Origin of the sequence: Streptomyces sp. NPDC001480 (assembly GCF_042894725.1) — a bacterium.
Lineage (GTDB): Bacteria > Actinomycetota > Actinomycetes > Streptomycetales > Streptomycetaceae > Streptomyces.
The window spans coordinates 1-110,991 of the sequence record NZ_JBIAVX010000002.1; the positions used below are offsets into that span (position 1 = coordinate 1).

Sequence of the window (110,991 nt, forward strand, 5' to 3'; positions counted from 1 at the left end):
GGTGTAGGCCAGGCGGGAGTGGTCGTCCAGGGCGGTGTGCAGGTAGGCGTAGCCGGTGCCGGTGCGGTTGCGTCGGCCTTCGGCACGGCCCTGGGGGCGGTGTCCGCCGCCGTCAGGGATGCGGCCGAGTTTCTTGACGTCGATGTGGATCAGTTCGCCGGGGCGGGCGCGTTCGTAGCGGCGGACGGGTTCGCCGGTGGCCCGGTCGCAGGCTGCCAGAGTGGGCAGGCCGTGCCTGACGAGGATGCGGTGGGCGGTGGAGGCGGCGATCTGGGTGCGGGCGGCCAGCCGCAGTGGCCCGATGCGGTGCTCACGCCGCATCCGCACCACCTCCGCCTCGATCCCGGCGGGTGTCTGGCGCGGGCTGTGGTGCGGGCGGCTGGAGCGGTCGTGCATGCCCTCGGCGCCCAGCTGCCGGTAGCGGCCGGCCCAGCGTGCGGCGGTGGTGTGACTGACCTGGAGGCGGTCCGCGGCCCGCCGCAGGGGCCAGTTGTCGTCGACGACACACCGGGCCAGACGCAGCCTGCCGGTCGGCGTCAGCGGGGCATTACGGTGGGACACGAGGGCCTCCTGGGCATCGGTGCAGACTTCGCAATCCACACCGAACCCAGAAGGCCCTCACCCGTTCAAGCACCCAGCCCGCGTGTCACCAACGTCCCGGGACAGCACATCTAGGGCCTGCCCCGCCCTCAGATCCGGTAGCGGCGCAGTGCCGGTACCGCCGCGGCCAGGGTGAGCATCACGGCGACCACCAGCAGGCCGCCGCCCGCCACGGCGGCGCGGGGGCCGAAGACGGAGCCCATCGTGCCGTGCAGGACGTCGGCCAGACGCGGGCCGCCCGCGACGACCACCGTGAACACGCCCTGCATACGGCCGCGCATCTCGTCGGTCGCCGCGGACAGCAGGATCGCCCCGCGGAAGACCATGGAGACCATGTCGGCGACGCCGGCCGCCGCCAGGAACGCCGCGGCCACCCACAGATTGCGGCTCAGCCCGAACCCGGCGACGGCCACGCCCCAGCCGACGACCGCGCCGATGACCATCCAGCCGTGCCGGCGCGCCCGGGAGAACGTGCCGGAGAACAGGCCGCCGGCCACCGCGCCGATGGGGACCGCCGCGAACAGCAGACCCAGCGCGAGCCCCTCACCGTACGAGGCGTACGTCTGGGCGGCGAGTTGCGGGAACAGGGCACGCGGCATGCCGAGGACCATCGCGACGATGTCGGCGAGGAAGGACAGCAGCAGCACCTTGTGCCCCGCGATGTAACGGAACCCGGCCGCGATCTCCCGCCAGCCGGCACGGCGCGCGACCGAGGCGGACAGCGGCGGCAGGGAGGGCAGCCGGTAGACCGCCCACACGGTGACGCACAGCGCCAGCGCGTCGATGAGGTACAGCTCGGGCAGCCCGATGACGGGGATGAGGACGCCCGCGAGCAGTGGTCCCACCACCTGGCCGGTCTGCATGACGGTCGAGCCGAGGGCGTTCGCGGCGGGCAGTTCCCCGGCGGGGACCAGGCGCGCGATGGAGGCGCTGCGGGCTGGTGCGTTCAGGCCCCAGAACGCCTGTTGCAGGGCCAGCAGGACCATCAGCACCGCCACCGACTCCAGTCCGGTGACGGCCTGGAGCCAGAACAGCAACGAGGTGACGGCTATGCCGGTGTTGGTGACCAGGAGCAGCTTGCGGCGGTCCACGGTGTCGGCGACCGCGCCGCCCCACAGCGCGAAGACGATCAGGGGCAGGAGCCCGGCGAGGCTCGCGGCGCCGACCCACGCCGAGGACCGGGTGATGTCGTAGATCTGCTTGGGCACGGCGACGGCGGTGAGCTGGCTGCCGACGGCCGTGACGATGGTCGACGACCACAGCCGACGGTAGGCCGGGATGCGCAGCGGACGGGTGTCCATCGCCCAGCGGCACCAGCCGCGCCGGGGCGGGGGTGGCGCGGCGGCGGTGGTGTCGGTCCGGGGCTCGGTGCTGCTGCTCTCGCTCGTGTCCACGGGTTCCCTGGTCGCTCGTCAGATTTTCGAGATCTTTGCTTGTTACACCTTTCGATGCGGCTTCACTATCCCAGGACTGACCGCGGACGCCGAACGGATTGTTCCGGACTCCGGGCTGCGGGCTCGGGTGCCTCAGGTTCTGGTGTCTCAGGCACCGGCGACGAGCAGGGCGCCGAGCGCGATCATGGTCGCGGCGACCAGGCCGTCCAGCACCCGCCAGGCGGCGGGCCTGGCGAGGAACCGGCCGAGCAGCCGGGCCCCGAAGCCCAGTGCGGCGAACCAGCACAGGCTGGCGCAGGCCGCACCCAGCCCGAACGTCCAGCGCAGCGGGCCCCGGTCGGCGGCGAGGGAGCCGAGCAGGAAGACGGTGTCGAGGTAGACGTGCGGGTTGAGCCAGGTCATCGCCAGACAGGTGAGCACCGCCCGCCTGCGGGAGCCCGCCGCCTCGCCCTCCGTCCGCAGACCGGCGCCCGGCCGGAAGACCCGGCGGGCGGCGAGGGCGCCGTAAGAGACCAGGAAGGCCCCGCCGATCAGGCCCACCGCCGTCACTGCCCCCGGCCATGCCACCACGACCGCGCCGACCCCGCCGACGCCGAGCGCGATGAGCAGCGCGTCGGACAGGGCGCAGATACCGACGACCGCGAGGACCGCGTCCCGGCGGACCCCCTGGCGCAGGACGAAGGCGTTCTGGGCGCCGATGGCGACGATGAGCGAGAGACCGGTGCCGAATCCGGCTGCCGCGGCGGTCAGGGCGTTGGACATGGACCCGACGCTAGGCGGGCGATCAGAGGACGTACAGCTAAAGGTTCTCACGTAGCATTAGCTCGGCTGATGAAAGCGAGCGCTGCGACCGGTGATCTCCGACCTCCCCCTCGACCAGGTACGCACCCTGCTCGCCGTGGTGGACGAGGGCACGTTCGACGCGGCGGCCGCCGCGCTGCACGTGACGCCGTCTGCGGTCAGCCAGCGGGTCAAGGCGCTGGAGCAGCGCACGGGCCGGGTGCTGCTGCTGCGCACCAAGCCGGTGCGGCCCACCGAGTCCGGCGCGGTGCTCGTGCGGTTCGCCCGGCAACTGGCCCGGCTGGAGCGGGACGCGCGTGGTGAGCTGGGACTGAGCGGCGCCGGGGAGCCGACGCGGGTTCCGGTGGCGGTCAACGCGGATTCGCTGGCCACCTGGTTCCTCGGGGCCCTCGCCCGCCTGCCGCCAGAGCCGCGGATCTGTCTGGAGCTGCGCCGCGAGGACGAGGACCACACGGCGGCGCTGCTGCGCGAGGGCCTGGTGATGGCCGCGGTCACCTCCTCGCCCGACCCGGTACCGGGCTGTTCGGTGCGCCCGCTGGGCCGGATGCGCTATCTGGCGGTGGCCGAGCCGGAGTTCGCCGAGCGGTATCTGCGCGGGCCGCTGCCGGAGGTGCTCGCCGAGGCGCCGGTGGTGGTCTTCGACCGGCGCGACGACTTCCAGGACGGCTACGTGCGGAGCCTGCGCGGCGGTCACGGTGTCGCGAGCGCGCTGCGCCACTACGTGCCGACCTCGGAGGGTTTCGCCGAGGCCGTCGCCGCGGGGCTCGGCTGGGGCATGGTGCCCGAGCCGCAGGCGCATCCGCTGCTGCGGGCCGGGCGGCTGGTGGAGCTGGCACCCGGGCGGCCGGTGGACGTGCCCCTGTACTGGCAGCAGTGGAAACTCGACTCCCCCGCGCTGGCCGCGGTGGCGGGGGCGGTGGAAGAGGTCGCGGAGGGGACGCTGGGGACTTCGCGGTGATGGTCCGGGTGCCGACGGGAGCGGCGGCCGCGGTGCCCTCAGGCGCTTCCGGACTCAGCCGCCCCGCGGACGGCCTCCATGACCGGTCCCGCGACGCCCGCCCGCGCAAGCCGGAACAGCCCGCGCCGACCGGGGCGGCGATGAAGGACACGGACGGGACCCTGCGGGCTTCGCGGTGATGGTCCGGGTGCCGACGGGAGCGGCGGCCGCGGTGCCCTCAAGCGCTTCCGGACTCAGCCGCCCCGCGGACGGCCTCCATGACCGGTCCCGCGACGCTCGCCTGGGCCAGGTACTTGGTCGCGGTGTGCGTCCACAGGCCGTCCGAGTCGATCCGGTCGGTCACCGGGAGGCAGCCGCGGGCGTTGGGGAGCACGTCGTCCTCGAGGCGGGGGCGTGGGACGACGATGTCGTCGCGGTCCCAGAAGTTCAGCCAGCGTGCCACGCAGCCGGGCACCGCCGGGGGCTGGGGCAGCAGTCGGGGGCGCACGACGGCACGCATCCCGATCGGCGAGCCCAGGGTGACGAACAGCGGCACGGGTCCCCGGTGGTGGTGCAGGGCCTCCATGGCGACGACGCTGCCCAGGGAGTGGGCCACGACGACGGCGGGACGGGCCGCGTCCAGCCGGTCCAGGACGCGCTCGCGGATCCGCCGGTCGAGGGGCAGCCCGGCGGCGTCGTGCTCGGCCCTGGCGAGGTAGCGGGTGACCTGGGCGAGGTGCCCCGCCATGAGCCGGCCGCCGGCCCACTGGCCCGCCCGGCGAAGGCCGGGCAGGGCCAGCAGCGTCGTACAGACGTTCACGACCCGTCGGAGCAGCTCGCCCGCGCTGCCGGTACGGCCCGGCGGGCGCAGTTCGGCGCGCGCGTGTTCCAGGATGCGGCGCTCGCGCGGGTCCGGCCCGAGTTCGAGCCGTACCTCGATCAACTCGTCGAGCAGGTTGCGCAGTTCCTCCGCGTCGGCCGGGTCCGTGCCCGCGACGCCCTGGGGCTGGCGGGCGGCGAAGAGGTCACCGTAGTAGGCGAAGGCCGCTTCGGCCAGGTCGTTCGGCGACGGCGGTGAAGGCTCCCCGCGGTGGCCCGTCTTCCGCGCGCCCACGGCCAGCGCGGCGAGCCATGCCGCGCACTCGGCCAGGGGATCGCGTGCGCCGCCGATCCCGTGCACGAACACCAAGGCCGGTCTCACGCCCTGCCCCTCCCCCTCGGACCTCCGCCCGCTCTCAGTCCCAACTGGTCGGCATTCACACGGAGTTGGCACGACCGTCCGGCCTGAGGAGGGTCGAGAGTAGCAAGAGCGGCCGCAGACGTGGACCCGTGCGGACGACGGCGTCCGGAACCATGTGGCTCTGTTGTTTCACCCGGCATCCACCGGTCACCCGAAGAGAGCGTGATTTTCAGCAAGGTACGGACGACACGGACGACTTCGATCGCAGGTGAACTTCGATGGACAACTGGCGCGACCACGCCGCGTGCCGTCATGAGGACCCCGACCTCTTCTTCCCGGTCGGCACCACCGGACCCGCCCTGCTCCAGGAGCGGCAGGCCAAGGCGGTCTGCGGGCGCTGCCCCGTACGGGACCAGTGTCTGGACTGGGCGATGGACACGGGGCAGACCCTCGGGGTCTGGGGCGGTACGACGGAAAGCGAACGCCGCGCGCTCAAGCGGCGCGCGAGTTCCCGCCGACGCTCGGGCTGACGCTCGGGCAGACTGGAGCCGCTCCCCGCGGGCGCGGCGAGAGTGCGGGTCCGGCCCCCTCCCGCGACCGGCTCGTCAGCGGCCGGTGCGGCGCAGGGGGCCCCACTCCCTTTCCTGGCGGGCCACCGCGGCCTCGGCCTGCTCGATCACTTCGGGGGCGATCCAGCACAGGGGCTCGACATGGGTCACGAGCGGCTCGTTGTCGGGCCCGCGGCCGGTCTCCCGGCCCGTGAGGACCCACGGCCGGACCCCGGGGCCCTTGTCCCGTGGCAGGTGCGCGTAGTCGTACAGACGCCGCGCCACCCACAGCTCCACGGAGCGGTCCTGCCACCATTCCTCGATGTCGAGCGGGTTGGCGGACAGCCCCGGCATCTCCACACCGGTGAGTTCGTCGATGCTGGTGGTGGCGGCGAGGTCGACCTCGGGGCCGCGGGACCAGCGCACGTAGAGCGCCCGGTGCCGCTCGACCAGGCCGGTCAGCTCGGTGATCCGGTGCACGACCGGCAGGTCGTCCCCTGTGCTCATGGCGTGGCCTCCCTCGTCGGCTGAGTCGATCACGTCACGCTCCGGGGTACCCGTGCTGCGCGGATGAAAGCGGAGGTAGCGGGTCCGCTGTGCTGCCCCGCCTCACTGATCGTCCGGCGGCGGTGCGCCGGGCAGCCGCAGGGTGAAGACGGCGCCCGCCCCCGGCTCGCTCGCCGCCTCCGCGGTACCACCGTGCGCGGCGACCAGGTGGCGGACGATGGCCAGGCCCAGCCCGCTGCCGCCGGTGCGCCGGCTGCGGGACTTCTCGGCCCGCCAGAACCGGTCGAAGACGTGCGGCAGGTCGTCCGGCGCGATGCCGGTGCCGGTGTCGGTCACGGTGAAGACGACCCGATCACCGGCGCGGCGGGCGGCCAGGGTGACGGTACCGTCCGTGGGCGTGTGCCGCAGGGCGTTGGAGACGAGGTTGCCGAGCGCCTGCCGCATCCGTACCGGGTCGGCGTCCAGCCACGGCTTTCCGCCGGCCTCGGCCCAGGGCTCGGTGCGCAGGGTGACTCCGGCGGCGCCGGCGGCCACCCGGTGCGCGGCGGCGACCTGGTCGAGCAGGTCGTCGGCGCGGACCGGCTCGCGGTGCAGGCGCAGGGTGCCGGCGTCGGCGGCGGCCAGGTCCTGGAGGTCGTCGATGATCCGCTGGAGCACCACGGCCTCCTCGTGCAGCGAGGAGAGCAGCGCCGGATCGGGGTCCACGAGGCCGTCCCGGATGACCTCCAGCCAGCCGCGGATGTTGGTCAGCGGGCTGCGCAGTTCGTGCGCGATGTCGCTGACCATGGCCTTGCGCTGGGCCTCCAGTCGCTCACGGCGTTCGGCCAGGTCGTTGAAGGCCTCCGCCAGGATGCCGGTCTCGTCGCGGGTGGTCACCGGGACCCGCACATGCAGCTCGGGCGGCTGCTGGGCGGCCGCGGTCAGCGCGCGCAGGGGCCGTACCAGCCGGACGGCGACCACGGCGGTCACTGCGACGGTGACGGCGAGGACCAGCCCGGCCGCGCCGACGATCTTGGCCTTGTTGGCCGGGGACATGTCGAACCGGGGCGTCGGCAGGTCGCCGATGCCGAGGAACAGTTCGGCGGCGGGTGCCACATAGGGGTCCAGTTGCGCGCGCAGTGCGCTGTCGGCGCAGGGCTGCGCCTGTCGTGCGGACTTCGACCTGCCCAGCTTGTCGAACCCCGCCACGACGTACCGGTTCGGCTTGGCGGGGTCTGGTGAGACGAATTCCGGTCTGCCGAAGTCGTGGCCGTTTTGCTGCAGGCAGGCTCTGGTGCCTTCGGCGAGCGCGTCGACGGCCTTCTTCTCGGTGGCGGTGGGAGTGACCAGCATGTAGTAGCCGCATTCCTCCGGCAGGTAGGCCGAGCGCGGGCTCCCGTCGGAGTCGCTGAGGACGGGGCGTCCGCTGGGAGCCCGCCGGACCGTGACCTCGACGCCCTGCGAGGCGTAGCACTGCCGCATCTTGTCCGCGAGGGCGTCCATCCGCTCGCGTTCGCGCGCCGTGAGCCGGTACGGGCCGACGGCACGCGGATCGACGCCGTTGAGCTGCGCGCCGGGCTCGGTGTAGGTGTCGGTGTGCAGGGGGTCGACCGTGGCGGCGGCGCCGAGGGGCAGGGCGGTGCCGTGCGGGGCGGAGTCGGCGATCAGGACGCGGTCGGCGGTGGTCAGGGCGATGCGCCGGCCCGTCGTCATGGCCAGGGCGCGGACGGTGCCCTCGACCCCCTGCCAGCTCGGGTGAGTGGCGGCGTATCCGCTGAGCTGGGCCAGGATCTTCATGTCGGCGGCGAGGTCCTGCCCCTGCTCCTCGCGCAGGGCGCTGGTGGTGGTGGTCACGGCGAGCCAGGCCGTGGCCGCCACGGAGCACACGGCGATCAGGGCGGAGACGGACAGCAGCCGGACCAGCAGCCGTTTGCGTACGGGGATGCGCCGCTTCCGGGGCTGCCGTCGCCTCATGTGCGGCCGCCGCTGAGTTTGTAGCCGACGCCGAACACGGTGAGCAGCCGTACCGGGTGGCGCGGGTCGCTCTCGATCTTCTTGCGCAGGTTCATGATGTGCACGTCGACGGCCCGCTCGGTGGAGGCCCGGTCCAGGCCGCGGGTGAACTGAAGCAACTGCCGCCGGGTGAAGACCCGTTCCGGCTCACCGGCCATGGCCAGCAGGATCTGGAACTCGGCCGGAGTGCAGTCCACCGGCAGCCCGTCGCAGCGCACCTCGTGCCGCCTGGGGTCGACGGCGATCCCTCCGGCGCGTACGACGGGGTCCTCCGGGACGTCGACGGCGCGCCCGCTGCGCCGCAGGACCGTACGGATACGGGCCATCAGCTCACGCGGGCTGTACGGCTTGGTCATGTAGTCGTCGGCGCCAAGCTCCAGGCCGAGCAGGAGGTCGTCCTCGTCCGAACGGGCCGTCAGCATCAGCACGGGGATGTCCTGGTCGCCCGAGCGCAGCACCCGGCACACCCCGAAGCCGTCGACCACCGGCAGCATCAGGTCGAGGACCACCAGGTCGGGTCCGAGTCTGCGGGCGGCGTCCAGCGCGGCGGCCCCGTCGTGGACCACGGTCGCGGTGTGGCCCTCCGCGAGCAGGGAGCGGCGTATCAGTTCGGCCTGCATCTCGTCGTCCTCGGCGACCAGCACGTGTGCGCACATTCGGCGGATCCCAGGCCGGTCAGAGGGCGAGCCAGTCGGCGTACCCCATGGCGACGACGGGATGCCGGTCCGGGTCCAGGGTGTGCAGCAGGTCCTTCATGTGCGCCTTGGCGACGCTGACGCAGCCGTGCGTGGGGCCGCCGTGGTCGACGTGGATCCAGATGCCGCCGCCGCGGTACGCGCCGAGGGGGCGGGTCCAGTCGAGGGGCGAGGTGCCGGGCTCGCGGTTGTAGTCGATGGCGACGACGTAGTCGAAGGAGCCCTGGAGCGGCTCGCCCTCGAAGCCGGTGCCAGGTGAACTGAACCCGCCGGACCGGGTGTACGGCAGCCGGCTGCCGGGGTCGGGGAGCAGGCCGCCGGCGTCGGTGAGGGTGTAGACGCCGAGGGGCGAGCGCAGGTCCCCGGCCGTGTGGTGGTCGCTCCAGCCCCGCAGGGCGTTGTGCGCGGGCCAGTTGGGGCCCGCCTCCCAGCCGAGGTCGGTGCGTTCGTACAGCACCACGGTGGATCGCGGTGAGTTCTTGCCGCGCCCGGTCACGACGACCGCCTGCCGTGACCGGCCGGGTATCGCCGCCGTCAGTTTCGGCCCGAGGCCGGGTATGCGCTGCGGGGCGGCCTGCGCGGTGACCTCCGGGGCGGGCGTGGCCGTCCGCGGCGGTGAGCCGGCGGTCGTCCGGCGGGGGTTCGCCGCGGCACCGCCGCCGCAGCCGCTGAGCACGAAGGGGGTCGCGAGCAGCGCGACGGCGGTCCTGCGATTGATCATGAGTCGAACCTTGACCGACAGTTGTGAGGAACTGGTCAGCTTCTAGGATCGTCCGGGCTTCCCGGGTTGGTAGAGCCAGGTGTTGAACAACGTGTGGAGGTCCTTGCCGGACTCCCGCTCGGCCAGCTTGACGAACCGGTCCGTGGTGCCGTGCCCGTCGCGGTGCTCCGCCGCCCAGGCGCGCAGGATGCGGAAGAACGTGAAGTCGCCCACGGCCCGCCGCAGTTCGTGCAGGGCCATGGCGCCGCGGTCGTAGACGGGGGTGTCGAAGATGTGGGCACCACTGCCGGGATTGCCGGGCGGGAACGCCCACAGGCTGTTGCTCGCCGGGCGGGCGTACAGCCCGTCGAAGGTCTTCTGGGCACTGTCGCCGCCGTGCTGCTCGCTGTAGAGCCACTCGGCGTAGGTGGCGAAGCCCTCGTTGAGCCAGATGTCCTTCCAGGTGGTGAGCGAGACGGAGTCGCCGAACCACTGGTGGGCGTTCTCGTGGACGAGGGTGCTCAAGTCGGGTGCCCGGTCGTAGACGGGCCGGGACTGGGTCTCCAGGGCGTACCCGACACTGTGCGCGTGGTCGACGATCGAGCCGGCGGCGCGGAAGGGGTAGGGGCCGAAGACCTTGCTCTCCCAATCCAGGACGGACGGCAGCTTCTTCAGGACCGGCGCGGCGGCGCTCGACTCGCGCGAGTCGACGGCGTTGTACACCTGGATGCCGTCGCGGGTGGTGTACCGCTCGACCTTGAACTTGCCGACGGTGGCGGTGGCCAGGTAGGCGGCCATCGGCTCGGACTGGCGCCAGCGGAAGGTGGTCTCGCCGTGGGCGGTGGACTGCCCGAGGAGGACGCCGTTGGAGACGGCGGTGCGGCCCTGGGGGACGGTGACGGTGATGTCGTACGAGGACTTGTCCCGTGGGTGGTTGTTCGCCGGGAACCAGGTCATCGCGCCCTGTGGCTCGCCCGCGACGAACGCGCCGTCGTCGGTGCGGATCCAGCCGTCCGCTGAGCCGTCCGGGTCGGTGACCGACTTCGGGGTGCCCTGGTAGGTGACGGTGACCTTGAAGTCCTGGCCGTCGCGCAGGGCGTGGCGCGGGGTGACGAGGAGTTCCTGGCCGTTCCTGCTGAATCCGGCGGCGTTGCCGTCGACCGTGAGGCCGGTGACGTCCAGGCCCTTGAAGTCGAGGTCGAAGCGGGCCAACCGCTGGGTGGCACGGGCGGTGAGGACCGCCTTGCCCCGCAGCTTTCGGGTGCCGGTGTCGTAATGGAGCGTCAGGCCGTAGTGCCGGACGTGGTAGCCGCCGTTGCCCGCGAGCGGGAAGTACGGGTCGCCCACGCCGGACGAACCGTTGGTCCCGGCCGCGGCGGGCCCGGCTGCCGCGACCAGCGCCGCGAGGGCCACGGGGACGGTGGCGAGCACCGCCCGGCGGCTCAGGACAGCGGTGCGTCTTGCGGCGGTCTGCTGTCGGGGTGACCTCACATGCGCTCCTTGTGGGGTTGCTGTGATCAACTGATGACACATTAGGCGCGCCACCGGTCCTGTTTCACCCTCCTTCAGGTCAAGTCACGCCGCGTCGCCGACGGGGCGCCGGTTGTCGCCGCAGTACGCTCGCGGCACCGACCGCGACCCGAGAGGGGCCCCACCGTGAGCGTGCGCGTGCGCCGGATCTACGAAACGCCCGAGCCCGACGACGGCCTGCGGGTCCTGGTCGACCGGCTGTGGCCGCGTGGTGTGTCCAAGGAGGCGGCGCAGGTGGACGAGTGGCCCAAGGGCCTCACCCCGTCGGACGAGCTGCGCCGCTGGTACCACGGCGGCGAGGGCTCCTACGAGGAGTTCCGCAGGCGGTACGAGGCGGAGCTCGACGCCCCCGAGGCCGCCGAACTCCTCGACGGCCTCAGGGAGTCGGCCCGCAAGGGGCCGGTCACCCTCGTCACCGCGTCCAAGAACCTGGAAGAGGGACACGTCGCGGTGCTGGCGCGCCTGCTGGGCGACTGACGTGCCGTCACCCTCCTGGCCGACGGTGTATCAGGCCGTCTGCCGTGCCGCCGCCCGCCCCGCGGCCCGGCCCGAGAACAGGCAGCCGCCGAGGAAGGTGCCCTCCAGCGCGTTGTAGCCGTGGACGCCGCCGCCGCCGAATCCGGCCACCTCGCCCGCCGCGTACAGCCCGTCGACCGGCTGCCCGTCGGCGCCCAGGGCGCGGGAGTCCAGGTCGGTCTGGATGCCGCCGAGGGTCTTGCGGGTCAGGACGTGCAGCTTGACGCCGATCAGCGGTCCGGCCGCCGGGTCGAGGATGCGGTGCGGGGTCGCGACCCGGCCGAGGCGGTCGCCGATGTAGCGGCGGGCGTTGCGGATGCCCTGGACCTGGGAGTCCTTGCTGTAGGGGTTGGCGATCTGGAGGTCGCGGGCCTCGATCTGACGCCGTACCTCGGCCGCGTCCAGCAGCGGCTTGTCCGTCAGCCCGTTCATCTTCTCCACGAGCTTCTCGAGGGTGTCGGCGGTCACGAAGTCGGCGCCGTGGCGCACGAAGTCCTGTACCGGGCGGGGGGCGCCCTTGCCGAGGAGGCGGTCGCGCAGGACGGCCCCCCGGTCCTTGGCGGTGATGTCGGGGTTCTGCTCGGAACCGGAGAGCGCGAACTCCTTCTCGATGATCTTGCGGGTGAGGATGAACCAGGAGTGGTCGTGGCCCGCGATGTCCTCGGTGGTGCGCAGGTGTTCGAGCGTGCTGAGCGTGTCGTAGCCGGGCAGGCAGGGGTCCGGCAGGCGCCGGCCGAGGGCGTCCAGCCACATGGAGGACGGGCCGGGCAGGATCCGGATGCCGTGGCCGGGCCAGATCGGGTTCCAGTTCTGGACGCCCTCGGTGTAGTGCCACATGCGGTCCCGGTTGACCAGCCGTACGCCCGCCTCGGCGCTGATGTCGAGCATGCGCCCGTCGACGTAGGCGGGGACGCCGGTGACCATCTCGGCGGGGGGTGTGCCGAGCCGTGCGGGCCAGTAGCGGCGGACGATGTCGTGGTTGCCGCCGATGCCGCCGCTGGTGACGATCACGGCCTGGGCGGTCAGCTCGAAGTCGCCGACGCGGTCGCGGTTGGAGGCCACTCCGCGCGGCGAGTCGTCGTCGGCCAGGATCGTGCCGCGTACTCCGCGTGCCGTGCCGTCCTCGATGACCAGCTCGTCCACCCGGTGCCGGTGGTGGAAGGTGAGCAGCCCGTCCCGGGCGGCCTGCTCGGCGTAGCGGACGAACGGTTCGACGACGCCGGTGCCGGTGCCCCAGGCGATGTGGAAGCGGGGTACGGAGTTGCCGTGACCGCCGGCGCGCAGGTCGCCGCGCTCCGCCCAGCCGACCGTGGGCAGCAGGCTGATGCCGTGCCCCTCCAGCCAGGACCGCTTCTCCCCCGCCGCCCACTCGACGTAGGCGCGCGCCCAGCGCACAGCCCAGGAGTCCTCGTCGTCCTGCCGGTCGAACTTCGCGCTGCCCTGCCAGTCGTTCCAGGCGAGGTCGAAGGAGTCCTTGACGCCGAGGCGGCGCTGTTCCGGGGAGTCGACGAGGAAGAGCCCGCCGAAGGACCAGAACGCCTGCCCGCCGAGGTTGGCGGCGTTCTCCTGGTCGAGCAGGGCGACCCGCCGGCCCCGGCTGGTGAGTTCGTGCGCCGCGACCAGGCCCGCGAGGCCCGCTCCGACGACGATGACGTCCGCGTCCATGACGACCGTTTTCCTTCCCTATACGACTGGTTCGGGGGCGCTGCCATCGGTGAGCAGCGCGGTCAGAAGCTGTTTGAGCCAGGCTCGGGCGGCCTCCACGTCCCGGTCCAGCAGCAGTTGCGTGGTGACCCCGTCGTACGCCGCGACCACGGCGTGCGCCGCTCCGTCCACGTCGCCGAGCACGGCGGGCAGTTCGGTGTGGCCCTTCGCCCGCGAGAGCCGGTCGGCCATGGCGCCCCTGAGGCGGGCCCGGTGATCGAGGAGCACTCGGGCGACCTCCGGGTCACGGGCGGCGTGCACCAGGAAGTCGGTCTTCACGAGCAGCCAGTCCACGTCCAGCAGCAGCACGTCGGTGACCCGGTCCACGGAGGTGTGCACGTCGAGGTCGGGGCCGTCGCCGGCGAGCGCGTCGGCCACCTGCTCCGCGATGAGGTCGGCCCGTTCCCGGTACAGGGCGAAGAACAGCTCGTCGAGGGTGGCGAAGTTCGAGTAGAAGGCCCCCCGGCTGAAACCGGCGGCCTCACAGACCTCCTCGATGGAGACCCGGCCGAAGCCCTTGGCCGCGAAGACGCCGAACGCGGCGTCGAGCAGCCTGGCCCGCGTTCGGACCCGGCGCCGGGTGACGCGCTTGGCCGCCGTCTCCTCCACCGCCATACCGACCTCCGTTCGATACATGAATGTATCCGATACATCTGTGTATCGAAAAGGCCCCACGGGACCGCTCCGGGTGGGCCGACATCGATCATGGGAACGTATATTCGATTCAGGAGTACGCTGGGCCCATGGCCACGCACCACCTCCAGGGCTCCCTGTTCGACCAGACCGACGAGCTGCGGCTCGGCCCCCTGGCCGGCCTGCGCCGCACCGAGTTGGGCTCCGGCGCCTGGATCGACGTGCTGCCCGGCTGGCTGAGCGGCGCCGACGCGCTGTTCGAACAGCTGGCGGCCGAGGTGCCGTGGCGCGCCGAGCGCCGCAAGATGTACGACAACGTGGTGGCCGTGCCCCGCCTGCTCGCCTTCTACGGCGCCGACGACCCGCTGCCGCACCCTGTGCTCGCCGAGGCCCGCGAGACGCTCTCCCACCACTACGCCGACGAGCTGGGCGAACCCTTCACCACCGCCGGACTGTGCTTCTACCGCGACGGCCGGGACAGCGTGGCCTGGCACGGCGACCGGATCGGGCGGGGCGCCCGTGAGGACACCATGGTCGCCATCCTGTCCGTGGGCGCGCCCCGGGACCTGCTGCTGCGCCCGGCGCACGGCGGCGGCGCGAGCGTCCGGCGACCGCTCGGCCACGGCGACCTGATCGTCATGGGCGGTTCCTGCCAGCGGACCTGGGAGCACTGCATCCCCAAGACCACCCGGGCCACGGGACCGCGCATCAGCGTCCAGTTCCGCCCGCACGGCGTCCACTGAGCCGCGTGCGGACCGCCCCGCGGGGCACCGCGCCCACGTGATCTGCTTTGCTGTCCCCGACGGTCAGGCACCTCACCACCGGGAACGCGCATGCGGACAGACGTACGCCAGGTCGCCGACGGCACCTATCTGGTGCACGGCAGCGACACCAACTGGGTGATCCTCCAGGACGGCGACGCGCTCACGCTGGTGGACACCGGCTACCCCGGCGACCGGCAGCGGCTGCTCGCCTCCCTCGACGCCGTGGGCGGCGGCCCCGAGGCCGTCGTGGCCGTGCTGATCACCCACGCCCACAACGACCACATCGGCTCCGCCGAGTACCTGCGCACCGCCCACGGCACGCCCGTCCTCCTGCACCCGGCCGAAGTCCCGCACGCCCGTCGGGACTTCCTCCAGCAGGTGTCCGTCGGCGAGGTGCTGCGCAACGCGTGGCGGCCGGGCGTGCTGCCGTGGACGGCGCGGGTGCTGCGCTCCGGCGGCACCCAGCAGCACCCCGTGACCGCTCCGCAGGCGTTCCCGGCCGAGGGCCCGCTCGACCTGCCGGGCCGGCCCGTCCCCGTGCACACCCCCGGCCACACCGACGGGCACTGCGTGTACCACCTGCCCGGGGCGGGCGTCCTCGTCTCCGGCGACGCCCTGGCGAGCGGGCACACCACCTCCCGCGTGCGGGGCCCGCAACTGCTGCCCGACATGTTCCACCACGAGCGGACCCGCGCGGTCTCCTCGCTGGAGACCATCGAAGCCCTCGACGGCGACATCCTGCTGCCGGGGCACGGACCGGTTCACCGGGGACCGGTACGGGATGCCGCCCGACTGGCGCGGGAACGCGCCCGAGCCTCTTAGGGTTCCTGCCATGGCCTTGCAGATCAGCGCCACCAACCCGGAGCACCCCGCGCTCCTGCTCGAACTCCCGTGGGGCACGCCCCTGGAGGAGTGGCCCGAGAAGTACCTCGTACCGCTGCCCCGGGGCATCTCGCGGCACGTCGTGCGGTACGCGCGGGCCGGCGACGAGGTGATCGCCGTCAAGGAGCTCGCGGAGCGGCCCGCGCTGCGCGAGTACGAGCTGCTGCGCGACCTGGACCGGCTGGGCATCCCCGCCGTGGACCCCCTCGCGGTGATCACCGGGCGCACCAACCGGGCCGGCGACCCGCTGGAGCCTGTGCTGGTCACCCGGCACCTGGGCGGCTCGATGCCGTACCGCTCGATGTTCGAGACGACCATGCGCCCGGCGACCATGCACCGCCTGATGGACGCCCTGGCGGTGCTGCTGGTGCGGCTGCACCTGGCTGGGTTCGCCTGGGGTGACTGCTCGCTGTCCAACACGCTGTTCCGGCGGGACGCGGGCGCCTACGCGGCCTACCTGGTGGACGCCGAGACCGGCGACCTGCACCCGCGGCTCAGCCTCGGCCAGCGGGATTACGACCTGGACCTCGCCCGTGTGAACATCAGCGGCGAGCTGCTGGACCTGGAGGCGTCGGGCGCGCTGCACCCGTCCGTGGACCCCGTCGAGTTCGGGCACGAGATCTGCACCCGCTACCGGAACCTGTGGGAGGAGCTGACCCGCACCTCCGTGTATCCGGCGGGCAAGTACCACTACATAGAGCGGCGCATACGCCGGCTCAACGACCTCGGTTTCGACGTGGCCGAGATGCAGATCGAGCACTCCTCCACCGGCGACACGGTCACCTTCGTGCCGAAGGTCGTCGACGCCGGCCACCACCAGCGCCAGCTGCTGCGCCTGACCGGCCTGGACACCGAGGAGAACCAGGCACGGCGGCTGCTCAACGACCTGGAGAGCTGGATGGCCACCCAGGACGACTACGACCCGGGCGACCCCCTCGCCGCCCGCCCCGAGGTGCTGGCCCACCGCTGGGTGCGGGACGTGTTCCGGCCCACCGTGCGCGCCGTGCCCCGCGACCTGCGCGGCTCCATGGACCCGGCGGAGATCTACCACGAGCTGCTGGAACACCGCTGGTACATGTCCGAGCAGGCCCAGCACGACATCGGCCTGGACACGGCCGTCGAGGACTACATCGAGAACGTCCTGCCCAAGGCCCGCACGACGCTGGAACCGACCGTCCCGGAGTAGGCCCCGGGGCCGTCAGTCGTGCGGGACGACGGCCACCGGGCACTCCGCGTGGTGCAGCACCCCGTGCGCCACCGAGCCGATCCGGGCACCGACCGCCGTGAGGTGCGCGCGGCGCCCCACGACCATCAGCTGGGCCCGGCCGGCCACCGACAGCAGCACCTGCCCCGCGCTGCCCATCTCCACCTGCTCGGCCACCGGCACCCCGGGGAACCGTTCCCGCCACGGCTTCAGCGCATCGGCCAGCGCCTTCCGCTCGTACGGCTCCAGGCCCCCGGCGTCGTCCAGCAGCTTCAGCGAGCCGGGGCTGTAGGCGAACACGGGCGGCAGGGTCCAGGCGCGTACGGCCCGCAGGGTGGCACCGCGGGCCGCCGCCGCCTCGAAGGCGAACCGCAGGGCGGCGGCGCTGTCCTCGGGACCGCCCTGCTGCCCCACGACGACATCCCGTCCGGCCGCCTCACCCGACGGCCGGTCCCCGGCGCGCACCAGCACCACGGGCCGCGTGGCCTCCGCGATCACCTGCTGCCCGACGGAACCCAGCAGGAACCCGACGACGGCGCCGTGCCCGCGCGAGCCCAGCACCAGCAGCTCCGCCTCGGCCGCGGCGGCGACCAATGACTCCACCGTGCCGCCCTCGACGGCGTCGGTCGTCATGGTCAGCTCCGGATGCCGCTCGGCGACGGTCCGCGCGGCCTCCGCCAGCGCCGCGGTCACCCAGCCGGCCTGGGTGTCCCGGTCGGCGCCGCCCACGGCCTCGTGCCGCCAGGCATGCACCACCCGCAGCGGCAGCCCGCGGCGTACGGCCTCCCGACCGGCCCAGGCCACTGCGGCGAGGCTCTCCTGGGTGCCGTCGAACCCTGCCGTGATCGGGCGTGTCATGTACGGGCCTCCTGATAATCGCACTTCGTGAGGATCAGTCTTCACTACCCTGCCCCCATGACCTTGCAGTGGGAACAAGTGATCGTGGACGCGACGGACCCCGTGGCGCTGGGGCGTTGGTGGGCCGAGGCGCTGGGCTGGGTGGTGGTGAACGACGCCGCCGACGAGTACGAGATCCGGCCCGCCCCCGACCGCGTGCCCGGGCTGCTGTTCGTACCGGTGCCCGAGAAGAAGAGCCTCAAGAACCGGCTGCACCTCGACTTCCGGCCCGACGACCAGGGCGCCGAGGTCGCCCGCCTGCTGGCGCTGGGGGCCCGGCACACGGACATCGGGCAGGGCGAGCAGTCGTGGGTGACGCTGACGGACCCGGAGGGCAACGAGTTCTGCGTGCTCGGCTCCCGGCCTGTGTGAGGAGCCTCCCGGTGGACGCCGGGCGTCGTGCCCTGTACTCGCAGCGCACGGTCCGCGCCGTCCCTGAGCGCGGCGCGGGGATCGAACATACGATGGGCTGGAACTGCCGTGACAACGGGGTGGGAGACGCATGACACAGGCCGCCGAGGCAGCGCGGACCGTCATCCTGACCGTGGACGACGACCCGGGGGTCTCCCGCGCCGTCGCCCGTGACCTCAGGCGGCGCTACGGAGAGTCCTACCGGATCGTGCGCGCGGAGTCCGGGGAGTCCGCGCTGGACGCGCTGCGCGAGCTGAAGCTGCGCGGCGACCTGGTCGCGGTGATCCTGGCCGACTACCGCATGCCGCAGATGAACGGCATCGAGTTCCTGGAACGGGCCCTGGACGTGTATCCGGGCGCCCGCCGTGTGCTGCTGACGGCGTACGCGGACACCAACGCGGCGATCGACGCGATCAACGTCGTGGACCTCGACCACTACCTGCTCAAGCCGTGGGACCCGCCGGAGGAGAAGCTCTATCCGGTGCTGGACGATCTGCTTCAGGCGTGGCGGCACAGCGACTACCGGGCGGTGGCCAGCACCAAGGTCGTCGGTCACCGGTGGTCGGCGAGGTCCTCGGACGTGCGTGAGTTCCTGGCCCGCAACCAGGTGCCGTACCGCTGGTACTCGGTCGAGGAGCCGGAGGGACAGCGGCTGCTGGCCGTGGCCGGGCAGGACGGGCAGCGGCTGCCGCTGGTGATCACCCCGGACGGTACGGCCCTGGTCGAGCCGGAGGCGCCCGAGCTGGCCGCGCGGGTGGGGCTGGCGACGACGCCGACGGCCGACTTCTACGACCTCGTGGTCATCGGCGGTGGCCCGGCCGGGCTGGGCGCGGCCGTGTACGGGGCCTCCGAGGGCCTGCGGACCGTGCTCGTGGAGCGGTCGGCGACCGGCGGGCAGGCCGGGCAGAGCTCGCGGATCGAGAACTACCTCGGCTTCCCGGACGGTGTCTCCGGCGCCCAGCTCACCGACAGGGCACGGCGGCAGGCGGCCAAGTTCGGCGCCGAGATCCTCAGCGCGCGCGAGGTGACGGCACTCGAGATCAGCGGGGCGGCCCGGGTCGTGCGGTTCGCGGACGGCTCGGCGATCGCGGCGCACAGCGTCATCCTGGCGACGGGCGTGCAGTACCGGCAGCTGGAGGCCGCCGGCTGCACCGACCTGACCGGCTGCGGGGTGTTCTACGGCTCCGCGCTCACCGAGGCCGCCGCCTGCCAGGGGCACGACGTGTACATCGTCGGCGGCGCCAACTCGGCGGGCCAGGCGGCGATGTACCTGTCCAGGTTCGCCAAGTCGGTGACGCTGCTGGTGCGCGGCCCCGACCTGGCGGCGTCGATGTCGTACTACCTGATCCAGCAGATCAACGAGGCCCCCAACATCTCGGTGCGCAGCCACACGGTGGTCGACGCCGCGCACGGCTCCGACCGCCTGGAGCGGCTGACGCTGCGTCATGTGGCGACCGGTGACCGCGAACAGGTCGACGCCCAGTGGATGTTCGTGTTCATCGGGGCCGCCCCGCTCACCGACTGGCTGGGCGAGACGGTGCTGCGCGACGAGCGGGGTTTCATCCTGGCCGGACCGGACCTGGGCGTCGACGGACGGCCGCCGGCGAGCTGGGAGCTGGACCGGCCGCCGTACCACCTGGAGACCAGCGTGCCCGGCGTGTTCGTGGCGGGCGACGCCCGCGCCGAGTCCGCCAAGCGGGTCGCGTCCGCCGTCGGAGAGGGAGCCATGGCCGTGATGCTCGTCCACCGGTACCTGGAGCAGTCGTGAGCGGGCAGCCGATGCCGTGCAGCCCGCAGGAGGTCGCCTCGCTCTTCCTGTTCGAGAAGCTCACCCCCGAGCAGCTCGGACGGCTGTGCGCCGCGGGCCGGGTCGAGCTGTACCAGCCCGGCCCGGTCTACACCGAGGGTGATCCGGCGACCTGCTTCTACGTGATGATCGAGGGCACCGTGGTGCTCTCCCGCCGGGTCGGCGGCGACGACGTGGAGGTCGTGCGGACCTCGCAGCGCGGGGTGTACTCCGGCGCCATGCAGGCCTACATCGGGGACCGGGTCCGGCAGGTGTACAACAACTCGATGCGGGTGACGGAGCCGACGCGGTTCTTCGTGCTGCCCGCCGCCACCTTCGCCGAGATCATGAGCGAGTGGTTCCCGATGGCCGTCCACCTGCTGGAAGGGCTGTTCTTCGGTACGAAGAGCACGCAGGCCGCGATCGGGCAGCGCGAACGCCTGCTGGCGCTGGGCTCGTTGTCGGCCGGTCTCACGCACGAGCTCAACAACCCCGCGGCGGCGGCCGTCCGCGCCACGGCGACGCTGCGGGAGCGGGTGGCGAAGATGCGGCACAAGCTCGCCGTGATCGCCGAGGGGCCCTTCTCCCGCGAGCAGTTGGCGGATCTGATCGAGATCCAGGAGCGCACGGCCGAGCGGGTCGCCAAGGCTCCGGTGCTCAGCCCGCTGGAGACCTCGGACCGGGAGGACGCCCTCGCCGACTGGCTGGAGGACAACGGCATCGACCACGGCTGGCAGCTCGCGCCGACGTTCGTGCAGGCCGGGCTCGACATCGACTGGCTGGAGCAGGTCGCGGCGGCCGTGGGCGAGGAGATCCTGCCCGGGGCCGTCGGCTGGCTCAACTACACCATCGAGACCGAGCTGTTGATGAACGAGATCGACGACTCCACCAACCGCATCTCGCACCTCGTCGACGCCGCCAAGCAGTACTCGCAACTGGACCGCGCGCCCTACCGGGTCGTGGACGTCCACGAACTCCTCGACAGCACGCTGCTGATGCTGTCGGGCAAGATCGGCCCGCGCATCGGGGTCGTCAAGGAGTACGACCGCACGGTCCCGGAGATCCCCGCCTACCCGGCGGAGCTCAACCAGGTGTGGACCAACCTCATCGACAACGCGGTCTCGGCCATCAACGACGCGGGCGGGGACGGCACGCTGACCGTGCGGACCGCGCTGGACCACGAGCGGGTCCTGGTGGAGTTCCGGGACACCGGTCCCGGGATCCCGCCGGAGATCCGCGGCCGCATCTTCGATCCCTTCTTCACCACCAAGCCGGTCGGCCAGGGCACCGGGCTGGGTCTGGACATCTCCTGGCGGATCGTCGTCAACAAGCACCACGGCACCCTCCAGGTGGAGTCGGTGCCCGGCGACACCCGCTTCCAGGTCCTGCTCCCCCTGACCGCCGAGACGCCCGAGGAGGCAGCATGAGCGGCGAGTCCGCGATCGACCCGAGTGTGCCGCCGAGCGGCACCGGCTGCGTGGAGTGCGACGAGGCGGGCGGCTGGTGGTTCCATCTGCGGCGCTGCGCGACCTGCGGGCACATCGGCTGCTGCGACGACTCCCCCGCCAAGCACGCCACCGCCCACTACCGGGACACCGGCCACCCGGTGATCCGCAGCTTCGAGCCGGGCGAGGCCTGGTTCTGGAACTACGACACCAACGAGGTGTACGACTCCGGACCCGAACTGGCCCCACCGGCCAGCCACCCGGCGGACCAGCCCGCGCCGGGACCCGCGGGACGGGTCCCGGCCGACTGGGCGCAAACGCTGCGCTGAGTTCCTACGGGCCGGCGCAGTCCAGGGCGTCCAGGTCGACTGCGTCGGCCATCGCCTGCATGCCCTTGTCGTTGGGGTGCAGGTGGTCGCCACCGTCGAAGAAGGGCAGGATGCGCTCAGGGTCATAGGGGCTGCGCAGGACGTGGTCGAAGTCGGTGACCGCGTCGAACTCCCCACCGGTACGGACGAATTCGTTGACCTGCTGCCGTACGGTCTCCGCCGCCGGGTCCCATTCGGGCCAGCCCTCGAACGGGCCGACGGTCGCCCCGACCACGCACTTCCCGGCCGCGTGCGCCCGGTCGGCGATGTCCCGGTATCCGGCGATCAGGTCCTGGGCGGTGACGCCGGCCTTGATGTCGTTGACGCCCTCGAAGAGGAAGACGGTCCGCGCCCCGGGCTGGGACAGGACGTCCCGGTCCAGCCGGTGCCGGGCACTCTGTCCGGCGCCGTCGGCCAGGACCATGTTGCCGGAGATGCCCTCGTTGGCCACCCCCTGGAGCGGGCCGCCGGCCTTGTTCAGGCGCCGGGCGAGGTAGTCGGGCCAGCGGCGGTCGAGGTCGGTGGTGGACTGCCAGCCGTCGGTGATGGAGTCACCGAGGGCGACGACGGCGCCGGTTGCCGCGCGCGGCGGCCGTACGGAGACTGCGTCGAGGTAGAACCAGGAGCCGGTCGCAGAGGTCCAGTGGGCGGCACTCTCCTCGCCGGTGTGGTCGCCCTCGGTGATGTACGACGTCCGCATGGCCATGCCGTGACCGGTGGCGGGGCCCGCCGCGTCCGCGCTGTGCAGGCTCACCACCAGGTCGGTCGCGGCGGGCAGGCGGCCGGGCAGCGGATCGCTCCAGACGGTGGCCCCCGCCGGTACGGTGACCGTGCGGGCACCGTCGAAGGTGAGCCGCCGGTTGCTGCCCCGCCGCAGCGCGGCACCCTGGTCCTGGATTCCCGCGTAGACGCTGTCGAGGGTCAGCGGCCGGTCGCCGAAGGCGTTGGACAGACGGATCCGCGGGCCGCTCCCGGCGGCGCTGGTGTGCACGACCAGCCGGTAGGAGCGGTCGGCGACGCCGTCGCCCAGCCGGTCGGCGCTCGCCGCCCAGGTGACGACGACGCCCTGCGGGATGCCCGACGCGCGGGCGGGGGCCGTCTGGCAGGCGAGGACGGTCAGCAGGACGGCCGCGAGACGGCAGAGCCGCCCGCCTCGGCCGGTCATCGGGTGAAGTCCTTCAGCGTGACGGACTCGCCGGGGCGCAGGGTGACCGTCCGGGACGTGCCCCCGTACGCCACCTGGGTCCTGCGGCCCCCGACGCTCCGGATCCGGGCCTCGGTCGGCTTGCCGTGCCTCCAGCGCAGGTCGACGACGAAGCCGCCCCGCGCCCCCGCTCCGGTGACCGAACCGGAGGCGGCCCAGGCGTCGGGCAGGGCGGGCAGGAGCTCCAGGTGGCCGGGGCGGGAGTACAGCAGCATCTCCAGGATCGCGGTCGGGGTGCCGAAGTTGGCGTCGATCTGGAAGATACCCCGCCCCCGCTCGGCCTCGTAGATGTCGAAGAGGTTGGGTGCGGTGCCGTTGCCGCCGTCGCTGGACGGGCGGAGGTTGCGGACGACGAGCTGGTAGGCCTTGTCGGCGTTCTTCAGCCGGGCCCAGCACAGGGCACGCCAGGCGTTGGCCCAGCCGAAGCTGTCCATGCCGCGTGCGGTGAGCAGGGCTGTGGCGCCCTTGACGATGTCGTCGGGGGTGGAGCCGTCGGGGCGGATCCGGTCGCCGGGGAAGAGGTTGAACAGCGGCGAGAGGTGGCGGTGGGTGGTCTCGCCGAGGTTGTCCGGGGACATCCACTCCTCCAGCCAGCCGGTCTTGGGGCTCACCACCGGAAGGTAGAGGCGTTCGCGCAGTCCGCCGATGGTGGCGGCGTATCCAGCATCCCTCTTCAGCTCGGCGGCCGCAGTACGGAAGTTCCCGAACAGGATCCAGACCTGTTCCTGGGAGTAGGTGTTGCCCTTGGCGTCCTGCGGCCCGTGCTCCGGCGACCAGTCATGGTCCGCGATCAGCACCTCCTTCCCGTTGTCCAGGGTGGTCGTGAGCAGCCGCGCCTCCCAGAACTGGCAGGCGCCCTCGAGGAGGGGGTAGATCTTCTCCAGGTGGGTGCGGGAGCGCGTGAACTCGTAGTGCTCCCAGAGGCTGTTGCACAGCCAGGCGTTGCCCGTGGGGTGCCACCACCAACCCAGTCCGCCGTAGGGGTTCGTGGAGAAGGCGACGGTCCAGCCGGCGGCCTTCCCGGTGGAGTTGCGGTAGCGGTTGCGGGAGTCCTGGAACAGCCGGTGGGTGAGGTCGGTCCAGGACGGGAGCTGGTCGACGCAGTAGTCGGTGAAGGCGTCGAAGCACTGCGACAGGCCCAGCCGGTCGGCCATCCAGTAGTTCATCTGGATGTTGATGTCGGTGTGGTAATCGCCCATCCAGTCCGGGTCGTTGCCGTCCAGCCAGACCCCTTGGAGGCCCATCGGCAGGCTGTCACGCGACCCGGCGACCATCAGATAGCGACCGAACTGCGCGTAGGTGGCCTCGAGTTCGGGGTCCGGGCTGCCGGTGTCGAAGCGGGCCTTGATGCGCTCCCAGGTGTCCAGTTCGCGCTGCCGCGCCGTCGAGGTGCCGAGCGACAGGTCGAACTGCCCGAACAGTGCGCGGTGGTCGGCGGCGTGGGTGCGCAGCAGCGAGTCCGCCGAATTCCGGGCGGCCGCCTCGGCCTTGGTGCGGGCCAGCGCCAGTGGATCGAGAGACGGGTCACGGTAGTGCGTGGCGGCGTCCGGGGCGTAGTCGGTGCCGCCGCTCAGGACGACGGTCAGTTCCCGGCAGTCGGTGAAGGTGATGTGCGAGCCGCTCACGCGGACGCTGCCGCCGTTGCCGTGGGCGCGGACGGCGGCCCCGTACTTCAGCCCGTTGGCGAAGGACCCGGCGAACGAGTCGGCCTTGCCGCCGGTCTCCCCGTGGGTGCCTTCGAGGGTGATGGTCCCGGTGTGGCGCCCGCCGCCGTCCTGGCCGAAGTGCAGGACGATCACGTCGTCGGGACGGCTGGCGAACAGCTGCCGCCGGTAGGTCACCCCGGAGCGGACGTACGACGTCGTCACCACGCCGTTGTCGAGGTCGAGGGCACGGCGGTAGCCGGAGACGGCGCCCAGGTCGTGGTCGGGGATCTCGACGGTGAGCCGGGCGAGCAGGGTGAGGGAGCCGAAGTCGGCGCGGCCGTAGGGGAACTGGCCGTCGGAGTCGAGGGTGTCGTTGATCCCGCCGGTCCACAGGGTGGCGTCGGTGATCAGGAGGAGCTCACGGCCGGAGTCGTTGCTCGCGAGGGCGCCGAGCCGGCCGTTGCCGACGGGCAGGCCCTGCTCGATCATCGAGCCGGCGTCGGCGGGCGCCTGCCACCAGAGCTGGTGGCGGGACGCGGCGAGCGGCTCGGAGGTCCGCCGCGGGGCGGCGCTCGCGGTGAAGGAGGGAAGCCCGGCGAGGGCTCCGGCGGCGGCGAAGCCGAGGAAGCCGCGCCTGCTGGGGTGGTTGTCCATAGCGTGACCCTTCGGTGAAGCGCGCCCCCGGCAGGGGCGCGGGGAACCGCGCGACCGGCCACGGCGGGCCTGCGGTTTCCCTACGGCTTGACCTGACGGAGTGTTCAGCGAGGAGACTTGGGGACGTCGATGCGATCGATGTCCGGCGCGTACCAGGAGCCGCTGTCGAAGGTGATCGTGTTCGCACCGGCCTTCAGGGTCACCGGCACGCTCACCGTCGAAACCGTCCCCCAGTCACCGGTCGACGCGAACTTGTGGCTCGTACCGGCCCCGGAGCCCGCGGACACCGTGGCCGACCGCGCGTCACCGCTGATGTAGGCGACCTTGACCAGGTACGTGCCCGCCTTGGCGACGACGACGTCGTTGAAGGTCAGTTTGCCGCCGAGGTAGAGGTTGCCGACCTTCTTCCGGCCGGAGCAGGCGTCGCAGCCGCCGACGGAGGCGTTGCCGCTCAGGGTGTTGCCGCTCGCCTCGGCCTCGTAGCCGGTCGAGGTCAGCGCACTTCCCTTCGGGGTCACGGTGAACAGACGCGAGCCGTGCGCGGGCAGTGCCTCGGTGATCTTGCTCTGGAAGCCGCCGAGGTCCTCGTGGTTCCAGAGGTCCCGAACGGAGGCCTTCCCGGTGAAGCCGAGCGCCGTCCAGTCGGCCGTCACCGACGCGGGCCGATCCGCCAGGTTGAACAGGGCGACCGTGTACGTGCCGTCGGGGTTCTTCGCGGCCCACACCTGCTGCGGGTCGGACGGGGTGATCGGGCGGGCCGGCGGGGCGTCGCCCTGGTCGATCGCGATCACCTCCTTGTTGGTGAGCAGGGAGAGTCCGTAGGAGTCGAGCTTGGTGATGTCGTCGCCGGTGAACAGGGGCGACCTGGCGATGGCCCACAGGGTGGCGTAGCTCTGCCGCTCGGCCTTGGTGAGGCCGTCCATGTCGCCGTTGCCGACGTCGAGGGAGTCGAGGTCGTTCCAGCCGCCGGGCCCCGCCTCGCCGGTCCAGGCAGGGGCGTCGTCCCAGCGGTCGTCGACGGAGTTCTCCCAGCTGACGAGGGTGTTGCAGTAGCACTCGACATCGGTGTCGATGCGCCAGCCGTTGGAGTACTTCTTCCAGTCGGCGGCGTGTCCGAAGTCCAGGGACCAGGACAGTTCCAGGTGGACGGAGCGGCCGGTGGCGGCGATCGCCTTGTTCCAGGCTGCCACGTCGGCAACGTTGTCGTACTGGTCGCCGCTCTTGCCCGAGCCGGGTCCGACGCCGTCGAGCTTGAGGAAGTCGTAGCCCCAGTCGGCGATCATCCGGGCCTGGGAGTCTATGTACTTCTGCGCGCACGGCCTGGAGAAGTCGATCTTGTAGGCGCTGTCCCAGCCGTTGGTGGTGCGCAGGTCGGAGTAGACGATGTCGGCGGTGGTGCAGCCGTCCGCGTTCCAGATCGGGGTCTTCCCGTCGCCGTATGCGCCCTTCTCCAGGCCGGCCGGGAGATAGATGCCGGCCTTCAGGCCCTTGGCATGGATGCGGTCGGCGACGGCCTTCATACCGCTGGGGAAGCGGACCGGGTCGGCCTTCTGGCGGCCGTACTGGTCGAACTGGGACTTCCAGTTCCGGTCCATCCACCAGCCGGCGTCGATGTTGACGTACTCGTAGCCGTACTTCTTCAGCTTGGCGGCCAGGGCGTCGGTCTGCTTGTCGACGTTCGCCTCCGTCAGATAGCTGTAGTCGCCGTCCGGGTTGAGCCCCGGGTACTTGGACGACTGCATGCTCCAACTCGACCAGCCCATGTAGGGCTTGGCGGCGGGGGCCGGCGCGGCGGTCGCGGCGTGCGCCGTGGGGGCGAGGGTGACGGCGCCGACGGCGAGGGCCAGGACCACCGTGGCTCTCAGGGCGCGTCCGGGCATGGCGGAGTACGAGGATGACCGCATGGGTCGTACCTCCAGGGGGTGTCGGATCAGCGGCTCGGTCGTGGGTCGGGGGCGATGAACGACTGGATCGCGGTGGCGGCGGCCCCGCGGGCCCACTCCTCGAAGGGGAGCGGGCGGATCTGTACGTCGCACTGCGCGGCCGAGCCGAAGGCGGCCGCGGTGAACGCGTCACGGATGTGTTCGGCGAAGAGGTCGTAGGCGGCCAGCCCCTCACCGGAGATGATCACTCGTTCGGGGCCGAGCAGGTTGGCCACGGTCGCGATGCCACGGCCGATGGCCTCCCCTGCCGTGGCGTACACCTCGCGCACACCGGCGACGTCCTGGTGTGCGAGCGCCACCGCGTCGGCGCCGCAGGTGACCTGACGGCCGGTGACCTCCCGGACGCGGGCCACGATCGCCGTCTCCGAGGCGATCGCCTCCACGCATCCGCGGTTGCCGCAGTGGCAGGGCGGTCCGGCCGGGTCGACGGCCACATGGCCGATCTCGCCGGCCACGCCGTGCGCACCGGCGACCACCTGCCCGTGCACCACGAGACCGCAGCCGATGCCCGCGCCCACGGTCACCACCGCGAAGTCCGAGAGCCCCACGCCGGCCCCGAACCACTGCTCGGCCACGGTCAGGGCCCGGACATCGTTGTCGACGATGACCGGTAACCCGCAGGCGAGGGATGTGAGTTCGGCCAGCGGCACGTCCCGCCACTCCAGGAAGGGCGAGTAGCGCACGACGCCCTCGGCACGGTCGACGTCCCCGGAGACGGCGACACCGAGGCCCAGGACGGGCAGTCCGAGGCCGTCGGCCCCCGCCCGCAGCTCGTGCGTCAGGTCAGCCACCGAGGACAGCACCGCCCTGGTCTCCCGGTCCGCCAGCGGGACGCGCCGGGCGAGGCGGATCCGGCAGCACAGATCGGTCAGCACGCCGATGGCCTCGTCGCCGGTCACCTTGACGCCGATGAACAGCGCCCGTTCCCCGTCGACGCGCACCAGGTTCGCGGGGCGCCCGGGGGCGGGCCGGGCCTCCTGGTCGGCGTCCTCCACCAGGTACCGGGCCTCGAGCAGGGGCCGGACGGCCTTGGTGACGGCCGCCGCCGACAGCCCGGCCCGCCGGGCCGCCTCCAGCCGGGTGAGGGGGCCGTGGGACAGCAACGTGGTGAAGACCTGCGAGACGGCCGGGGTGTGCGCCGGGAACGTCTCGGTGCGGGCGGTCATGGACATGGCCGGGAACCTAGGGCCATTATTTTCCGCTGTCAATAAAAGAAACAGGAGTCAGCAAGAGAAACTGGAGTCGGTGGAAAGGCAGTTGGGGCGGACACGCGAGTGCCCCGCGCCGGGGCGCGGGGCACTCGGTCCTGCCGTGGTCCGTCCGCGTCAGTGGCGGGCGGCCGGCGTGTTGGCGGCGGTGACGTTGACCGCGGCCCACGCCTTGTCCACCGTCTTGTACTCGGTGCTGCTGGCGCCGTACAGGTCCTTGGCCGCCTTCAGCGTCGCGACACGCGCGTCGTGGAAGTCGGTGGTGGAGACCATGTAACGGGTCAGCGCACGGTAGAAGATGGCGGTGGCCTTGGTACGGCCGATGCCCTTGACCGTGGACCCGTTGTAGGTCGGCGAGTCGTAGTTCACGCTGCCGATCTTCTTCTTGCCGCTGCCCTCCGCGAGGAGGTAGTAGGCGTGCGAGGAGACACCGGAACCGGCGTGCACCTCGGTGTAGTACGTGTCCGACGACCAGTAGTCGATCGTGCCCTCGAGCCGGTCGAGCGACGGGTGGTCCAGGCGGCGCAGGAACTTCTGCGCGAGGCCCAGCTTCTCACCGACCAGGTAGTCCGGGGTGTCCTTCGCGTTGTTGGCGAAGAACTCCACGTTGGAGCCGAAGATGTCCGCGAGCGACTCGTTCAGCGAGCCGGGCTCGCCGTACTGGTTGCCGTCCGCGTCGACGTAGGTCGGCTCGAGCTTCGCCGTCGCCTCCACCACGCCGTGGGTCAGCTCGTGACCGGTGACGTCGAGGACGACGAGCGGCTTCTTGAACATGTCGCCGTCGCCGTCGCCGTACAGCATGCAGTTGCAGGTCGGGTCCCAGAAGGCGTTGGCGACCTTCTTGCCCCAGTGGACCATCGCCTGGGCAGCCTTGCTGTTGTTGGCGATGCCCTTGCGGTTGAAGGTCTTCTTGTAGAAGTCCAGCGTCTTCGTGACGCCGTACTGGGCGTCGGCGGCGGCGCTGGCACGACTGGTGGTCTTGCCGTTGCCCCACACGTCGGTGGTGTTCGTGAACTTCGTGCCGGCGCTGAACTTCTCCGTGTAGGAGCCCTTGGCGTCCCGGGTCTCGGTGCCGTACCGGCTCGGGTCCTTGAGCTGGTAGTGGCCGCGCGAGGTCGCCGTGGTGGTCAGGCCGACACTGCCCACGAAGAGGGTCTTGCCGGTGCCGTGCGCCGTCGCCGGGTAGTGCGTGGCGCCGGAGACGCCCGAGCCGAGCAGGCCGGCAGTGTTGGCGGAGGAGCCGATACCGGTGGACGGGTCGATCGTCTCGCCCCGCTCGCGCAGGGTGTCGAGCAGCTTCGGCGACAGGAACTCGTCACTGTCGGGCGTGCTGCTGCGTACCTTGCCGGTGACGGCGTCGACGACGACGGTCTGCGAGGTGCCGTTGTCGGTCACCGTCACCTGGTATGCGAGGGCCGAGGCGCCGCCCCGGGCGTCCACCACGAGTTCGGCGGTGCCCGCCTCGCCCTTGGCGGCAGCGGCGGCCTTCTGCTCAGCCTGCCGGGCCGTCAGCTTGGCCTTCTGGGTGGCCGGCTTCACCGTGTGGTCGGCCGCCCGGGTGACACCGGTGTAGGCCAGCTGCCGGGACAGGTGGACGACGAGATCGCCGCCGAGCACCTGCATGCCGTTGTGGGTACGGACGAACCGGACGTGGCGGGCGCCCTCCGGGTCGACCATGACGTCCTGGGCGTGGAGTTCGTCGCCCTGCGACACGCCGGTCGCGGAAGCGTGGGCGAACGCGGCGGTCTGCGCCGCCTTCACGACCGAGGCGGTCTTCGTCGCCGACGACGACACGCCGTGCGCCGCCCCCGTGGCGGGGCCGGCGAAGGCCGTCCCGGCCAGACCCGTAGCAGCCGTCGCCACCGCGATGGCGACCGCCACGCTGCGTATGTGCGGTCTACGCACTATGTGGGGTTCCTTTGTTCGAAGACGGCCGGGGTCACCAACCGCCTTGAGACATGGCGGGGTTGAGCCCACGCCACGAGGGCTGGTCGGGCCCCCCGACGAACCCTTACGGATGAGTCATGTCCGCGTAAAGCCGGAATGATCGCTTTCGCGGTCTTCTATGACAATCCTTTACGAATGCGCGCCGCAGGGTGATCAGCGCATGACCAACTGTGTGTCACCTGTAGAGATGTGACGAGATGCGAGTAGGTTCCGTCGCCTGAATGTGACAGATCTCGCACCACAAAAGGTGCAGAGGGGACGGTAGTGAATGGTCACTGCAACGGTTGGCAAAGGTCTGGTCCTCGGAGCGGTCATGCTCTCGCTCCTCGCGGTCCCCGCACAGGCCGCACCCCAGCAGGCCCGGCCACGGACGGCCGGTCTGCCGGCGCCCGACACCGCCGGGCTGCGCGAGGTGCTGCGTTCGACGGTCGCCGCGGGCGCACCAGGCGCCATGGCCCGGATCGACGACGACGGCACCGTGTACAAGGCGGTGCGGGGCGTCGCCGACCGCGGCACCCTGCGGGCCATCGACACCGCGGACCACTTCCGAGTCGGCAGCGTCACCAAGTCCTTCTCGGCCGTCGTCCTGCTGCAACTGGCCGACGAGCACAAGCTGAGCCTCGACGCGCCGGTCAACCGCTACCTGCCCGGCCTGCTGCCGGACGACCGGATCACGGTGCGGCACGTGCTCAGTCACCGCAGCGGCCTGTACGACTACTCCAACGACATGTTCGCCAAGAGCGTGGCCGGCTTCGAGGCGGTGCGCGACAAGGTCTTCACCTACCGCCAACTGGTGGACCTCTCACTGAAGAAGGCCCGCACCAACGCCCCCGGCGCCGCCTACTCGTACTCCAACACCAACTTCGTCGTCGCCGGGATGCTCATCGAGAAGCTGACGGGGCACCCCGTGCGGACCGAGTACGAGAACCGCATCTTCAAGCCGCTGAACCTGAAGGACACCTTCTACGTCCACCCGGACACCGCGATCCCGGGCCGCTACACCAAGGGCTACCTCACGCCCGACACGGCGGGGGCCGCGCTGGTCGACGCCACGCGGCAGACGGTGTCCTGGGCGCAGAGCGCGGGCGCCGTCATCTCCAGCACGCACGATCTGAACACCTTCTACTCCGCCCTGCTCGGCGGGAAGCTGACCTCGGCCGCGCGGCTGGCGGAGATGGAGCGGTTCACCCCGGTCGACGGCTCCACGGCGTACGGACTCGGCCTGCGGCGCCGCACCCTGTCCTGCGGGGTGTCGGTCTACGGTCACACGGGCGCTGTTCAGGGCTACTACACCTACGCCTTCACCTCCAAGGACGGCCGGCGCAGCCTGACCGCGGTCGCCAACACGTCCAACAACGCGGAGGTGCTCAGCGCGATGGCGGGCACCCTGGAGTCGGCGTTCTGCGGCAAGCAGGCGAAGGCCCGGCGGGATGCCCCGGCCGCGGAGTGGAACGCCGAGTGGCACGCCGACTGGCAGGAAGAGTCGTTGTGATACGCCCACGCTCCGTGATCTTGGCGGAATGACTTCGTCCGGGCCACCATGCGCGCATGAAGGGTGATCTCTTTTCCAGTCAGCACATGGTGCAGCCGGCCGTCGAGCCGGGAATGTCCGTCGAGAACGCCAAGTGCCTCAGGTACACGGTGAACGGCGAGATGCTCGCCCGCCAGGGCGCGATGATCGCCTACCGCGGCAACCTCCAGTTCGAGCGCAAGGGGCAGGGCGTCGGCGGCATGCTCAAGCGTGCGTTCACCGGCGAGGGCCTGCCCCTCATGGCGGTGCGCGGTCAGGGCGAGGCGTGGTTCGCGCACGAGGCGCAGAACTGTTTCATCGTCGATGTCGAGCCCGGCGACCAGTTCACCGTCAACGGCCGCAACGTGCTGTGTTTCGACGCCTCGTTGTCGTACGAGATCAAGACGGTCAAGGGCTCGGGCATCGCCGGGGGCGGCCTGTTCAACAGCGTCTTCACCGGGCAGGGCCGGCTCGGCCTGATGTGCGAGGGCAACCCGCTGGTCATACCGGTCTCCGCACAGCAGCCGGTGTTCGTCGACACGGACGCGGTGGTGGGCTGGACCGCCCATCTCCAGACCTCGCTGCACCGCTCGCAGTCCATCGGCTCCATGCTGCGCGGCGGTTCCGGCGAGGCCGTGCAGCTGATGCTCCAGGGCGAGGGGTACGTCGTGGTGCGCCCGAGCGAGGTGACGCCGCAGAAGGCGGAGCAGCACTGACGGCGCTCCAGGGAATGATCTGCTCCGCAAAGGCAACCCCGCCGGCCGTACCGGCGTCTTGATCGGCAACAGACCGAGACAGCCCTGGCCCCTGAGGGCCAGGGCGAAATTCCGACGCACTATACACGACATGTATACGCGGCTTGTATACATCATGTGTATACACAACATGTATACGCTGGGTGTATAGAAAGGCAGTGATGTACGGCAAGGCATTCGCCCCGGAGTACCAGGGCTCACTCACCACCCTGTCCGTGAACTCCTCGCTGGTCGACGTGCTGGCCGAGGGCACCGAGCGGCTGCGCGCCGCCGAGCGCGCCGGACGGTGCGACGAGGCCGCCCGCTGCGGGCTCGCGGTCGCCGAGGCACACCGCCGGCTCGGTCAGGTGCGGGATGCCGACCGGGCGTGGAAGGCGAGTTACCGCGCGGCCCGGGAGGCCGGCGACACTGCGGCGATGGCGTGGGCGCTGTGGAGCGGCGGCACGCTCGCCCGGCAGCGCGGCGCGTTCCCGCTGGCCTGGCGGCTGCTGGGGCTCGCGGCCGAACTCGGCGAGCGCGGCGGTGACATCGTGGTGCGCGGCTACTCGCTGGCCGGGCTCGCGGAGACCGGCCGCATCCAGGGCGACTACGAGGCCGTCGGCCGGCTCCACGAGCAGCTGCTCGCCGAGGCCCGCAAGCGCGGCGAGGCCCGGCACACGGTGTGGGCGCTGGAGGGCATCGCGCAGATGCACCGCAACACCGGTTCCTACGACACGGCGTACGCCATGTTCGAGGAGGCGGCGGAGATAGCGGACCGCGCCAACGACCGGCGCGGACACGCCTGGGCGCTGCGCGGGCTCGCCGACATCGTCTCGGTGCGCGACGGCGACACCGAGCGGGCGCTCGCGCTGCTCTCGGAGGCGGAGACCGCCTGCCGCGCGATGAACCTCTCCAGCGCCCTCGCCTACAACCACAAGATGCGCGGCAACGTGCTCCAGCGCGCCGGCCGGTACGCCGAGGCGCGCGCGATGTACGAGACCGCACTCGGGGAGTTCCGGGCGATGAGCGAGCCGCGCGGCGAGGCGCTGGCCCGTCTGGGCCTGGCCAAGTCCCTCGCGGGGCTCGGCCGCGACCGGGCCGAGACGGCGGCCGAACTGGCGGACCTGGCCCGCACGGTGCGGCGCGCCGGCCTGCGGCACGTGGGGCGGATGGTGGCCCGCGCGCAGGAGGAGCTCGGCGCCGAGGCGGAGGGCGTACGGTGAGCGCGCTTCCCTCGCCGGTTCAGGCACCGCCCTCCGCGCCCGAGATCCTCGGCCGCTGCCGGGAGTTGGTACGGCCCGCGCTGACCGAGGCCGTGGCGCGGCTGCATCCGTGGGTGGGTGAGATGGCGGCGTACTCCTTCGGCTGGTGCGAGGTCGGCGGCGCGCCGGCCGTCGCACCCGGCGGCAAGGGCGTACGGCAGGCGCTGGCCGTGCTCGGGGCGGAGGCGGCGGGCGCGCCCGGGCGCGCCGGGATCGCCGGGGCGGTCGCGGTGGAACTGGTGCACGCCTTCTCCCTGCTGCACGACGACATCATGGACGGCGACACGACCCGGCGGCGTCGCCCCACCGTCTGGAAGGCGTACGGCACGGGCCCCGCGGTGCTCGCCGGCGACGCCCTGTTCGCGCTGGCCGTCGAGACCCTGGCCGTCGAGCCGGGCGGCGCGGGCGCGGTGCGGCTGCTGTCGGCCGCGCTCGCCGACCTGGTACGCGGGCAGGCCGACGACCTGCTCTTCACCGACCGGCCGTGGACCGGGCCGGAGCGGGTCTCGCCCGCGGAGTACCGGACGATGGCCGAGCGCAAGACGGGTGCGCTGCTGGGCTGTGCCGCGGCTCTGGGTGCCACGCTCGGCGGCGCGCCCGAGGCCACGGTCGCCGCGCTGGACGAGGCCGGGCGGGCTCTGGGGGTCGCCTTCCAGCTGGTGGACGACGTGCTGGGCATCTGGGGCGACCCGGCGGTCACCGGCAAGCCGGTGCACGGTGATCTGCGGGAGCGGAAGAAGACGTTCCCGGTGCTGGCCGCGCTCTCCCGCCCCGGCCCCGCGGCCCGGCGCCTCGCCACGCTCCTCGACTCCGGCGGGGAGCCGGACACGGCTGCCGCGCTGATCGAGGAGCTCGGCGGTCGGGCCGCGGCACTGGCCGAGGCCCGGCGGCACACCGTCACGGCCCGCACGGCACTCGCCGGCGTTCCGTCGGCGACCGGGGCCGCCGCGGATCTGGGCCGCCTGCTGGACTTCCTGGTACGCCGCGATCTGTGAGACGGGGGCACGTCGTGCGCGCCCCTCTCTTTACCGTCGGTTACCCACAGGTCGAAGCCCGGACATCCTCCGTTTCCCCAAGTCTCGGGCGCTGCCCGCCGCCTGAATAAAAGGCAGAAAGCGCTTCGGAGTTGCGGATTCGTTGAACGCATCGTGTCGCGCCCCGCGTACTCCTGGGAAAGACGAGGCAGGGGTTTCAGCGAGGGATGACCATGGTCAAGGCGCACGTCTCCGCACAAGAACTGGTCGCGGGAAGGTACCGGCTCCTCGATGTCGTCGGCCGCGAGACGAACCGCATCTGCTGGTACGCCGAGGACTTGGAGGCGGAGCGGCCCCGACTGGTCACGCAGATCGCGCTCCCGACGGGTTCCCCGGAGGAGGCGCCGCGCCGGACCTGCGCGCGCATCCTGCGCACCTCGGAGGTCATGAGCGTGCTCCGCCCGGGCCGGGTGCCGATGGTCATCGACGCGGTGGAGGAGTCCGGCACGCTGTGGACGGTCACCGATGTGATCGGCGGCCGGCCGCTGGGTGAAGTCCTCTCCCAGGAGGGCGCGTTCAACTATGTGCGGGCCGCGCGGATCGGGCTGGAGCTGCTCGACGTGCTGGAGGCCGCGCACGACGAGGGCTTCACCCACGGCGAGCTCAGCCCGGACCAGGTGTTCGTGCGCGACCGGGGTCCGGTCGTCGTCACGGGCTTCGGACTGGCGGGCGCGACCCTCGCCCCACGCGTGACCGCACCGGCGTACGCCTCCCCCGAGCAGGCCCGCGACGAGCGCATCGGCCCGGCCGCCGACCTGTGGGCGCTGGGCGCGATCCTCTACACCATGGTGGAGGGCCGGCCGCCGTTCCGGGACCGGGGCAGGTTCGAGGCCACCCTGAAGGGCGTGGACCGGCTTCCCCTGCGCACCCCGCTGCGTGCCGGTCCGCTGAGCCAGGTCGTACAGGGCCTGCTGCGCAAGGACTCACGGGAGCGGCTGACCCGCCCGGTGGCCCGCGAGGCACTCACCCGGGTGCTGAACGAGGATCTGGACGCGGACCGGCAGACCGCTCCCGTGCCCCGGTTGCGGGCCGCCTACGCCGCGGCCCTGCGCCCCGGCGGGGCGTGGAGCCGACGGACCATGGTCGCCGGGACCGCGCTGGCGGTGGTCACGGTCGCGGTCGCCGTGCTCGCCGCGACGCACGGCCTGCCGGGCACCGGCACCGACACGGACAGCGCGGCCTCCGGCGGCTCGCGCCGGCCGTCCGCCAGCGCCCCCGCCTCCACCCCCGCGCCCTCCCCCTCTCCCTCTCCCTCTCCCTCGGGGAGTGACCGCACCGACAACAAGCAGACCCACTCCCCTTCCCCCTCCGCTGCCCGGACCTCCGGTTCCCCGACGGCCCCCTCGCCGTCGCGCAGTACCACCGCCCTGCCCGACGGCTACCACCGCTACACCGCCCCCGAGGGCTTCTCCGTCGCGCTGCCCGACGGCTGGAAGCGGCTGGAGACCGCACGCGACTCCGACGCCTACCGCGTCACCTTCGGCACGGCCGACGGCTCCACCACCCTGGCGGTCACCTACAGCGAAGGCGCACGCGTGAAGCCGGACCCGGTCGTCATCTGGCGGGACGACGTGGAGCCGGACCTGGAGAAGCTGGCGGGCTACCGGCGGATCGGCGAGATCCGGGCGACCACCTACCAGGGCCACAAGGCGGCCGACATGGAGTGGGTCTCCGGCACCGGCGACGACGCCGTGCACACCTTCGGCCGGGGTTTCCTCGTCGGCGACCAGCAGGGCTTCTCCCTGCGCTTCACCACCCCGGCCGCCGACTGGGAGAGTGCCGCCGACCGGGAGGCGCAGAGCACCTTCCTGCGGACCTTCCGGCCGCCGGCGGCCTGAGAGCCGCGCCGCGTCCCGGTCGCCCGGACAGGTCGTTTTCAGCCCGGCAAGCAGGGGACCCGTTGCTTATGGTGCAAATCGGATACACGATGATGACCGAGCAGGCCGGCCCGCGTGACCTCGTCGACCATCTGGTCCGCGCCGAGGAGGCCGGGTTCGACTTCTCGGTGACCTCGGACCACTACTTCCCGTGGCTGCGCTCGCAGGGCCACTCCTCCTACGCGTGGAGCGTGCTCGGCGCCGCTGCCCAGGCCACGTCGCGCATCCCGTTGATGACCTACGTGACGTGCCCGACCTTCCGCTACCACCCGGCGATCGTGGCGCAGAAGGCTGCGACGATGCAGCTCCTGTCCGAGGGCCGCTTCCGGCTCGGGCTCGGTGCCGGGGAGAACCTCAACGAGCACGTCGTGGGCGGCGGCTGGCCGCCGGTGGACGTGCGGCACGAGATGCTCGAGGAGGCCGTGGAGATCATCCGCGAGCTCTTCGGCGGCGGTCACGTCACCCACCACGGCCGGCACTTCGACGTGGAGTCGGCCCGGCTGTGGGACCTGCCGGAACACCCGCCGCAGATCGGCATCGCCGTCTCCGGCGAGCAGTCCTGCAAGCTCGCGGGCCACCACGCCGACCTGGTCATCGCCACCGAGCCGAAGCCGGACCTGCTCGAGGCCTTCGACCGGCACGGCGGCACCGGCAAGCCGCGGGTGGGCCAGCTGCCGGTCTGCTACGACCCCGACCGTGATGCCGCGATCAAGCGCGCCCACGACCAGTTCCGCTGGTTCGGCAGCGGCTGGAAGGTCAACGCCGAACTGCCGCACCCGGACTCCTTCGAGGCGGCCACCCAGTTCGTGACGCCCGACGACGTCGCCGCGTCGATCCCGTGCGGCGACGACCCGGACGACTTCGTGGAGGCCGTGCGGCCGTACGCCGAGGCCGGATTCACCGAGATCGCGCTGGTGCAGATCGGCGGCGACTCCCAGCCGGCGTACCTGGACTGGTCCGCGAAGACGCTGCTGCCGGCGCTGCGCGACGCACTCGGCTGACCGCCGGCGAAGGCGGTGTCGCGGCAATCACCGGGCAATCACCCGAACGACTGAGCATCTTGTGCGCCGGAGGGGTACTAGAGGGTCCTACGTCGATCGTCCCGGAGGCCCTCGCGTGACCCCCTTCGTGCACAAGACCCTCGTCGTACAGCTCCAGGCGGGCGGTGCGGAACGCTGTCCCGTGCTCGCCCACCTCACGTACGACGCCGACGACCCGTTCGCCGTCACCGCGGTGTTCGCCCACGACGGGCGGGTGCTCGCCCGGTGGCGGCTGGACCGGGAGATGCTCGCCGACGGGCTGGACAAGGCCGTCGGCATGGGAGACGTGCGGTTCCGGCCGGTGGCCACCGGGCCGTGGCACGAGCTGCGGATGGATTTCTTCGGTGACGCGCGGACCGACGGCGGCCGCCACCGGGCCGTGGTGTACGCCTGGGCGCCCGCCGTCGCCGCGTTCCTGCGGGAGACCTGGGAGGCCGTGCCGCCGGGCCGGGAGGAGGTCCGGGTCGACGACTTCCTGGCCGAGATCCTCGCCACGGGGTGGGCGTGAGCGCGCCGGCGGTTGAGTAGCCGTACTCATGCCCCCTGCCGGACGGACCGGCCACGATGAGGGCTCCCACGACGAGGAGCCTGCCATGACCGCAGTGCAGACCGTGCCCCGCCGCGCCCCGCGCCTGATGCCCCCGGGACTGTGCGCCGCCGTGGTGGTCGTGGGCATGGCCCTCTCCGCCTGGGGGGCGCGCGACCGCGCGACCTGGTTCCTGGAGACGGTGTGGGTGCTGGTCGGGCTGCCGCTGGTGATGCTGACCTGGCGGCGTTTCCCGCTGACCGGCCTGCTGTGCGGGCTGCTGGCCGCGCACGCGCTGGTGCTGGCGGTGGGCGGGCACTACACCTACGCGCAGGTGCCCCCGGGCGACTGGGTGCGCGACACCTTCGGCCTGGACCGCAATCCGTACGACCGGTTCGGCCACCTCATGCAGGGCTTCGTCCCGGCGGTGCTGGTACGGGAGCTGCTCAGCCGCACCTCACCGCTGCGCGGCAGCCGGTGGCTGGCGCCGCTGACCGTGTGCGTCTGCCTCGCCTTCAGCGCGGTGTTCGAGCTGCTGGAGTGGCTGGCGGCCGAGATCGGCGGGCACGGCGCCGACGCCTTCCTCGCCACCCAGGGCGACGTGTGGGACACCCAGTGGGACATGTTCTGCGCCCTGATCGGCGCCACCCTGTCGGTGCTGCTGCTCAGCCGGGCGCACGACCGGCAGCTGGCGGCCCTCGCGGCTCAGCGGGAGGTGTGACGGCGCCGCGCCCACATCGGCACCCCGTACCAGCACACCAGGTACCAGACGACGACCGGCACGACCATGTACGGCACGTAGTCGTCGTGCGTGGCCACCCGGAGGATCAGCAGCAGCGAGGCGGTCATGGTGGCCAGCAGCAGGACCAGCCCGATGAAGGTCAGCCGGGACGCCAGCCGCACCGCCTGCGGCTTCACCCTGCGCCCGGCGACCAGCCGGTGCAGGGACACCGGTCCGATCAGGGCGCCGGTGGCACACGAGCCGAGGCACACGGTCACGATGTAGATGACCTGGTCGGTATGGCTCAGATGGGCGTACTTGGGCGTGAAGACGACGGTGAGCAGGAAGCCGAAGAGGATCTGCACACCGGTCTGGGCGACGCGGACCTCCTGGATCAGCTCGACCCACATCCGGTCGGCCCGCTCCTCCTCGGTCTCGTTACGCCCCCGCCGCCGGCTGTCGCCCTCCTGGGTGGCCGCCACGTTTCCTCCTGTCTTTCGGGACTGCGGGTCCCACTGCCCCGCGAGTTCCCCGAAACGGCGGAATCGTTCCTGTTCAGGGCGCAGTTCACCAGCGGCCCTCGACCTGGTCCCTGATCCGGCGTTCGTACAGGTCCCGGATCGCGGTGAGGGTCTGAGGGGGCGGCGCGGGGAGCTTGGCGGCGGCCGCGTTGGCGCGGGCCTGTTCCGGGGTGCGGGCGCCGGGGATGACCGTGGTGACGCCGGGCTGCTCGACGATCCAGCGCAGGGCCAGCTGGGCCGGGCTGTAGTCCTCGGGGGCCAGGGCGGCGAACTCGGCGGCCGCCTCGACTCCGGTGCCGTAGTCGACGCCGGAGAAGGTCTCGCCCTGGTCGAAGGCCTCGCCGTGCCGGTTGAAGGTGCGGTGGTCGTTGGCCGCGAAGACCGTGTCCTTGGTGTACTTGCCGGACAGCAGCCCGGAGGCGAGCGGCACCCGCGCGATGATGCCGACGCCCGCCTCCCGCGCGGCCGGGAGCACCTCGCGCAGGGGCTTCATGCGGAAGGGGTTGAGGATGATCTGGACGCTCGCGACGTTCGGGCGGGCGATCGCGGTCAGCGCCTCGGCACAGGTCTCCACGCTCACGCCGTACGCGGCGATCCGCTCCTCCGCCACCAGGGTGTCCAGCGCGTCGAACACCTCGTCGGAGGAGTACACCGGGGTGGGCGGACAGTGCAGCTGGACCAGGTCGATGCGGTCGACGCCGAGGTTGCGGCGGGAGCGGTCGTTCCAGGCGCGGAAGTTGTCCAGCACGTAGTTCTGGGGGATCTGCTCGACCCGGCGGCCCATCTTCGTGGCCACCAGCACGTGCAGGTCGGGTCTGCCGCTGAGGAAGGCGGCGATGGTCTGCTCGCTGCGCCCGTCGCCGTACACGTCGGCGGTGTCGAAGAAGGTCACCCCCGCCTCGGCCGCCGCCTCGAGTACGGCGAGGGCCTCCTTGTCGTCCACGTCACCCCAGTCGGCGCCCAGCTGCCATGTGCCGAGGCCCACGACCGATGCCCACTGCCCCGACCTGCCCATCACGCGTTCGTCCATGCCGCCAGTCTGTCATCCGGCGCCGTGCCACGCGGAACGGGCCGCTCCGGGTCCGCGCCCGCGCCTGACTCACCTGTCCGGAGTCAACTGTGCCTGCACCATGGCCCCGTACCGCTCCGTGAGGTCGTCGACGTCGGCGGTGCGCACCTGGGAGCCGCGGGCGATGCCGTACATCACGCCGAGCCCGAGGAGACAGGAGACGGCCAGCTCGGCGCGCAGGGGTGCGTCGGGCCCGGGGAGGCGCTCGGCGAGGCGTTCGGTGACCTGGGCGCGGAAGTTGGCGCGCAGGACGTCGCCGCGGTCACCGTGCAGGGGTGCGAAGGCGATGCGCAGCAGCGGGTCGGTGCCGCGTTCGCGCTGGCTGTCCAGGAGGTGCCGGACCATGTGCCGGCCGAGCCGTTCCAGGGGGGCGTCCAGCAGGGCCGAGGCGTCGGTCTCGAAGGACATGACGCGGGCGAAGAGGGCGTCCTTGTTGCCGAAGTACTTCACGATCAGCGGCGGGCTGACACCGGCGCGTTCGGCGACGGCCTTGAGCGTGATGTCGGCGTGCGCGTGCCGGGCGAGGAGGTAGCGGGCGGCGCGGAGGATGGCCGCCTTGGTCGACTCGGCGTCCCGGCGGACCGGGGCGGTCCCGGCCGGCCCGGACGGGCCGCTCGCGGCGGTCACGCTTCCTCCATCGCCTCGTCGCGGGTGCCCCGGGCCTCGCCCGCGTCGGACGGGGTGCGGCCGGCGGCGGGTTCGTCGCCGGGGATGGTCAGCGCCGCGGCGCAGGCCGCGAGGGCGACGCCGCCGGCCATGCCGAACGCCAGGAGGTAGCCGTGCAGTGTGGGCACCGGGATTCCGCCGACCGGGCTGCTGTGGTGCACGAGGACGGCGGCGACGGCCGCGCTGGAGACGGCCTGGCCGATGGTGCGCATCAGGACGTTGACGCCGTTGGCGGAGGCGGTCTGCCCGGCGGGGACGGCGCGCAGGATCAGGGTGGGCAGCGCGGAGTAGGCGAGGGTGGTGCCGGTGGCCACGACCGTGGCCCCCAGGATGATCATCCACAGGTCCCGGCTGTCGGCGATGCGCACGGCGTAGCCGCAGGCGATGACGGCGGCCCCCAGGGCAAGGGTGATCCGCGGTCCGCGCGCCGCCGAGATACGGGCCGACAGGGGCGAGAACAGCAGCATGGTGACACCGCCGGGCAGCAGGCACAGGCCGGTGGCGACGATCGACAGCTGGAGGCCGTATCCGGTGGCCTTCGGTGCCTGCACCAGCTGGGCCGTGACCAGTGAGTTGGCGTAGAAGGCGAAGCCGGTCAGCAGGGCGGCGACATGGGAGAGGCCGACGCGCGGCCGGGTCACCAGCCGCAGGTCGACCAGCGGCCGTTCGGCGCGCAGCTGCTGCCACCACCACAGTGCCAGCACGACGACGGTGGCGGCGAACAGGCCGATGATGCGCGGACTGTCCCAGCCCCGCTGCCCGCCCTGGGACACCGCCAGCAGCAGGGAGATCAGCCCGGCGGCCAGCCCCAGCGTGCCCAGGACGTCGAACCGGCCCGGCTCCCGCACCGGCGACTCCTTCACCGCCCACCACACGGCGGCGACGCCGAGCGCGCCGAGGGCGCTGGTCGTCCAGAACATGGTGTGCCAGTCGGCGTACTGCACCACCAGCGCGGCGAGCGGCAGCCCCAGGGCGGCGCCGATGCCGACGGTGGAGCTCATCAGGGCGACGGCGGAACCCCGCCGCTCGGGCGGCAGTTCGTCCCTCAGGATGCTGATCGACAGCGGTACGACGGAGGCGGCGGCGCCCTGGAGCGCGCGGGCGGCGATGAGGACGCCGATGTCGGAGGACAGGGCGCACATCACCGAGCCGACGGTCATCAGCGCGAGGGACGCCGTCAGCACCCGGCGCTTGCCGTACATGTCGCCGGCCCGGCCGAGCACCGGGGTGAGGACGGCGCCGGCGAGCAGAGTCGCCGTGACCATCCAGGAGACGGTGGACGCCGACGCGCCGGTCAGCCGGGGCAGGTCGGGCAGCAGGGGGACGACGACGGTCTGCATGACCGCCATGAGGATGCCGCCCGAGGCCAGCACCGGGATGGTGAGGCGGTCCCGGAGGGGGCGGGCTATCGGGCCTGGCTGGTCCATAGGTGCTCCTGCGGGGCGGCGCGGACTGCGAGGTGAATTTCAATTCACCTTAGCGAGTGAATCGGCATTCACCAACTCGTCGAGCCCGGGCGCCCCCTATCCCCGGGCGGCCGAGGAACGGGCGTGCAGCGCCCGGGCGGCCCTCGGTCCGAGCCACCGCTTGAACCGGCGCAGGATTTCCAGCTGCCCGGCCGCCTTGTCGAGGTTGTAGTACAGCTGCGGCGGCACGTAGGGCAGCAGCGGCGAGTGGCGCTGGCCGAGCAGGGCGAACATCTGGTGCGGGGGCAGGTCGATGTAGCGGGTGAGGTTCTCGTACCACTGGGCGCTGTAGCGGGCGGCGCTCTGCACGGACAGCAGTTCCGTCCGGCGTTGCCGCTCGTACACGGCGAGGGCCTCGGGACGTCTGCCGTACTCGCGCAGGACGTCCGCCAGGCACATCGCGTCCTGGAGGGCGAGGGTGGTGCCCGCGCCGACGGAGTGGTGGGTGGTGTGGGCGGCGTCGCCGAGCAGGACGAGGTTGCGGCGGTACCAGGTGCGGTTGGTGAGGGTGCGGAAGGCCAGCCACTGGGCGCTGCCGTCGGCGGCGGAACGGCCGATCAGGGGGTGGCCGTCGAGGATGCCGGCGAAGAGTCTCTCCAGCAGCGCCAGTACGCCGGCCTCGTTCGCCCGGTCCAGGCCGAGGCCGGTGAAGGTCTCGGGGGAGCACTCGACGACGCAGGTGCTGTGGGTGTCGCTGTAGCCGTGGCCGTAGCACCAGATCCAGCCGTGCTCGGTCTCGGCGAAGGCGAAGGTGAAGGCGTCGAAGACCTGGGTGGTGCCGAGCCAGAGGTAGCGGTTGCGGCCGGAGGTGACGCGCGTGCCGAAGTGGTCGCGGTAGCGGTCGCGCAGCGCGCTGTGCTCGCCGTCGGCCACCACGACCAGGTCGGTGCCCGGGGGTACGGCGGTGACCTCGCTCTCGTAGGCCAGCCGTACGCCCAGTGAGCGGGCGCGGTGGGCGAGGAGTTCGAGGAGCCGGTGGCGGCCGATGCCGAGGCCCTCGTCGCCGTGGTGCCGGGTCGTCAGGTCCCGGACGTGGGCGACGCCGTCGCGCCAGCGCACCGAGTGCTCCTCGATGGCGAGCGCCGACACGGGGTCGTGCGCGTGCAGTTCGTCGAGCAGTCCGCGCCGGTACCGCACGCCCCAGCCGTAGGTCGAGCCCTCGGGGTCGCGCTCGTGGACGGTGATGTCGTGGGACGGATTCTCCAGCTTGAGCAGGATCGCGATGTACAGGCCGGCGGGCCCGCCTCCGACGCATGCGACTTTCACGCACACACCCCCTGAAAGTTACTCAAAGCGGTCGATTGGCACCGCAGGGTAACAAAGATCGGATGGTACGGCCGGACTTCCGGATCGCGTCAGCTTGCGGCGGTGAGCCGCGCCACTCGGACGGAGGGCCGCCGCGAAAGATCACCGGAAACGGCGCCGCACGGAGGAGGAATTTTCACCTCCGGGCCGCGGCGGCCACTCTCGCGGCAAGATCATCTTCGTTCAATTCTGTACGGCATGTTGCCAATTGTCCGGATCGCAGCCAACCCGATCCGGGGGATTTCTCCCGCTCTCGGGCGGACCGATAGGCATGCGGGGTCATCACCCGAACGCACCAGGAGGTCCCGCATGCCCCAACTCACCCGACGCCGCGCGCTCACCGCCGCGGCCGCCCTCACCGCCGCGGCCGGAGTCGCCGCCGCCGTCGCTCCGGGCGCGTCCGCGGCCGAGCACCACCACGGCTCCCCCGAGGCCTTCGACGAGGTCTACCGGGGCCGTCGGATACAGGGCCGCCCGGCGAGCGTCGGCGGCCACCACCACGACCACGGCGGCGGATACGCGGTGTTCGTCGACGGAGTGGAACTGCACGTGATGCAGAACGCCGACGGCAGCTGGATCAGCGTCGTCAGCCACTACGCCCCGGTGTCCACGCCGCGCGCCGCGGCCCGTGCCGCGGTGGACGAGCTACAGGGCGCCGCGTTGCTGCCCTTCCCCGCCAACTGACCGCCCCCGCAAGGACATCCGGAGCACCGCGCACATGACCGTACGCAAGAACCAGGCCACCCTGACCGCCGACGAGAAGCGGCGGTTCGTCGCCGCCGTCCTGGAGCTCAAGCGCAGTGGGCGCTATGACGAGTTCGTCAGGACGCACAACGCCTTCATCATGTCCGACACCGACACCGGCGAGCGGACCGGTCACCGTTCACCGTCCTTCCTGCCCTGGCACCGCAGATTCCTGCTCGACTTCGAGGGGGCGCTCCAGCAGGTGGACGCGTCGGTCGCGCTGCCCTACTGGGACTGGAGCACGGACCGCACGGCCCGCGCCTCGCTGTGGGCGCCGGACTTCCTCGGCGGCACCGGGCGGAGCCTGGACGGCCGGGTGACGGACGGGCCGTTCGCCGCGTCGGCCGGCAACTGGCCGATCAACGTCCGCGTGGACGGGCGTACGTTCCTGCGCCGTTCGCTCGGCTCCGCGGTGCGCGAGCTGCCGACGCCGGCCGAGGTCGAGTCGGTGCTGGCGATGCGGACGTACGACATGGCGCCCTTCAACAGCGCCTCGGACGGCTTCCGCAACCACCTGGAGGGCTGGCGCGGGGTGAACCTGCACAACCGGGTCCACGTCTGGGTCGGCGGGCAGATGGCCACCGGGGTCTCCCCCAACGACCCGGTGTTCTGGCTGCACCACGCCTACATCGACAAGCTGTGGGCCGAGTGGCGGCGCCGGCACCCGGACGCCGGGTACGTGCCGGGCGGCGGGACGCCGGACGTGGTGGACCTGAACGAGACGATGAAGCCGTGGAACGACGTGCGTCCGGCGGACCTGCTGGACCACACGGCGTTCTACACCTTCGACAGCTGAGCGCGGCCCGCGGTCAGGCCTCGACGGCCGTACGGCAGTCCGGGTGGCCCCAGCCCTGCGCGTTCTTGGCGATGGGCTCGCCGGCCGCGTAGGAGCGGCCGCACACGCAGCGGCCCGGGAACTTCGCCTTGATCGTGCGGGAGGACGAGCCGCCGCCGGTGCCGCGGGGCGCCTTCCTGCGCGGCGCCTTGGCCGGGACGTCGGGCGAGGGCGGCGGCTCCGGGGAGCCGAGGGCGCTGCCCGCCGCGCTCTGCGCGGTCGCCGCCTGGCTGGCGGCACGGTCGGCGAAGTCGTTCAGCGGGTCGCCGTCGACCTGGTGGGCGGGCACGTAGCGGAACTCGACCGAGCGGCCGTCGAGCAGTTCGTCGATGCGGACCACCAGGTCCTGGTTGGCGACGGGCTTGCCGGCGGCCGTCTTCCAGCCCTTGCGCTTCCAGCCTGGCAGCCAGGTGGTGACCGCCTTCATCGCGTACTGGGAGTCCATCCGGATCTCCAGCGGCACATCCGGGTCGGTGGCCGCCAGCAGGCGCTCCAGGGCGGTGAGTTCGGCGACGTTGTTGGTGGCGGTGCCCAGCGGTCCGGCCTCCCAGCGGGCCGGGCTCTCGGCGTCGTCGGCGACCACCCACGCCCAGCCCGCCGGACCGGGATTTCCCTTAGAAGCCCCGTCGCACGCGGCCACCACTCGTTCACGCATGGCCCCGATCATGCCACGCCTCCACCGGCCTCCCGGACGCCCCTAGGGGACGTCCGTGGTCTTCGGCGGCTCGCCCCGGGTGGCCGTGATGTCGATCACCGAGAAGTTCGCGCCCTGCGGATCGCCGATCGCGGCGAAGCGGCCGAAGGGGCTGTCCATCGGGCCGAACCGCAGGACGCCGCCTAGCCCGGTGGCGCGGGCGACGGCCGCGTCGCAGTCACCGACCGTGAAGTAGACGTTGACGTACGAGGGCACCTCGGGCGGGAACTCCTCCCCCATCCTCATCCGGCCGAGGACGGTGTCGTCGCCCAGCTTGAACAGCCGGAAGTCGACGGCGTCGTCGTCGATCTGCTGCATGGTGTAGGGGAAGACCGCCGACAGGAAGGCGTCCGTCCGCTCCGGGTCCCGGGTGAAGAACTCGGCCCAGCAGTAGGCACCGGGTACCGCCGTCGCCTCGAAGCCCTCGTGGGTGCCGCCCTGCCAGAGCCCGAACACGGCGCCGGCGGGCTCGCGGGCCAGGCACATCGTGCCGAACTCGCCGACCCGCATCGGCTCCATCAGCACCTCCCCGCCGTGCTCCCGGATCCTCCCGGCGGTCGCGGCGGCGTCCGCGGAGGCGAGGTACAGGCACCACTGCGAGTGCCCCTCCTGCCCGGACAACGGCGGCACCACGGCCGCCACCGCCTTGCCGTCCGCATAGGCCTGCGTGTAGTTGCCGTACTGCGACGACGACTCGCCGAAGGTCCAGCCGAGGACGTCTCCGTAGAAGCCCTTGGCCCGCTCGACGTCACCGAACATCGCATCGGCCCAGCAGGGGGTTCCCTCAGGTCGTACGGCCATGGTCGTGGCCCTCTCCCGTGCGGCGGACTGTCCGGAACCTCACGCTAGTCACCCTCGGGGCGGCCCGCGCGCCGAACCCGCCCGGCCGCCGGAGACTGGGAGGGGAGGGAGGCCTTCGGCGGGACGGGGTACGGGATGACGGACGCGACGGGGACGGGTTCGGCGACGATGCGGGCGTGGTCGGTGGTCCGCCCGGGGCCGGCCGAGGGCGATCCCCTGCGGCTCGTGGAGCGGCCGGTGCCGGTGCCCGGGGACGACGAGCTGCTGGTCCGGGTGCTCGCCTGCGGGGTGTGCCGCACCGATCTCCACGTCACCGAGGGCGATCTGCCGGTGCGGCGGCCCGGCGTGACCCCGGGGCATGAAGTGGTCGGCGTGGTGGCGGGTACCGGGGCGGCGGCCCGGGACTTCACGGTGGGCGAGCGGGTGGGCGTGGCCTGGCTGCGGCGGACCGACGGTACCTGCGCCCACTGCCTGCGCGGAGCCGAGAACCTGTGCCCCGGCTCGCGGTACACCGGCTGGGACACCGACGGCGGCTACGCCGAGTACACGACCGTCCCGGCCGGTTTCGCCCACCGGCTGCCCGGCGGTCTGGACGACGCGGCCGCGGCGCCGCTGCTGTGCGCCGGGATCATCGGCCACCGCGCCCTGCGGCGCACCGGGCTGCCGCGGGGCGGCCGGCTCGGTCTGTACGGCTTCGGGGGCAGCGCCCACCTGTGCGCGCAGCTGGCGCTGGCGGAGGGCGCCACCGTGCACGTCCTGACCCGGGGCGAGGCCGCCCGGCGGCTGGCGCGCGAGCTCGGCGCCGCCTCGGCGCGCGACACCCTCGACCCGCCGCCCGAGCCCCTGGACGCCGCGATCCTGTTCGCGCCGGCCGGTGACCTGGTCCCGGTGGCGCTGCGCGCCCTCGACCGGGGCGGGGTCCTGGCGGTGGCCGGGATCCATCTGAGCGATGTGCCGCCGCTGCACTACGAGACCGAGTTGTTCTACGAGAAGGAACTGCGCAGCGTCACCTCCAACACCCGCGCGGACGCCCGCGAGTTCCTGCGGCTGGCCGCGCGGTACGGGGTCCGGGCGCGGACGCACACCTATCCCCTGTCGCGGGCTCCCCAGGCCCTGAGGGATCTCAAGGCCGGCCGTTTCGACGGGGCGGCGGTACTGGTGAACGACCTCACCTGAACCCGCCGCCACACCCGAACCCGCCGCCGCACTCGCGCACGCCCGGACACGGAAGCGCGGGACCGGCGCGCGATCACATCACGTGGGCCCATGCGCACCGAACGGCATGTTTGCACCACCAGGGCATGAAACCGCCCCTTTCACGCCGTACCCGGCACCTCACCACTGCTGTTTGGCTTGTCCCGCACGCCACCACCTCGCTCACCACCACCTCGCTCACCACCGACCGATCCGGCCACCCCTGTTCAGCTCCCGGGAGGGAAAGTGTCCACACCGGACAGCGCCACCGGCTCCGCCGTCGACGAACCCGCCCCCGATCCCGCGGCCGACGGGCAGTTCACCAGTCTGAGCACCCGGGCGGCACGCCAGCTCGCCACCACCACCAAGTCCGAACCTCAGATGCAGGCCATCACCTCGCGGTGGCTGCTGAAATCACTGCCCTGGGTGGACGTCAAGGGCGGCACCTACCGGGTCAACCGCCGTCTTCAGCTGAGCACCGGCCGCGGCCGGGTGCACTTCGAGCAGAACGGCGCCGACGACATCAGGGTCATCCCCGAGACACTGACCGAACTGCCGGTCCTGCGCGGCTACGAGGACCTCGACGTGCTGCGGGAGATCGCCGGCCGGTTCCAGCCCCGCGAGGTGCGGGCCGGCCAGGTCCTGTTCGAGGCCGGGCAGCCGGTCACCGAGGCCTACCTCGTCGCCCACGGCCGGTTCACCCGTTACACGAACGGAAAGTACGGCGACGAGGAGATCCTCGGGGTGGTCTCCGGCGGGGCCCAGATGGGGGACGAGGCCGTCGGCCAGTCCGACCCCCTGTGGCTGAGCTCGGTGCGGGCGGAGACCTCGGGCGTGGTGCTGGCGCTGCCGTGGGCCGTCGTCACCGAGTTCACCGACCGGGTGCCCTCCCTCGCCGCGCACCTCGAGGCGTACGTCGAGCGGAACCGCAGGCCGATGAACCGCAAGGGCGAGGCGGAGGTCCCGGTGCAGGCCGGCCACGTGGGCGAGCCGACGCTGCCCGGCGGGTTCGTCGACTACGAACTCAGTCCCCGCGAATACGAGTTGTCCCTCACCCAGACCGTGCTGCGGGTTCACACCCGCGTCGCCGACCTCTACAACAACCCGATGGACCAGACCCAGCAGCAACTCCGGCTCACCATCGAGGAGATCCGCGAACGCCAGGAGTGGGAACTGGTCAACAACCGGGAGTTCGGGCTGCTGCACAACACCGACTACGGCCAGCGCATCAGCACCTTCACCGGGCCGCCCACCCCGGACGACATGGACGAGCTGCTCTCCATGCGGCGCAAGACCAAGCTGTTCCTCGCCCACCCCAAGGCGATCGCGGCCTTCTTCCGGCAGTGCAACCGGCGCGGCCTGGTGCCCGGCACCGCGACCGTCGACGGACACGAGGTCCCCGCCTGGCGCGGGGTGCCGATCTACCCGTGCGGCAAGATCCCCATCACCGAGCAGCACACCACCAGCATCCTCGCGCTGCGTACCGGAGAGGCCGACCAGGGGGTCGTCGGCCTCTACCAGACCGGCATCCCCGAGGAGCACCAGCCCGGGCTCAACGTCCGCTTCATGGGCATCGACACGGCCGCGATCATCAACTACCTCGTCACCGCCTACTACTCGATGGCCATCCTGGTCCCCGACGCCGCGGGGATCCTCGAGAACGTCCAGATCGGCCGGACGGCCGAGTGACGGCCCGGAGCACCCCATGAGCGCACCTCCCACCTCCCTTCCGCTGCCCGGCCCGCCCGATCTCGCCCGGTCGGTGCGGGCCAGGCGCACCGGAGCGATCCCCGGACTGCTGTACCGGCCGGCCGCGCCCGCCGACCCGGAGCGGGCGGCGGAGATCGACCGCAGGCTGGAGGCCTGGGCCCGGAGTCTCGACCTGTTCCCCGAGTCCTGGACGGGGGACTTCGCCGGGTTCCAGTTCGGCCGGGCCGTGGTGCTCCAGCACCCGGGCGCGGCCGACCTGGAACGCCTCACCGTCGCCGGCAAGCTGCTGCTCGCCGAGAACATCGTCGACGACTGCTACTGCGAGGACCGGGGCGGGTCCCCGCGCGGGCTGGGCGGCCGACTGGTCATGGCCCAGTCGGCGATCGACCCGTACCACGGCACGCCCGAGCTGGAGGAGGAGTGGCGGCACGGCATGCGGGCCGACGGTCCGCTGCGCTCGTACCACTTCGCCCTCAAGGACTTCGCCGTCCTCGCCACGCCCAGCCAGACCACCCGCTTCACACACGACCTCGCCCGGCTGCACCTGGGCTACCTCGGTGAGGCCGCCTGGGCGGAGACCCGGTACGTGCCCCGGGTCTGGGAGTACCTGGTGATGCGGCAGTTCAACAACTTCCGCCCGTGTCTGTCGATCGTGGACGCCGTGGACGGCTACGAACTGCCCGAGCAGGTGTACGCCCGCCCCGAGATCCAGCGGATCACCGCCCTGGCCTGCAACGCCACCACCATCGTCAACGACCTGTACTCCTTCACCAAGGAGCTGGCGAACGACCCGGCACACCTCAACCTGCCCCAGGTGGTCGCCGCGAACGAGCGGTGCGGGCTGAAGGCGGCCTATCTGGAGTCCGTCGAGATCCACAACCGGATCATGGCGGCCTTCGAGGAGGAGTCCGCCCTGCTGTCCGCCACCTCGCCGCTCATCGAGCGCTACGCGCAGGGCCTGGCCGCCTGGGTGTCCGGCAACCACGAATGGCACGCCACCAACAGCCACCGCTACCACCTGCCCAACTACTGGTAACCCCACTGACCCCGTGTCAGACACTCCAGTGAGGAGTCACTGTTGACCACCGCCCCCGTCGCCGGCACCACGCCGGCCCCGGTGCCGACCCAGTCCACGTACCAGAACCGCGTCGCGGACTACTGGAACGCCGAGGAGAACCCGGTCAACCTCGAACTCGGGAAGATCGACGACCTCTACCACCACCACTACGGCGTCGGTGAAGCCGACTGGTCGGTGCTCGACGAGCCCGACGCCGCCCTGCGCCGGGAGCGGATCACCGCCGAACTCCACCGCCTGGAGCACGCCCAGGCCGAGCTGCTCGCCGCCCACCTCGGCCCGCTCTCGCCCACCGACCGGGTCTTCGACGCGGGGTGCGGCCGGGGCGGTGGCAGCGTGGTGGCGAACCTGCGGTACGGCTGCCACGCCGACGGCGTCACCATCTCCGCCAAGCAGGCCGGGTTCGCGAACGAGCAGGCCCGCAAGCGGGGCATCGACGGCAAGGTGCGCTACCACCACCGCAACATGCTCGACACCGGCTTCGCCTCCGGCGCCTACGCGGCCTCCTGGAACAACGAGTCCACCATGTACGTCGAGCTGGACCTGCTGTTCGCCGAGCACGCCCGGCTGCTCGGGCGCGGCGGGCGCTATGTGGTGATCACCGGCTGCTACAACGACACGTACGGGCAGGCCTCGCGCGAGGTGTCGCTGATCAACGCGCACTACATCTGCGACATCCATCCCCGGTCGGCGTACTTCCGGGCCATGGCGAACAACCGCCTCGTGCCGGTCCACGTACAGGATCTGACGGCGGCCACGATCCCGTACTGGGAGCTGCGCAAGCAGGCCGACCACCTGGTCACGGGCATCGAGGACACGTTCCTGAATGCCTACCGCAACGGCAGCTTCCAGTACCTGCTGATCGCGGCCGACCGGGTCTGAGCCGGGGCGTCGGGGCGGGCGTGCCGTCAGATCCCTTCGGCGTCACGCCCGCCGGCCGGCACGTCGGTCACTCCCCCGCGTACGCCCTCTCCAGTTCGGCGACGTCGAGCTTGCCCATGGACATCATGGCCCGGGTCGCACGGGTCGCCTTCTCCTGGTCCGGGCCGCCGATCATGTCGATCAGCCGGTCGTAGACGACCTGCCAGGAGAGGCCGTACCTGTCCTTGAGCCAGCCGCAGGGGCCGCCCTCGCCGCCGTTCTCGGTGAGCTTGTTCCAGTAGTGGTCGATCTCCTCCTGGTCCGAGCAGATGATCTGGAAGGAGACGGCCTCGTTGAACTTGAACTGGGGGCCGCCGTTGAGCGCGACGAACTTCTGGCCGTTGGCCGTGAACTCGGCGGTCAGTACCGAGCCGGCGGGGCCCGGAACGGCCTCGTTGCCGCGGGTGATCCGGCCGATGGCGGCGTTCTTGAAGACAGAGACGTAGAAGTGGGCGGCCTCCTCGGCCTGGCCGTCGAACCAGAGACACGTGATGAATCCGTCGGTGGTCATGAGCACCTCCTGGAGCGTGGAACGCGGTCATCTGTATCGACCGGTCGGCGCCGCGAAACTCATCGGCCGGGCCGCCGATTAATCCGAATGGCCCAAGCGGCGCACGCAACTAGCATCGCGACCATGACGTCATCCCCTGCCGACAGCGTCCGCCCCTTCCGTCTCGCGATCCCCCAGAGCGACCTGGACGACCTGTACGAGCGCCTCGACCGCACCCGGTGGCCGGACCAGTTGCCGGGCACGGGCTGGGCGTACGGCGTCCCCGCCGACTATTTGCGCGACCTCGTCCGGTACTGGCGGCACGAGTACGACTGGCGGGCGGCCGAGGCTCGGCTCAACGAGTGGCCGCAGTTCACCACCACGATCGACGGGGCGCACGTCCATTTCGCGCACGTGCGCTCCCCGGAGCCGGACGCCACACCACTGGTCATCACCCACGGCTGGCCCGGTTCCGTCGTCGAGTTCCTGGACGTCGTCGGGCCACTCGCCGATCCGGCGGCGCACGGCGGTGATCCGGCCGACGCCTTCCACGTCGTGGTGCCGAGCATCCCCGGCTTCGGGCTGTCGGGGCCGACCACGGAGCCGGGCTGGGAGGCGGGCCGGGTAGCCGATGCCTGGGCCGAGCTGATGCGGCGGCTCGGTTACGAGCGGTTCGGGGCGCAGGGCGGCGACTGGGGCGCGGCGATCTCCCGCGAACTGGGCCGCGCGCACCCCGACCGGGTCATCGGCGTCCATCTGAACCTGCTGCCCGGCGCGCAGGCGGCCGAGGAGCCGACGGACGGGGAACTGGCGGAGCTCGGCCCCGAGGAGCGGGAGCGCACGCTCGCCTCGTGGCGGCGGTGGGCCCAGTGGTCGCGCGAGGGGACAGGGTACGCGATCTTGCAGTCGACCCGGCCGCAGACCCTGGCGTACGCGCTGACGGACTCGCCCGTCGGCCAGCTCGCCTGGATCGTCGAGAAGTTCCGTGAATGGACGGACTCCGAGCAGCTGCCCGAGGAGGCCGTCGACCGGGACCTGCTGCTGACAAATGCGATGCTCTACTGGCTGACGGGGACCGCGGGTTCGTCCGCCCGGATCTACTACGAGCGGGCGCACGCCACCGGCCGGTCCGCCGCTCCGGCCGAGCCGTCGACGGTGCCGACCGCGCTCGCGCTGTTCCCGGCCGAACCCCAGCTGCCGTTGCGGCACAAGGCGAACCGGACCGAGAACATCGTGCGCTGGACGGAGTTCGACCGGGGCGGGCACTTCGCGGCCATGGAGGAGCCGGACCTGATCGTCGAAGACGTGCGGGCGTTCTTCCGGCAGCTGCGCGAGAAGGGAGCCGGCTGAGGCCGTCCTGGTGGCGCCTGTCAGGCGGCCAGGCACAGCCCCCGGTACGGCGTGCGGGTCACCTGGCGGCTCCGGTTCGCCTGCTGCCGGGTGAGTTCCCCGTGGGCCAGCGACAGCAGGTCGCCGAGGCCCAGGCCGAGGGCGTGGGCGGCGGCCGCGAGGACCTCCGAGGAGGCCTCCTTGCGGCCGCGCTCGACCTCCGAGAGATACGGCATCGAGATCCGCGCGGCGTCCGCGACCTCCTTGAGCGTGCGCTCCTGGGTCAGTCGCTCCCGGCGGAGCACGTCGCCGACCAGATCGCGCCACAGGGGTTCCCTGGGCGCCGGGGACGGGTCGCCGGGGTGCAGGGGTACGACGGGGCTCTGGTGCGGCTGCGGCGCTCGATCGGTCACGCCGTCAGCCTAAGCGTCACCGGCCCGGGGGGAGAACGGTTTCCGCCACCTGGGCGCACCGCCCGCATGTGTCGCGTCACTCGGGGTACCCGCACCGTGGGACACGCATGGACGGCCGTATTCCGGGTACCCGCGACCAGCACAGTGCTGGGGCGGTCATCCGGAGAACCCGGCCGAAGAGGCAGACGTCGAACCGTGACTTTCGTGGGAGAGGCAATGAACACCGCCGGGATCCGGTCGCAAGCAGTGGTCGCCGAGAGGACCGCCGAGGACGGGACGGACGAGGGATCACTGCCTGGTATCGAGGACCCGCGCACGATCGCTCCGCGTGACGCACGCGAGCTGTCCCGCCAGTTCTTCCAGCGTCTGACCGAGCTGGAGGAGGGTACGCACGAGTACCAGTACGCCCGCAACACGCTCATCGAGATGAACATGTCGCTGGTGCGGTTCGCGGCGGGGCGGTTCCGCAACCGCGGTGACGACATGGAGGACATCGTCCAGACCGGGATGATCGGCCTGATCAAGGCCATCGACCGGTTCGAACTGGCACGCGAGGTGGAGTTCACCTCGTTCGCGCTGCCGTACATCGTGGGCGAGATCAAGCGGTTCTTCCGGGACACCACCTGGGCGGTGCACGTGCCCCGGCGGCTCCAGGAGCTGCGGGTCGAGCTGGCCAAGGCGCGCGAGGAACTCTCCAGCCGGCTGGACCGCGATCCGACGGTCGGTGAGCTCGCCACCCTGATGAACATCACCGAGGACCAGGTCGTCGAGGCGCAGCTGGCCGCCAACGGATACAACTCCTCGTCCCTCGACGCGGCGCTCACCGGTGACGGCCCCGAGGACGGCGAGGCGGTGCTCGCGGACTTCATCGGTGTCGAGGAGGAGGGCCTGCGGCTGGTGGAGGACTTCCAGTCGCTCGCCCCGCTGATGGCCGAGCTCAGCGACCGGGACCGGCAGATCATCCACATGAGGTTCGTGGAGGAGGCCACCCAGGCGGAGATCGGCGAGCGCCTCGGCTGCTCCCAGATGCACGTCTCACGGCTGATCAAGCGGATCATCACCCGCCTGCGGCAGGGCATGCTGGGCGAGCTGGGCTGCGCCTGACCCGCCCTCACCGTTCAGCGGGCAGCCGCACCAGGGCACGCACCTTCTTGCCGACGGGCACGCGTTCGGCGGTGACCTCCGCCGCCAGCGCGTGCACGATCTCCAGGCCGTGACGGCCCACCCGCTGGGGGTCGCGCGGAAAGCGCCGCGGCAGGGCGACGCTGCTGTCGTAGACGGACACGGAGACGGTGGCGTCCGTGCCCTCCAGTTCCAGGATGTACGGCCCGTTGCTGTGCCGGTCGGCGTTGGTGACCAACTCGCTGACCACGAGGAGCAGTTCGCCGTCGGTACGGGCGTCGATACCGGCGCACCACTCGGTCCTCAGCTGTTCGAGGAACTGTGCGGCGAAGGACCGCGCCTCGGCGATGCATCCCGGTTCACCGGTGTAGTGCGCCGCCCGTCGCAGCGGTTCCACGGGCACGTCGAAACCGCTTGGTATCACTGCCCCGTCCACGTGGTCGGTCATGCGCTTCTCTCTCGGAATCCGGACCCGGCCGGTCACTGCTGCACCAGTCCTCGTACCCCGGCAGACGCCTTGCAGTCCAGCCGGACGTTCGCCCTGCGCGCACAGCGGGCATCGGCGCGCCGGTCCGGGGCACCCGGAGAGGGTGGCTCCGGCCGAGGGCGGCCGGGACGGAGGGCCGGAGGTGGACGGTGGCCTGGTGGGTGTGGCTGGTCCTGGTGGTGGCCGCGGTGGCGGTCGCGTCGCTGCTGGCGCTGGGTGTCCAGGCCGGCCGGCGGTCGGGGACGGTGATCGCGGTACGGCGCGGGCACAAGTACGGCGGACGGAGCGTGTGATGGCCGGGTCTCTGCTGTCGGGGCCCGGGCGGGTGGGCTCGGAGCTGATGGCCGCGCGCAGTCTTTCGACCCTGCCGGTGGTCACTCTCTCGGGTGACGCGGTCGCACAGATCAAGGACACCGTGTTCGACGCCCCGGCCGGTCACATCACGGGCTTCACCCTGAGCGGACGGGGCCTGCTCTCCGGCCCGCTCAAGCGGAGCCTGCCCTGGACGGGCGTGCACTCCCTGGGACATCACGCGGTCATGATCCGTGACCCGGGCGTGCTGACCGAGGCGGCCGCCGTCGTCGTCCGCCGGGAGGCGGTCAAGGGCCGGGTGCTGGGCGCGAAGGTGCTGACCGACGCGGGCACGGAGGTCGGCAGGGTGCTCGACGTCGTCGTGGAGGGCGGCGTCAGCGGCCGGGTCGTCGGCTTCCGGATCGCGGCGAGCAGGTCGCTGGCGTCCGGGGCGTCGGGGTCGAGCCGCCGCCGGCACAAGGTGTACGTCCCGCGCGGTGAGACCCTCGCGGTCTCCGGCCAGGCCCTGGTCGTCCCCGCGGACGCGACGCTGTACGTCGCCGAGGACCTGCCGAGCTTCGTCGGTCAGGTCCAGGCATTCCACGCCCGCGGCGACGCGGACGGTCATCCGCCGAACCCACCGAAGGAGCCACTGCCGTGATGCTGTACTCGCAGGTGCGGGGCCTGCCCGTGGTGACCCTCGCCGAGGCGGCCGAGATCGGCGTCGTGAAGGCCCTGACGGTCGACGCCGCCGCCCGGGCGGTCACCCACGTCCGCGTCGGCGCGCGGCGCGGCCGGGGAACCGACGCGCTGCCGTGGGCGGCACTGCACGCGGTCGGCCCCGACGCCGTACTCGTCCGCCCGGAACCGGCGGCGGACACCGCCACGCCCCCGGCGCCGTCGCACCACGAGGCCCTGCACCACCGGATACTGACGGATGCCGGAGACGAACGGGGCACCGTCCAGGACCTCGCGTTCGACCCGGCCACCGGCCGCGTGGAGACGGTCTACACGGCACTCGGCACGATCCCGGCCGACCGCCTGCTGGGCCTGGGCGACTACGCCCTGGTCGTCCGCGCCGGCTGAGTCACGGTGTCACGTGTCAGGCGACGGGAACGACGAGCGCCGGGATGGTGCGCTGCATCCGCAGGGCGTCGACGGACTCCGCGAGCAGTTCGTACTCCGTGGTCTCGTCACTCGCCGCGATCCGCACCAGCCGGCCGTCGGCCAGTTCGTCGGCGACCAGTTCCTGCCGGCCCTCGTCGGCGCACCAGGCGCGCAGCACGCCGGGCACGTCGGTGACGGTGTCCGGTACCGGCGCGAGGGCGTTCGGCGGGTAGTGGGGGCTGTCCGGCTGCGGGTCGAGCCGCTCGGCGATCCACAGCGCCCGGTCGCGCAGCCACCACAGGGCCAGCGCCAGGGTGGGCGCCCGGTAGGTGCCGAGCGGTACGCCGATGCGCCGTCCGTCGCACCAGCCGTACGCGGTGACATGGCACAGGAATTCGTCGTGCACGATCCACTCCCCCGTCGCGTCGTTCCTCCGCCGGCCGGGCCCTCGCTTTCCGTGCGGCTCCTGTGCGGTGAAGTGCCCCTGACGTTCGAGTATCTTCACTACTGACACTCTGTCACCATGACTTTCCGGCCAGTCTGTTGGCATATTCGCCGCCGTTCTTGGCCGGAATCCGCCGGGGCGCGTGCCCCGTTCCCTCGTCCTCCCCGCCGCCATTACCCGTGGGGTAATCGACCTTCCACGGCGCCCGCGGGCATGGTGGTCACACCGGTTCGACGCACCGAGGATCCGGTTCCCGACCAGCGTTTGACGACCTCGATGGAGGCTGATTTCCCATGTCCGTGAACACCGACCGTTACCAGACCGCCGCCGCCCGCTACTTCGAGGCCTGGAACGCCACCGAGCCGGAGGCCCTGGCGAAGGCGGTCGCCGCGGCCTGGACGGCCGACGGTTCCTACACCGACCCGCTGACGGACGTCGCCGGGCACGAGGGGATAGCCGCCGTGATCGCCGGGGCGCACGAGCAGTTCCCCGGCTTCGTCTTCCGTCCGCTGGGCGCCGTGGACGGGCACCACGACACCGCCCGCTTCGCCTGGGAGCTGGTGAACGAGGCCGACGGCTCGGCGCCCGTGGCGGGCTTCGACGTGATCACGCTGGACGCGGAGGGCCGCATCAGGTCGGTGCTCGGCTTCCTGGACCGGGTGCCGGCCGGGGCGTGACGGGGCCGGGCGCGGCCCGCGAGGGCTCACCCGGTCGCCCCGGGCCGGGAGGCGGGCCCGGGGCGAGGCGGGCCGGGCTCGCGCCGCCCGAGTCCGGCGAGGCCGGGGCCCGGCGCGAGGAACTCCCGTACGCCGAAGAGGGCCAGGACCACGACGGCGAACCAGAACACCACCATGCCGGTCGGATGGTCCCAGAACACGAACACGATCGAGGCGCCGACGAGGATCACGATGCCGATCCACCGCTTCCACCGCCGGACGAACGGCTCCACCGGCCCGGCCCGGAAGCCGACGTGTTCGGCGACCTGGCGGACGCCGCCGACCGCCGTGGTGCACGCGGCCCGGGTCGTCGTCGCGATCCGGGAGGGACCGGCGAAGAACGCGCCGAGCGCGACCAGCACGGCCAGCACCCCCACCGCGCGAGCGGCCTTCCTGAGGAAGTACACCAGGGCGTCGTAGACGGAGCCCGCCGCGCCCGGGGAGACACCCGACGGCAACTGGTTGAGGAAGTAGGTGCGGAAGACCGTGAGCCCGATGCCGAGCACCAGCATGGCCGCGGCGATCCCGAGCGCGGCGCCGATCAGCGCGTGTCTGCGGTTCCAGGCGGCGTAGACGCCGCCGGCCGCGACCAGCACCGTGACCACCGGGAGCCAGTTGCCGAGGATCTGGAGCAGTCGCAGGTAGAGCTGGAGCTCGTGGAGTTTCGGCGAGGCGTACACCGTGAACTGGGTGTGCACCGTCGGGATCTTCGCGGCCAGTCCCAGGCCCGCGTCCACGAGCCGTGTCTTGACCTGGTCGACGACGGGTGCCAGGTCGATGCTGACCTGGTCGCCGGCGAGCCGGACCGCGCCGCCCTCCCCGGTCAGGGCCTTGACCATGGCGTTGTGCGCCAGCGTGATCGCGTCGGTCCACGCCTTCGCGAAGGCCTGGCTCGTCACGACCCGGTCCGCGGCCGCGCCGATGAGGCTCTTCACACCGTTCTCGATGGGCCCGGTCAGCGGGCCGATCAGCTGGGACACACGGGGTGGGACACCGGGCTGGGACGCCGCCTTGGACAGCTGGTCGACCAGGGCCGGCACGTCGATCTTCTGCACCACGACGTCGGTGACCCGGCGGGAGACAGCCTGCTGCACGTCGGGGTCGCTCGCGAGGGGCCCCATGGTCGCGACGAACCGGTCGGTGTCGGTGATCTGGTCCCGCGCCCAGACGGCCGTGACGGCCAGGATGGACAGGATCGACGCCAGGATGACGAGCAGCACCGATCCGGTGGTACGCAGGGGATGCCGGCGCTGTGACGCCGGCCGGCCGGACGACTCGAGCTGGGCGACCCGCCGACGCAGCTCGTCCAGCTCGCTCTCGCCCGGCTTGCCCGGCTCACCCTCGGCGTCCTGTGGCGGCATGGAGCACTCCCGTCCTCGTCGACGGAGCGCACCCGGCCGGGGCGGCTGCCCGTCGTCGGCCCTACCAGGACACAAGGCCGCCGGAACACGGGCCAGCGGAGGACCCCCGACCGGGTGTCCTCCGGTCGGGGGTCCTCCGTAGGGCGCCCTGCGACCGCCTCACATCCCGCCGCGCCGGCTGCCGAACATGTCGGGCGAGGCCTCGCGCTGCACCACGCACAGGGCCCAGATGACGAACCCGGACATCGCGATCATGACGACCGACCACACCGGGTAGTACGGCAGCGACAGGAAGTTGGCGATGATGATCAGCGCCGCGATGGTCACGCCGGCGATGCGCGCCCACAGCGCGGCCTGGAACAGCCCCAGGCTGACGATCACCGCGACCGCGCCCAGGATCAGATGGACCCAGCCCCAGCCGGTGAGGTCGAACTGGAACACGTAGTTGCGCGTGGTGACGAAGACGTCGTCCTGGGCGATCCCCATGATGCCCCGGAAGATGTCCAGCACTCCGGCGATCATGAGCATGACCGCTCCGAAGATCGTCAGGCCGCCGGCCCATTGCTGCTTCGCCGTGGTCTCGGGCGCGCTGTGTGACGCGGTCATACCACTACCTCGTTTCGTTGCCGTTGGGTGTGTCCGTCAGCGGGGGGACGCGGTGGTCCCCGGCTTCTCCGCCGACCCGTGACCACTGAGGACGAGTTCCTTGGCGCGGCGGAACTCGTCGTCCGTGATGTCGCCCCGGGCCCGGATCTCGGACAGCCGGACGAGCTCGTCGGCACTGCTGCGCCCGCTCCCGCCGGCCGCGGTCTCCCGGACGTAGGCGTCGAAGGCCTGCTGCTGCGCACGCGCCTGCGCCACCTCCCTGCGGCCCATGCCCTTGCCCCGTGCGATGAGGTAGACGAACACGCCCAGGAAGGGCAGGCAGACGACGAACAGCAGCCAGCCGGCCTTGCCCCAGCCGCCCATCTCGTCGTCACGGAAGATGTCGACGATGACCCGGAACAGCAGGACGAACCACAAGACCCACAGGAAGAACCAGAGCATCGTCATGAAGGCACTCAGCAGCGGATAGTCGTACGCGAGGTACATCTGCGCGCTCATGTCACTCCTCCGTCCTGGGCTTCCGCCCAGCCGTTCCATGCCGTTCTCAGCGTGCCCACGTCGAGATCCGGGCGCCTCACCCGGCGCGGGTGACCTTGTCCGGCCTGCGCAGCGCCGACCGCCAGGCGAAGGCGACTCCGGCCTCGGCCAGGCCGAGCAGCACGAGCCACAGGCCGAGCAGCCGGGTCAGCGCACGGGCCGACTCGGCCGGCAGGGCGAGCACCACGATCCCCGCGACGATGGCGAGGACGGCGCCCGCCAGGACGGCGCCGCGGTGCGGCAGGTCCTTGGCGGCCAGGGCCGTGTAGAGGGTGAGGATGCCGGAGGCGAGCCAGACGATCCCGACGATCACCGAGAGAGCGGCGATCGTCTGCAGCGGGTTGCGCAGGCACAGCACTCCGGCCAGGACGTACAGCACGGCCACCACCAGCCCCGGAAGCCGTTCTCCGTGCCCCTCCCGGCCGAACACGGCCACGAACCTGAACGTCCCGAGCACCAGCAGGTACAGGCCGATGAGGACCGCCAGTACGTGCAGGGTCTCGTCCGGCCAGACCAGTACCAGCAGGCCCGGCACGATCGTCGCGACCGCCGAGGCGAGGATCCAGGTCCAGGAACGGCCGAGCCGGCCCAGGACGTCCTCGGCTCCTTCCGCGGGCTGAGCCGCCCCGCCGGGCATGCCTTCCGGTCCACTGGGCGCCGACGGATCACGCGATGTGGTCATGGCTCCTCCTCGCGCGATCGATCGCGGAGCTCGTGGACCGCCGACGGGGCGGTGTGGGGGGGACCTCACCGGGCCAGCGTCCCGCGCGTCCGCGGCCGGCGGATCACCCGCGGTGGGTGATCCGCCGGCCGTCCACGACGCGATGCAGTGGGACACGAGATGAGCGATCCCATGGCCGCCCGGACGGAGCACTCCCGGACCGGGCAGGACGCGTACCCGCCGGGCCGCGGGCACCATGCCGGCCGGCGGGCGGCCGGCATGGCCGCCCTGCGCTCCGTGCTCACCGTCGCCGCGCTCGTCACCGCTTACTACCTGCTGCCCCTGAACGACCTCCACACGGCCGGTGCCCTGATACTCCTGGCGTGCGGCCTGCTGGCGGTCCTGCTGGTGTTCCTGTGGCAGGTGTGGGCCATCATGCGTTCGCCCCACCCACGGCTGAAGGCCGTCGAGGCGCTCGCCGCCACGGTGGCGTTGTTCCTGGTGCTCTTCGCCGGCGCCTACTACCTGATGGACCGGGCCGTTCCCGGTTCCTTCAGCGAGCAGCTGACCAGGACGGACGCTCTGTACTTCACGCTCACCACGTTCACCACCGTGGGCTTCGGCGACATCACCGCCCGCTCCCAGGGGGGACGCGTGCTGACGATGGTGCAGATGACCTGCGGGCTGCTGCTGGTGGGCGGCGCCGCGCGGGTGCTCGCCGGCGCCGTCGAGGCAGGCCTGCGGCGGCGTGAGCAGTCGGCCGAACCGGACGCCGACGACGACACCACGACGCGGGACCGGGAGGCGGGGCCATGACCACGACGAGCGCTTTCACGACCCGGCTGTCGGCCGCCGAGCGAGCGGCCCACGGCAGGCAGGCCCGTACCCGCGTGCCGCGCACGGAGCAGAGCCGGTTCGATCCGGGGCCGAAGCGGCCCGACCCGGTCGAGGTGATCGAACGGCAGTCGGCCACCCGGGTACCGGAACTGGTGCCGATCCGCTACGGCCGCATGCTCGAGTCGCCGTTCCGGTTCTACCGCGGCGCGGCGGCGATCATGGCGGCGGACCTGGGGACTGCCCCGGACACCGGACTGCGGGCGCAGCTGTGCGGCGACGCCCATCTGCTGAACTTCCGGCTGCTCGCCTCGCCGGAGCGCCACCTGGTCTTCGACATCAACGACTTCGACGAGACCCTGCCCGGCCCGTTCGAGTGGGACGTCAAGCGGCTGGCGGCCAGTTTCGCGATAGCGGGCCGGGCCAACGGCTTCTCCCGCAGGGAGCAGGACGGCACCGTACGGGCGTGCGTGCTGGCCTACCGGGAGCGGATGCGGGAGTTCGCCGGCCTGCGCACCCTGGACATCTGGTACGCCCAGGACGACGCCGACCGCATCCGGAAGCTGCTGGCGTCGTCGATGGACAAGGCCGCCAGGCGGCGCACCGCCGAGGCCACGGCGCGGGCCCGCACACGCACCCAGATGCAGGCCTTCGAGAAGCTCACCCGGAACACGGCCGACGGCAGGCGCATCACACCCGACCCGCCGCTGATCACTCCGCTCGGGGATCTGCGGCCGGACCAGGCCGGGGACGGGCAGGAGAGGGAGTTCCAGTCCCTGCTGGAGTCGTACGCGCGGACCCTGCCCTCCGAACGCCGCCATCTGCTGCGCCACTACCGCCTGGTGGACATCGCGCGGAAGGTGGTGGGCGTGGGCAGTGTCGGCACGCGGTGCTGGATCCTGCTCCTGCTCGGCAGGGACGACGACGACCCGCTCCTGCTCCAGGCCAAGGAGGCGCAGGAGTCGGTGCTGGCCGCCCACACCGGCGGCGAGCACTACGACAACCAGGGCCGCCGGGTGGTGACCGGGCAGCGCCTCATCCAGACGACCAGTGACATCTTCCTGGGCTGGACGCACGTGATGGGCCTCGACGGGCGCGGCCGGGACTTCTACGTCCGCCAGCTGCGCGACTGGAAGGGCATCCTGCAACCCGAGACCATGGACCCTACACTGCTCACCCTCTTCGGCAGCCTGTGCGGGGCCTCCCTGGCCCGGGCGCACGCCCGCTCCGGCGATCCCGTCGCCATCGGCGCCTACCTGGGCGGCAGCGACCGCTTCGACCAGGCCCTCACGGATTTCGCGCAGGCCTACGCCGACCAGAACGAGCGGGACTTCGAGGCGCTGGGAGCCGCCGTCCGCTCCGGCCGGCTCCGCGCGGAGTATCTCTGAGCCACCCGCCGCCGTCCGCCCCGCTCCCGGTCACTCCGGGAGCTGCCGCATCTCGACCACGCGCAGCCCGAGGGACTGGAAGCGTGCGAGCAGCCCGTACAGCTGCGCCTCGTCGAGGACGGGGCCGAACAGGACGGTCTGCCCGGACATGACCACGTGGTCCAGCTCCGGGAAGGCCTTGGCCAGCGTCTCCGACATATGGCCGTCGACGCGGATCTCATAGCGCATCGGCAGTACTCCCACGAGCGACCCGCTAACCGGCGTACCGCACCCTCACCTGCGATCCTCCGCTTCGCCGCCCGGCGGGGCCTCACCCGGCACAGGTGATCCGGCGCCCCGTCCGGACGGCCGGTGTCACGGCCGGTCTCAGTGCTTCAGAAGAAGCTTGAAGACGATGATCAACAGGCCGAGCAGCAGGTTGACCGAAGCGGTGAGCGTGGCGAGGGGCCAGGAGGCGCCGGACCGGCGCGCCGCGGCCACGGACCAGCCGACCTGCCCGGCGACTGCCACCGAGAGGGCCAGCCAGACGGCGCCCTGGAGGCCCAGGCCGAGCAGGGGGCTGACGGCGACCGCGAGGGCGGGCGGGACGGCGGCCTTGACGATCGGCCACTCGTCCCGGCACACGTGCACCACGGTCCGGCGGTCCAGGCGCCGCTGCGCCAGGTGCGCGCCGAACAGCTGGGCGTGCACGTGCGCCACCCAGAACACCACGCCGGTGAGCAGCAACAGCACGACGAGTTCGACGCGCGGGTACGAGCCGAGGGCGCCGGCGCCGGCCACCACGGAGGCCGCGAGCATGGAGCCGTAGACACCGCCCGTGTAGTCGGCGTGCGCCCGGCGCTCGTCACCGCTCGTCCGCGTCGCCGCGGGGCCGGTCCTGTACATGGCGGCACCCCTGTCTGGAGGACGTCGGCTCCCCATCACCCTCGGGTCACAGCAGCCGGAGGTCCCGGGCGCGGCGCACGGCGTCGCTGCGCCGGTTCACCGCCAGCTTCCGGTAGGCGCTCTTGAGGTGGGTCTTCACCGTGTTCACCGACACGTGCAGGTCGGCGGCGATCTCCTCGGTGGACATCATGCGGGCGGCCCGCTCCAGCACGTCGCGCTCGCGCCCGCTGAGGTCCTCCACGAAGAGCGGCGGGGGCGTGGCCTCGGGACGGACCGGCCCGCCCGGTTCCACCGGTCCGTGTTCGAGCCAGCCCGCGGCCAGCTGCCGCAGCGGTGGCACGACCAGGAGAGGCCGGAGCCAGGGCCCGGCGTCCCGGAAGGGGCGGCGCAGCCGCTCACGACGGGCGTCGACGAGTGCCTGCGCGAGCAGCCTGCGGGCGGTGGCGGTGTCTCCCGCCCGCTGGGCGGCCTGCGCCCGTACCAGTGCGGCCCGCACGGACACCGCGGGACCGATCCGCGCGTCGCCGCGCACGCTGTCGAGCAGCTCGATCGCGGTACGGGGATCACCCGCGGCGAGCTGGATCCGCGCGGCCTCCACGGCGCAGGCCGGCTGGTCGTCGGCCACGTTCCGCAGCGCCTCGGCGGCGTTCTCCGGCCGTCCCGCGGCGAGGTGGGCGGCGGAGGCGACCAGGGCCCCGTGGCTCTCCGCCCAGGGCGAGACCACCTCGGCCGGGACGGCCGGGCCGGCCGCGTCCAGCGCGGCCCGGGCCTTGCCCCGGGCCAGCAGCAGCCGCGCCCTGGCGATGGCCTGTCCCGCCGCCATCACCGGGTCGCGCACCGCGGAGCGGAGCCCGGCCACCTCGTCGAGGAGGGTCTCGGCCCGGTCCAGTTCGTCGCGGTCGACGGCCACCGCCGCCAGCACGAGCCGTTCGACACCGGAGCCGGACGGCTGGGGCAGGCTGTACCGCTCCGTCTCGGAGACCGCCGCCAGCGCCTTGCGTTCCGCTCTGCCGGGCCAGCCGTTGAGGTAGTCGAGCAGCGCCAGGTGCCCCAGCGACTCCTCCCGGGGCAGCACGGTGGCGGCCCCGCCGGACGATCCGGCCACCGTGGACAGGGCGGCGCGGGCGTCCTCGAAGTGCCCGGCCCACAGGCGCGTGGCGCCCAGATGGGTCAGCAGGAGGGCGGTGAGTTCGGGATGCTTCTCCAGCAGGTGGGCCGGAACCTCCGGCCGCAGGTCCGCGGCGGCCTCGGCGGCCTTCTCCGCCTGCCCGGGAGACCCGGTCAGGCGGGCGGCCAGGGTCTCCAGCAGCGCGCAGGTCAGCAGGGCCGCCGCCTGGCCGGGCGCGTCGCCGGCCAGGAGCTCCTCGGCGTGGTGCAGGTGGGCCAGGCCGCGGTCGAGATCGCTGCTGGACAGTTCGCGGGCCGCGCGCACCAGGACCGTCGCGGGAGTCGCGGCCTCGGCTTCCATCCGGGAGAACAGTCCGGCGAGGTCGTCGGAGCGCAGACCGGTCAGGAGCTGTCCGATCGCCAGGTCGTCGACGAGGGCACCGGCGGTGAAGTCCCAGTCGCCCGCGGCGGCGCCGTGTGCGAGGGTCTCCGGGAGCAGGCCGGCCCGCCGCAGCCACTGGGCCGCCCGCCGGTGCAGTTCGGGTTCGAGACCGGGCAGGCGCACCCGCAGATGGGCCCTGAGTATCTCCCCGAACAGCGGGTGGAGCCGGTACCAGCCGTGCCCGAGGTCCTCCACGAAGGCGTTCTCCCGGTGCAGCCCGGCGAGGATGGCCTCGGCGTCGGACTGGCAGGTCATCGCGTTCGCCAGATCGGGGGAGAACCGCTCCAGGACGCTGACCCGCAGCAGCAGGTTCTGCGTCTCCTCCGGCTGCCGCTTGAGCACCTCGGCCAGCAGATAGTCGGCGACCGTGCTCCGGTCCGCCTCGAACTCCTTCAGATACCTCTCCGGGTCGGCGCTCTCCTGTGCCGCGAGGGCACACAGGCGCAGGCCCGCGGCCCAGCCCCGGGTGCGCTCGACGAGGCCGCGCGCGGAGTCGACGGGCAGACGCAGGCCGTGCAGCTCCAGCAGGGTGACGGCCTCCTCCGGGGTGAAGGCCAGTTCCGCGTCGCGGATCTCGGTCAGCTCGCCGGCCGCCCGGTACCGGTGCAGCGGCAGCATCGGCTCGGTGCGGGTGACGATGATCAGGCGCATGCCGGGGCCGGCGTGGTGCAGGACGAACTCCAGCTGCTCCGCGATCTCCGGGGCGGTCACCCGGTCGTACTCGTCGAGGACGACGGTGACGGACCGGTCACGGCCGCTGAGGCCGGCGGCGAGCGCGGCCAGCAGCCTCTGGTCGACGCGCGTCGCCTCGGCCGGGCAGCCGATCTCGTCCGGCACGGGAGCACCGCAGTCCCGCAGGGCGTGCAGGAGGTACGCCCAGAACATCCCGGGGCGCTGGTCGCCCGCCTCGAGGGTGAGCCAGGCGACGGGCTCCGCGAGGCCCGCCGCCCAGTCGGCGACCAGCAGGGTCTTGCCGGCGCCGGCGGCTCCGTTGACCATGGTCAGAGGGGTCTTCAGCGCCTGCTGGAGGTGCTGGACCAGCCGCTCGCGCCGCAGGAACGTGGCGGGCCTGGTCGGCAGCGCGAACCGGGTGTGCAGGATCGGGTCCCCCAGGGGATCCACACCCGTGGCGGCCGTCCCCCAGTCGTTTTCGTCGATCACAGCCACTGCACTCACCACCCGCTGTCCATCGGGCCGGGAACAGCGCTCTCTCCGATCAGCTTCGCAGCCTTCCCGTCCGCGCGCGCGGCACACGAAGGCGGACACCTCGGGCGACTGGGCTCCCGCCCGGGGTCTCCACTGCTGGGACCGATCGGCACGAGCTCGTCCCGAAGGCACGGCGACGCCCCTCGAAGCCGGCGACGACAGTGCGCGGCCGACCGCCCGCCCCGGCCGCACCACGCCCCCGGCTACCGCCCGCCGCGGACGGCGGCGGAGCGCCGCGCCCCTGGCTACCGCCCGCCACGAGCGGCGGCGGAGCACCGCGCCCCGGCGCGCCGGGCCCGTGGTCGCGGCCGAGGCGGTGAACGATCGGCACGTCCGGCGGGGCACGGCGACGCACATCGCAGATGCGGCGACGACAGTGTGCGGCCAGCTCCCCGCCCCCGCCGCACCACGCCCCCGGCTACCGCCCGCCACGGGCGGCGGCGGAGCACCGCGCCCCGGCGCGCCGGGCCCGTGGTCGCGGCCGGGGTGGTGAGCGGTCGGCGCGGCCGGCGCTCCGCTGAGGCCTGCTGCCGCCTTCCCGTCGTCCGCCCGGAGGGCGGGCCCGGCGCCGCCGGGGCGGTGCTGGGGCATGCGGGCCGGGCAGGCTTTGGGCCCCGTCGTCGCCCTCCCGTTAGCCCGCCCGACGGCCTGCCCCGCGGCGGGCGGGGAGGAAGAGAAGCGGCCTAGCCCTTGACCACCGCGTCGATCCGCGCCAGCTCCTCCGCGTCGAAGTCCAGGTTGCCGATCGCGGCGACGCTGTCCGCCAGTTGCTGGGGGCTGCTCGCGCCGACGAGGGCGGAGGTGACCCGGCCGCCGCGCAGCACCCAGGCCAGGGCGAGCTGGGCCAGGCTCTGGCCGCGGGACTTGGCGATGTCGTCGAGGGCGCGCAGCTTGCCGACCAGTTCCTCGGTCACCGCGTCGGAGTTGAGGAAGGGGCTGTCGCTCGCGGCCCGGGAGTCCTCGGGGATGCCGTCGAGGTAGCGGCCGGTGAGCAGGCCCTGCTCCAGCGGGGAGTAGGCGATGGAGCCCGCCTGGAGTTCGTCGAGGACGTCGAGGAGGCCTTCCTCGGGGCGGCGGTCGAGCATGGAGTAGCGCGGCTGGTGGATCAGGAGCGGGGTGCCCAGCTCGCCGAGGATGCGGGCGGCCTCGCGGGTCTGCTCCGGGGAGTAGTTGGACACGCCGACGTAGAGCGCCTTGCCCTGCTGGACCGCCGAGTGCAGGGCACCCATCGTCTCCTCCAGGGGAGTCTCCGGGTCCGGGCGGTGCGAGTAGAAGATGTCGACGTACTCCAGACCCATCCGCTTCAGGCTCTGGTCGAGCGAGGACAGCACGTACTTGCGCGAACCCCATTCGCCGTACGGGCCGGGCCACATGAGGTAGCCCGCCTTGGTGGAGATGACCAGTTCGTCGCGGTACGGCGCGAAGTCGGCCTTCAGCGCCTCGCCGAGGGCGGACTCGGCGGCGCCGGGCGGCGGGCCGTAGTTGTTGGCGAGGTCGAAGTGGGTGACCCCGAGGTCGAAGGCCCGGCGCAGGATGGCGCGCTGGGTCTCGACGGGACGGTCGGGACCGAAGTTGTGCCACAGACCGAGCGACAGCGCCGGGAGCTTCAGACCGCTGCGTCCGGTGCGCCGGTAGGGCATGTCCGTGTAACGGTCGGGGTGTGCGGTGTACAACGCGACTCCAGAGGGGTTGGCACACTATCTACCGGCGCCCACTCTGGCGCGAGCGGCGTGCAGCGGTCCAACAGAAGAATCCGATGGTATTCAGCGGATAGGCTTCTCAATCATGGAACTGCGCCATCTCCAGCACTTCGTCGCCGTGGCCGAGGACCAGCACTTCACCCGCGCGGCGGAGCGGCTGATGGTGTCCCAGTCGGGCCTGTCCGCGTCGATCCGGGCGCTGGAGCGGGAACTGCGGGCGCCGCTGTTCGTGCGGACCACCCGCCGGGTGACGCTGACCGAGGCGGGCCGCGCGCTCCTCGCCGAGGCGGAGCGGATCCTGGCGCAGGTCAGGGCCGCGCACGAGGCGGTGGCCGCGGTGCAGGGGGTGCTGCGCGGGACGCTGGCGCTGGGCACCGAGCAGTGCATCGCCGGGGTGCACGTGGCGGGGCTGCTGGCCGCGTTCCGGCGGCGGCACCCGGATGTGGAGATCCGGCTGCGGCAGGCGGGCTCGGGCGCGCTGGCGGAGGAGGTGGCCGCCGGGCGGCTGGACCTCGCCTTCGCCTACCGCACACAGGCGGACAGCGACCAGCTGCGGTCGGTGTCGCTGACGAGCGAGCCGATGACCGTGCTGTGCCATCCCAGCCACCGCCTCGCGACGGCCGGACCGGTGCTGACACCGCACGACGTCGGCGGGGAGGTCTTCGTCGACTTCCACCCCGACTGGGGTCCGCGCCGCACCACGGACGCGGCCTTCGCCGCCGCGGGCGTGCGGCGCACGGTCGCCCTGGAGGTCAACGACGTGCACGGTCTGCTGGACCTGGTCGACGAGAACCTCGGGATCGCCGTGGTGCCCCGGCACTTCCGCCACAAGCGGCCGGGGCTCACCGCTCTGCCCCTGAAGGGCACGGGCGAGGCGGAGTACGAGACCGTCGCCCTGCTGCCGCCGGAGCAGGCCACCGGCCCCGCGGCCCGCGCGCTGGTCGGGCTGCTCGAAACAGGGGGTCTGGCACCACCCCTGGACGGTCCCCAGGCCCCCTGACCGCGGCCGCCCGCCGCCGCAGACTCGTGAGCGTCACACCGACGACGTTCAGGAGTGGGAGAGATGGCGGAACACACTCGCCGGACCGTGCTGCGCTCGGCGGCCGGGATCGCGGCCACCGGCGCGCTCCTCGGGACGGCCGGGCACCCGGCGGCGGCCCGGGCCGCCCAGCGCATGACGGAAGGCCGGTACCCCTTCCTCGAGGGTGCGTTCACACCCGTCACCGAGGAACTGACCGCCTACGACTTACCGGTGACGGGCCGCGTACCGCGCGAGCTGAACGGCCGCTTCCTGCGCAACGGCCCCAACGTCCTCGGCCTGGAGGACCCCCGCGCCCACCACTGGATGCTCGGCGAGGGCATGGTCCACGGGGTCCGGCTGCGCGACGGCAGGGCCGAGTGGTACCGCAACCGCTGGGTGCGGTCCTCGCAGGTGGCGAAGAAGCTGGGTGAGCCGTGTCCGGGCCCGGTGCCGCCGGACGACTTCCCCTGCAACACGCACGTGATCCCCTACCGGGGCCGGATCCTCGCGCTCCAGGAGAGCGGTCCACTGCCCTACGAACTCGACGGCGAGCTGAACACCGTGGGCACCCACGACTTCCGGGGCACCCTGGAGGGCGCGTTCACCGCCCACACCAAGTACGACGCGCACGCCGGGGAACTCCACGCCATCGCCTACTACCCGACCTGGGACCACGTCCGGCACCTGGTGGTGGGCCCGTCCGGCGAGGTCGCCCGGACCACCCGGATACCGGTGGCGGACGCGCCGATGATGCACGACTTCGCGCTCACCGAGCGGCACGTCGTCGTCTTCGACATCCCGGTCACCTTCGACCCGGGGGCCGCCGGCCGCGGCACCCCGGTGCCCTACGTCTGGAACCGTGAGCACCCCACCCGCGTGGGCGTCATGCGGCGGACCGGCGGTCCGGTGCGCTGGTTCGGGATAGAACCGGTCTTCTGCTCGCACACCCTCAACGCCTACGACGAGGGTTCGTCCGTGGTGGTGGACCTGACGACCTGTCCGGCACCCTTCGAGGTGGCCGGGCGCGGCACGGACGGCCCGTCAGCGGTGGGCCCCGCCAGGCTCGAACGCTGGACGGTCGACCTGCGGCACGGGCGGGTGCGGCAGCGGGTCCTGGACGACCGGCCGCAGGAATTCCCGCGCGTCAACGAGGCGTTGGTCTCCCGGCGCCACCGCTACGGCTACTCCGCCGCGGCCGCGGACATGTCGCTCGCGTACCTGACGTCCGACGGCAACCCGCCCGACCGCGCCTTCTCCGACGCGCTCATCAAGCACGACCTGCTGCGGGGCCGCACGCAGGTGCACCGGTTGCCGAGGAACGCGGCGGCGGGCGAGGCGGTGTTCGTGCCGCGGGACGCCGCGGACCCGGGGGCCGCGGAGGACGACGGGTACGCGCTCGCCTACGTCCACGACCCGGATCGCGGGGCGGCCGACCTGGTCGTCCTCGCCGCCCAGGACTTCACGGGCGAGCCGGTCGCCCGGATCCATCTGCCGGGACGGGTACCGCTGGGCTTCCACGGGAGCTGGATTCCGGACGCATGAGGGCACGCGATGCGCGATGGTGGACGTATGCACGCAAGGGACATCCTCATCGACGGCTTCGGCCGCGTCCAAGAAGAAGTCCATGCCGCCCTCGACGGGCTCGGGCCGGACGAACTCCACGCCCGCCCGGCCCCCGCAGCCAACTCCGTCGCCTGGCTGGTCTGGCATCTCACCCGGGTCCAGGACGACCATGTCGCCGACGCCTTCGACCTGGACCAGGTGTGGCTGTCGCAGGGCTGGGACAAGCGCCTCGGGCTCGATCTGCCGCGCCACGACACGGGCTACGGGCACAGCCCCGCCAAGGTCGCCAGGGTACGGGTGGACTCGGCGGACCTGCTGACCGGGTACTACGACGCCGTGCACGAGCAGACGCTCGGCGTACTGCGGGACCTGCCCGCCAAGGACCTCGAGCGCGTCGTGGACGAACGCTGGGATCCCCCGGTCAGCCTGGGCGTGCGGCTGGTCAGCGTCCTGTCCGACGACCTTCAGCACATCGGACAGGCCGCCTACGTGCGGGGGCTCCTTCAGAGCACGGACGCGTAACCGGGCAGGACCACGTCCTCGATGAGGGCCTTGCGCTCGTCGAACGGGATGAACGCGCTCTTGAGGGCGTTCACCGTGACCGTGCGCAGGTCCTCGACCGTCCAGCCCGCCTCCTCGACCAGCAGGGACATCTCGCGGGTCATCGTCGTACCGGAGACCAGCCGGTTGTCGGTGTTGAGGGTGACCCGGAAGCCGAGGTCCTTCAGGGCGGTGATGGGGTGCTCGGCGATCGAGGTGGCGCAGCCCGTCTGGAGGTTGGAGGTGGGGCACATCTCCAGGGCGATGCGTCGGTCGCGCACCCAGCCGGCCAGCCGGCCGAGCTTGCCGGCCGCGAGGTCGGGGATGTCCTCGGTGATGCGCACACCGTGGCCGATGCGCTGGGCGCCGCAGACCTGGAGGGCCTGGTGGATGCTGGACAGGCCGTACGCCTCGCCGGCGTGGATGGTGAACGGCACGCTCTCCCGGCGCAGGTGCTCGAAGGCGGCCAGGTGGTCGGCGGCGGGGAAGCCGTCCTCGGCGCCGGCGATGTCGAAGCCGACGACACCGGCGTCCCGGTAGGCGACGGCCAGGTCGGCGGCCTCGCGGACGCGGTCGAACATCCGCATGCCGCACAGCAGCGTGCCGACCCGCACGGGGGTACCGGCGGCGGCCGCCTTGGCCATGCCGGCGGCGAGGCCCTCCTGGACCGTCTCCACGACCGCGCTCAGCGACAGCCCGCCCTTGGTGTTCAGCTCGGGGGCGTAGCGCACCTCGGCGTAGACGACGCCGTCGGCGGCGAGGTCCAGGACGTACTCCTCGGCGACCCGCAGGAGGCCCTCGCGGTGCTGCATGACGGCGAGGGTGTGTTCGAAGGTGGCTATGTAGCGGACCAGGTCGCCGGAGTTCGCGGCCTCGAAGTACCAGGCGGCCAGCTCGTCGGGGTCGGTGGTGGGCAGGGTGTGGCCGACCGCGGCCGCGAGCTCGACGACGGTGGCGGGGCGCAGGCCGCCGTCGAGGTGGTCGTGCAGGACGGCCTTGGGCAGGCGGCGGATCACTTCGGCGTCTACGCGCGTAGCGGTCATGGCTGGTCTTTCCTTGGGCGTTGGTTCGAAGCGGCTGGTATGACGTGTCAGTCGGCGGGCTGGAGCAGGTCCCAGCGGTTGCCGTACAGGTCCTGGAAGACGGCGACCGAGCCGTAGGGCTCGTGGCGCGGTTCCTCCAGGAAGGTCACGCCGGCGGCGGTCATCCGGGCGTGGTCGCGGGCGAAGTCGTCCGTGTGCAGGAAGAATCCGACCCGCCCGCCGGTCTGGTCGCCGACCCGGGCCTGCTGGGCGTCGCCCTTGGCGCGGGCCAGCAGCAGACCGGTCCCGGCCGCTTGCGGCGCGGGCTCCACGACGACCCAGCGGGAGCCGTCGGGGCGCGGCTCGTCCGCGGCGAGCCGGAATCCGAGGGCCTCGGTGTAGAAGCGGATCGCCTCGTCGTAGTCGTCGACGACGAGGGTGACCAGGGCGACGCGTTTCATCGGGGCCTTTCGCGGATGCGCCGGAGGGGATGTACCGGAGGGCGGTTGACGGGTGAGGTTATACGTAAAACGTCACGGATGCCAGTCCACGGAGCACGGGGCTCCGGCGTGCGGCGGGCCCGCGGTCAGCCGCGCTCCTCGCCCTGGGCGACCTCCACCCGGTGGTGGAAGTCGATCACCCCGGTCGCGGACGCGGCGAAGGAGAGGCCGGCGCAGGCGACGAGCACGAGGGCGATCCAGGAGGGGGCGGCGGCGCGGCGCGGGGCCGTCAGGAGGGCCTGCACGCGCTGGGGGACGGGCCCGGTCGTCACGGCCGGGGCGAAGTCCGGGCGGTCCCCGCGGGCGGCCTGGCCCACCAGGGCGGCGCGGGCGATGGCGCGGGCGGTCAGGCGCCGGTCGCCGACGGCGTCGGCCGCGGCCTCGTCGGCGGCGCGCTCGGCGGCGAGCCGGATGGTCTCGCGGACGGGGCGCAGCGCGGGGTGACAGTGGGCGGCGAGCTCGGCGGCAGCGAGGAAGTAGTGGTGGCCGCCCTGGTTGTGGGCCCGTTCATGGGCGAAGAGGGCCTCCCGCTCGGCGGCGTCCAGACTGCGCAGCATCCCGGTGGTGACGACGATCCGGTGCGGGCGCCCGGGCAGCGCGTACGCGTCCGGGTGCGGCGAGTCGACCACGCACAGGTCGCCCGCGGCGGGCCCGCGCCCGGCCTCGGAGCGGGCCGCGCGGAAGGCGCGGGTCTGACGGCAGACCGAGCGCGCGAGGGTCCAGGCGCACACGGCCAGCACGCCGACGGAGGTCGCGGCCGCCGGGACCACGAAGAGGTCGGAGGCGGTGCGCAGGGGGTGGACGAGTTCGCCGAGCGTGGCGAAGAGGGACACCTTGAGCAGGCCGATGAGCACGAAGGCACCGAGCGCGGCGAGCGAACAGCCCGCGCACACGACCGCCGAGACGGTGATCAGCCACAGCGCGGCGGCGGGCGCCAGCCGGTCGGCGGTCCGCCGGGCGAGCGCGGGCAGGGCGAACGTCAGCACGAGCGGCAGGAGCAGCAGGACGGTCATCGCTCTGCGGGGGGTTCGAGGAGGTCGCGCAGGATCCGCTCGTCGTCGGGGCTGAGCTGGGCGACGAAACGGGCGAGCACGGTCTCGCGGTCACTGTCCCGGTCGAGCTCGGTGTGCATCCGGCGGGCGGTGAGGCCCTGGGCGTCCTGGACCGGGAAGTAGGCGTACCCGCGGCCCTGCCGCCGCCGGTCGACGACTCCCTTGTCGTGCAGCCGGGTCAGGATCGTGGTCACCGTGGTGCGCGCCAGGCCGGCACCGAGGCTGAGCTGCACCTGGCCGGGCGTCTGGGGCGCGCCGGCGGCCCAGAGGGCGGCCATGACGCTCGCTTCCAGCTCGCCGGCCGGACGGCGTTCGTCCTTCGCGTCGGTCATGGAAAGGTTCCTCACCCCGTATCCGTCCGCGGATGATCGGCTCATCCGCACGATGCCGTCTTCCATTATGGAAGAGCCGGACCCGTGCGCGGCGCGTTCAGCCACCGTAGCTCCTCGTCGGTGCGGCACAGGGCTCCCGCGGCGCGTTCTCGGCGAGGTGGTCGGGATTGCCGGTGCCGGGAACGGCGAGCACGTGCGGGCCCTGGTGCAGGGTCCGGGCGACGCGCCGCGCTCCGCCGGCGAACTCATCAACACCGCGCTGGGACGGAGCGTGCCCGGTCGCTCGGCCTGCCGGACGCGTCCGCGGTGACCGATGGAGTGGCCACCGGCGGAGTCTCGCCCACGCGCCCGGCACGGCCGAGGAGATTCTACGGAGTACGTCTATGTGTTCAGGGCGGCCACCACACGGGCCGCCCCCAGGCCGTAGCCGCGCACGCCGAGGACGGCGGGCAACTCGCGGACGACCGACTCGCACACGCGCCCCGGCACGACCGCAGAGGCCCTACGGATACGTGTACGTGTTCAGGGCGGCCACCGCGGAGGCCGGGTCGCCCAGGTCGTAGCGGTCCACGGCGAGGAAGGTGGGCTTCTTGCGGGCGGCCGGCTGGCAGAAGCGGCGGGCGCGGTCGGCGAGTTTGGTGTTGTCGCTCTGCGCGGTGGCGGTAACGGTGGCGTCACGGAAGTGGTTCATCACGAACAGCGGGTGGAAGCCGGACTCGGAGCGGGTGAGCGGGAGGGTGGTGTTCGCGTCGTACCAGCGGCTGTAGCAGGACCAGTCGGAGGAGCCGATGCCCGGGCCCATCGACCAGTAGTTCTCCACGGTCCACTCCCGCTGGTACATCACGCCGAAGCTGTCCCGGGTCAGCCCCGCCGACTCGTCGGCCGCACGGCTGTGGTCGGTGAAGATCAGCAGCCGCTGACCGGCCGCGGTCAGATCGGCCAGCCTGGGCCAGCCGTTCTGCCGTACCCCGGTCCGGTCGGGCCGGTAGAGCACGTCCGACAGGCCGTTCACGCGGGCGAGTTCGGAGCGCAGGACACCGGGGTCGACGTAGTCCTCCAGGAAGATGGTGGCGAACTGGTCGGGGTGTGCCTTGAGGAAGTTCACGATCCGCTGGACGTCCACCCACAGGGCGACGGGCCTGCTGACGAGGGTGCAGCTGTCGTGGCAGAGGATCGCGCCGTCCGGGGTCTGATGGATGTCCAGCATGAATCCGCGGACGCCGTCGGCGAGTTGCTGGTCGATGCCCCGGGTCTGGTTGGGGAAGAGGTTGACGAAGGGCGGGGCGAAGCCGCCGTCGACGCCGTTGGCGTAGGCGTTGTGGGCGGTGAGGAAGGTGACCTGGTCGAGGGTGCGCCGGTCCGGCGAGGGCATCGGGCCGGTGGTGGGCGAGACCGGGGTGAGGTACCAGGCGGTGAGGTCCCCGGCGGCGCCGACGGTCAGCCGGTCCGGGTAGGTGCCGCCGGAGGGCTTGGCCCCCAGGGACAGATACCGGTCGGTGCCCGGGGACCTGAGCGTGTAGCGGTCGTCTCCGAGCGGGCTGATCTCCCAGGCCGCGTCGGCGCTCGCACAGGTGACGGTCGCGGCCTGGTCGCCGGAGCGGCCCAGGCAGCTGCCCGCCGTGTCCGTGCTCTCGAGGACGTACGACGATCCGCTCGCCCTCAGGTTCCACTGCTGGTGGTCCTCGTCGCCCTTGGGTCTGTGCTGCTCCACCGCTCCCCCGTGGTCCGCCGCGTCGAGGCCGGTCACGGCGCTCTGGACGTAGTACACGCCGGCGGCCGGGACCGCGGTGGCGGCGTGGGCGTGGGACGGGGGTGCGACGACCGCGGCGGCGAGCGCGACGGCCGTGGCGAACAGGGCGTGGGGGGTGCGCATGCGGGTGCCCTTCCTGACTGACGGTTGAAGGTCAGGTGCATGACACCATGGCACGCGGTTTCACGTCAGCGGTTCCGCTCGCACGACCCGGTGAGCCGGGCCCGGCCGCCGGTGCTGCGGCCGGGCCCACGGGAACCCGGGGGGTCAGTGCAGCGGCTTGGACAGCACCGCCTTGCGGTGACTGAACGTCTCGATCGAGTACCGCCCGTGGTAACTGCCCGTACCGCTCTCCCCCACCCCGCCGAACGGCAGGTCGGAGACGGTGAGATGGGCGAGGGGAAGGCCGTACCCGAGGCCGCCGGAGGAGGTCTCGGCGGCGATCCGCTCCCTGGTCCCCTCGGACTCGGTGAACACGTACAGCGCGAGGGGCTTGTCGCGGTCGTTGACGAAGTCGATCGCCTCGTCGAGGCCGGGCACCGTGACGATCGGCAGGATGGGACCGAAGATCTCCTCCTGCATGACGGGGGACTTCGGGTCGACGTCGGCCAGCACGGTTGGCGCGAGGTACTTCGCCGCGCGGTCGCCGGTGCCGCCGACGATCGCCCGGCCGGAGTCGAGCAGGCCGCTGAGCCGGTCGAAGTGGCGCTCGTTGACGATCCGGCCGTACTCGGGCGAGGTCGCGGGGTCGGTGCCGTACAGCGCCTGCACGGCCCGCACGAGCGCGGGTTCGAGAGCGGCGGCGGTCTCCGGGTCGGTGAGCACGTAGTCGGGGGCCACGCAGGTCTGGCCCGCGTTGAGGAACTTGCCGCGCGCCAGCCGGTCGGCGACCGTGTCCAGGTCGGTACCGCGGTCGACGAACGCCGGTGACTTGCCGCCCAGTTCGAGGGTGACCGGGGTGAGGTGCTCGGCGGCCGCGCGCATGACGATGCGGCCGACGGTGCCGTTGCCGGTGTAGAAGACGTGGTCGAAGCGCTCGGCCAGCAGGGCCGTGGTCTCCGGGACACCGCCCTCGACGACGGCGACCGCGTCGGTGTCGAGGTACGCCGGGATCAGCCGGGCCAGCGCGGCCGAGGTGGCCGGGGCCAGCTCGCTGGGCTTGGCGACCACCGCGTTCCCCGCGGCCAGCGCGCCGACCACCGGGGCGAGCAGGAGCTGCGCGGGGTAGTTCCAGGGGGCGATGACGAGGACGACGCCGAGCGGGTCGTACTGCGTCCAGGCCGTCGCGTCGGCGCCGAGGTGCGCCGGGACGGGGGCGGGCTCGGGGCGCAGCCACTCGGCGAGGTGGTCGAGGGTGTGGTCGATCTCGCGGACCGTGAAGTCGATCTCCGTGCGGTAGGCCTCGGTGGCGCTCTTGCCCAGGTCTGCGTGGAGCGCGGCGGCGAGCGCGTCGCCGTTCTCCGTGAGCATCGCGCGCAGGCGGCCCAGCTGGCCGGTGCGCCACTCGACGGGCTTGGTGCGGCCGGTGCGGAAGGTGGCGCGCAGCCGGGCCACGACGTCGGCGGGCTGCTCGGGGGTGGAGTGGTTCACGGGGTGCCTCGCTGGTGGGTGCACGGACCTTGCGGCCCGACAGTACGGTCTCGAAGGGTCAGATGTAAATGCCAACCTTTCAGGTACCAAAATAAATCCCGGGGGCGGGTACGGTCACTTCGCGCGCACCAGCTCCCGCCGGCGCCGTTCGAGATGCGCCCGCTCCGCCGGGCTCGTGGCGAGCTCCGCGGCCGTCTCGTACTCCCCTACGGCCTCGGTGTGCCGGCCGAGGCGGCGCAGCAGTTCGGCGCGGACGACGTGGCGGACGTGGTAGCCCGGGAGGTCGAGCTCGTCGACCAGGCCGAGCGCCCGCGCCGGGCCCTCGACCTCCGCCACGGCTACCGCACGGTTCAGGGCGACCACGGGGCCCGGGGCGACGGCCGTCAGCTGGTCGTACAGCCGCAGGATCTGCCCCCAGTCGGTGGCCGGGGCCGTCGCCGCGTCGCTGTGCACGGCGTTGATCGCGGCCTGGATCTGGTACGGCCCCGGCCGGTTGCAGCGCAGGCAGCGGCGGACCAGGTCCTGGCCCTCGGCGATCAGGGCGCGGTCCCAGCGGGCGCGGTCCTGCTCGGGCAGCGGCACGAGGGCGCCGTCCTCGTCCTGCCGGGCGGCCCGCCGCGCCTCGACGAGCAGCATCAGCGCGAGCAGGCCGGTGGCCTCGGGCTCGTCCGGCATCAGCTCGGACAGCGGACGGCCCAGCCGGACGGCTTCGGCGCACAGCTCGGGCGCGCCGGTGTACCCCTCGTTGCAGATGAGGTAGAGGACGGCCAGGACGCCGCCGAGCCGGTCGGGCAGGTCGGCGTCCCGGGGCACGCGGTACGGGATGCCCGCGTCCCGGATCTTCGCCTTCGCCCGGACCAGACGCTGGGCCAGGGTCGGCTCCGGCACCAGGAACGCGCGGGCGATCTGCGCGGTGCTCAGCCCGCCGAGCAGCCGCAGGGTGAGGGCGACCCGGGCCTGGGGGGCGAGGGCGGGGTGGCAGCAGGTGAAGATCAGGCGGAGCCGGTCGTCGCGCACGGGGCCCTCCTCGGCCGGTGCGTCGGGCGCGTACAGCCGGGCGGCCTCGGCCTGCCGTGCGTCCCGGCCGGCCTCGCGGCGCAGCCGGTCGACCGCGCGGATGGGGGTACCTCCCGGCTCGAGCGAAGTCGAGAGCTGGGGGAGGGCGGAGGTGATGATCCAGCCGGACGGGCCGGGCGGCACCCCGGTCTCCGGCCACTTCCGCACGGCGGTGGCGAAGGCGTCCTGGACCGCTTCCTCGGCGAGGTCGATGTCGCCGAGGAAGCGGACGAGGACGGAGACCGCACGCCCGTACTCGGTACGGAAGACGGCCTCGATGTCCGGGGTGTCGGGCATCAGTGCTGGTCCACGAAGGGCCGCACCTCGATGGGGAGGGTGGTGGCCAGGGCGGCCTTGCGGCCCCACTCCAGGGCGGCGTCCAGGTCGGGGGCCTGGATCAGGCACAGACCGCCCAGGTACTCCTTGCCCTCGGCGTACGGCCCGTCGGTGATGAGCACGTCGCCGTCCTTGGGCCGCAGCACGGTGGCCGTCTCCGGGCCGTGCAGTCCGCCGGCGAAGACCCAGGCCCCGGCCTCGCGCAGCTCGTCGTTGAAGGCCTCCACATCGCGCATGATCCCGGCGAGCGCGTCGGGCTCGGGCGGCTGTGCTCCGGCCGGCTGGACCACGCTGAGCAGGTAGTGCTTCATGATGTCCTCCTTGGTGTCGCCGGGGGTGCTCCCGGTGGGGGGCGTCCCACCTCCTACACGAACGGCACAGTCCCGGATCGACATCTCGGCCCGCCGGATCGGGAGAATTCTCCGTATGACCATCGCAGCACACCCGCTCGTCGTCCGTGCCCGCCGGCTCGCGGACGAGCTGCTCGCCCCGAACGCCGAACGCGTCGACCAGGAAGGGGTGCCCGCGAGTCACATCGAGGCGGTCAAGCGGTCCGGGCTGCTCGGGTTGGGCGCGCCGGTGGCGTACGGCGGCTCGGCGGCGCCCGCTCCGGTGGCGCGGGAGACCGCCGAGATCCTCGCCGGGGCCTGCTGCTCGACGTGGTTCGTGCAGACGCAGCACCACACACCGGTGCAGATCCTGGCCAAGGGCGAGACGGCCGTCCGGGAGCGGCTGCTGGGCCCGCTGGCACGCGGAGAACTCATGTCAGGGGTCGCCTACGCGCACCTGCGGTCCCATCCGCGCACCCCGGTCCGGGTCACCCGGGACGGGACCGGCTGGCGGTTCGACGGCACCGTCCCCTGGTACACCGGCTGGGGCCTCAACGACGTGCTGCTGCTGGCCGGGTTCACCGACTCCGACGAGGCGGTCTTCGCCTTCGCCGAGGCCCGCGACCAGCCGGGCCTGCGCGCGTCGCCGCCCATCCGCCTGGCGGCCCTGACCGCCGCCCGCACGGTGTCGCTGGAGCTGGACGGCCTGTGGCTGCCCGGGGAGGCGGTGGCTCTCCGGATGCCGTACGAACGCTGGGCGGCGACCGACCGTGACCGGACGGTGAACGCCTCCCCGGCGGTGTTCGGCGTCGCGGAGGCGGCCCTCTCCTTGCTCGACGAGGAGACGGCCGGCCCGATCCGCGCCCGCCTGGACGAGGTCCGCCGCCGGGCCTACGCCCTGGCCGACGATCCGGCGGCGGCCGGGCACCCGGCGGAGCGGCTGGCGCTGCGGACGCGGTCGTACGACGTCATGCGGACGGCCACCACCGCGGCGGTGGTGGCCGGCGGCGGCCGGGCGATGACCTTGGACAGCAAGGCTCAACGCCTGGCCAGGGAAGGTCTGTTCCTGCTGGTGCAGGGGCAGACCGCGCAGTCGCGCGAGGCTCATCTCGACGCCCTGACGGGGCGTGGACCTCAGCTCGCGAACGGCACCTGAGCGGCGGGGGCGGTGTCCTGCCCGAGCGGATGCCGCCACACCCCGCGCGCGGCGAGCCTCGGGAGGACGCCCTCGCCGAACCAGTACGCCTCCTCCAGGTGCGGGTACCCGGACAGTACGAACTCCTCGATGCCGAGGGCCGCGTACTCCTCGATCCGGTCGGCGACCTCCTCGTGGCTGCCGACCAGGGCCGTGCCCGCCCCGCCCCGGACCAGTCCGATCCCGGCCCACAGGTTGGGGTGGATCTCCAGCCCGTCCCGGCCGCCGCCGTGCAGGGCGAGCATCCGCTGCTGGCCCTCGGACTCGCTGCGGGCCAGCCCGGCCTGCACGGAGCTGACGGTCGCGGGGTCGAAGCCGGCGAGGAGCCGGTCGGCCTCGGCCCAGGCCTGCTCGGCGGTGTCCCGGGTGATGACGTGCAGCCGGATCCCGAACCGCAGCGTCCGGCCCTCCTTCGCGGCCAGCCCCCTGACCCAGGCGATCTTCTCGGCGACCTGCGCGGGCGGCTCGCCCCAGGTGAGGTACACGTCGACGTGCCGGGCCGCGACCTCGCCCGCGATCGGCGAGGACCCGCCGAAGTACACCTCGGGGACCGGGTCCGGCACCCGGGCCAGTCTGGCGTCCTCCACCCGGAGGTGCTCGCCGTGCAGGTCGACGGTCTTGCCGTCCCACAACCCCCGTACGACCTCCAGGAATTCGCCGGTGCGGCGGTAGCGGTCGTCCTTGTCCAGGAAGTCGCCGTAGGCACGCTGCTCGTGGCTCTCGCCGCCGGTGACCACGTTGAGCAGGAGCCGCCCGCCGGTCTGCCGCTGGAAGGTGGCGGCCATCTGGGCGGCGAGCGTGGGTGACACGAAGCCGGGCCGGAAGGCGACGAGGAACTTCAGCCGCTCGGTGTTCTGGCTGACCATCGCGGTGGTCAGCCAGGCGTCCTCGCACCAGGCCCCGGTCGGGGTGAGCGCGCCGACGAAGCCGAGGTCCTCGGCGGCGCGGGCGATCTGGCTCAGGTAGGCGACCGTCGGCGGCCGGTCCCGTCCCGAGGCGGTGGCCGGGGTGCCGTGGCCACCGCCGACGACGTGGCGGCTGTCGCCGTTGGTGGGCAGGAACCAGTGGAAGGTGAGGGACACGTGGGGTCTCCGATCGCGAGTGTCCGTGGTCGGGCTGTCGGGCTGTCCAACGCCGTCAGAGGAGGCCGTGGCGGGGCGGGCGGGTGCCGCTGAGCACGTACCGGCCGATGTGCTGGATCTTCCAGCGGGTCGGGTCGTGCAGCGTGTGGGTGCGGGCGTCGCGCCAGTGCCGGTGCAGATTGAGCGAGTCGAGCGCCGACCGGGTGCCGGACACCTCGAACAGGGCGCTCGCCACCTCCACCGCGGCCTCGGCCGCCCGCACCTTGGCCGCGGCGACGGCGATGGAGGCCTCGGCCGCCGAGTCGTCGGTGAGGTCGGCGCGTGCCTCGTCCACGGTCCGGGCGGCCTCGCGCAGGAGGGCCTCCGCGGTCCTTACGTGCAGGGCGAGTTCACCGAAGCGCTGGATCAGCAGCGGATCCTCGGCGGCGGTGTCGAAGCCGCTCTCGAACCAGGGCCTGCTCTTCGTCCGGACGAACGCGGCGGCCTCCTCCAGTGCTCCCCGGGCGATCCCGGTGTCGATGGCCGCGTGCAGCAACTGCGCGACCGCGCCGTGGAGTTGCGGTCCCCGGAAGGTGAGGTGGTGGGCGAGGACCCGGTCGGCGGGCACCGGGACGGCGTCCAGGCGGACGGTGCCGCTGGCCGTGGTGCGCTGGCCCATGCCGTCCCAGTCGTCGACGACCGTGACACCGGGCGCGTCCCGGGGGACGTACGCCACGTGCAGCTCGTCGTCCTCGGCGCGGGCCAGCACCGGGATCCAGTCGGCGAAGAGGGCGCCGGTGCAGTAGTGCTTGACGCCGGTCAGTAGGTAGGAGCCGTCGGGCCGGCGCTCCAGGCGGGTGCGGATGTCCTGGACGTGCCTGGTGCCCGCCTCCGACTGGGCGTTGCCGAAGCGGCGGCCCGCGAGCAGCTCGCCGAAGAAGAACTTCCGCTGCTGTTCGCCGCCCTGGCGGCGGATGACGTTGACGTACGCGAAGTGGCTCTGCGGGATCTGGGCGAGGCTGCCGTCGGCGGAGCCGAGCAGCCGGAAGATCTCCGCCAGGGTCCGGGCGCTCACATCCGCGCCGCCGTGCTCGGCGGGCACCGTGACCGCGAGCAGACCCGAGGCGGACAACCGGTCCAGCTCGGCCCGGGGCAGCCGGCGTTCCGCGTCCCGCTCGGCCGCGCCCGCCCGGAACTCCTCGGCCAGCGCCGCCGCGACGGCGAGGGCCTCGGCGTCGTCGGCGATGACGTGTGCGGTCATGGCGGTCAGCTCGCCGCGGCCAGCAGCGGGGTGCGGCCGAGCGCCGCCGAGAACTGGTCGAGCACCTGACCGAGGGCTTCGGCGGTGGCCGGGCTGACGGTCAGGGCGCCGTCCTCGTGCACCGTGATGTCCTTGTCGAGGGTGAACCAGCCCTGGACGATGTGCGCGGCGCCCATGGAGTTCAGCACCGGGCGCAGCGCGTAGTCGATGGCGAGGACATGGGCGGTGCTGCCCCCGGTGGCCAGCGGCAGCACGGTCTTGCCGGTGAGCGCGTACTGCGGCAGCAGGTCGAGCAGCGCCTTGAGGACTCCGCTGTACGAGGCCTTGTAGACCGGGGTGCCGACCACGACGCCGTCGGCGCGGGCGAACAGCTCGGTCGCCTCGACGATCGCCGGGTGCCGGAAGTCCGCGCCCAGCAGGGCCTCGGCGGGGATCGTGCGGACGTCGAGGGGGATCACCTGGTGGCCCTGGGCGGTCAGCCGCTGGTCCAGGTGGCGCAGCAGGCGGTTGGTGCGGGAGGAGGCGGACGGACTGCCGGAGACGGACAGGACGGTGGCCATGGGTTCCTCTTTCGAACAGGAGCGGACGGTCAGGCGTGCGCGGGGACGGACGCGGCCCCGGTCTCGGGGAGTTGGGACTCGAGCTCGCGCACGAGGGGCAGCACCCGCTTGCCGAAGTACTCGACCTCCTCGTGGTAGTGCAGGAAGCCGAGCAGGAGGAGGTCGACGCCGAGCTTCTTGTAGGCGACGATGCGCTCCGCGATCTGTTCCGGGGTTCCGATGAGCCCGGTCCGGAATCCGTCGTTGTACTGGACGAGGTCCTGGAAGGTGGAGTCCTGCCACATGCCCTTGTTGTCGGCGGTGGACTGCCCGGCCTGCTTCACGGCCGCCCCGAAGCCCTCGACGGCCTCGGTGTCCGCCCGCGCCACGATCTCCCGCAGGGTCTCGCGGGCCTCGGCCTCGGTGTCGCGGGCGATGAGGAAGCCGTTGAGGCCGAACCTCGGGGCCGTGCGTCCCGCTTCCGCCGCCGACTTGCGGACGTCCGCGATCTGTTCGGTCACCCCGTCGAAGTCCTTGCCGTTGGAGAAGTACCAGTCGGAGACCCGGCCGGCCATCTGCCGGGCGGCGGTGGAGTTGCCGCCCTGGAAGATCTCCGGATGCGGACGCTCGGGGGTGTTGAGGGGCTTGGGCTTGAGGGAGAAGTCACGCAACCGGTAGAAGTCCCCGGCGAGTTCGGCGTGGTCCTCGGTCCAGATCCGGCGCAGGGCGGTGATGAACTCCTCGGCGCGGCGGTAACGCTCGTCGTGCTCCAGCCAGGGCTCGCCGAGCGCGGTGAACTCGCCCTTGAACCAGCCGGAGACGACGTTGACCGCGAAGCGGCCGTTCGACAGGTGGTCGGCGGTGGCGCCGAGCTTGGCGAGGACGCCGGGGTGCCACAGTCCGGGGTGCACGGCCGCGATGACCTTCAGGCGCTGGGTGGCGAGCAGCAGGGCGAGGCTGAAGCTGGTCGACTCGTGCTGGAACTCGGCGCCGTAGCTCGCCATGTAGCGGACCTGGCTGAGGGCGTATTCAAAGCCGTTGTTCTCGGCGAGGACGGCGAGTTCGCGGTTGTAGTCGTACCCCCAGTCGGTGCGCTGCTCGATCTTGCTGGTGACCAGTCCTCCGCTGACGTTGGGGACCCAGTACGCGAATTTCACGGGCGCTGCGGACATGCGGAACTCCTGTTGCGGAATGTACTCGGTTTTCGGGCACGCCGAATTCCGGGCACGCGAAAGGGCACGCGAAGGCCGGGGAATTCAGGCGGTGAAGGGGAGTGCGGGGCGGCGGACCGGGACGAGGATCAGGCCGCGGGGCAACAGGAGGCGCTGGAGACGCGCGCGAGGTCGACGTGGCGTCGCCGCGTGAGGTCCAGTCGCATCTTCATGCCGTCGATCGTGGCAGTCGCCGGTGACGGCAGTCAAGGAAAACCCGACCGTTCTCGTATCGCGGACCATTGAATTTCACGAAGGTGTGACAGGGAAACCCTTGAACGCCCTCCGGAAACGGACGCATTGTGCTGTCGTGCGGATAGAACAGCTGGAATACATCGCGGCCGTCACCCGGCTCGGCTCGCTGCGCCGGGCCGCCGACGAACTGCGTTTGTCGCAGCCCGCGTTGAGCGAGACCGTGCGCAATCTCGAACGGGAGCTCGGAGTCGATCTGCTGGAGCGCAAGCGGTCCGGCGCCACGATGAGCGCCGAGGGCCGGGAGCTGCTGCCGCACATCGTCGGCGTGCTGGAGGCGGTGGACCGGCTGCGGTCGGCCGCGGGCGAGCAGCACCGGGTCAGCCGGATGGTGCGGGTGGGCACGGTCAACGCGGCGACCGTGCCGCTGCTCATCCCGGTCGTCCGGGACTTCCGGGCCGCGCATCCCGTCACCCAGGTGGAGGTGGTGGGCGCCCAGCAGGCGGAGATCCACCGGGCACTGACCGAGGGCGGCTTCGACCTCGGTCTGGTGAACCACCTGGACGGGGACGACGTGCCGGCGGGCTTCGAGTCGACCGAGCTGCTGCGCGGTCGTCCGGTGGTGTGCGTGCGTCCCGACAGCCCGCTGGCGTCCCTGTCGGTGGTCTCGGTCGAGGACCTGCTCGGGGTGCCCCTGATCGCCATGCGCGCCGGGTATGTGATGCACCGTTACGTCCACCGGCTGCTGGCCGGGCGCGCGCCGTCCTTCTCGTACTCCACCGACGGCGCCGAGATGGGCAAGCTGATGGTCGCCGAGGGGCTGGGGGCGACGGTGCTGCCCGACTTCAGTGTCGTCGGGGATCCGCTGGAGCGGTGCGGCGCGCTGGTCCACCGGCCGCTCGCCGACGACAGCACGCGGGTGCTGCTGATGCTCCAGCGCCGCCGGGCGGAGTCCGTACCGCAGGCGGCGCGGGACCTGCACGAGGCGTTCGTGCGCCGGGCGCGGGAACTGTCGGACCGCCGGTAGACCGCTGCCGGTCCCGGGTCAGGACCGTCCGTCGTCGTCCTGCCGCTCGACCACCACGAGGAAGGCGTCCGAGTTCAGGTCCATCACCACGGTGGCGGGTTCGCCCGCGGCCCGGCGCGCCGCCGCGAACTCCTCGGCCGGCCACGATCCGCGCGGGGCCCCCGCGGGAAACCGCTCCAACACCTTCGCGCCCATAGCGGCAGGTCACCTCCAGTATCGACAGGGTTACGGGTTTTTCACCGTGCGTACTACTCCGGCTGCCCTGGATCGGCGTGGACATGACCCGGTTCGGGGCCGATGTCCGTGCGCGCGCATCCGAAGGCCCCGCCCGCGTGGAAGGGATCTCAGGAGGGAACGGGCCGACGGGAAGGACGGACGACCGATGAACGGTGACGAGGCCGCAGCGGGGCCGCGCTGTCTGGTGACGGGTGCCACGGGGTACATCGGCGGCCGGCTGGTGCCCGAGCTGCTGGCCGCCGGACACCGGGTGCGCTGCCTGGCCCGCTCCCCCGGCAAGCTGCGGGACCATCCGTGGGCGGGTGACGTGGAGGTGGTCCGGGGAGACGTCAGGGACGCCGCCTCGGTCGCCGCGGCGATGCGGGACGTCGACGTCGCCTACTACCTGGTGCACGCGCTGGGCACGGGCAGGGACTTCGAGGAGACCGACAGCCGCGCGGCCCGCGTCTTCGGCGGGGCGGCCCGGGCGGCGGGTGTCCGGCGCGTCGTCTACCTCGGCGGACTCACCCCGGCAGGCGTGCCCGAGCACGCGCTGTCGCCGCACCTGCGGTCGCGGGCTGAGGTGGGCCACATCCTGCTGCGCTCGGGGGTGCCGACCACCGTGCTGCGCGCCGCGGTGATCATCGGGTCGGGTTCCGCCTCCTTCGAGATGCTCCGCTACCTCACCGAACGCCTTCCGGTGATGGTCACCCCGAGGTGGGTGCGCACCCGCATCCAGCCGGTCGCCGTACGGGACGTCCTGCGTGCCCTCGTCGGCAGCGCGGGCATGCCGGCCGACGTCAGCCGGGCCTTCGACCTCGGCGGGCCGGACGTGCTGACGTACCGGGACATGATGATGCGGTACGCGGCGGTGGCGGGTCTGCCGCGCCGGGTCATCCTCCCCGTGCCGGTGCTCACGCCCCGGCTGTCCAGTCACTGGGTGGGGCTGGTGACTCCCGTGCCCGCGTCCCTCGCGCGACCGCTCACCGAGTCGCTGCGGCACGAGGTGGTCTGCCGCGAGCGGGACATCACCCGGTACGTGCCCTCCCCTCCGGGTCATCCGGTCGGCTTCGACGAGGCGGTGCGGCTGGCCCTGCGGCGGGTGCGCGAGGCCGGCGTCAGCACGCGCTGGTCCTCCGCCTCGGTGCCCGGCGCGCCGAGCGATCCGCTGCCCACCGACCCCGACTGGGCGGGCGGCAGCCTGTACACCGATCACCGTCAGGCTCGGGTGGACGCGCCCGTCGACGCGTTGTGGCGGGTGATCGAGGGCGTCGGCGGTGAGAACGGCTGGTACTCCTTCCCGCTCGCCTGGGCCCTGCGCGGCTGGCTGGACCGGCTGGTCGGCGGGGTGGGGCTGCGCCGTGGCCGACGGGACGCGCAGCGGCTGCGCGCGGGCGACTCGCTGGACTTCTGGCGGGTGGAGGAGATCGAGCGGGGCCGGCTGCTGCGGTTGCGGGCCGAGATGCGGCTGCCGGGCCTGGCCTGGCTGGAGATGTCCGCCGAGCCGGACGGCGCCGGCCGCAGCCGGTACCGGCAGCGCGCCCTGTTCCATCCGCGCGGGCTGCTCGGTCACGCGTACTGGTGGAGCGTGTCGCCCTTCCACGCCCTGGTGTTCGGCGGCATGGCCCGCAACATCGCGCGGGCCGCGGCCGGCAGTGCGCTCACCCGGACGGAGGAACGCCTACCGGTCCGCTGACGCCCGCATCCGGCGGGCCGCCCGGGCCCGAATCACCTCATCGCCCATACCTCCACACCGTCTCATGCGGAGCGCCCCATGAACGTCTCGGTCGTCCTGTTCACCTCCGACCTGCGTCTGCACGACCATCCGCCGCTGCGGGCCGCCCTGGACGGCTCCCGCGAGGTGGTCCCCCTCTTCGTGCGCGACCGGGGCGTGGACGCGGCCGGCTTCGCCGCGCCCAACCGGCTGGCGTTCCTCGCCGACTGCCTGCGGGATCTGGACGCGGGGCTGCGCCGGCGCGGCGGGCGGCTCGTCGTCCGGACGGGTGACGTGGTCGACGAGGTGTGCAAGGTGGTGGCCGAGACGGACGCCGACGAGGTGCACATGGCGGCCGACGTCAGCGCGTACGCGCACCGCCGGGAGGAGCGGCTGCGGCGTGCCCTGGAGGCGGACGGGCGCCGGCTGCACGTGCACGACACGGTGACCACGGCGGTGGTTCCCGGCGCGCTGACCCCGGCCTCCTCGGACCACTTCGCGGTGTTCACACCGTACTTCCGGCAGTGGTCGCGGCAGGGGTTGCGGGACGCGCTCGGCGCTCCCCGGACGGTGCGCGTGCCGGACGGCGTCGGTTCGGAGGGGATCCCCTCGCGTGCCGAGGTGCCGGGGGTGTCCCAGGGGCTGGCCGGGGGCGGCGAGACGGAGGGCCGCGGGCGGCTCGCGGCCTGGCTGCGCTCGGGCCTCGCCGCGTACGAGGACCGTCACGACGATCTGGCCGGTGACGCGACCTCCCGTCTCTCGCCCCATCTCCACTTCGGCACTCTCTCCCCCGTCGAACTGGTCCACCGGGCGCGCAAGGCGGGCGGCCCCGGTGCCGAGGCCTTCGTACGGCAGCTCGCCTGGCGCGACTTCCACCGCCAGCTCCTGGCCGCCCGGCCGGCCGCCGCCGGCGCCGACTACCGGACGAAGCACGACCGTTGGCGCACCGAACGCACCGCCGGGGACGACATCGAGGCCTGGCGGGAGGGCCGTACCGGCTATCCGGTCGTGGACGCGGCCATGCGCCAGCTGCGCCACGAGGGCTGGATGCACAACCGCGGGCGCCTACTGACCGCGAGTTTCCTGACCAAGACGCTGTACGTCGACTGGCGGGTGGGCGCCCGGCACTTCCTGCGGCTCCTCGTCGACGGCGACCTCGCCAACAACCAGCTGAACTGGCAGTGGATGGCGGGGACCGGCACGGACACCCGCCCCAACCGCGTGCTCAACCCCGTCACCCAGGCCAAGCGGTACGACCCCGAGGGCGCGTACGTACGGCGGTGGGTGCCGGAACTGGCCTCGCTGGAGCCGCCGTCGGTGCACGAGCCGTGGAGACTGCGGGGCCCGGAGCGGGCGGCCCTCGACTACCCGGAGCCGATCGTCGACCTGTCCGACGGGCTGGCCCGCTTCCGGCGGGCACGGGCGCGTGAGTGAGGCCGCGGGACCCTGGGGCCCGGCCGACGGTTCCCCCTGCCCGGGGCGCCGTCACGGCTACTCGCCGGGCGGAGCCGACCCGTACGTGTCGGCCAGCAGGTCGAGGGCCTCCCTGAGCCCCGCCGGACGCGGCATGCCCCGTGTGCGGCGGCCGGCCCAGCCCGGACCGGCCGGCACCACCAGCGGCCGGCGGCGCGCGCCCCTGACGCCCCATTCCGTGGCGGCGACGTCGCGGGCCAGCGGCGGGCTCGCGGTGGCGCGTGCCTGCGCCCACAGGACCACGGCGGCCGGGCCCAGCCGCCGTACCGCCGCCGCCAGCGCCGGGGCGGGCACGGCGGCCCCGAACATCCGGGTCGGGAGCCGTAGTTCCCCCAGGGCGGCGTTGAGCGCCTCCAGCGGAAGGGTGTGCTCCTCACCGGGGACGCAGGCCAGCAGCACGGGACCGGCGGCCGGGGTGTCGCCCGCCGGGACGGGTGGCGGGGTGTGGCGGCGCAAGGTGGTCGAGACGTGCCAGGACAGCAGGTGCTCCACCTCGACGTAACGGTCGCCCGAGGACGCCCACTTGCGTCCCACGGCGTGCAGGGTCGGCACCATCACCTCCTGCCAGGCGACGGTGAGCCCGTGCTCCGCCACGGCCGAGGCCAGCCGCGCCTCGACGGCCGCGGCGTCGAGGCGTACCGCGGCGCGGGCCAGCCCCCGGCACTCCTGGCGCACCTCGCCCAGCGGCAGGGCCCCGGCCGCCCGTGAGCGCCCCGCGGCGGGAGCCGGCCCCCGGTCGGGGGGCGGCGCACCGGCCGTACGGCCCGCGGCACTCGGCGTCTCTTTCGCCGCACGGGCGGCCTCGGCGGGCGGTACGCCGGCCGAGGTCAGCCGGCACATCGCCGTCAGGACCGCCACATCCTCGGGGGTCCAGCGACGGTGCCGGCCGTCGGCGCGCACCGCGGGGCCGAGGCCGTAGCGGCGGTCCCAGGTGCGCAGGGTGGTCGGTGACACGCCGAGCCTGCGGGCCAGCGCGCCGGTGGTCACGGCGGCACCGGCGGCCGGCTCCTGCTCCGGTTCGCGATCCATGTCGAAATCGCCCACACGGTGACTATACGACGCAGAATCGATGCGAGTTGTGGCCCCGCTCGCGGGCTCGCACCATGGCGCACGGATGACAGTTCTCTCAGGTCAGGAGCCGTGGTCATGAGCCCGTGCAGTGCCGAGCCGCGCACCGAGCCGCATACCGTGCCGCGTACCGACGAGGAACTGGCACGAAGCCTGATGACGGACGACGACGCCGGCCTGGCGGCGGTCTACCGCCGCTGGTCGGCACTGGTCTACACGCTGGCCCGGCGCTCGCTGGGCGATGCCGCGGAGGCGGAGGACGTCACCCAGCAGGTGTTCCTCGGCGTGTGGTGCGGGCGCCGCGGCTACCGGCCCGAACGGGGCCCGCTCGGCGGCTGGATCGTCGGCATCACCCGGCGCAGGATCGCCGACGCGCTGGCGGCGCGGACCCGGCGCGGGGAACTGGTGACGGCCGCGGCGACGGTCCGCACGGTCGCGGACACCGGGGACGGACTTCCGGAGGCCGTGCTCGACCGTGTCCTCGTCCGGCGGGAGCTTGCCCGGCTTCCGGCACCCCAACGGCGGGTGCTGGACCTGGCCTTCTACGAGGACCTGACGCAGCCCCAGATCGCGGCGCGCACGGGGCTGCCGCTGGGCACGGTCAAGAGCCATGCGCGGCGCGGGCTGCACCGGCTCCGGAACCTCCTCGACGAGCCTACACATAAAGAAGAAATAAGCGCAGAATGACCGTAAGCGGCGCTTACCGCATACCGCACTGACGCGGTCAGGCCTGCACAGTCACAAAGGAGACGAATCATGGCCAACGTCTCACACAGAGGGGACATAACGACTCACCCCGATGCGTCCGAAATGCGGGAGCGCTACGCCCGCATGCTCGGCGGTCGTGATGTGGCGCTCGTGGACGGACCGGTGTTCCTGCTCGGTCTGTACTGCGCCGCTTCGCCCTGGATCCTCCACTACACGACGAGTCAGCCCGCGCTCGCGACCCACAACATGATCATGGGCATCGCCATAGGCCTGCTGGCCCTCGGATTCACCACGGCCCCGGCACGGATGTACGGCCTCAGCTGGGCCATGTGCGCCATGGGCGTCTGGATGATCATCGCCCCCTGGATCGTGGGCAGCGCCCCGGACACCGGCGTGATCGTCAACAACGTCGTCATCGGCGCACTGGCCGTGATCCTCGGGATGATGTGCGCCGGTACGGCGGCGAAGAGCGCTCCCATGCCGTGATCGAGGAGCCCCTGGAAGGGAGGACGCGGGACCGGTCCGCGGACGACGGACCGGTCCCGCCGCACGTTCAGCGGCCGGGCACCTCCCACGGCGCCTGCGGCATCGTGGTGCCGGTCTCGAGGAGGGACTTGAGGTTGGACAGGACGGCCGGCCAGCCGTAGGACACGTCGGAGCGCTCCCCTTCGTCGTTGAGGTCCTCGTGGGTGACGGTCAACCGGACGATGTCCTCGTGCCGCCGGATGTCGTAGGTCACCCGGGAGTACCTGTCCTCCTGTCCCTCGTTCTCCGGCGAGGTCCAGGTGGTGACCAGACGGGTGGGCGGCTCGCTCTCGACGACGGCGCCCACCACGTCGGCGACGCCCGAGCCGTCGGTACGGACGTGTTCCCAGCGGGAACCCCGCTGCCAGTCCGACACGTTGCGGTGCCCCCAGTACGCGGCGGTCAGGTCGGCGTCGGTGAGCGCTTCCCAGACCTTCTCCGGGGTGCTCGCGATGTAGGTGACGTACACAAAACTCGGCCTGTCGGTCATGGCTTCCTCGGCTCGTCGCTTCAGGTCGCCGAGCGCGCGCAGGCGCGGGCGCTCGAACTTGTCGATCCACCGCTCCTGGATCTCGTGGAGCGGCACGGGGTTGAGGTAGTGCAGCTTCTCCCGCCCCCGCCGCACGGTGGCGACCAGGTTGGCGGCCTCCAGGACGGCCAGGTGCTGGGTCACGGACTGACGCGCCATGTCGATGCGCGCGCACAGCTCACCCAGCGTCTGCCCGTTCTCCTCGTGCAGCCGGTCGAGGAGGCGTCTTCGCGTGCCGTCGGCCAGCGCCTTGAAGACCTTGTCCATCACGGGGTCGTCGTCTGATCGCACACCCGACGTTATGCAGGCGATTGCCTGCATGTCAAGTGCAGGTGATTACCTGCATATCGGGTCGGGGCAGGAGGGTCCGAGGAAGCACCAAGCGCCGGGGTGCCACCGTGGGACACTCCGGCGCACGTGCGCAGGGGGCGCGGTCAGGTACCGGCCGGCTCCGCCTCCGGCGCCGGCACGGTGAGGTATTCCTCGGTGACCTCCTTCTCACCGAAGGGCCACACCTTCTCCAGCCGGGCCCAGATCAGGAAGGCCACGCAGCCGAGGGCGAGCCAGGCCAGGGACCACTCGACGGGGTGGCGGCCCGGGGAGTTCTTGTCGGCGTAGCCGTAGATCACGCACCAGCCGGCGAAGGCCAGGATGCCCGGCAGCGGGTAGAGCCACATCCGGTACGGGCGCCGCAGGGCCGGCTGGCGCCTGCGCAGCACGCTCAGCGCCAGGATCTGGGCCAGCGCCTGCACGATCACCATCACCGTGGTGAGGAGCTGGATCAGGGTCGCCAGGTCGGTGTGGCGGCCGATCAGGAAGCCGATCGCGGTGATCACGCCCATGGTGGCCAGACCCAGCGTCGGGAAGCGGTGCCGGGGGTGCAGCTTCTCGTACGGACGGAAGAACACCCGGTCGCGGGCGGCGTCGTAGGGCACCCGCGAGCCGCCGAGGAGGCCGGTGAACACCGAGGCGAAGGCCGTGATCAGGATCAGGACGGTCACCGTGTCGGCGGCCCCCTTGCCCCAGGTCTCCTCCAGCACCGCCGACGCCACCGAGGTGGAGGCGATGTCGTGCGGGTCGGCCATCCGGCGCCAGTCGATCACCCCGAGCGTGCCGATCTGGAGCAGCAGGTAGATCGCCATGATGCCGAGGATCGAGAAGAGGATGGACCGCGGCAGGGTGCGGCCGGGGTCCTTGATCTCGGCACCCATGTAGGCGGTGGTGTTGTAGCCGAGGTAGTCGTAGATGCCGATGGTCAGACCGGCGGCGAAACCGAGCCAGAAGTGGTTGCTCGTCAGGTCGAAGGCGCGGGCGGGGTACGTGAAGGCCAGGTGCGGGCTGAAGTCGGTGGCCGCCGCGGCGATCACCAGGACCACCGAGGCGATCATCACGGCCCACATCACGGCGGTGATCCGGGCGATGTGCTCGATGCCCCGCCACAGCAGCATCACCACCAGGGCGACGATGCCCAGGCCGACCAGGTCGCCCTGCGTCCGGGTCAGGTCCGGGGCCAGATAGCCCAGGTACTGGACGAAGCCGACCACGCCCGTGGACATGATCAGCGGGATGAAGAGCATCGCCGTCCAGACGAACAGGAACGGCATCAGCCGGCCGGTGCGGTACTGGAAGGCCTGGCGGAGGTAGACGTAACTGCCGCCGGAGCCGGGCATCGAGGCCCCGAGCTCGGCCCAGACGAGACCGTCGCACAGGGCAAGCACCGCGCCGGCGACGAACCCGATGACCGCCTGGGGGCCGCCGAACGCGGCGACCATCAGCGGAATCGTCACGAACGGGCCGATCCCGCACATCTGGCTCATGTTGATGGCGGTGGCCTGGAACAGGCCTACGCGGCGGACGAAGCCACCAGTGGGCGGCGGACTGTCGAAACCACCGGGACTACCGGGACTACCTGGACGACCGGGACTACCGGACATAAGGACTCCTGACGCGCGGCAGGGCAGAGGCTCGCCCGGCGGGGCCGAGTAGCCGAGTGGCCGATATAGTTAAGGAGATTTACTAGATGCGTCAAGTATGCGCCGGGAATGCATGAGAATGGTCGGATGCCCGCCAGCGACGCCGTAGAGCAGCCGGATCAGCCCTGGAACCGGCAGCGCCTGCGCAGCACCAACGAACGGCTGCTGCTGGACCGGCTGCGGACCCTCGGCGCGGCCTCACGTGCCCAACTCGCCCGTGAGACAGGACTGTCCAAGCCGACCGTCTCCAGCGCGCTGGCCGCCCTGGAGGCCGCCGGGCTGGTCCGCGAGGTCGGCACCCACGCCCCCGAGCGCGGCCGGACGGCGGTCCTGTACTCCCCCGACCCGGCCGCCGGGTACGCGCTCGGCGTGGACGTGGGCCGTGGCTGGCTGCGGGTGGCCGTCGCCGACCTGGACGGCACGCTGGTCGCCCGCGCCGACGTGCGCAACCGGGCCCGTGGTGCCGACGCCCTCGCCGACCTGGTGGTCTCCTCCGCCCGGCAGGTGGTCGCGAGCTCCGGCGTGGACCCTGCCGAGGTGGTGCACGCAGTGGTGGGCACGCCCGGTGTGTACGACGAGAGGCAGCGGCGGGTGCGGTACGCGATGCACCTGCCGGGCTGGGGCCGCGCCGGGCTGCTGGACCGGCTGCGCGAGGAACTGGGCGTGCCGCTGGAGGTGCACAACGACGCCAACCTGGCCGCGCTGGGCGAGTACACCTACGGGGTCGGCGCGGGCAGCAGGCTGTTCGCGTACATCCTGATCGGCACCGGGCTCGGCATGGGAGTCGTCAGCGAGGGACGGCTGTTCACCGGGGCGCACGGACTGGCCGGGGAGATCGGGTTCCTGCCGTGGCCGGGGCAGCAGAAGCCGGAGCGGCTGGAGGACGCCGTGTCGGGGGTGGCCGTCGTGGAGGCCGCGCGCAGGTTCGGGATGAGCGGGCAGCTCACCGCGAAGGCCGTGTTCGACGCGGCCCGGCAGGGCAACACGGCGGCACGTCAGGCGGTGCGGCTGGAGGGCGAGCGGATAGCGCACACCGTGGCCGCGGCCGCCGCGGTACTGGACCCCGATCTGGTGGTGCTGGGCGGGGGCGTCGGCCACAGCGTGGACCTGCTGCTGGGGCCGGTACGGGAGCATCTGCGCGCGCTCACCCCGCTGCGGCCGAAGATCGCCCCGAGCCGGCTGGGTGAGGACGCGGTGCTCCTCGGCGCGGTGGCGACGGCCCTGGGTACGGCCCGGGAGATGGTGTTCGAGCGGAGGTCGTCCGGGTCATGAGCGATGCGCGGTCTGGCCACGCTGATTGACACGGCCCACTCGGCGCCCTAGCTTGAGCCGAGTTAGTAAAGTTTCCTAACTTTACCGAGGCTGGAGACCGCCGTGTTCCCTCGCCCCGCCGCCCACCGCCGCTTCGCCACGGCCGCCGTCACCCTGGGCCTGCTCTGCTCGCTCAACACCGGCGCCTGGGCCGGGTCCCCGCACCGCGCTCCGTCGCACGGCCGGCCCCCCACCACCCACGTCCCCACCGCCGCCGGCACCGGCACCGCGCTGACCGGCTACGCGATCCAGTCCACGGCGAAGGTCAGTGACTCCGCGTCCGCCGTCTCCTCCCCCGGCTATCCGGCGACCGGCTGGTACCCGGCGGGATCCCGCTCCACCGTCCTGGCGGCCCTGCTCGCCGACGGGGTGTACGCCGATCCCTTCTGGTCCACCAACCAGCAGAAGATCCCGAAGGCCGACTTCCAGGTCCCGTGGTGGTACCGCTCCGACTTCACGGTCGCGGACACCGGGCAGCGCACCTACCTCGACTTCAGCGGGGTGATCTCGGCGGCGGACGTGTACGTCAACGGCACGCGGGTCGCCCGGGCCGCGGACGTCACGGGCGCCTACACCCACCACGAACTGGACGTCACCTCACTCGTGCGGGCGGGCACGAACACGGTCGCCTTCCGCATCCAGCCCAACGAGCCGAACAAGAACCTGACGATGGGCTGGATCGACTGGCTCCAGCCGCCACCGGACCAGAACATGGGCATCGTCCGCGACGTCCTGGTCCGCCGCGGCGGACCGGTGGCGCTGCGCGACGCACACGTGCTGACGAAGCTCGACGTGCCGTCACTGGCCTCGGCGGACCTGACGGTGAAGGCGCGGGTCCGCAACGACTCCGACGCGCCCGTCACCGCCGAGGTCACCGGGAGCATCGGCGGGACCACCTTCACCAGGACCGTCCCGCTCGCCGCGCACGAGACGAAGACCGTGACCTTCACGCCCGCCGACGTCCCCGGCCTGCACCTCGACTCCCCGAAGGTGTGGTGGCCGGCGGGCATGGGCGGGCAGCCCCTGTACGGCCTGGACCTCACCGCGTCGGTCTCCGGCACGGTGTCGGACACCGCGCACGAGAGCTTCGGCATCCGCGACGTGCGGGCGCCGCTGAACTCCGACGGCGCCCGCCAGTTCCGGATCAACGGCCGCAAGCTGCTGATCAAGGGCGGCGGCTGGTCCCCGGACGAGTTCCTGCGCTGGGACCCCGCCTACGTCGAGGACCGGCTGAAGTACGCCCTCGACCTCGGCCTCAACACCATCCGGCTGGAAGGCCACATCGAGCCGGACGAGTTCTTCGACCTCGCCGACCGGTACGGCATCCTCACGCTGCCGGGCTGGGAGTGCTGCGACAAGTGGGAGGGGCAGGTCAACGGCAGCGGTGAGTCCGGCGACACATGGACCGACGCCGACTATCCCGTGGCGAAGGCCTCGATGGCCGCCGAGGCCGCCCGGCTGCGCGACCACCCGAGCGTGATCTCCTTCCTGATCGGCAGCGACTTCGCGCCCGACGCCACCATCGAGAAGAACTACCTGGACGCGCTGAAGGCCGCGGACTGGACGGCCCCCGTGGTGGCGGCCGCCTCCGACAAGTCCTCGCCGCAGCTGGGCAGTTCGGGCATGAAGATGACCGGCCCGTACGACTGGATCCCGCCCGGCTACTGGTACGCCAAGCGTGAGGGCGGAGCCACCGGCTTCAACTCCGAGACCAGCGCGGGCCCCGACATCCCCACCCTGGACACCCTGCGCCGGATGATGACGCCGGCCGAGCTGGACACGCTGTGGAAGAACCCGGGCGTCAAGCAGTACCACCGCTCCCCGTCACCCGTCTTCGGCACCCTCAAGCTCTACGACGACGCCCTCACCGGCCGCTACGGTGCCCCGACGAGCCTCACCGACTACGTGCGCAAGGCCCAGCTCGCGCAGTACGAGGCCGTCCGCGCCCAGTTCGAGGCGTACCAGCGCAACCAGACCGACTCCTCGAAGCCGTCCACCGGGGTGATCCACTGGATGTTCAACAGCGGCTGGACGTCCCTGCACTGGCAGCTGATGGACCGTTACCTGGACCAGGGCGGTGCCTACTTCGGGGCGAAGAAGGCGAACGAGCCGCTGCACGTGCAGTACTCGTACGACAATCGCACGGTCGTCGTGGTCGACAACGAACACGCCGCCGCCTCCGGACTCACCGTGCGGGCCACGCTGTTCGACCCCGACGGGACACAGAGGTACGACAAGACCGTCACCGGGGTCGCGGTGAACGGGGACGGCGCCCACACCACCGCGCTCACGCTGCCCTCCTCGGTGAGCGGGCTGCCGGCGACGTATCTGGCCCGGCTGACCCTGACCGACGCGTCCGGCAAGGAGGTGAGCCGGAACGTGTACTGGCTCTCCACCGAGCCGGACACGCTCGACTGGGACAGGACCGACTGGTACTACACGCCGACGACGCACTACGCCGATCTGAAGGGGCTGGCCGCGATGGCGCGGGCTCCGCTGTCGGTGACGGCGTCCACCCGGTCGGCGGACGGCACCTCGACCACGACGGTGACCCTGCGCGCCACGGGGAGCGGGAAGACCCCGTCGCTGCTGACGGACGTCCATCTCGTCGACGCGGCGGGCCGGCCGGTGCTGCCGGTGCGCTGGTCGGACAACGAGGTCGGCCTGTGGCCGGGCGAGTCGGTGACGCTGACCGCCACGTACAAGACAACCGCTCTGCGAGGCTCGGCCCCTCGGGTGCGGGTGTCCGGCTGGAACACGGCGGAGCAGACGGTTCCGGCGGAGTGACCGACAGGGGGCCGGGCCCGGGCGGGCCCGGCCCCCAGGGCATCAGCTCACATCCGTATCAGCTCGCGTTGAGCGCCGTGTCGTCGACGACGAACGACGTCTGGAGCTTGGAGCCCTCCGTGCCGGTGAACTTGAGGGTGACGGTCTGCCCGGCGTAGCCGCTGAGGCTGAAGCTGCGCTGGGTGTAGCCGGAGGCGGCGTTGAGGTTCGAGTACGTCGCCAGGGTGCCCAGGACCGACCCGGAGCTGCCCAGCACCTGGACGCTGAGGGTGTCGTAGGCGGTGCTGGTGGTGGTCTCCGCCGTGTCGATGTGCAGGTAGAAGCTGAGGGTCGCGGAGCAGCCGGACGGGATGGTCACCGACTGGGAGAGGGTGTCGGTGGTGGCGGTGCCGTTGCCGTCGAGCCAGGCGTAGTACGAGCCGGTACGGGCCGACTCGCCGCTGGAGTTGGTGATCACGCCGCTGGTGGCGCTCCAGGTGGTGCTGCCGGACTCGAAGCCGTTGTTGCCCAGGAGCTGGGCGGCGGTGCAGGAGCCGGAGCCTCCGCCGCCACCGCTGCTGCTGCCCGCGCCGGCCAGCCATGCCGTGGCGTTGAGGGCGAGGGCCGCGTTGGTGGCGCCGGTGTCGTTCCAGCCGTCGTACAGGGTGTTGCCCGACTGCCCCGTGCCGTCGTCGATCGGCGAGCTGTCACCCCAGAAGGCGACGCGACCGCTGCCGAACGTACTGGTGACGAAGAAGGCGCCGGTGTTGCCGGAGTAGCCGGTGCGGTACAGCAGGCCCTTGACGGCGGAGTTGTCGGAGGGCTTGAGGGTGGCGGTCGTACCGCTGGCGATGAGGCTCTTGGTGACGGTGCCGAAGGAGCCGTGCAGGACGGGGTCGCTGCTGTCGCTGATGGCCGACGGGTAGTCGGAGCTGATGCTGAGCGAGTCGATGGAGAAGCCGAACGGGTCGGTGGAGTCGACGCTGTTGTTGGTCATCAGATCGTTGAGGATCTCGACCGCGTCCTCGCCGTCGTTGTTGCGGTCGGCGCCGGTGTGGTCGGAGATCATGAACAGTCCGCCGCCGTTCTTGACGAAGTTCATGATCGCTGTCTTCTCGGCGGTGGTGAAGAGGGTGTTGGGCTCCGGCAGCACCAGGGTGTCGAAGTTCGACAGGTCGGTCGTCGACGAGCCGCCGTAGCTGAGGCTGGAACCCGAGGGCAGTGTCTTCAGGCTGTAGCCGCCGGTCTTCTGGAGGCCGACGCCCCAGGAGGACAGGGCGCCGGTCCAGTCCGTCTCGGAGGACGGGGTGGAGTCCTGGGAGAGCGGGTCGGGCTGGCTGGTGGAGATGATCCAGTCGGCGTTGCCGGCCGTCTCGGCGTGGGCGTTGTCGAACAGGATGCGGTGCGTGGTGGCCGCGTGAGCGGGCGCGGCGCTGGTGGTGACCTGGAGGGCGGCTCCGGTGACGAGCAGTCCGAATCCGGCCAGGGCGGTGGTGACTCTGCGGCGGGATCTCCTCGATCCAAGCATCCGGCGAACCTCCGTGTGGGTGGGGTAGAGGCGGTGCGGGCGCCAAGTCTGCGCGCGTAGAACCGGGTTGAGGGTTCTACACGCGTCAATCGATTGAAAGGTACATGGCATGACGGCTCTGTGAACAGAAAGTCCCGGCATTCACAGGGAACAAGCGGAGCGGACTGTTTCCACAGTAAGCGGGCAGAGTGGACACAGCGGGGATCTCGAAGAAGAGGGGCGGAGATGGAGATCTCGGGCATCATCAGCGCCATCGTCATCGGCATCATCATCGGTGTGCTGGGCCGCCTGGTCGTCCCGGGCCGGCAGCACATCGGCATCCTGTGGACGATCGTGGTCGGCATCGTGGCCGCCCTGCTGGGCTCGGCGATCGCCGCCGGGTTCGGCGTGGCCGACACCAAGGGCGTCGACTGGATCGAGTGGCTCATCCAGATCGGCCTGGCCGCGGTGGGCGTGGCCGCGCTCGACCGGTCGAGGGCGCGCCACTGACGCGCGGTCGGCCGCCGGGGGCGAGTCGGGGGTTCGCCCAGTGGGGTGCCGGGTTTCGCCGTGGGCGAGTGCCGCGTTGTTTGTGGCTGGTCGCGCAGTTCCCCGCGCCCCTTTGGGGCGCGTACACGGGGGCGCCTGCGGCGAAGTCACGACGCCGTAACCGTGCGGGGCGCAGGGGCGGAGCCCCGCGAGGGGCGCAGGGGCGGAGCCCCGCCGGGGTCTGGGGCGGAGCCCCAGGGGCGGCAACCTTCCAGTTGGGCGTCATGGGTGGGTGGGTGGGAAACATCCGGGGTCTGGGGCGGAGCCCCAGGGCCGAGCCCGCCCAGGGTTCACCGGCCCAGCTGAGCGGCAGCGAACACGTACGGCGTCGTCGTCGTGAGGGGATGGAAGCCCAGGCGCTCCAGGATGGGACGGCTGAGGGCCGAGGCGTCGACCTGGAGGTAGCGGTACCCGTGGGCCTCGGCGACGCGGGCGCGGTGGGCGACCAGGGCGCGGTAGATGCCGCGGCCTCGCCAGGCCTCGACCGTGCCGCCGCCCCAGAGTCCGGCGAACCGCGTGCCCGGAACCATCTCCATGCGGGCCGCGGAGACCGGCTCCTCGCCGGCCAGCGCGACGACGGCCACGACGGTGTCCGGGGCGGCGGCGACCTGGGCGAGCAACTGGTGGCGCAGCCGGGTTCCGTCGGTGCCGAAAGCCCGCTCGTGCACGTCCACCACGAGGTCGACGCCGGCCCGGTCGACGGCGGGCACGATGCGGATGCCTTTCGGCGGTTCCGGGTCGACGGTCAGATCCGCCACTTCGGCGATCATCAGCGTCTCCTCCGGTTCGCGCGCGAACCCGGCCGCGGTGAGCCGTGATCCGAGGTCCACGGGGAGGTCGTGGCCGTACAGCTTCCACTCGACTTCGCGGCCCAGGCCCGCGAAGTACGCGATCTGCTCGGCGATCACCGCGTCGGCGGTCGTGTCGTCCAGGGCGGACCACAGGACGGCGTTCCAGCCGTGCGCGTCCGCGACGTGACGCACCAACGCACCGGTGCGCTCCACGCGGGCGTCGGGACCGTCGGGCCGAGCGCCCGCGCGCATCTCCCGGTCGTAGAGGGCGAGCAACGCGGCATGATCCATACGCCCACTCCAGCACCCGCGGCCGGACGGGGCAACGGAATATCCGCTAGCCCAGTTCGAGGGTTGTCACACCGAACACCCGCTCCGTGGCGTACGGGCGGACCGGGCCGGTGTACATGCGTGCCGTCTCGAAGGAGGGGGTGAGGCCGGCCGCCTCGGCCAGGGCGACGGCCGCCGCGTTCGGTTCGGGCACGTCGAGGGCGACCTCGGTGCCGGCCGCCTGCGCGGTGAGGGCGGCGAACAGGGCACGGGCGTCGTCCGCGCGGTCCGCGAAGAGGGGGCCGATGCGCAGGCCGTCGCGGGCGGGCCGGATCACGCCGTAGCCGGTGACGCGGTCACCGTCGTGGCGGACGACGGTCCGGTGTCCGGGGGCGGTCAGCCACTCGGCCAGGAAGCGCGGGCGGTCGGCCGGGTGACAGGCGCTGTCGTAGGCGGTGACCGCCGCCAGGTCCGCGGGACCGGCCGGGCGGACGCCCGCGGGTGGTTCGGCCGCGGGGGCGGGGCCGGCGAACCGGACGGTGCGGTAGGCGAGTTCGAAGCCGGACTGGCGGTAGTTGCCCTGCTGGGCGACCACTCCGTCCAGGCCGACGGTACGGTTCCCGGCGTGCGCCAGGGCCGTCTTCCAGGTGGTGATGCCGTGGCCGTGGCCGCGCAGGTCCGGGCGGACCAGGTAGCAGCCCAGGAAGGCGTAGTCCGTGCCGTAGTTGACGACCGAGACGGCCGACACCGGTTCGCCGTCGATCCGGCCGAGGAAGAAGCCCTCGGGGTCCTGGGCGAAGAAGGCGGGTCCGTCGGACAGCCCGGGGTTCCAGCCCTCGTCCGCCGCCCACCCGCTGATCACCGGCCAGTCCGCGAGGGTGGCCTGCGTGATGACGAGGTCCTTGGGGGCGGGAGAGGTCATCGGTGCGCTCCATTCCGTCGGCGTGGGTCGATCGCGCCCGCAGCATCCTTCCCGATCATCCGAGGATCCGCTACGCCGGGATCGAGCCGTTGGCCGGGCTCAACCGCTCCTCGCGGCACGGCGGTTGCGGCGGCACGAAGGACCGCCGGGGCACGGCCGGGCCCCACCGGGCGGGGATCCGGTGGGGCCTCGGGCGGGGGGTGGAGGTGGCCGGGGTCAGCGCTCCGCGTGGGAGCGGAAGCGGCGGTACAGGACCGTTCCGGCCAGCAGGAGCGCGGCGCTCGCGGCGGCAGCCGGCGCCATCTCGTCCGCTCCCGTGTGGGCGAGGGCGGAGCCCGTCCGCGGCGGCGCGGAGTCGGGCGTCGCGGGGCGGGGGTGGGTCTTGGTCACGGGGGTGGGCCGGGGAGCCGCTTTCACCGGGGGCGTGGGGTTCGACGGCTGCGGCGCGTTGTCGCCGGGGCCGTTCACCGACGTGTTGCCCTGCGCCGGGTTGCCGGCGCCGACCACGCTCACGGTGTTCCCGCTGACGTTCACCGGGAGGTCCACGGGAAGCTGGACGCCGTTGCCGGACAGCACGCCCGGGGAGTCGTGCGTCCCACCGCGCGCGGAAGCGCCACCGCTCGTGGAGGCGCCGCCGCTCGCCGTCGTGCCGCCGCCGGACGCCGTACTCGCGGACCCACCGGAGCCGCCGGCGTTGGCGCAGGCGTTGCCGGCCGCGGGATTGAGCAGCCCCACCACGTTCACGGTGTTCCCGCACGCGTTCACCGGCACGTGCACCGGCAGTTGGACGGTGTTGCCGGAGATCAGCCCCGGCGAGCCCGCCGCCGAGCCGTCGGCGGAGGCGCCGTCGGCCGCGAAGGCGGCGCACACCGGCATCGTCACGGCGATCGCGCCGGAGGCGGCGACGACGCCGATCACACCGTTTCGGGTAACCCGTCTCATCGGTTCCCTGCCTTCCAGACATGGTTCGCGGGCGATCACCCGCACCGCACTAAACGCAGGCGAACCAATCCGAGTTATGGCTTATCGGCCTTTCACCCCAACGAGTGGGCCCGACCCTCGAACCACACGCAAAGTAATCGAACAATCACGGACTGTGCGTATGATACGACGCCGCAGGCCTTTGCGCCCGCCCGGAGGCGTGCCCTCCGGGGCCCGCTTAAGGTGAGCGGGAGACGCCGTCCCGGTCCACAGTGGGGGTCCCTGGAGGCATCGATGCTGGCGAAGCTGTCCACCCGGCCCGCCACCCGGCGCTGTACGGGCGTCGGCGCCGTGGCGCTGACCCTGCTGGGAGCGGGACTGCCCGCCGCGGGGACCGGTCCGCCCCAGCCCGACCTGTCCCGGTTCTACCGGCAGAAGATCGTCTGGTCAGCGTGCGACGGCCCTGACATGCCCGCGGACCTTCAGTGCGGCAAGGTCACCGTGCCGCTCGACTACGCCCGGCCTGGCGTGGGGACGCTGGACGTGGCGCTGGCCCGCTACCGGGCCACGGGCAAGTCACGGGGCTCGGTGCTCCTCAACTTCGGCGGCCCGGGTGGCGCGGGTATCAACGAACTGGCCTTCGGCGGCAAGGACTTCATGGGCCTGACCAACGGCTATGACGTGGTCACCTTCGATCCGCGCGGTGTCGGCCGGTCCTCCCCCGTCAGCTGCGGCAACGGGGCCGACGAGGCCTACGCCGCCACGGAGGACGGCGCGGCCGTCGGCGATCCGCGGGCCGTCCTGGAGAAGGTGCGGAAGGCCGCGGCCGAGTGCGCCGCGCACTCCGGCCCGGTCCTGCCGTACATCGGCACCGTGAACGTCTCCCGGGACCTGGACGTCATGCGACAGGCCCTCGGCGACAAGAAGCTGAACTATCTGGGCTTCTCCTACGGAACCCGGCTCGGCGCGGTGTACGCGGCCCAGTTCCCCGGCAAGGTGGGCCGGCTGGTGCTGGACGGTGTGGACACGCTGACCGAATCGCCGGCCGAGCAGGGCATCGCGGGCGCCACGGGGCAGCAGACGGCGCTGGACGACTTCCTGGACTGGTGCGTGGCCGACATCTCCTGCCCCTTCGGACAGGACCGGCGCGCGGCCGGCGAGCGGATAGTCCAGCTGGTCCACTCGCTGGACGCGGATCCGGTACCCACGCCCTACGGTGACCGGTACTCCGGTCAGGACCTGGTGGGCGCGATCGGGCAGGGGCTGTACAGCAGGGACCTGTGGCCCCTGCTGGAGCGGGCCCTGGCCGCGCTGGTGGAGGACGGGGACACGCGCGGGGTCGAGAACCTCACCTCCGGCGGAATTGCGCTGCCCGCCGGACGGTCCGGTGACGGCGGACTCGTGGGTGCGGACGAAGTCCCCCCGGACAACCTCCCGGCCGCGCTGATGGCCGTCAACTGCGCGGACGACCCCGACCGTCCGGGCGCCGCACAGATCGTCGAGGAACTCCGGCGGCTGCGCGGGCCGTACGAGCAGGCGTCGGCGGTCTTCGGCCGGTACCGGCTCACCCAGCTGGTGATGTGTTACGGCCGCCCCCGGGGCACCGACTTCATCCGTGACCGGGTCAAGAACCTGCACACGCCGAAGCTGCTGCTGATCGGGACCCGGGGCGACCCCGCGACGCCGTACCGCTGGACCGTGGAGACGGCGGCACGGCTCGGCCCGTCGGCCGTGGTGCTCGACAACAAGAACGAGGGGCACACCGGCTACTCCTCCTCCACGTGCGTGCACCGCAAGGTCGACGACTTCCTGCTGTACGGCTCCCTGCCGGCCAACGGCAGTTCGTGCGGGGCGGACCGGGTGCCGGTGGTCAACTGAGCGACAGCTCCGGCCGGTAGAGGTCGAGCCAGAGGGCCAGATCGAGGGCGCGTTCCAGGCCGTGGCGGGCCGCCTGTGTGCTCACGGGCGCCGTCTCGCGGTGGGCGGCGAGCCGGACCTTCTCGCGGTCGACGAGGTCGAAGACCGGGTGGGAGGGGCGGGTGAGGAGGTCCTTGGCCTGGTCCTGGAGGGCCCGGGCGTACTGCGGGTCCTGAGTGGAGGGGTAGGGGCTCTTGACCCGGTCGTACACGGACCGGGGGATGACGTCCGCCGCCGCCTCCCTGAGGAGGCTCTTCTCCCGTCCGTCGAAGGACTTCAGGGACCAGGGCGCGTTGTAGACGTACTCGACGAGCCGGTGGTCGCAGTACGGCACGCGGACCTCCAGGCCGACGGCCATGCTCATGCGGTCCTTGCGGTCGAGCAGGACGCGCACGAAGCGGGTCAGGTGGAGGTGGCAGATCCGCCGCATCCGGTACTCGAAGTCGCTCTCGCCGTCGAGGCGGTCGATCCCGGCGACGGCGGTGCGGTAGCCGTCGGCGACGTACGCCTCCACGTCCAGCGCCTTGGCCAGGTCGGGGCGCACGATGTCGCCGTCGTCCCCGAAGTTCCGGCCGGCCATCGACAGCCAGGGGAAGGTGTCGGCGTGCCGGGCCTCCTCGTCGAAGAACTGCCGGTAGCCGCCGAAGACCTCGTCGGCGGACTCACCGGAGAGGGCGACGGTGGACTGGTCGCGGACGGCCCGGAACAGCAGATAGAGCGAGGAGTCCATGTCGCCGAAGGCGGCGGGCAGATCGCGGGCGCCGATCACCTTCCGGCGTACGGCGGGGTCGGCGAGGGTCCGCGCGTCGAGGACGATGTCCTGGTGGTCGGTGCGGGCGAGGCGGGCCACGTCGTGCACGAAGGGCGTGTCGGGGGTGCCACGCAGTTCGTCGGCGACGAAGTGGTCGCTCTGGCCGGCGAAGTCGACGGCGAAGCTGCGCACCGTCTCGCCCTGCTCGCCCAGTTGACGGGCGGCGAGCGCGGTCATGGCGGAGGAGTCGAGGCCACCGGAGAGGAGGGTGCAGCGCGGGACGTCGGCCACCAACTGGCGGCGCACGATGTCCTCCAGGAGGGTGCGGACGGCGGCCACGGTGGTGTCGCGGTCGTCGGTGTGCGGGCGGGTCCGAAGCCGCCAGTAGGTACGGGTCGTCAGTCCCGTACGGTCCACGGTGACGACGGTGCCGGGCTCCACCTCGCGCATGCCGTCCCACACGGCGTGGCCGGGCGTCTTGATCATGGTGAACAGCTCGCGCAGGCCGTCGAGGCCGATCCGGGGCCGGGCCAGCGGGTTGGCGAGGATCGCCTTGGGTTCGGAGCCGAACAGGACGCCGTCCGGGGTGGGGTGGTAGTAGAACGGTTTGATGCCCATCCGGTCGCGGATCATCACGAGGGTGTCGTGGCGGCCGTCCCAGACGGCGAAGGCGTACATGCCGCCCAGACGCTCGGCGACGGCGTCGCCCCATTCCAGGTAGCCGCGCAGCACGACCTCGGTGTCGGAGTCGGTGGCGAAACCGTGACCTCGGCCGGTGAGTTCTGCGCGCAGTTCGGTGAAGTTGTAGGTCTCGCCCGAGTAGACGAGGGCGACGGTTCCGTCCGGTGTGCCGGCGGTCATGGGCTGGCGTCCGCCGGGCAGGTCGATGATGGCGAGCCTGCGGTGGCCGAGCGCGGCGGGGCCCTCGGTCCAGGTACCGCTGTCGTCCGGGCCGCGGCATGCCATGGTCTCGGTCATGGCGTGCAGAGCCGCGGCCTCGGAACGCAGGTCGCGGTCGTAGGAGACCCATCCGGTGATGCCGCACATGGCGTGCCCTCCCACCTTACCGGTTGTACCCAGCACCTATATGACGAGCGTGTGCCGGGCACCGCGGGCCGGTCAACGCGGCCTTGGCCGATCGGGCGAATCCGCCGCACGGTTCCGGCCGCGTTTTGCCCATGAGGGAGCCCCGGGACCGGTGTGCGTCCGGGGGCCGCCCGTCGGGTACCGGCCATGGGCAAAGGTTTCCCCATGCCCAGGGGCGGCGGCGTGCCAGGCCGGCTCAGGCCACCGGCACGGGACTCACGAACCGGTCAAGGGCGGCGGTCAGTTCGGCCGGCTTCTCCAGCGGCAGTTCGTGGCCCGCGTCGATGATGCGGATCACCGCGTCCGGGTACGCCGTCGCCATCCGCAGCATCTGCTTCACCGGCAGCTGGATGTCGTGGTAGCCGTGCACCAGCAGGGTGGGCGTGCGGATCTCACCGACCCGGTCGAGGACGTCGAAGGCCCGCATGGCGTCGTACAGCGTCATGACCACCTCGCGCGGGGTCGCCGCCGAGGCCCTGATGTGCTCCTGGATCCGCTCGCGCGGATAGCCGGGGGCGAAGGCCCGCTGGATGTTGGCGGCGACGAACAGCTTGAAGGGCACCAGGGTGGAGGCGGCCATGAGCAGACCGCGGCCCCGGCTGAAGGCCATCCGGCTGATGGAGCCGACCAGGACCAGGCGTTCCACCCGCTCCGGGTGGGAGAGGGCGATGGTCTGGGAGATCATCCCGCCCATGGAGTGACCGATCAGTACACAGCGCTCGACCTCGAGGTGGTCGAGGAGGGCGAGGACATCCCCGGCCAGCTCCTCGATCGTGGGCACCCCGGCCCCGCCGCTCTCCCCGTGCCCGCGCAGGTCGAGCCGGATCACCCGCCGCTTCTCGGCGAAGTGCGCGATCTGGTGGTCCCAGCGGCGGCGGTTGGCGGTCCAGCCGTGGACGAACACCAGGGGCACGCCGTCGCCGTCGCGGGGTCCTTCGTCGTCGTACGTCAGCGCTGCGCCGTCGACCTCGAGCTGCGGCATGGGGCGTCTCCTGGAGTGCGAGCGGGTTACTGACCGGTACGGTAACGGGCCACCGGGCCCCACGTCACCGCTCTTCGGCGACGAGATCCAGGATGTGCTCACAGCCCCGCACGGCGACGTCAGGGGCCGGGGCACGTCAGACGGCAAGTCGGGCGTGGCGGCGGGCAGCGGGCGGCAGGCGCGTCCAACCGGACCGCGCTCGCGCACGCCGACGAAGCCCCGGCCCCGACACGCCACCACTCACCGGGGCAGAACCGCCCGGGCAGCCCGCGCCCGCCGCCCGGCTCACGCCGCAACGCCCGCAAGCCGCGGGGACGCACCGACCGCGGCTCACCCCCGCAGCCGTGTGCCTGCCGATCCCGCCGGGGTGCACCCCGACCCGGCCCGGTCCGGCCGGAAGCGCTCGGCCATCCACCGACCGGCCCGCCCCTCGACGGAACTCTCGGGAACGCGCCCGCCCGAGGCTCGTCCGCGCGGCACGGCTGTCGGCCGCGGCGGAGTGCACCGTGGCCGACCGGGCGCGGGCAGAGCCGCTCGGCGGCCGGTCTCGGTCGAGGGGCACGGCCGGCAGAGCCGCGGCGCAGCGCCGGGCGCCGGCCCGCGGCGGATCCGGTGGGCCCGGTCGTCAGTCCGGCTCGACCACCCCCGGCACTGCCGCCGCCGGAGCCCGGGCCCCGCGGCGCCGGCCAGGAGCCGCTCCCCCGCGTTCAGGCGGACGGCCGCATCGCCGCCGCCGACGACCGTCCGGCCGGTCGCGGCCACCGTCTCGTGCCATCGCAGCCGACAGGTCCGATCACCCCGAATGCCCGATAAGCGAATCAGTCCTATGGTGCTGTCATGGAGCACGCACTCAGTCCCGCGACCCTTGCCGAGCTGCGCCGTCCGCGCCCCTACCCGGCGGTCTCCGTACTGACGCCGACGCACCGGCGCGAGCCCTACAACACCCAGGATCCGGTCCGGCTGCGCAATGTGGTGGCCGAGGCCAAGAAGAAGCTGGAGGCCGACCCCGCGGTCACCCGGGAACGGCGGGTCGCGGTCGTGCAGGAGCTCGACCGGGCACTCGCCGAGGTCGACCTGGCGCACGCCGAGGACGGCCTGGTGATCTTCGCCGCGCCGGGTGAGCACCAGGTGTGGTCGCTCGCCCGGGAGGTGCCCGAGCGGGTGGTGCTCTCGGACACCTTCCTGACCCGCAACCTCGTCTCCGCGCAGGCCGCGGAGCGGCCGTTCTGGGTGCTGTCGGTCTCCGCGGACCGCGTCACACTGTGGCGAGGCGCCGGTGACCGGATCGTGGAGGACCGCTCCGGCGGATTCCCGCTGGCCCGTGGCCGGGAGAACTTCGACGCCGAGCGCCAGGAACGCATCGGCGACCTGCCGAGCACCTTCCGCGACGAGGACACCCGCCACTTCCTGCGCGAGGCGGACACCGCGATGACCAAGGTCCTGCGCGAGCAGCCCCACCCGCTGTACATCACCGGCGAGGACGCGGCGCTGTCCCTGCTGGACGAGGTCGGCGGCGTGGCCGGGGGCGCCGTTCAGGTGCGACACGGCGGCCTCGCGCAGTCCGGTCCCGAAGCGGTGTGGCAGGCGGTGAAACCGGTGCTCGACGCACAGGCCAGGAGGGACACCGCCGCCGTGGCCCGGGAACTGGACTCGGCGCGCGGCCACCGCACCTTCGCGGCCGGCGTCGACGAGGTCTGGCACAGCGCGCGGGAGGGCCGCGTCCGGCTGCTGGCGGTGGAGGAGAACTACCGCGTGACGGTCCGCGACGAGGGCGTCGACCACCTCGTACCGGCTGTGAGCGGCGACCTCGACGCCCGCGAGGACATCGTGGACGAGATCGTCGAGCAGTGCCTGGAGACCGGCGCCGACGTCCGCTTCGTCCCCGACGGCACCCTGGGCGACGAAGCCGGCATCGCGGGCGTACTGCGCTACTGAGCCACTGAGTCACCGAGCCACTGATCCATCCGGCCGGACGTGTGCCTACGCTACCCCGGGACCTTTGACGGCGAGGGAGTGCACACGTGGGTGACCTGCTGGGCGTGGCTGTGCTGGGTGCGGGGCACATGGGGGCCGACCACATACGGCGCCTGGACCGGGTGGTGAGCGGGGCCAGGGTCGTCGCGGTGGCCGATCCCGACACCGCCCGGGCGCAGGAGGCCGCGGCCGGGATCGCCGGGCTCTCGGTGCACGCCGAGGCGGAGGCCGCCCTCGGCGCGCCCGGCGTGGACGCCGTGCTGATCGCCTCGCCCGGCCCGGCGCACGAGGAGGCGCTGCTCGCGGCCTTCGCGCGCGGGCTGCCGGTGCTGTGCGAGAAGCCCATGGTGCCGGACTCCGCCGGGGCGCTGCGCGTGGTGGAGGCGGAGGCGCGGCTCGGCACGCGGCTGGCACAGATCGGGTTCATGCGGCGCTACGACGGCGAGTACCGGCGCCTGAGGGTCTTGTTGGACAGCGGGCGCCTGGGACGGCCGCTGATGCTGCACTGCACGCACCGCAACGTCTCCTCCCCG

At 72.3% G+C, this 110,991-nt stretch carries 105 protein-coding genes and 1 pseudogene (1 of these 106 only partly in view); 47 read left to right on the forward strand and 59 right to left on the reverse strand.

Annotation, left to right across the window (positions count from 1 at the left end):
• From ACFY01_RS03840 to ACFY01_RS03850, 3 genes are all read right to left on the reverse strand, one after another.
• The coding region (locus ACFY01_RS03840) for a leucine zipper domain-containing protein (protein WP_390734045.1) at positions 1-561 on the reverse strand (561 nt) is incomplete at its 3' end.
• 128 nt (positions 562-689) lie between these two features.
• On the reverse strand, positions 690-1,994 hold the full coding sequence (locus ACFY01_RS03845) for an MFS transporter (protein ID WP_390734046.1): 1,305 nt from the start codon (positions 1,992-1,994) through the stop codon (positions 690-692).
• 147 nt (positions 1,995-2,141) lie between these two features.
• Complete coding sequence (locus tag ACFY01_RS03850; protein WP_390734047.1) at positions 2,142-2,756, reverse strand: LysE/ArgO family amino acid transporter; 615 nt, start codon at positions 2,754-2,756, stop codon at positions 2,142-2,144.
• A 91-nt stretch (positions 2,757-2,847) separates the two neighbouring features.
• Here ACFY01_RS03850 and ACFY01_RS03855 point away from each other — a divergent pair, with 91 nt between their 5' ends.
• A complete protein-coding gene (locus ACFY01_RS03855; protein ID WP_390734048.1) occupies positions 2,848-3,753 on the forward strand; it encodes a LysR family transcriptional regulator ArgP in 906 nt (301 codons plus the stop codon).
• Positions 3,754-3,970: 217 nt separating this feature from the next.
• Here ACFY01_RS03855 and ACFY01_RS03860 read toward each other — a convergent pair whose 3' ends face one another.
• The gene (locus ACFY01_RS03860) at positions 3,971-4,933 is read right to left on the reverse strand and encodes an alpha/beta hydrolase (protein ID WP_390734049.1); all 963 of its coding nucleotides are present in this window, start codon (positions 4,931-4,933) and stop codon (positions 3,971-3,973) included.
• A gap of 257 nt (positions 4,934-5,190) precedes the next feature.
• Between ACFY01_RS03860 and ACFY01_RS03865 the strand changes: the two genes are divergently transcribed.
• Positions 5,191-5,442 carry a WhiB family transcriptional regulator gene (locus ACFY01_RS03865; RefSeq protein WP_390734050.1) on the forward strand — a complete coding sequence of 84 codons (252 nt, stop codon included), beginning with the start codon at positions 5,191-5,193 and terminating at the stop codon, positions 5,440-5,442.
• Positions 5,443-5,517: 75 nt separating this feature from the next.
• On the opposite strand, the gene ACFY01_RS03870 is transcribed toward ACFY01_RS03865, so the two are convergent.
• The 5 genes from ACFY01_RS03870 to ACFY01_RS03890 all read right to left on the reverse strand — a co-directional run bounded on the left by ACFY01_RS03870 (position 5,518) and on the right by ACFY01_RS03890 (position 10,845).
• Entirely contained in the window at positions 5,518-5,967 is a 450-nt protein-coding gene (locus ACFY01_RS03870) for a DUF6098 family protein (protein ID WP_390734051.1), read from the reverse strand.
• 102 nt (positions 5,968-6,069) lie between these two features.
• The gene (locus ACFY01_RS03875) at positions 6,070-7,920 is read right to left on the reverse strand and encodes a sensor histidine kinase (RefSeq protein ID WP_390734052.1); all 1,851 of its coding nucleotides are present in this window, start codon (positions 7,918-7,920) and stop codon (positions 6,070-6,072) included.
• On the reverse strand, positions 7,917-8,615 hold the full coding sequence (locus ACFY01_RS03880; RefSeq protein WP_390734053.1) for a response regulator transcription factor: 699 nt from the start codon (positions 8,613-8,615) through the stop codon (positions 7,917-7,919). The genes ACFY01_RS03875 and ACFY01_RS03880 overlap by 4 nt, the downstream gene beginning before the upstream one ends.
• A gap of 19 nt (positions 8,616-8,634) precedes the next feature.
• Positions 8,635-9,375: a L,D-transpeptidase family protein gene (locus tag ACFY01_RS03885; RefSeq protein ID WP_390734054.1), complete on the reverse strand. Its 741-nt coding sequence runs from the start codon at positions 9,373-9,375 to the stop codon at positions 8,635-8,637.
• Positions 9,376-9,417: 42 nt separating this feature from the next.
• On the reverse strand, positions 9,418-10,845 hold the full coding sequence (locus ACFY01_RS03890) for a M1 family metallopeptidase (RefSeq protein ID WP_390734055.1): 1,428 nt from the start codon (positions 10,843-10,845) through the stop codon (positions 9,418-9,420).
• Between the two features lie 165 nt (positions 10,846-11,010).
• Here ACFY01_RS03890 and ACFY01_RS03895 point away from each other — a divergent pair, with 165 nt between their 5' ends.
• Positions 11,011-11,361 carry a DUF488 domain-containing protein gene (locus tag ACFY01_RS03895; RefSeq protein WP_390734056.1) on the forward strand — a complete coding sequence of 117 codons (351 nt, stop codon included), beginning with the start codon at positions 11,011-11,013 and terminating at the stop codon, positions 11,359-11,361.
• Positions 11,362-11,391: 30 nt separating this feature from the next.
• On the opposite strand, the gene ACFY01_RS03900 is transcribed toward ACFY01_RS03895, so the two are convergent.
• Together ACFY01_RS03900 and ACFY01_RS03905 are read right to left on the reverse strand one after the other, a co-directional pair.
• Entirely contained in the window at positions 11,392-13,065 is a 1,674-nt protein-coding gene (locus ACFY01_RS03900; RefSeq protein ID WP_390734057.1) for an FAD-binding dehydrogenase, read from the reverse strand.
• A gap of 18 nt (positions 13,066-13,083) precedes the next feature.
• Complete coding sequence (locus ACFY01_RS03905; RefSeq protein ID WP_390734643.1) at positions 13,084-13,719, reverse strand: TetR/AcrR family transcriptional regulator; 636 nt, start codon at positions 13,717-13,719, stop codon at positions 13,084-13,086.
• A gap of 128 nt (positions 13,720-13,847) precedes the next feature.
• On the opposite strand from ACFY01_RS03905, the gene ACFY01_RS03910 reads away from it, so the two are divergent.
• The 3 genes from ACFY01_RS03910 to ACFY01_RS03920 all read left to right on the forward strand — a co-directional run bounded on the left by ACFY01_RS03910 (position 13,848) and on the right by ACFY01_RS03920 (position 16,569).
• The gene (locus ACFY01_RS03910) at positions 13,848-14,480 is read left to right on the forward strand and encodes an alpha-ketoglutarate-dependent dioxygenase AlkB (protein WP_390734058.1); all 633 of its coding nucleotides are present in this window, start codon (positions 13,848-13,850) and stop codon (positions 14,478-14,480) included.
• A 90-nt stretch (positions 14,481-14,570) separates the two neighbouring features.
• Positions 14,571-15,323, forward strand: coding sequence for an MBL fold metallo-hydrolase (locus ACFY01_RS03915; RefSeq protein WP_390734059.1), 753 nt, complete (start codon positions 14,571-14,573; stop codon positions 15,321-15,323).
• A 10-nt stretch (positions 15,324-15,333) separates the two neighbouring features.
• Positions 15,334-16,569, forward strand: a complete 1,236-nt coding sequence (locus ACFY01_RS03920; protein WP_390734060.1) for a DUF4032 domain-containing protein — start codon at positions 15,334-15,336, stop codon at positions 16,567-16,569.
• 12 nt (positions 16,570-16,581) lie between these two features.
• Here the strand turns inward: ACFY01_RS03920 and ACFY01_RS03925 are convergent, their stop codons facing one another.
• A complete protein-coding gene (locus tag ACFY01_RS03925; protein ID WP_390734061.1) occupies positions 16,582-17,445 on the reverse strand; it encodes a universal stress protein in 864 nt (287 codons plus the stop codon).
• Between the two features lie 57 nt (positions 17,446-17,502).
• On the opposite strand from ACFY01_RS03925, the gene ACFY01_RS03930 reads away from it, so the two are divergent.
• The 4 genes from ACFY01_RS03930 to ACFY01_RS03945 all read left to right on the forward strand — a co-directional run bounded on the left by ACFY01_RS03930 (position 17,503) and on the right by ACFY01_RS03945 (position 21,455).
• On the forward strand, positions 17,503-17,856 hold the full coding sequence (locus ACFY01_RS03930; protein WP_390734062.1) for a VOC family protein: 354 nt from the start codon (positions 17,503-17,505) through the stop codon (positions 17,854-17,856).
• Positions 17,857-17,986: 130 nt separating this feature from the next.
• Positions 17,987-19,663 (forward strand): FAD-dependent oxidoreductase, encoded by a 1,677-nt coding sequence (locus ACFY01_RS03935; RefSeq protein WP_390734063.1) that lies wholly within the window; start codon positions 17,987-17,989, stop codon positions 19,661-19,663.
• Positions 19,660-21,108, forward strand: coding sequence for an ATP-binding protein (locus ACFY01_RS03940; RefSeq protein ID WP_390734064.1), 1,449 nt, complete (start codon positions 19,660-19,662; stop codon positions 21,106-21,108). Before ACFY01_RS03935 ends, ACFY01_RS03940 begins: the two co-directional genes overlap by 4 nt.
• Entirely contained in the window at positions 21,105-21,455 is a 351-nt protein-coding gene (locus ACFY01_RS03945) for a UBP-type zinc finger domain-containing protein (RefSeq protein WP_390734065.1), read from the forward strand. Before ACFY01_RS03940 ends, ACFY01_RS03945 begins: the two co-directional genes overlap by 4 nt.
• Before the next feature lie 4 nt (positions 21,456-21,459).
• Here ACFY01_RS03945 and ACFY01_RS03950 read toward each other — a convergent pair whose 3' ends face one another.
• From ACFY01_RS03950 to ACFY01_RS03970, 5 genes are all read right to left on the reverse strand, one after another.
• Entirely contained in the window at positions 21,460-22,659 is a 1,200-nt protein-coding gene (locus tag ACFY01_RS03950; protein WP_390734066.1) for an SGNH/GDSL hydrolase family protein, read from the reverse strand.
• On the reverse strand, positions 22,656-24,998 hold the full coding sequence (locus ACFY01_RS03955) for a glycoside hydrolase N-terminal domain-containing protein (protein WP_390734067.1): 2,343 nt from the start codon (positions 24,996-24,998) through the stop codon (positions 22,656-22,658). Before ACFY01_RS03955 ends, ACFY01_RS03950 begins: the two co-directional genes overlap by 4 nt.
• Positions 24,999-25,102: 104 nt before the next feature.
• A complete protein-coding gene (locus ACFY01_RS03960) occupies positions 25,103-26,902 on the reverse strand; it encodes an alpha-galactosidase D (protein WP_390734068.1) in 1,800 nt (599 codons plus the stop codon).
• A 26-nt stretch (positions 26,903-26,928) separates the two neighbouring features.
• Positions 26,929-28,113, reverse strand: a complete 1,185-nt coding sequence (locus ACFY01_RS03965) for an ROK family protein (RefSeq protein ID WP_390734069.1) — start codon at positions 28,111-28,113, stop codon at positions 26,929-26,931.
• Positions 28,114-28,266: 153 nt separating this feature from the next.
• Entirely contained in the window at positions 28,267-30,054 is a 1,788-nt protein-coding gene (locus ACFY01_RS03970) for a M4 family metallopeptidase (protein WP_390734070.1), read from the reverse strand.
• Between the two features lie 310 nt (positions 30,055-30,364).
• On the opposite strand from ACFY01_RS03970, the gene ACFY01_RS03975 reads away from it, so the two are divergent.
• The 8 genes from ACFY01_RS03975 to ACFY01_RS04010 all read left to right on the forward strand — a co-directional run bounded on the left by ACFY01_RS03975 (position 30,365) and on the right by ACFY01_RS04010 (position 38,800).
• Entirely contained in the window at positions 30,365-31,588 is a 1,224-nt protein-coding gene (locus ACFY01_RS03975; RefSeq protein ID WP_390734071.1) for a serine hydrolase domain-containing protein, read from the forward strand.
• 56 nt (positions 31,589-31,644) lie between these two features.
• Positions 31,645-32,322: an AIM24 family protein gene (locus tag ACFY01_RS03980; RefSeq protein WP_390734072.1), complete on the forward strand. Its 678-nt coding sequence runs from the start codon at positions 31,645-31,647 to the stop codon at positions 32,320-32,322.
• Positions 32,323-32,522: 200 nt separating this feature from the next.
• Complete coding sequence (locus ACFY01_RS03985) at positions 32,523-33,563, forward strand: tetratricopeptide repeat protein (protein WP_390734073.1); 1,041 nt, start codon at positions 32,523-32,525, stop codon at positions 33,561-33,563.
• Complete coding sequence (locus ACFY01_RS03990) at positions 33,560-34,597, forward strand: polyprenyl synthetase family protein (RefSeq protein ID WP_390734074.1); 1,038 nt, start codon at positions 33,560-33,562, stop codon at positions 34,595-34,597. The genes ACFY01_RS03985 and ACFY01_RS03990 overlap by 4 nt, the downstream gene beginning before the upstream one ends.
• A gap of 206 nt (positions 34,598-34,803) precedes the next feature.
• The gene (locus tag ACFY01_RS03995; RefSeq protein ID WP_390734075.1) at positions 34,804-36,474 is read left to right on the forward strand and encodes a serine/threonine protein kinase; all 1,671 of its coding nucleotides are present in this window, start codon (positions 34,804-34,806) and stop codon (positions 36,472-36,474) included.
• Between the two features lie 68 nt (positions 36,475-36,542).
• Positions 36,543-37,514: an LLM class F420-dependent oxidoreductase gene (locus tag ACFY01_RS04000; protein WP_390734076.1), complete on the forward strand. Its 972-nt coding sequence runs from the start codon at positions 36,543-36,545 to the stop codon at positions 37,512-37,514.
• A gap of 115 nt (positions 37,515-37,629) precedes the next feature.
• A complete protein-coding gene (locus tag ACFY01_RS04005) occupies positions 37,630-38,061 on the forward strand; it encodes an SsgA family sporulation/cell division regulator (protein ID WP_390734077.1) in 432 nt (143 codons plus the stop codon).
• A 127-nt stretch (positions 38,062-38,188) separates the two neighbouring features.
• Positions 38,189-38,800, forward strand: coding sequence for a DUF2238 domain-containing protein (locus tag ACFY01_RS04010; protein WP_390734644.1), 612 nt, complete (start codon positions 38,189-38,191; stop codon positions 38,798-38,800).
• On the opposite strand, the gene ACFY01_RS04015 is transcribed toward ACFY01_RS04010, so the two are convergent.
• The 5 genes from ACFY01_RS04015 to ACFY01_RS04035 all read right to left on the reverse strand — a co-directional run bounded on the left by ACFY01_RS04015 (position 38,785) and on the right by ACFY01_RS04035 (position 43,788).
• Positions 38,785-39,210, reverse strand: coding sequence for a DUF6328 family protein (locus tag ACFY01_RS04015; RefSeq protein ID WP_390734645.1), 426 nt, complete (start codon positions 39,208-39,210; stop codon positions 38,785-38,787). The two genes, ACFY01_RS04010 and ACFY01_RS04015, sit on opposite strands and share 16 nt — an antisense overlap.
• 157 nt (positions 39,211-39,367) lie before the next feature.
• Positions 39,368-40,351: an aldo/keto reductase gene (locus tag ACFY01_RS04020; protein ID WP_390734078.1), complete on the reverse strand. Its 984-nt coding sequence runs from the start codon at positions 40,349-40,351 to the stop codon at positions 39,368-39,370.
• A gap of 69 nt (positions 40,352-40,420) precedes the next feature.
• Positions 40,421-41,017: a TetR family transcriptional regulator gene (locus ACFY01_RS04025; RefSeq protein WP_390734079.1), complete on the reverse strand. Its 597-nt coding sequence runs from the start codon at positions 41,015-41,017 to the stop codon at positions 40,421-40,423.
• The gene (locus ACFY01_RS04030) at positions 41,014-42,483 is read right to left on the reverse strand and encodes an MFS transporter (RefSeq protein WP_390734080.1); all 1,470 of its coding nucleotides are present in this window, start codon (positions 42,481-42,483) and stop codon (positions 41,014-41,016) included. The genes ACFY01_RS04025 and ACFY01_RS04030 overlap by 4 nt, the downstream gene beginning before the upstream one ends.
• Positions 42,484-42,579: 96 nt before the next feature.
• Positions 42,580-43,788 carry an FAD-dependent monooxygenase gene (locus ACFY01_RS04035; RefSeq protein WP_390734081.1) on the reverse strand — a complete coding sequence of 403 codons (1,209 nt, stop codon included), beginning with the start codon at positions 43,786-43,788 and terminating at the stop codon, positions 42,580-42,582.
• 348 nt (positions 43,789-44,136) lie between these two features.
• Between ACFY01_RS04035 and ACFY01_RS04040 the strand changes: the two genes are divergently transcribed.
• Together ACFY01_RS04040 and ACFY01_RS04045 are read left to right on the forward strand one after the other, a co-directional pair.
• Positions 44,137-44,511 carry a tyrosinase cofactor gene (locus ACFY01_RS04040; protein WP_390734082.1) on the forward strand — a complete coding sequence of 125 codons (375 nt, stop codon included), beginning with the start codon at positions 44,137-44,139 and terminating at the stop codon, positions 44,509-44,511.
• 34 nt (positions 44,512-44,545) lie between these two features.
• Complete coding sequence (locus ACFY01_RS04045; RefSeq protein ID WP_390734083.1) at positions 44,546-45,367, forward strand: tyrosinase family protein; 822 nt, start codon at positions 44,546-44,548, stop codon at positions 45,365-45,367.
• A gap of 13 nt (positions 45,368-45,380) precedes the next feature.
• Here the strand turns inward: ACFY01_RS04045 and ACFY01_RS04050 are convergent, their stop codons facing one another.
• The gene (locus tag ACFY01_RS04050) at positions 45,381-46,073 is read right to left on the reverse strand and encodes a ribonuclease H (RefSeq protein WP_390734084.1); all 693 of its coding nucleotides are present in this window, start codon (positions 46,071-46,073) and stop codon (positions 45,381-45,383) included.
• 30 nt (positions 46,074-46,103) lie between these two features.
• Positions 46,104-46,901, reverse strand: coding sequence for a VOC family protein (locus tag ACFY01_RS04055; RefSeq protein ID WP_390734085.1), 798 nt, complete (start codon positions 46,899-46,901; stop codon positions 46,104-46,106).
• 168 nt (positions 46,902-47,069) lie between these two features.
• Between ACFY01_RS04055 and ACFY01_RS04060 the strand changes: the two genes are divergently transcribed.
• From ACFY01_RS04060 to ACFY01_RS04075, 4 genes and pseudogenes are all read left to right on the forward strand, one after another.
• A complete protein-coding gene (locus tag ACFY01_RS04060; RefSeq protein ID WP_390734646.1) occupies positions 47,070-48,077 on the forward strand; it encodes a zinc-binding alcohol dehydrogenase family protein in 1,008 nt (335 codons plus the stop codon).
• A 264-nt stretch (positions 48,078-48,341) separates the two neighbouring features.
• Positions 48,342-49,784, forward strand: coding sequence for a family 2B encapsulin nanocompartment shell protein (locus tag ACFY01_RS04065; RefSeq protein WP_390734086.1), 1,443 nt, complete (start codon positions 48,342-48,344; stop codon positions 49,782-49,784).
• A pseudogene (locus ACFY01_RS04070) lies at positions 49,759-50,841 on the forward strand (family 2 encapsulin nanocompartment cargo protein terpene cyclase); the annotation flags it as partial. The gene ACFY01_RS04065 and the pseudogene ACFY01_RS04070, both read left to right, overlap by 26 nt.
• A gap of 42 nt (positions 50,842-50,883) precedes the next feature.
• Complete coding sequence (locus ACFY01_RS04075) at positions 50,884-51,762, forward strand: geranyl diphosphate 2-C-methyltransferase (RefSeq protein ID WP_390734087.1); 879 nt, start codon at positions 50,884-50,886, stop codon at positions 51,760-51,762.
• Positions 51,763-51,829: 67 nt separating this feature from the next.
• On the opposite strand, the gene ACFY01_RS04080 is transcribed toward ACFY01_RS04075, so the two are convergent.
• Positions 51,830-52,312, reverse strand: coding sequence for a VOC family protein (locus tag ACFY01_RS04080; protein ID WP_390734088.1), 483 nt, complete (start codon positions 52,310-52,312; stop codon positions 51,830-51,832).
• A gap of 123 nt (positions 52,313-52,435) precedes the next feature.
• On the opposite strand from ACFY01_RS04080, the gene ACFY01_RS04085 reads away from it, so the two are divergent.
• A complete protein-coding gene (locus ACFY01_RS04085; protein ID WP_390734089.1) occupies positions 52,436-53,641 on the forward strand; it encodes an epoxide hydrolase family protein in 1,206 nt (401 codons plus the stop codon).
• Between the two features lie 20 nt (positions 53,642-53,661).
• Here ACFY01_RS04085 and ACFY01_RS04090 read toward each other — a convergent pair whose 3' ends face one another.
• Positions 53,662-54,033 carry a helix-turn-helix domain-containing protein gene (locus ACFY01_RS04090; protein WP_390734090.1) on the reverse strand — a complete coding sequence of 124 codons (372 nt, stop codon included), beginning with the start codon at positions 54,031-54,033 and terminating at the stop codon, positions 53,662-53,664.
• A gap of 216 nt (positions 54,034-54,249) precedes the next feature.
• Here ACFY01_RS04090 and ACFY01_RS04095 point away from each other — a divergent pair, with 216 nt between their 5' ends.
• Entirely contained in the window at positions 54,250-55,137 is an 888-nt protein-coding gene (locus tag ACFY01_RS04095; RefSeq protein ID WP_390734091.1) for an RNA polymerase sigma factor SigF, read from the forward strand.
• Between the two features lie 7 nt (positions 55,138-55,144).
• Here the strand turns inward: ACFY01_RS04095 and ACFY01_RS04100 are convergent, their stop codons facing one another.
• A complete protein-coding gene (locus ACFY01_RS04100; RefSeq protein WP_390734092.1) occupies positions 55,145-55,603 on the reverse strand; it encodes an ATP-binding protein in 459 nt (152 codons plus the stop codon).
• 188 nt (positions 55,604-55,791) lie between these two features.
• Here ACFY01_RS04100 and ACFY01_RS04105 point away from each other — a divergent pair, with 188 nt between their 5' ends.
• Genes ACFY01_RS04105 through ACFY01_RS04115 form a run of 3 tightly spaced genes read left to right on the forward strand, consistent with a single transcriptional unit; the run spans position 55,792 to position 57,019 of the window.
• A complete protein-coding gene (locus ACFY01_RS04105) occupies positions 55,792-55,935 on the forward strand; it encodes a hypothetical protein (protein WP_390734093.1) in 144 nt (47 codons plus the stop codon).
• Positions 55,935-56,594, forward strand: coding sequence for a PRC-barrel domain-containing protein (locus tag ACFY01_RS04110; protein WP_390734094.1), 660 nt, complete (start codon positions 55,935-55,937; stop codon positions 56,592-56,594). The genes ACFY01_RS04105 and ACFY01_RS04110 overlap by 1 nt, the downstream gene beginning before the upstream one ends.
• Positions 56,594-57,019, forward strand: a complete 426-nt coding sequence (locus ACFY01_RS04115; protein WP_390734095.1) for a PRC-barrel domain-containing protein — start codon at positions 56,594-56,596, stop codon at positions 57,017-57,019. The genes ACFY01_RS04110 and ACFY01_RS04115 overlap by 1 nt, the downstream gene beginning before the upstream one ends.
• Positions 57,020-57,035: 16 nt before the next feature.
• On the opposite strand, the gene ACFY01_RS04120 is transcribed toward ACFY01_RS04115, so the two are convergent.
• Entirely contained in the window at positions 57,036-57,446 is a 411-nt protein-coding gene (locus tag ACFY01_RS04120; protein ID WP_390734096.1) for a hypothetical protein, read from the reverse strand.
• Between the two features lie 332 nt (positions 57,447-57,778).
• Here ACFY01_RS04120 and ACFY01_RS04125 point away from each other — a divergent pair, with 332 nt between their 5' ends.
• Positions 57,779-58,162 carry a nuclear transport factor 2 family protein gene (locus ACFY01_RS04125; protein WP_390734097.1) on the forward strand — a complete coding sequence of 128 codons (384 nt, stop codon included), beginning with the start codon at positions 57,779-57,781 and terminating at the stop codon, positions 58,160-58,162.
• A 26-nt stretch (positions 58,163-58,188) separates the two neighbouring features.
• Here ACFY01_RS04125 and ACFY01_RS04130 read toward each other — a convergent pair whose 3' ends face one another.
• From ACFY01_RS04130 to ACFY01_RS04145, 4 genes are all read right to left on the reverse strand, one after another.
• Positions 58,189-59,562, reverse strand: a complete 1,374-nt coding sequence (locus ACFY01_RS04130) for a hypothetical protein (protein WP_390734098.1) — start codon at positions 59,560-59,562, stop codon at positions 58,189-58,191.
• A gap of 159 nt (positions 59,563-59,721) precedes the next feature.
• The gene (locus ACFY01_RS04135) at positions 59,722-60,168 is read right to left on the reverse strand and encodes a hypothetical protein (RefSeq protein WP_390734099.1); all 447 of its coding nucleotides are present in this window, start codon (positions 60,166-60,168) and stop codon (positions 59,722-59,724) included.
• A 36-nt stretch (positions 60,169-60,204) separates the two neighbouring features.
• Positions 60,205-60,666 carry an SHOCT domain-containing protein gene (locus tag ACFY01_RS04140; RefSeq protein ID WP_390734100.1) on the reverse strand — a complete coding sequence of 154 codons (462 nt, stop codon included), beginning with the start codon at positions 60,664-60,666 and terminating at the stop codon, positions 60,205-60,207.
• Positions 60,667-60,742: 76 nt separating this feature from the next.
• The gene (locus ACFY01_RS04145; RefSeq protein WP_390734101.1) at positions 60,743-61,387 is read right to left on the reverse strand and encodes an HdeD family acid-resistance protein; all 645 of its coding nucleotides are present in this window, start codon (positions 61,385-61,387) and stop codon (positions 60,743-60,745) included.
• A 159-nt stretch (positions 61,388-61,546) separates the two neighbouring features.
• On the opposite strand from ACFY01_RS04145, the gene ACFY01_RS04150 reads away from it, so the two are divergent.
• Positions 61,547-62,182, forward strand: coding sequence for a potassium channel family protein (locus ACFY01_RS04150; protein WP_390734102.1), 636 nt, complete (start codon positions 61,547-61,549; stop codon positions 62,180-62,182).
• Positions 62,179-63,588 (forward strand): DUF2252 domain-containing protein, encoded by a 1,410-nt coding sequence (locus ACFY01_RS04155; RefSeq protein ID WP_390734103.1) that lies wholly within the window; start codon positions 62,179-62,181, stop codon positions 63,586-63,588. Before ACFY01_RS04150 ends, ACFY01_RS04155 begins: the two co-directional genes overlap by 4 nt.
• Before the next feature lie 30 nt (positions 63,589-63,618).
• On the opposite strand, the gene ACFY01_RS04160 is transcribed toward ACFY01_RS04155, so the two are convergent.
• From ACFY01_RS04160 to mgrA, 4 genes are all read right to left on the reverse strand, one after another.
• Positions 63,619-63,816, reverse strand: a complete 198-nt coding sequence (locus ACFY01_RS04160; protein ID WP_361814023.1) for a hypothetical protein — start codon at positions 63,814-63,816, stop codon at positions 63,619-63,621.
• A 138-nt stretch (positions 63,817-63,954) separates the two neighbouring features.
• Entirely contained in the window at positions 63,955-64,473 is a 519-nt protein-coding gene (locus ACFY01_RS04165; protein ID WP_390734104.1) for a hypothetical protein, read from the reverse strand.
• Between the two features lie 46 nt (positions 64,474-64,519).
• On the reverse strand, positions 64,520-67,201 hold the full coding sequence (locus ACFY01_RS04170) for a LuxR C-terminal-related transcriptional regulator (RefSeq protein ID WP_390734105.1): 2,682 nt from the start codon (positions 67,199-67,201) through the stop codon (positions 64,520-64,522).
• Between the two features lie 710 nt (positions 67,202-67,911).
• Positions 67,912-68,901 carry an L-glyceraldehyde 3-phosphate reductase gene (gene mgrA / locus ACFY01_RS04175; protein ID WP_390734106.1) on the reverse strand — a complete coding sequence of 330 codons (990 nt, stop codon included), beginning with the start codon at positions 68,899-68,901 and terminating at the stop codon, positions 67,912-67,914.
• 112 nt (positions 68,902-69,013) lie between these two features.
• On the opposite strand from mgrA, the gene ACFY01_RS04180 reads away from it, so the two are divergent.
• From ACFY01_RS04180 to ACFY01_RS04190, 3 genes are all read left to right on the forward strand, one after another.
• The gene (locus ACFY01_RS04180) at positions 69,014-69,928 is read left to right on the forward strand and encodes a LysR family transcriptional regulator (RefSeq protein WP_390734107.1); all 915 of its coding nucleotides are present in this window, start codon (positions 69,014-69,016) and stop codon (positions 69,926-69,928) included.
• 63 nt (positions 69,929-69,991) lie between these two features.
• Positions 69,992-71,491, forward strand: coding sequence for a carotenoid oxygenase family protein (locus ACFY01_RS04185; protein WP_390734108.1), 1,500 nt, complete (start codon positions 69,992-69,994; stop codon positions 71,489-71,491).
• Between the two features lie 27 nt (positions 71,492-71,518).
• Complete coding sequence (locus ACFY01_RS04190; RefSeq protein WP_390734109.1) at positions 71,519-72,034, forward strand: DUF664 domain-containing protein; 516 nt, start codon at positions 71,519-71,521, stop codon at positions 72,032-72,034.
• Here ACFY01_RS04190 and ACFY01_RS04195 read toward each other — a convergent pair.
• The 8 genes from ACFY01_RS04195 to ACFY01_RS04230 all read right to left on the reverse strand — a co-directional run bounded on the left by ACFY01_RS04195 (position 72,016) and on the right by ACFY01_RS04230 (position 80,001).
• Complete coding sequence (locus tag ACFY01_RS04195) at positions 72,016-73,095, reverse strand: adenosine deaminase (RefSeq protein WP_390734110.1); 1,080 nt, start codon at positions 73,093-73,095, stop codon at positions 72,016-72,018. The genes ACFY01_RS04190 and ACFY01_RS04195 overlap by 19 nt on opposite strands.
• Positions 73,096-73,142: 47 nt before the next feature.
• Positions 73,143-73,535 (reverse strand): VOC family protein, encoded by a 393-nt coding sequence (locus ACFY01_RS04200; protein ID WP_390734111.1) that lies wholly within the window; start codon positions 73,533-73,535, stop codon positions 73,143-73,145.
• 125 nt (positions 73,536-73,660) lie between these two features.
• Positions 73,661-74,587, reverse strand: a complete 927-nt coding sequence (locus ACFY01_RS04205) for a M48 family metalloprotease (RefSeq protein ID WP_390734112.1) — start codon at positions 74,585-74,587, stop codon at positions 73,661-73,663.
• A complete protein-coding gene (locus tag ACFY01_RS04210) occupies positions 74,584-74,958 on the reverse strand; it encodes a BlaI/MecI/CopY family transcriptional regulator (protein WP_390734113.1) in 375 nt (124 codons plus the stop codon). Before ACFY01_RS04210 ends, ACFY01_RS04205 begins: the two co-directional genes overlap by 4 nt.
• Positions 74,959-75,460: 502 nt before the next feature.
• The gene (locus ACFY01_RS04215) at positions 75,461-76,831 is read right to left on the reverse strand and encodes an RICIN domain-containing protein (protein WP_390734114.1); all 1,371 of its coding nucleotides are present in this window, start codon (positions 76,829-76,831) and stop codon (positions 75,461-75,463) included.
• 144 nt (positions 76,832-76,975) lie between these two features.
• Positions 76,976-78,298, reverse strand: coding sequence for an aldehyde dehydrogenase family protein (locus ACFY01_RS04220; protein WP_390734115.1), 1,323 nt, complete (start codon positions 78,296-78,298; stop codon positions 76,976-76,978).
• A gap of 114 nt (positions 78,299-78,412) precedes the next feature.
• A complete protein-coding gene (locus ACFY01_RS04225) occupies positions 78,413-79,651 on the reverse strand; it encodes an RNA polymerase sigma factor (protein WP_390734116.1) in 1,239 nt (412 codons plus the stop codon).
• Positions 79,651-80,001, reverse strand: a complete 351-nt coding sequence (locus tag ACFY01_RS04230) for a YciI family protein (RefSeq protein WP_390734117.1) — start codon at positions 79,999-80,001, stop codon at positions 79,651-79,653. Before ACFY01_RS04230 ends, ACFY01_RS04225 begins: the two co-directional genes overlap by 1 nt.
• A gap of 115 nt (positions 80,002-80,116) precedes the next feature.
• On the opposite strand from ACFY01_RS04230, the gene ACFY01_RS04235 reads away from it, so the two are divergent.
• On the forward strand, positions 80,117-81,175 hold the full coding sequence (locus ACFY01_RS04235; protein ID WP_390734118.1) for an acyl-CoA dehydrogenase family protein: 1,059 nt from the start codon (positions 80,117-80,119) through the stop codon (positions 81,173-81,175).
• Here ACFY01_RS04235 and ACFY01_RS04240 read toward each other — a convergent pair.
• From ACFY01_RS04240 to ACFY01_RS04260, 5 genes are all read right to left on the reverse strand, one after another.
• Entirely contained in the window at positions 81,154-82,296 is a 1,143-nt protein-coding gene (locus tag ACFY01_RS04240; protein ID WP_390734119.1) for an LLM class flavin-dependent oxidoreductase, read from the reverse strand. The genes ACFY01_RS04235 and ACFY01_RS04240 overlap by 22 nt on opposite strands.
• 55 nt (positions 82,297-82,351) lie before the next feature.
• The gene (locus ACFY01_RS04245) at positions 82,352-83,536 is read right to left on the reverse strand and encodes an SfnB family sulfur acquisition oxidoreductase (RefSeq protein WP_390734120.1); all 1,185 of its coding nucleotides are present in this window, start codon (positions 83,534-83,536) and stop codon (positions 82,352-82,354) included.
• 5 nt (positions 83,537-83,541) lie between these two features.
• Positions 83,542-84,096: an NADPH-dependent FMN reductase gene (ssuE, locus tag ACFY01_RS04250; RefSeq protein ID WP_390734121.1), complete on the reverse strand. Its 555-nt coding sequence runs from the start codon at positions 84,094-84,096 to the stop codon at positions 83,542-83,544.
• A gap of 29 nt (positions 84,097-84,125) precedes the next feature.
• On the reverse strand, positions 84,126-85,247 hold the full coding sequence (gene sfnG, locus ACFY01_RS04255; protein ID WP_390734122.1) for a dimethylsulfone monooxygenase SfnG: 1,122 nt from the start codon (positions 85,245-85,247) through the stop codon (positions 84,126-84,128).
• Positions 85,248-85,375: 128 nt separating this feature from the next.
• Complete coding sequence (locus ACFY01_RS04260) at positions 85,376-85,459, reverse strand: putative leader peptide (RefSeq protein WP_356352894.1); 84 nt, start codon at positions 85,457-85,459, stop codon at positions 85,376-85,378.
• A gap of 137 nt (positions 85,460-85,596) precedes the next feature.
• Between ACFY01_RS04260 and ACFY01_RS04265 the strand changes: the two genes are divergently transcribed.
• The gene (locus tag ACFY01_RS04265; protein WP_390734123.1) at positions 85,597-86,505 is read left to right on the forward strand and encodes a LysR family transcriptional regulator; all 909 of its coding nucleotides are present in this window, start codon (positions 85,597-85,599) and stop codon (positions 86,503-86,505) included.
• An 18-nt stretch (positions 86,506-86,523) separates the two neighbouring features.
• Here ACFY01_RS04265 and ACFY01_RS04270 read toward each other — a convergent pair whose 3' ends face one another.
• Positions 86,524-86,700, reverse strand: a complete 177-nt coding sequence (locus tag ACFY01_RS04270; RefSeq protein ID WP_390734124.1) for a hypothetical protein — start codon at positions 86,698-86,700, stop codon at positions 86,524-86,526.
• A 187-nt stretch (positions 86,701-86,887) separates the two neighbouring features.
• On the opposite strand from ACFY01_RS04270, the gene ACFY01_RS04275 reads away from it, so the two are divergent.
• Together ACFY01_RS04275 and ACFY01_RS04280 are read left to right on the forward strand one after the other, a co-directional pair.
• Positions 86,888-88,417 (forward strand): SDR family oxidoreductase, encoded by a 1,530-nt coding sequence (locus tag ACFY01_RS04275; RefSeq protein WP_390734125.1) that lies wholly within the window; start codon positions 86,888-86,890, stop codon positions 88,415-88,417.
• A gap of 78 nt (positions 88,418-88,495) precedes the next feature.
• Entirely contained in the window at positions 88,496-89,869 is a 1,374-nt protein-coding gene (locus ACFY01_RS04280) for a cryptochrome/photolyase family protein (RefSeq protein ID WP_390734126.1), read from the forward strand.
• A gap of 57 nt (positions 89,870-89,926) precedes the next feature.
• Here the strand turns inward: ACFY01_RS04280 and ACFY01_RS04285 are convergent, their stop codons facing one another.
• Complete coding sequence (locus ACFY01_RS04285; RefSeq protein ID WP_390734647.1) at positions 89,927-90,937, reverse strand: MerR family transcriptional regulator; 1,011 nt, start codon at positions 90,935-90,937, stop codon at positions 89,927-89,929.
• A 117-nt stretch (positions 90,938-91,054) separates the two neighbouring features.
• Here ACFY01_RS04285 and ACFY01_RS04290 point away from each other — a divergent pair, with 117 nt between their 5' ends.
• Positions 91,055-91,663, forward strand: coding sequence for a sigma-70 family RNA polymerase sigma factor (locus ACFY01_RS04290; protein ID WP_390734127.1), 609 nt, complete (start codon positions 91,055-91,057; stop codon positions 91,661-91,663).
• 69 nt (positions 91,664-91,732) lie between these two features.
• On the forward strand, positions 91,733-92,170 hold the full coding sequence (locus ACFY01_RS04295) for an SPW repeat protein (protein ID WP_390734128.1): 438 nt from the start codon (positions 91,733-91,735) through the stop codon (positions 92,168-92,170).
• A 67-nt stretch (positions 92,171-92,237) separates the two neighbouring features.
• On the opposite strand, the gene ACFY01_RS04300 is transcribed toward ACFY01_RS04295, so the two are convergent.
• Together ACFY01_RS04300 and ACFY01_RS04305 are read right to left on the reverse strand one after the other, a co-directional pair.
• Complete coding sequence (locus tag ACFY01_RS04300) at positions 92,238-93,005, reverse strand: ArsR/SmtB family transcription factor (protein WP_390734648.1); 768 nt, start codon at positions 93,003-93,005, stop codon at positions 92,238-92,240.
• Positions 93,006-93,172: 167 nt separating this feature from the next.
• Positions 93,173-94,672: an APC family permease gene (locus tag ACFY01_RS04305; RefSeq protein ID WP_390734129.1), complete on the reverse strand. Its 1,500-nt coding sequence runs from the start codon at positions 94,670-94,672 to the stop codon at positions 93,173-93,175.
• A 126-nt stretch (positions 94,673-94,798) separates the two neighbouring features.
• Here ACFY01_RS04305 and ACFY01_RS04310 point away from each other — a divergent pair, with 126 nt between their 5' ends.
• Positions 94,799-95,983 (forward strand): ROK family protein, encoded by a 1,185-nt coding sequence (locus ACFY01_RS04310; protein WP_390734130.1) that lies wholly within the window; start codon positions 94,799-94,801, stop codon positions 95,981-95,983.
• A gap of 102 nt (positions 95,984-96,085) precedes the next feature.
• Positions 96,086-98,809, forward strand: a complete 2,724-nt coding sequence (locus tag ACFY01_RS04315) for an exo-beta-D-glucosaminidase (RefSeq protein ID WP_390734131.1) — start codon at positions 96,086-96,088, stop codon at positions 98,807-98,809.
• Between the two features lie 58 nt (positions 98,810-98,867).
• Here the strand turns inward: ACFY01_RS04315 and ACFY01_RS04320 are convergent, their stop codons facing one another.
• Positions 98,868-100,316: a hydrolase gene (locus tag ACFY01_RS04320; protein WP_390734132.1), complete on the reverse strand. Its 1,449-nt coding sequence runs from the start codon at positions 100,314-100,316 to the stop codon at positions 98,868-98,870.
• A 225-nt stretch (positions 100,317-100,541) separates the two neighbouring features.
• Here ACFY01_RS04320 and ACFY01_RS04325 point away from each other — a divergent pair, with 225 nt between their 5' ends.
• Positions 100,542-100,805, forward strand: coding sequence for a GlsB/YeaQ/YmgE family stress response membrane protein (locus tag ACFY01_RS04325; RefSeq protein ID WP_390734133.1), 264 nt, complete (start codon positions 100,542-100,544; stop codon positions 100,803-100,805).
• Positions 100,806-101,134: 329 nt separating this feature from the next.
• On the opposite strand, the gene ACFY01_RS04330 is transcribed toward ACFY01_RS04325, so the two are convergent.
• From ACFY01_RS04330 to ACFY01_RS04340, 3 genes are all read right to left on the reverse strand, one after another.
• Positions 101,135-101,926, reverse strand: a complete 792-nt coding sequence (locus ACFY01_RS04330; RefSeq protein ID WP_390734134.1) for a GNAT family N-acetyltransferase — start codon at positions 101,924-101,926, stop codon at positions 101,135-101,137.
• A 46-nt stretch (positions 101,927-101,972) separates the two neighbouring features.
• On the reverse strand, positions 101,973-102,827 hold the full coding sequence (locus ACFY01_RS04335; RefSeq protein WP_390734135.1) for a GNAT family N-acetyltransferase: 855 nt from the start codon (positions 102,825-102,827) through the stop codon (positions 101,973-101,975).
• Between the two features lie 216 nt (positions 102,828-103,043).
• Positions 103,044-103,769 (reverse strand): chaplin, encoded by a 726-nt coding sequence (locus tag ACFY01_RS04340; protein WP_390734136.1) that lies wholly within the window; start codon positions 103,767-103,769, stop codon positions 103,044-103,046.
• 273 nt (positions 103,770-104,042) lie between these two features.
• Here ACFY01_RS04340 and ACFY01_RS04345 point away from each other — a divergent pair, with 273 nt between their 5' ends.
• Entirely contained in the window at positions 104,043-105,626 is a 1,584-nt protein-coding gene (locus ACFY01_RS04345) for an alpha/beta hydrolase (RefSeq protein ID WP_390734137.1), read from the forward strand.
• On the opposite strand, the gene asnB is transcribed toward ACFY01_RS04345, so the two are convergent.
• Positions 105,619-107,463, reverse strand: coding sequence for an asparagine synthase (glutamine-hydrolyzing) (gene asnB, locus ACFY01_RS04350; protein WP_390734649.1), 1,845 nt, complete (start codon positions 107,461-107,463; stop codon positions 105,619-105,621). The two genes, ACFY01_RS04345 and asnB, sit on opposite strands and share 8 nt — an antisense overlap.
• A 235-nt stretch (positions 107,464-107,698) precedes the next feature.
• Positions 107,699-108,484, reverse strand: a complete 786-nt coding sequence (locus tag ACFY01_RS04355) for an alpha/beta hydrolase (protein ID WP_390734138.1) — start codon at positions 108,482-108,484, stop codon at positions 107,699-107,701.
• Positions 108,485-109,321: 837 nt separating this feature from the next.
• Between ACFY01_RS04355 and ACFY01_RS04360 the strand changes: the two genes are divergently transcribed.
• Both ACFY01_RS04360 and ACFY01_RS04365 read left to right on the forward strand, forming a co-directional pair.
• Complete coding sequence (locus ACFY01_RS04360) at positions 109,322-110,419, forward strand: chemotaxis protein (RefSeq protein WP_390734139.1); 1,098 nt, start codon at positions 109,322-109,324, stop codon at positions 110,417-110,419.
• 86 nt (positions 110,420-110,505) lie between these two features.
• On the forward strand, positions 110,506-110,991 hold the beginning of the coding sequence (locus ACFY01_RS04365; RefSeq protein ID WP_390734140.1) for a Gfo/Idh/MocA family protein. It continues 522 nt past the right edge of the window; 486 of the gene's 1,008 nt are visible here — the first part of the coding sequence; the start codon lies at positions 110,506-110,508; the stop codon falls past the right edge of the window.

Bases quoted from the DNA above. Each gene is read 5' to 3' on its own strand.
- ACFY01_RS03850 (WP_390734047.1), bottom strand. From the start codon at position 2,756: ATGTCCAACGCCCTGACCGCCGCGGCAGCCGGATTCGGCACCGGTCTC.
- ACFY01_RS03865 (WP_390734050.1), top strand. From the start codon at position 5,191: ATGGACAACTGGCGCGACCACGCCGCGTGCCGTCATGAGGACCCCGAC.
- ACFY01_RS03870 (WP_390734051.1), bottom strand. From the start codon at position 5,967: ATGAGCACAGGGGACGACCTGCCGGTCGTGCACCGGATCACCGAGCTG.
- ACFY01_RS03875 (WP_390734052.1), bottom strand. From the start codon at position 7,920: ATGAGGCGACGGCAGCCCCGGAAGCGGCGCATCCCCGTACGCAAACGG.
- ACFY01_RS03880 (WP_390734053.1), bottom strand. From the start codon at position 8,615: ATGTGCGCACACGTGCTGGTCGCCGAGGACGACGAGATGCAGGCCGAA.
- ACFY01_RS03885 (WP_390734054.1), bottom strand. From the start codon at position 9,375: ATGATCAATCGCAGGACCGCCGTCGCGCTGCTCGCGACCCCCTTCGTG.
- ACFY01_RS03900 (WP_390734057.1), bottom strand. From the start codon at position 13,065: ATGGACGCGGACGTCATCGTCGTCGGAGCGGGCCTCGCGGGCCTGGTC.
- ACFY01_RS03905 (WP_390734643.1), bottom strand. From the start codon at position 13,719: ATGGCGGTGGAGGAGACGGCGGCCAAGCGCGTCACCCGGCGCCGGGTC.
- ACFY01_RS03910 (WP_390734058.1), top strand. From the start codon at position 13,848: ATGGCCACGCACCACCTCCAGGGCTCCCTGTTCGACCAGACCGACGAG.
- ACFY01_RS03915 (WP_390734059.1), top strand. From the start codon at position 14,571: ATGCGGACAGACGTACGCCAGGTCGCCGACGGCACCTATCTGGTGCAC.
- ACFY01_RS03920 (WP_390734060.1), top strand. From the start codon at position 15,334: ATGGCCTTGCAGATCAGCGCCACCAACCCGGAGCACCCCGCGCTCCTG.
- ACFY01_RS03925 (WP_390734061.1), bottom strand. From the start codon at position 17,445: ATGACACGCCCGATCACGGCAGGGTTCGACGGCACCCAGGAGAGCCTC.
- ACFY01_RS03930 (WP_390734062.1), top strand. From the start codon at position 17,503: ATGACCTTGCAGTGGGAACAAGTGATCGTGGACGCGACGGACCCCGTG.
- ACFY01_RS03935 (WP_390734063.1), top strand. From the start codon at position 17,987: ATGACACAGGCCGCCGAGGCAGCGCGGACCGTCATCCTGACCGTGGAC.
- ACFY01_RS03945 (WP_390734065.1), top strand. From the start codon at position 21,105: ATGAGCGGCGAGTCCGCGATCGACCCGAGTGTGCCGCCGAGCGGCACC.
- ACFY01_RS03950 (WP_390734066.1), bottom strand. From the start codon at position 22,659: ATGACCGGCCGAGGCGGGCGGCTCTGCCGTCTCGCGGCCGTCCTGCTG.
- ACFY01_RS03955 (WP_390734067.1), bottom strand. From the start codon at position 24,998: ATGGACAACCACCCCAGCAGGCGCGGCTTCCTCGGCTTCGCCGCCGCC.
- ACFY01_RS03960 (WP_390734068.1), bottom strand. From the start codon at position 26,902: ATGCGGTCATCCTCGTACTCCGCCATGCCCGGACGCGCCCTGAGAGCC.
- ACFY01_RS03965 (WP_390734069.1), bottom strand. From the start codon at position 28,113: ATGTCCATGACCGCCCGCACCGAGACGTTCCCGGCGCACACCCCGGCC.
- ACFY01_RS03975 (WP_390734071.1), top strand. From the start codon at position 30,365: ATGGTCACTGCAACGGTTGGCAAAGGTCTGGTCCTCGGAGCGGTCATG.
- ACFY01_RS03980 (WP_390734072.1), top strand. From the start codon at position 31,645: ATGAAGGGTGATCTCTTTTCCAGTCAGCACATGGTGCAGCCGGCCGTC.
- ACFY01_RS03985 (WP_390734073.1), top strand. From the start codon at position 32,523: ATGTACGGCAAGGCATTCGCCCCGGAGTACCAGGGCTCACTCACCACC.
- ACFY01_RS03995 (WP_390734075.1), top strand. From the start codon at position 34,804: ATGACCATGGTCAAGGCGCACGTCTCCGCACAAGAACTGGTCGCGGGA.
- ACFY01_RS04000 (WP_390734076.1), top strand. From the start codon at position 36,543: ATGGTGCAAATCGGATACACGATGATGACCGAGCAGGCCGGCCCGCGT.
- ACFY01_RS04010 (WP_390734644.1), top strand. From the start codon at position 38,189: ATGCCCCCGGGACTGTGCGCCGCCGTGGTGGTCGTGGGCATGGCCCTC.
- ACFY01_RS04015 (WP_390734645.1), bottom strand. From the start codon at position 39,210: ATGTGGGTCGAGCTGATCCAGGAGGTCCGCGTCGCCCAGACCGGTGTG.
- ACFY01_RS04020 (WP_390734078.1), bottom strand. From the start codon at position 40,351: ATGGACGAACGCGTGATGGGCAGGTCGGGGCAGTGGGCATCGGTCGTG.
- ACFY01_RS04030 (WP_390734080.1), bottom strand. From the start codon at position 42,483: ATGGACCAGCCAGGCCCGATAGCCCGCCCCCTCCGGGACCGCCTCACC.
- ACFY01_RS04040 (WP_390734082.1), top strand. From the start codon at position 44,137: ATGCCCCAACTCACCCGACGCCGCGCGCTCACCGCCGCGGCCGCCCTC.
- ACFY01_RS04045 (WP_390734083.1), top strand. From the start codon at position 44,546: ATGACCGTACGCAAGAACCAGGCCACCCTGACCGCCGACGAGAAGCGG.
- ACFY01_RS04050 (WP_390734084.1), bottom strand. From the start codon at position 46,073: ATGATCGGGGCCATGCGTGAACGAGTGGTGGCCGCGTGCGACGGGGCT.
- ACFY01_RS04055 (WP_390734085.1), bottom strand. From the start codon at position 46,901: ATGGCCGTACGACCTGAGGGAACCCCCTGCTGGGCCGATGCGATGTTC.
- ACFY01_RS04060 (WP_390734646.1), top strand. From the start codon at position 47,070: ATGCGGGCGTGGTCGGTGGTCCGCCCGGGGCCGGCCGAGGGCGATCCC.
- ACFY01_RS04080 (WP_390734088.1), bottom strand. From the start codon at position 52,312: ATGACCACCGACGGATTCATCACGTGTCTCTGGTTCGACGGCCAGGCC.
- ACFY01_RS04085 (WP_390734089.1), top strand. From the start codon at position 52,436: ATGACGTCATCCCCTGCCGACAGCGTCCGCCCCTTCCGTCTCGCGATC.
- ACFY01_RS04095 (WP_390734091.1), top strand. From the start codon at position 54,250: ATGAACACCGCCGGGATCCGGTCGCAAGCAGTGGTCGCCGAGAGGACC.
- ACFY01_RS04100 (WP_390734092.1), bottom strand. From the start codon at position 55,603: ATGACCGACCACGTGGACGGGGCAGTGATACCAAGCGGTTTCGACGTG.
- ACFY01_RS04110 (WP_390734094.1), top strand. From the start codon at position 55,935: ATGGCCGGGTCTCTGCTGTCGGGGCCCGGGCGGGTGGGCTCGGAGCTG.
- ACFY01_RS04115 (WP_390734095.1), top strand. From the start codon at position 56,594: ATGCTGTACTCGCAGGTGCGGGGCCTGCCCGTGGTGACCCTCGCCGAG.
- ACFY01_RS04125 (WP_390734097.1), top strand. From the start codon at position 57,779: ATGTCCGTGAACACCGACCGTTACCAGACCGCCGCCGCCCGCTACTTC.
- ACFY01_RS04130 (WP_390734098.1), bottom strand. From the start codon at position 59,562: ATGCCGCCACAGGACGCCGAGGGTGAGCCGGGCAAGCCGGGCGAGAGC.
- ACFY01_RS04135 (WP_390734099.1), bottom strand. From the start codon at position 60,168: ATGACCGCGTCACACAGCGCGCCCGAGACCACGGCGAAGCAGCAATGG.
- ACFY01_RS04140 (WP_390734100.1), bottom strand. From the start codon at position 60,666: ATGAGCGCGCAGATGTACCTCGCGTACGACTATCCGCTGCTGAGTGCC.
- ACFY01_RS04145 (WP_390734101.1), bottom strand. From the start codon at position 61,387: ATGACCACATCGCGTGATCCGTCGGCGCCCAGTGGACCGGAAGGCATG.
- ACFY01_RS04150 (WP_390734102.1), top strand. From the start codon at position 61,547: ATGAGCGATCCCATGGCCGCCCGGACGGAGCACTCCCGGACCGGGCAG.
- ACFY01_RS04155 (WP_390734103.1), top strand. From the start codon at position 62,179: ATGACCACGACGAGCGCTTTCACGACCCGGCTGTCGGCCGCCGAGCGA.
- ACFY01_RS04160 (WP_361814023.1), bottom strand. From the start codon at position 63,816: ATGCGCTATGAGATCCGCGTCGACGGCCATATGTCGGAGACGCTGGCC.
- ACFY01_RS04165 (WP_390734104.1), bottom strand. From the start codon at position 64,473: ATGTACAGGACCGGCCCCGCGGCGACGCGGACGAGCGGTGACGAGCGC.
- ACFY01_RS04180 (WP_390734107.1), top strand. From the start codon at position 69,014: ATGGAACTGCGCCATCTCCAGCACTTCGTCGCCGTGGCCGAGGACCAG.
- ACFY01_RS04185 (WP_390734108.1), top strand. From the start codon at position 69,992: ATGGCGGAACACACTCGCCGGACCGTGCTGCGCTCGGCGGCCGGGATC.
- ACFY01_RS04190 (WP_390734109.1), top strand. From the start codon at position 71,519: ATGCACGCAAGGGACATCCTCATCGACGGCTTCGGCCGCGTCCAAGAA.
- ACFY01_RS04195 (WP_390734110.1), bottom strand. From the start codon at position 73,095: ATGACCGCTACGCGCGTAGACGCCGAAGTGATCCGCCGCCTGCCCAAG.
- ACFY01_RS04200 (WP_390734111.1), bottom strand. From the start codon at position 73,535: ATGAAACGCGTCGCCCTGGTCACCCTCGTCGTCGACGACTACGACGAG.
- ACFY01_RS04205 (WP_390734112.1), bottom strand. From the start codon at position 74,587: ATGACCGTCCTGCTGCTCCTGCCGCTCGTGCTGACGTTCGCCCTGCCC.
- ACFY01_RS04210 (WP_390734113.1), bottom strand. From the start codon at position 74,958: ATGACCGACGCGAAGGACGAACGCCGTCCGGCCGGCGAGCTGGAAGCG.
- ACFY01_RS04215 (WP_390734114.1), bottom strand. From the start codon at position 76,831: ATGCGCACCCCCCACGCCCTGTTCGCCACGGCCGTCGCGCTCGCCGCC.
- ACFY01_RS04225 (WP_390734116.1), bottom strand. From the start codon at position 79,651: ATGCCCGACACCCCGGACATCGAGGCCGTCTTCCGTACCGAGTACGGG.
- ACFY01_RS04230 (WP_390734117.1), bottom strand. From the start codon at position 80,001: ATGAAGCACTACCTGCTCAGCGTGGTCCAGCCGGCCGGAGCACAGCCG.
- ACFY01_RS04235 (WP_390734118.1), top strand. From the start codon at position 80,117: ATGACCATCGCAGCACACCCGCTCGTCGTCCGTGCCCGCCGGCTCGCG.
- ACFY01_RS04245 (WP_390734120.1), bottom strand. From the start codon at position 83,536: ATGACCGCACACGTCATCGCCGACGACGCCGAGGCCCTCGCCGTCGCG.
- ssuE (WP_390734121.1), bottom strand. From the start codon at position 84,096: ATGGCCACCGTCCTGTCCGTCTCCGGCAGTCCGTCCGCCTCCTCCCGC.
- sfnG (WP_390734122.1), bottom strand. From the start codon at position 85,247: ATGTCCGCAGCGCCCGTGAAATTCGCGTACTGGGTCCCCAACGTCAGC.
- ACFY01_RS04260 (WP_356352894.1), bottom strand. From the start codon at position 85,459: ATGAAGATGCGACTGGACCTCACGCGGCGACGCCACGTCGACCTCGCG.
- ACFY01_RS04270 (WP_390734124.1), bottom strand. From the start codon at position 86,700: ATGGGCGCGAAGGTGTTGGAGCGGTTTCCCGCGGGGGCCCCGCGCGGA.
- ACFY01_RS04275 (WP_390734125.1), top strand. From the start codon at position 86,888: ATGAACGGTGACGAGGCCGCAGCGGGGCCGCGCTGTCTGGTGACGGGT.
- ACFY01_RS04280 (WP_390734126.1), top strand. From the start codon at position 88,496: ATGAACGTCTCGGTCGTCCTGTTCACCTCCGACCTGCGTCTGCACGAC.
- ACFY01_RS04285 (WP_390734647.1), bottom strand. From the start codon at position 90,937: ATGGATCGCGAACCGGAGCAGGAGCCGGCCGCCGGTGCCGCCGTGACC.
- ACFY01_RS04290 (WP_390734127.1), top strand. From the start codon at position 91,055: ATGAGCCCGTGCAGTGCCGAGCCGCGCACCGAGCCGCATACCGTGCCG.
- ACFY01_RS04295 (WP_390734128.1), top strand. From the start codon at position 91,733: ATGGCCAACGTCTCACACAGAGGGGACATAACGACTCACCCCGATGCG.
- ACFY01_RS04300 (WP_390734648.1), bottom strand. From the start codon at position 93,005: ATGGACAAGGTCTTCAAGGCGCTGGCCGACGGCACGCGAAGACGCCTC.
- ACFY01_RS04305 (WP_390734129.1), bottom strand. From the start codon at position 94,672: ATGTCCGGTAGTCCCGGTCGTCCAGGTAGTCCCGGTAGTCCCGGTGGT.
- ACFY01_RS04310 (WP_390734130.1), top strand. From the start codon at position 94,799: ATGCCCGCCAGCGACGCCGTAGAGCAGCCGGATCAGCCCTGGAACCGG.
- ACFY01_RS04320 (WP_390734132.1), bottom strand. From the start codon at position 100,316: ATGCTTGGATCGAGGAGATCCCGCCGCAGAGTCACCACCGCCCTGGCC.
- ACFY01_RS04325 (WP_390734133.1), top strand. From the start codon at position 100,542: ATGGAGATCTCGGGCATCATCAGCGCCATCGTCATCGGCATCATCATC.
- ACFY01_RS04330 (WP_390734134.1), bottom strand. From the start codon at position 101,926: ATGGATCATGCCGCGTTGCTCGCCCTCTACGACCGGGAGATGCGCGCG.
- ACFY01_RS04335 (WP_390734135.1), bottom strand. From the start codon at position 102,827: ATGACCTCTCCCGCCCCCAAGGACCTCGTCATCACGCAGGCCACCCTC.
- ACFY01_RS04340 (WP_390734136.1), bottom strand. From the start codon at position 103,769: ATGAGACGGGTTACCCGAAACGGTGTGATCGGCGTCGTCGCCGCCTCC.
- ACFY01_RS04345 (WP_390734137.1), top strand. From the start codon at position 104,043: ATGCTGGCGAAGCTGTCCACCCGGCCCGCCACCCGGCGCTGTACGGGC.
- asnB (WP_390734649.1), bottom strand. From the start codon at position 107,463: ATGTGCGGCATCACCGGATGGGTCTCCTACGACCGCGACCTGCGTTCC.
- ACFY01_RS04355 (WP_390734138.1), bottom strand. From the start codon at position 108,484: ATGCCGCAGCTCGAGGTCGACGGCGCAGCGCTGACGTACGACGACGAA.
- ACFY01_RS04360 (WP_390734139.1), top strand. From the start codon at position 109,322: ATGGAGCACGCACTCAGTCCCGCGACCCTTGCCGAGCTGCGCCGTCCG.